The organism is Rhodoferax sp. RT4P68 (genome assembly GCF_056521305.1).
In genome coordinates this window covers 1-109,216 of sequence record NZ_JBWMBB010000019.1, presented here as the reverse complement: position 1 = coordinate 109,216, position 109,216 = coordinate 1, and the positions used below count along the sequence as shown (strand labels likewise).

Sequence of the window (109,216 nt, the reverse complement as noted above, 5' to 3'; positions counted from 1 at the left end):
CGCGCAGACAAGTGAATGGGCATCAAAACTCCGTAGACGTTCGGCACAACGGCCGGATGCGGACGTGCCGCACCGGCGCCTGTCAGTCGACGGAGCGGTTCAGACGCGGAGTCGCAAAGTCGCGAGGAAAACGGGGCCCGGCGGCGGCCGCGCCTGCGGCATGGCGGTGCTGGGAATGGCCTGCGGCTCCCCGGCCTGCAGCTTGAAGGGCAGCACGAACAGCTGCGCGAGCAACGGGTCCGCCATCGTCGGCGCCTTCACACCGTCGAGCGACTGCGGCGCACCGGCAGAGAACTGCGCGCACAGGGTCGGCTGTTCCGTGTCCATGCCCTCACAGGGTGCGCCTGAGGCCATCATCTCGGCCATCCCCGCAGCGTCCTGCTGCGTGGGGCAGACGTAGTTCGCCAACGCCAGCAGTGAGAACAGCAGCGACAGCACCAAGCAGAACGTGGTGGTCAGGCGGTGGAACGAGCGTGTGCGCATGGACGCAGTGAGTCTAGTCGCGTCAGCCCCTCAGGACGCACCGCCACCGCGCCCTGGCCCACGCCGGTGCGGCATCAGTTGGCGACCTGGATCGACGTCACCGTGAAGGCACCGTTGACCTTGTCGGCCGTGAACTTCACCTTGTCGCCGTCTTTCACGGTGTCCAGCATCTTGGGATCCGACACGCGAAAGACCATGCTCATGCTGCCCATGTCGAGGTTCGGGATCGGCCCATGGCGCAGGGAGATCTTGCCCTGCTCCTTGTCGATCTTTCGGACCTCACCGTCCACCATCGGGGCGTTCGCCGGTGCCGGTGCCGGTGTGGTTTGGGCTTGAGCGCCGAGCGTGGTGGCCAAAGCTGCGACGGCGAGGATGTGAGAGAACTTCATGGTGTGCTTCCTTCAAGATTTCGGATAGCGGGCGAAGACCGTTGCGCGCCCGCGCTTGTCGACGAGCAGAACGTCGTAAGGCTCTTTGGCCTCGCCCATTTCCATCCCGGGCGAGCCGACCGGCATGTCCGGTACGGCCAGTCCAATGGCATTGGGCTTCATGGCGAGAAGACGTTTGACCTCGGCGGCAGGCACATGGCCTTCGACCACGTACCCGTTGACGAAGCCAGTGTGGCAACTGCCGAACTTGTCCGGCAAGCCGTACCTGCGCCGCGCGTCCGCAGTGTCCTGCACCTCTGTGACCTTCACGGCAAAGCCGGCGGCCTTCAAGTGATCGACCCAAGCGCCACAGCAGCCGCAGGTCGGACTCTTGAAGACCTCCATCTGCGGCGCTGCGCCGGCGGCGAGAGCCGAAGACCCCACCGCAGCAAGGCCGACCGTGATCGCGAGGGTGACGTCGCGGCGCCTCATTTGACGATCACCTTGCCGACCATGCCGGCCTCGAAATGCCCCGGCAGCAGGCAGGCGAACTGGAACTCGCCGGGCTGGGTGAACTGCCACACGATGGCGCCGCTCTGGCCGGGTTTGACGTGGGCCATGTAGGCCTCGTCGTGCTCCATCTCAGGGTTCTTCTTCATCTCCTCGGCGTGTTTCCGGAGTTCCTCTGGCGTGCCGATCACCATCTCGTGCAGCACCTGACCCTTGTTCCTGGACACGATCTTGACGGTCTCGCCGCGCTTGACGGTGATGCTCGCCGGCGTGAAGCGCATGGCGTCGGACATGTCCACGGTGATGGTGCGCGCGGCCTTCTTCGGGTCACCTTCCTGGCCGAAGGGCATGGCCTCGACCTTGGACGCGTCGAACTTGCGCGCACTGTGGGTCTCCTCACCGTGGGCAAACGCCAGGGGGGTCGTGGCGAACGCGCCGAGGGCGGCGATGGCAGCGAGGATGCTGTTGCTTGCGTTCTTTGTAGCGAATGGCATGGTGTGGTTCCTTCGATGTGGAGTGGTTCAGTGACCTGAGTGCGCGCCCGAAGGCTTGCGCACATTGAGCGTGTTGGCGTCTGCCGCGGGCGCAGGTGCACGAGCGGGTTGCTGCACTTCGCCCTTGAACTCATACGACACCGTGCCGGCCGGGTGCTTGTAGGGTGCGGGCTCTTTGTAGTCGCCAGGCCGCACGTCGTCGCGCACCTTCACCACGCTGAACATGCCGCCCATCTCCAATGGGCCGAACGGGCCGGTGCCGGTCATCATGGGCAGCGTGTTGTCGGGCAACGGCATCTCCATCGCGCCCATGCCGGCCATGCCCTTGTCGCCCATGACCATGTAGTCCGGCACGAGCTTGGTGATGCGCTCGGCCACGCCCTTGTGGTCAACGCCGATCAGGTTGGGCACGTCATGCCCCATCGCGTTCATGGTGTGGTGTGACTTGTGGCAGTGGATGGCCCAGTCACCCGCTGCGGCGTCGAACTCGAACGCGCGCATCTGGCCCACCGCGATGTCGGTCGTCACCTCGGGCCACCGGGCAGCAGGCGGTACCCAGCCGCCGTCCGTGCCGGTCACGTAAAAGTGCGGCCCGTGCATGTGGATCGGGTGGTTGGTCATCGTCAGGTTGCCGACCCGCACGCGCACGCGGTCGCCCGTGCGGCACACCAGCGAATCGATGCCCGGGAACACACGGCTGTTCCAGGTCCACATGTTGAAGTTCAGCATCTCGGCGGTCTTGGGCGTGGCGGCGCCGGGCTCGATGTCGTAGGAGGCCAGCAGGAACACGAAGTCCCGGTCGACGCGCATCTGCCGCTGGTCCTTGGGGTGGATGATGAACATGCCCATCATGCCCATGGCCATCTGCGTCATCTCGTCCGCATGCGGGTGGTACATGTGCGTGCCGGCGCGCAGCAGCGTGAACTCGTAGACGAACGTTTTGCCCACGGGGATGTGCGGCTGCGTGAGGCCGCCCACCCCGTCCATGCCGCTGGGCAGCATGACGCCGTGCCAGTGCACGGTCGTGTGCTCGGGCAGCTTGTTGGTCACGAAGATGCGCACCCGGTCGCCTTCCACCGCCTCGATGGTCGGGCCGGGGCTGGAGCCGTTGTAGCCCCACAGGTTGGCCTTCATGCCCGGCGCGAATTCACGCACGACGGGCTCAGCCACCAGATGGAATTCCTTGACGCCGTTGTGCATGCGCCAGGGCAGGCTCCAGCCATTCAGCGTGGCAACGGGGTTGTAGGGCCGGCCCGTGCTGGGCATCAGCAAGGGCTGCATGGCAGGCGAGGTCTGGTAGATGGCCTCGGGCAGCGATGCGGCACCGACGCGGCTCACGGCCGTGGCGCCCAGGGCGACGGCACCAGCCGTCCTGAAGAAGTTTCTGCGGTTGGACATGTGGATTGCTTTCAGTGGCCAGCGGCCGCTTGCGATGTGGCCTGCGGCGCAGCACCCAAGGCACTGCCACCGGGTGAGCGGCCCGTCAGCGCGCTCTGCAAATTGGATTCGGCGACCCAGAAATCGCGCAGCGCCTGGACATAGTCCGTCACGCCGCGCACCTGCTCGCGCGAGTCGGCCAGCAGCTCGAACACGCTGATCAGCATGCCGTTGTAGCGCAGCAGGTTTTCTTCGGAGATGCGCTTGCGCAGCGGCACCACCTCGTCGCGGTAGTGCCGGGCCAGATCGAATGCCGTGCGGTACGCGCCATAGGATTCGCGAACCTCGGATTGGGCGTTGACGGCCACTTCTGCCGTGCGGTTCACGGCCTGCATGTAGGCCGCTTCGGCCCGGTTCGTGCGCACCGAGCCGAAATCGAACAGGGGAAGTTCCAGCTCGATCTCGAAGCCGTTGGCCCTGGGGCTGCCGGTCTCGCTCTTGTTCTTGTAGCCCACCTCCAGCACGTTGATGAAGCGGGTGGCGCGGGTCAACCCATAGGCACTTGCGGTTGAAGCCGCCGCACGCTTGGCCATCATCACGTCCAGCCTCTTCTCCAGCGCAGTCCGCTCGGCGTCCACCGGCTGTGCGGGCGCCTTCGGCAAATCGGGCAGCCGCTCCGGCAGCTTGAAGCCCAGCTGCTCACCGGACAGACCCAACAGCCTGGTCAGGCGCTCGCGCTCGGCCAGCGACTGCTGCTGCGCACGGGCCAGGCTTGCCGTCGCATCCGCATAGAACGCCTGTTCGCGCATCTGCGCCAGTTTGCTGAAATTGCCCGCCAGCACCATGCGCCGGGCCAGTTCGTTGGAGGCATCGGCCGCTTCCTTGACCTGGCCGTAGTAGCGCACCAACTCCTGCGCAGCGACGGCGCCGAAGAAGGCGCGGCGCGCATCGGACGCGACGCCCACGGCTTCGTAAGCGGCCTGTAGCTGCGCCTGCTCGAAGTTGCGCTGCTGCACCTGGGTTGCTCTCGGCATGGTGATGATGCTCAGGATGTTGAACATCACCGCGCGCTCGATCTCGACGACGCCGGAGCCCGACATCCTGCCGAAGCTCAGCAAGGGGTTGGCAAGCCGGCCCGCCTGCACCAGGTTGGCCTCGGCGATGCCAAGCTGGTGCAGACTGCCCTGCAGTCCGCGGTTGTTGAGCAAGGCCAGCTCCACGGCGGTGTCGGCGCTCAGGGGCTGCTGCAGGATCTCGGCGACGCGCGCGCGGGCCGCGCTCGCGTCTTGCTCGGTCCGCTGCAGGGCGACGGGCTGGCCGGTCCTCTCCTTGGTCAGCTCGGCCACGCGGCCCATGCCGCCGTCGGGAGAAAAGGAAGCACACCCTGCCAAGACGAGAACAGCGCTCGCGGCCACGCTGAGACGCATCATGGCTTGGCTCCCGGCATCTGGTGGCCTTGGTGACCTTGGTGGCCCTGGTGGCCTTTCATCGTCGGCATCGGCATCGCGTGACCAGGCGGGTGGCCCTGCGCATTCGAGGCACCGGCAGAACCGTCGACGGGATGGGATTGACCGGCCGGCTTGCCCAGGTCGTCGTTCAATTGGCGCCAGTCGCCCACCTTGATCTCGGCCCACGGCTTGTAGTCGGCAAACGCCGACTGGTAGGACAGCGCGGGCGACGGGTTGCCCGGCTGCGCATCAGGGGGCTGCTGGGCGAACGCGCCCAGCGGCAGGCTCAGCACCACGGTAGGCGCGAGCCACGGAAGAAAGTTTTTCATGGGTCAAAGACACTCTTGAACGCCGACAGTCAGGCCGGCACATGCCTGCGCAGTACATGCGCAAGCGCCATCAGGCCTCTATCGGAGGCCTTGCGGGTTCAGATGCTTCGTGGTGGACGCTCCAGCCCGCCCGGCACGAAGCTGGGCGGCTGGGCACTGAGGGATGGCGTGGGCGCTGTCGCCATGTCGGCGGGCGCCATGGCGATGACATGGCCGAGCGGTGCCGGCGTGAGCGAGCAGAAGGCCGCGCACATGGTGCATTTGTCCTGGGCCGAGGAGGGATCGGCATGGTCGTGCACGGCCAGCGGCGCGCCTGCTGCCGCATGGTCATCATGGTCATGCGCATGCGCTGACGCATGGTCTTCGTGCCCGTGCCCTGCTGGCGCTTGCGACACCACCACCATCTGAGCATCGGGCGCGCCCTGGCTGCCAGGCGGGCACAGCATGGCAGCCGCCATCACACTGCGCAGCGGGAGGAGCGCGCACAGCAGGATCAGCAGCCAGATGCGGAGTTGCTTCACAGGAAGACGGGGGCAGTCGTTCGCAAGGTTCGGGGGTTTGAGTTTAGCCAGAGTGTGCATCGTCCACGTTGCCACTGTGGCAATGTCCACAGACGGCGCCCATTGCCAGTGCCCGATGCGGGGGTATCCGCTGGACGGCCTAGCCTTCGACCAGTGCCACGAAGACTTGCACCACTTCGCAGGCATCGACCGCCAACGCAACAACCTTGCCCTGCGCCCAGCAACACGCTGACCACGGCGCCCATATGCCAGCCTGCATACTACGGCTGCAGGCGCATGTCATCCTTGCGCTGCTGCACGCGACGACGCGCATTTCTGCCCGACAACGGCCCATGGCCCGACTCACTCCGTCCCATCCCATGAACATCCACAAGCCGTGACCACCAGCCCGCCACCCCAGCCGCCCGGGCCATCACGCAGCGCGATGGACCTGCTCAACAGCGCGTGTCTGTGTTTCAGCCTCGATGAGAAGGCACTGGCGCAAGCCCTTGATTCGGGACTGGGCAAGCCGGGCCTGTCCGACATGCTCCGGCAGCGCTGTCCGTTTCTGTTCGCAGCGCTGCCGGTGTTCGTGGCAGCGCCCCAGTTGCGTCGCATGGCGCAGGTGATGCAGGCGGTTGAATCGGTGGTGGCGTTGCCGGCCTATCGGGAACAGGTGCTGGGCGCCGCACCCCCGATCGCGAGCTTGGGCACACCGGGGCCGCTTGGTGCCTTCTTCGGCTATGACTTCCATCTGCGCGAGGGCCATCTCGGACTGATCGAAATCAACACCAACGCCGGCGGGGCCATGCTCAACGCCGTACTGGCGCGCGCGCAGCATGCCTGCTGCGCTGCGGTGCGTTCCATGGTGCCCACGCTTGCCGGCGTGGTGGACTTGGAGCGGCAGATCGTTGCGATGTTTCGGCACGAATGGGAGCTGGCACGCGTGGCGGCTGACCCGACCGCAAGCGCACGGCCACTGGCCACCATCGCCATCGTCGACGTGGCACCGCAGGATCAGTATCTGTACCCTGAATTTCTGCTGTTCCAGCAGCTGTTCGAGCGACATGGCCTGCGAGCGGTCATCGCCGATCCGGCTGCGCTGGAGTGGCGCGACGGCGTGTTGTGGCATGGCGATCTCGCCATCGACCTGGTCTACAACCGCTTGACCGACTTCTACCTGGACGATGCGGGCAGCGCCGCACTGCGAGAAGCGTACCTGCAGCACGCCGTGGTGCTCACACCGCACCCGCAGGCCCATGCGCTGTACGCCGACAAGCGGCACCTGGCGCTGTTCAGCGATGCGGCGCGGCTGCAAGCGCTGGGCGTGCCGCCACCCACGCAGAACATTCTGCTCGAGCACGTCCCTCGCACCGAGGTGGTCGACGCCGCGCAGGCACAGCGCCTGTGGGACGAGCGCCGCAGCTTGTTCTTCAAACCGGTCGCAGGCTTCGGCAGCCGCGCGGCCTATCGCGGAGACAAGCTGACGAAGCGGGTCTGGCAAGACATCTTGGCGGGGGACTATGTCGCCCAGGCCATCGTCGCGCCAGGGGAACGGGTGATCGACGACCCGGACGCGGCCGGGGCAGAGCGGGCTACCAAAGCCATGAAGTTCGACCTTCGCGCCTACGCCTACGACGGCGCCATGCAGTGGGTGGCCGCTCGCGTGTACCAGGGGCAGACCACCAACTTCCGCACGCCCGGTGGTGGCTTTGCGCCGGTGTACAGCGCGGCCGATGCACCAGGCCGAACGGTGCAGGCAAGCACCGGCGACGCCACCGCGCAGGACGCTACGCACGCTTCGTATGTCTTCCTGCTGGAGGACAGCAGCGGTGTGCACCAGGTCCCCCACGCCTTGTACGTTGCCCTCGCAAGCGGCGAGGCCACGCTCCAGGCCATGGCCGGGCAGACCTTGCGCGTGGCGGACTGGTATGTGCGCCTGAAAGACGATACGCCGGACGCTGTCGTCAACGAGACCTACAGCCTGGTGCATTTCGACGCGCAGGGGCGCGCTGGTCTGGTGCCGGCACGCACTGCGGACCAACCACCAGCGGACGCACCAAATAACCCGACGTGGCCCACCGCAGCGGAACGGAGCCACATGCGGGCGTTGCTGTGGGCCGATGCCCATGCACCCGATGCATCGCTGCCAGCGGGGCCGGCCGTGGCCCCTGCCCTCGATTGCTCGAACAGCGAGACCGGCCATTGCGATGCACAGGGACGGCACCGCAGCGGCTCGCCGTCCTAGGCTGTTGAACGCCGCGTGCGCGATGGTGGCAGGGGCGCGCCCTTCACTACCTGATCGGAGGGGAACAGTCGCCCTCGACCACGCTCAGCGCCCTCCCCCCAGCACGCCCGGCAACCAGGTCGACAGCCCCGGCCACAGCGCAATCACCAGCGTGCCGACGAAGATCGCCAGCATGGCCGGCAGCACCGAGCGCGCCACGTACGGAATCGGCTTGCCGAACATGGCAGACGCGAAGTAGATGTTCATGCCGGCCGGCGGGCAGAGGAAGCCGGCCTCCATCGCCGCCAGGAAGATGATGCCGAAGTGCACCGGGTCCAGCCCGTAGCTTGTCGCCAGCGGCAGCAGCAGCGGCACCAGCACCGCCAGCGCGGCGAAGATCTCCATCAGCGCGGCGGCCACGAACAGGAAGGCGCACAGCGCCAACAGGAACACGTACTTGTTCGGGATGGCGGCCTGCACCCAATCGACCGCCTGCTCGGGGATGCCGGCGTCGACCAGGAAGTTGGTCAGCGCCAGCGCCATGCCCAGGATCAGCATCACGCCGCCGATCACCTGCGCGCATTCGGCCAGGCAGCGGGTCAGCAGGCGCACGCCCAGTTCGCGGTGCACCCAGCCTTGCGTGACCACGGCGTAGGCGGCCGTCAGCGCCGCGCTTTCGGTGGGGGTGGCCAGGCCGCTGACCAGCGCGCCGATGGCGACGAAAGGCGCCGCGATCTCCCACTTGGCCGACCACAGCGCCGCGCCGACGCGGCCACGCACGGGCAGGGCGGCAGAGACTGGCGGGGCGACGGCGAGCGCCGGGGTGGCAGCAGCAGAGTCGCCCACGCGCAGGTAGCCGCCCAGCAGCAGCAGGCAGGCGACCATCAGCAGCGCCGGCAGCAGCCCGGCCAGGAACATCGTCTCGATCGGCACGCGCGCCAGCACCGCGTACAGGATCAACGGCACCGAGGGGGCCAGCAGAACGCCCAGCGCGCTGGCGCTGGTCACCATGCCGATGCCGCGCTGTTCCGGATAGCCGGACTTGCGCAGCAGCGGCAGCAGCAGCCCGCCCAACGCCAGAATCGTGACGCCGCTGCCGCCCGTGAACGCGGTGAATGCCGAGCACAGCAGCGCCGCCGCCAGCACCGTGCCGCGCGGGCCGCCGCCGAACAGCACGACGAACAGATCGCCCAGTCGCTGCGCCGCCCCGGTGCGTGCAAAGATGAGGCCGGCCAGCGTGAACAGCGGCAGCGCCGGCAGCGAGGGGTTGACCGTGATCTGGTAGTGCGAGAGCGCGATGGACGCCAGCGGCAGCCCCTCGCTCCAGAACAGCGCCAACGCCAGGCCGCCCAGCACGGCGAACACCGGCGCCCCGGCCAGCAGCAGCACCAGCAGCACGGCCACCGCCGGCGCCAGCGGCAAGGCGACGGCATCGGCCAGGCCTGCAGCCCACCATCCGGCCAGCGGCAGGGCCAGCGCGGCGCCGATGCGGGCCAGCGGCAGGGCCAGTGCAGCGCCAGCGCGCTGCGTCGATGGTGGCACCACGCGGGCGCCCAGCCGCAGGCCCAGCAGGGCAAAGCCCAGCGGCAAACAGGCCTGCGCCCACCAGACGGGCACGCCGTAGGCCACCACCTGGCCGGCCACGCGTTCGGCATCGACCAACAGCCAGCCGGCGCGCGCCAGCATGCCGCAGAGCACGGCCGCGCCACCGCTGGCCATGGCCCGCAGCGCAGCCTGCGCGGTGGCGTTGCCAATGCCGTTCAGGCTGCCGCCCAGGCTGGTCAGGTGGCCCAGGCGCGCGGCAGCCAGCGCGCCGAACATGGCGACCACCAGGCCGAGGTGCTGCACCACGCCGGATGCGTTGTCGATGCCGCGCCCGCCCAGCGGGCGCAGCGCGATCTCTGCCAGCGGCACCAGCACCATCAGCGCCAGCGCCAGCACGGCAGGCGCCTGGTCCAGCGGGGCCAGCAAGCTGCGTGGGGCGAGCCGGAGCTGACGGTTCGGCCGGGCCGCTTCGCCGGGTGCTGCGGGCACGCTCACTTGCCGCGCGCGGTGCGGAAGGCTTTGAGGTGCACGAACACTTCGTCGAAGGTCTCGGCCGGCACCATGCTGCCGCGGATGCGCGGGTACAGCGATTCGGCCAGCGCGTTCCATTCGCGCATCTGCTCGGCGTTGGGGGTGTGCACGGTGAGGCCGCGCTTGGTCATCGCGGCCACGGCTTCGTCCACCTCCAGCCGGGCCTGGGTGCGCATCTGCTGGCCGGCCTTCTCGCCGGCCGTGCGCAGCGCTTGTTGCGTAGCCGGGGCCATCTCGTCCCAGGCCTTTTTGGTCACCACCAGCGCGCCGACGATGGGCGCCCAGTTGATGTTCAGCATGTGCGGGGCGGTGTTGTGGACCTGGCTGGCCAGCGCGAAGTACGGCGTGGACGGCACGACGCTGATCATGCCGGTCTGCAGCGAGGGCAGCACGTCCGCCGTCTCCAGCGGCACCGGCGTGTAGCCCAGGCTTTTCATGATGGCCTGCTGCTCGGGCTCCGATCCCCAGGCGAAGAATTTCATGCGCTTGTAGTCCTCGGGCCGCACGGCCGGCTCCTTGGAGAAGAAGCGCACCCAGCCGGCATCGCCCCAGCCCAGCACGACGAAGCCGCGTGCGAGAAAGCGCTGCTCCATGCCTGAGCGCATCTTCTCGCGCACGTAGTCGACCTCGTCCCAGTCGCGGAACAGCAGCGGCAGACTTTGCAACGCGGCGATGCTGGGCTCGATCTCGCGCAGGCCCACCACCGACATCAGCGCGCCCTGCAACTGCCCGATGCGCATGCGCCGCGCCAGCTCGGCCTCGCCGCCCTGGCTGCCGTCGGTGAAGACGACAAAGCGGCCCTGCCCGCCCTGCGCGGCCCGCCAGGCCTCGCCCAGCGCCAGCAGTTGCTGGTGGTAGAGCGAGTTGCGCGGCACGAGCGAGCCGATGCGCAGCTGGGGCGTGGGCTGGGCGTGCGCCGTGCCGGCGAGGCCCAGCGGGCTGAGCAGAAGCGCCATGCCGAGACGGCGGCGCAGGGGATGGGCGGGCGTGTGGGTGAGAGGCATGTCAGTCATTCATGGTGCGGTGCGACCCACCGCGCGCGAGCGGGTGAACGTGGGCCACGTCATTTCAGAATCGATCGTCGGCGGTGTCGAGCAGCCACTGCGCGCGCTCGCGCATGACCTGGTTGGCCAGGTCGGGCTGTGCAGCGGCGGCTTGCAGGGCCTTTCGCAACAGCTGCTCGAACGCGGTGCGGTCGTCGAGCGCAAGCGCCTCCGCGCGCGCCACGAACACGCCGGCGTTGCGGCCGGCGCCCAGCTGCTCGGCCTGCGCGAACAGGCGCTCGGCCTCGGCCCGGCTGCCACCCGGGCGCGATGCCTCGAAGGTGGCAACGAGGCTGGCCAGCGCACCCGCACCGTGGGCTGGCTCCCGTGCCCAGGCCAGCCGCGCCAGCCGCACGGCCAGCGGCAGATCGGCCACCGCTTCGGGCTGGTCCTTGGACAAGGCGATCCACGCGCCCCACGATGCGGCGGCCCAGTAGGCGATGCCCACCTGGTCTGCGTCCAGTTGCGCCGCACCGCTGGCCAGGCGCTGGGCAAAGCCGGGGTGGCGCTGCTCCAGTGCGGCCATCGCATGCCGATGGGCACGCAGGTACAAGCGCGCCGCGCGCTGGCGCAGGCGCTGCGCACCGGCTGCGTCACGCGTCTCCAGCCGGTCGGCATCGAACGCCACGAAGGCATAGGCGTACTGCGTGAAGCCCCCGGCCACGGCCTCGGCCAGCGCCACGTGTTCCGGCGTGCGGCGCAGCAGCGATTCGGACAATTTGAGGTAGAAGGCGCTGGCCTCGCGCGCCAGCACCAGATCGTCCTCGGGCGACTGGCCCTGCGACGCCAGTTCGTCCGCCGCGCGCTGCAGCAGCAGATGGCTGGGCGAGCACGCGCTCAGCAGCGCCAGGCAGAGGGTGATCGCAAGAATGCGGAGCGTCAGCACGGGTTCAAGAGTTCGCCATCGTCAAGCCAGTCTAGGAAGGCTGCATGAAGCCCAGGTGACAGGAAAAACTTAGAGGCATCTATTTCATATCCAGTAGCATATGATTCACACATGTGGCGCACGCTGTTCCTCACCCTTCCGACGCAGCCGAACGCGGTGCGCCTGCGCGTCTGGCGCGCGCTGAAGACCATGGGCTGCGCCTCGCTGCGCGATGGTGTCTATGTCTTGCCGCAAGCGCATGCCGGCCTGTTCGACCCCCTCGTGGCCGAGGTCCGTTCCCACGGCGGACACGCCAGCGTGTTCGAGCTGTCCACCAGCGACGCAGCGCAGCAGGCAGAGGTGCTGGCGCTGTTCAACCGCACCGAGGCCTACGGCCAGTGGCGCGATGGGGTGCAGTCGCTCGTCGCTGCGCTGCCCGCGCTTGAAGAGACCGAGGCGCGTCGACGCTGGCGCATCGCGGCCGAATCACTGCAGGCCGTGCGGCGCATCGACTACTACCCGGGTGCCGCGGCGGAGCAGGCACAGGCCGAACTCGACGCGCTGCGCCAGGCGCTGGATGCGCGCTTCTCGCGCGGTGAGCCGGTGGCCCGGGCGCTGCACGGCATCCCGCGCCTGGACGTGCGCAAGTTCCAGGGCAAGCGCTGGGCCACACGCGCGCGGCCCTGGGTCGACCGCCTGGCCTGCGCCTGGCTGATCCGCCGTTTCATCGATGCGCAGGCGCGATTCGTCTGGCTGGCCGACCCCGCAGGCGCGACGCCGGCGCCGCGCGGCGCGCTGGGCTTCGACTACGACGGCGCGCGCTTCACGCACGTCGGCGCGCGCGTCAGCTTCGAGGTGCTGGCGGCCAGCTTCGGGTTGGACGCGGACCCTCGACTGCAGCGCATCGCACGTGTGGTGCATTTCCTGGATATCGGTGGCATCCCGGTGCCCGAGGCGGCGGGGCTGGAGGCCGTGATGGCCGGGCTGCGCGCCGTCCATGCCGACGACGACCAACTCACCCTGGCGGCTGCCGCAGTATTCGACGCGCTGCACGCCGTACCTGGAACTCCTCCATGACCAGCAGCGACCCCACAGCGGCCGGCGTGCTCTCACCGCCCCATGAGGCACCCGCTCCCGTGGGCTTCTACGAGGCGCTGCGCTTCTGGCTCAAGCTCGGCTTCATCAGCTTCGGTGGCCCGGCCGGGCAGATCGCGATCATGCACACCGAGCTGGTCGAGCGTCGCCGCTGGATCAGCGAGCAGCGCTTTCTGCATGCGCTGAACTACTGCATGCTGCTGCCCGGGCCGGAGGCGCAGCAGCTCGCCACCTACATCGGCTGGCTGATGCACCGCAGCTGGGGCGGCATCGTCGCCGGTGCGCTGTTCGTGCTGCCCTCGCTGTTCATCCTCATCGCGCTGAGCTGGATCTACCTGCGCTTCGGCGATGTGCCGCTGGTGGCCGGCATCTTCTTCGGCCTCAAGCCGGCCGTGACGGCGCTGGTGCTGCACGCTGCCCACCGCATCGGCACGCGGGCGTTGAAGAACCGCTGGATGTGGGGCATTGCGGCGGCCTCGTTCATCGCCATCTTCGCGTTCGACACGCCGTTCCCCGCCATCGTGTTGGGGGCGGGCCTGATCGGCCATTTCGGCGCGCGCCGCTGGCCGCAGGTGTTCGCACTCGGTGGCGGTCATGGCAGCGCCAAGGCGGCCTACGGGCCGGCGCTGATCGACGACCACACGCCGACGCCGCCCCACGCGCGCTTCTCGCGCCGCCACTTGGCCAGTGTGCTGGCGGTGGGCCTCGCCTTGTGGCTGCTCGCGATGGGGGTGCTGGTCGCGACCAACGGCGTGCACGGCACGCTGACGCAGATGGGCTGGTTTTTCACCAAGGCGGCGCTGCTGACCTTCGGCGGTGCCTACGCGGTGCTGCCCTACGTGTACCAGGGGGCGGTGGAGACCCACCAATGGCTCAGCGGCCCGCAGATGATCGATGGCCTGGCCTTGGGCGAGACAACGCCAGGCCCGCTGATCATGGTGGTGGCCTTCGTCGGTTTCGTCGGTGGCTGGCTGAAGCAGGCGCTGGGCCCTGAGGCGCTGTTCCTCGGCGGTGCGCTGGCCGCCACGGTGGTCACGTTCTTCACCTTTCTGCCGTCCTTCGTCTTCATCCTGGCCGGCGGGCCGGTGGTCGAGGCCACGCACGGCAAGCTGGGGTTCACGGCCCCGCTGTCGGCCATCACGGCGGCGGTGGTCGGCGTGATCCTGAACCTGGCGATGTTCTTCGCCTACCACGTGTTCTGGCCGCAGGGCTTCAGCGGCCCCTTTGATGTGGCGTCGGCGCTGATCTGCGCCGGGGCGGCGGTGGCGCTGTTCCGCTTCAAGGTGGGCGTGCTGCCGCTGCTCGCCGCCTGCGCGGCCGCCGGGCTGGCGGTGCGTTGGCTCGGCCCCCTGTTCACCTGAAGGAGTTTCCATGGACGCACGTCTGCAAGACCTTCCATTCGACCCTGCGGCGCTGCACGGCTTGTCACCCGGCCTGCTCGCCAGTCACCACCAGAACAACTACGGCGGAGCGGTGAAGCGGCTGAACGCCATCCGCGCTCCATGACCGCGCCCGCCAGGCCGAGGGTCGCGCTGCTGTACCCGGGTGACCGGGCCGCGCGCGCCCTGGCCGACCCTGCGGCGAGTCGTTTTGCAGCGCTGTTCCAGGCCCTGGCTGTTGCTGGCGTGAACGCCGTGCCCGCCATTTACCACGATGACTTTGCCGAGGAGGTGACCGCCCAACTGCTCGGCGTGCAGGCCGTGCTGGCGTGGTGCAACCCGATCGAGGACGGCCGGCGCCGCCACCGGCTCGACACGCTGCTGCGGGAGGTGGCGCAAGCAGGCGTACTCGTCAGCGCGCACCCCGATGCCATCCAACGCCTGGGCACCAAGGATGTGTTGTTCGAAACCCGCGATCTGCCCTTTGGCAGCGACGTGCACCGCATCGACAGCCAGGCGCAGCTGGCGCGCGAGCTGCCGCAGCGCCTGCGGCAGGGGCCGCGCGTACTCAAGCAACACCGTGGGCACAGCGGCATCGGCGTGTGGCGGGTCGAGCAGCATGGCGACGGCGCGCTGACGGTGCAGCATGCGCAGCGCGGCAGCAGGCCACAGCGCATGGACCTGGCGGGACTGCAGGCGACGCTGGCGCCGTACTTCACGCCACAGGCCGGTGGCCACATGCTCGACCAGGCCTGGCAGCCGCGCCTGGCCGAAGGCATGGTGCGGGCCTATCTGGTCGAGGACCGCGTGGCGGGCTTCGGCGTCCAGGCCGTGAACGCGCTGCATCCCGAGGCGCCGCTGCCGGGGCCGCGTCTGTACCACGGGGCTGAACTTCCCGAGTTCCAGCGGTTGCGAGCGCAACTGGAATCGACCTGGATTGCGCTTCTGGGCGAGCGCGTGGGGCTCGCGCGCGATCGGCTGCCACTGCTGTGGGACTGCGACTTCATCCTCGGTGAGACGGCGGCAGACGGCACCGATCGCTACGTGCTGTGCGAGATCAACGTCAGCAGTGTGTCGCCATTCCCGCCGTCGGCCATCGCACCGCTGGTGGCCGCGATCCTGCAACGCCTGGGACGCGCTGCACACGCAAGCTGACCCAGCGGCAGCACCACGCTGGCGCGATTGTTCAAGACCTGCGCCGTGGCAACAGCCACCATGCGGGCCATCACCACTTCCGGAGCGCTGCCATGTGGCACCTCGACGTCAACGGCCAGCGACATGCCATCACCGAAGCCTGGCAGCACGACAGCCTGCTGTGGGTGCTGCGCGAGGCGCTGGGCCTGGTGGGCTGCAAGTACGGCTGCGGGCAGGGGCAGTGCGGCGCCTGCACCGTGCTGATCGATGGAGAACCGCAACGTGCCTGCCTGCTGCCGGCGCGCAGCGTGCAGGGGCGCCGCATCACCACGGTGGAGGGCCTGGCCACAGCGGGCGCGTTGGACCCGGTGCAGCAGGCCTGGGTGGACGAAGCGGTGCCGCAGTGCGGCTACTGCCAATCCGGGCAGATCCTGGCCACCGTGGCGCTGCTGCGCCGCGAGCCCCGGCCAGGCCCTGCAGCCGTCGATGCCGCGCTGTCGGGCCACCTGTGCCGCTGCGGCACGCAACACCGCGTGCGCCGGGCCGTCGATCGCGCCGCGGCAGCGCAGCAGCCCGGCGGCCGACCATGAAGCGGCGACTCTTTCTGGGGGCGGCAGCGGGCCTGAGCGTGACGTTCGCTGCCCTGGCAGCTGGTTGCGCTGCCGTCCCGGTGATCCCCAAGCGCCCGCTGCCGCAACCGGAAGACGCACTCGGGTGGCTGCGGCATCTGGATGGCCGATTCGAGCTCTTCGTGCCCTGCGCCGAAATGGGCCAGCAGATCGGCCCGGCGCTGCACCGCATCGCAGCGCTCGAACTGGGCGTCGCGGCCGAGCGCATCACGCTGCGCCTGCCGTCGAGCCGCGACATCGCGCGCGTCAAGGCGACAGTGGGCAGCGATTCGGTGCAGCAGTTCGCGCTGCCGCTGGCGCAGGCCTGCGCGACGCTGCGCGAAGCCCTCGCAGCGGGCCACACCGAGGGGCAGCTCGAGGTCGTGGAGCGGCCACGCACCCAACTGCGCAGCTGGCGTGCCGGCGCTGCTGCGGCGGCGGTGGGCCAGCGCCCCGACCTGCAGGCCATCGTCACCGGCGCGCCGCTCTATGCGGGCGACATGCGCTTGCCCGGCATGGTCTACGGCCGGGTGCTGCGCGCGCCGGTGTCGCCCGAACTGGTGTCGCGCCCCGAGGCCTGGGACGAGGCGGCCGCCCGCCGGCTGCCGGGCTTCCTGGCCGTGGTGGCCGACCCGCTGCTGCGCCACGCGGGCAGCCTGGGCCTGGGGCTGTTGGCCGCCACGCCGGGCGCGCTCGACCGCATCGAGCAGGCGCTGGCGGTGCGCTGGCAGCTCGAAGGCAGCTTCGAGCCATCGCAGATCGACACCGCACTCGACATCGACCACCACCTGCGGGGCGGCCACCTGCGCCACCGGCTGCGGCGCGACGCGCTGGACATGGCCGCCCCGTGGGACGTGGACCTGCGCGTCGACCTTCCCTACGCTGCGCATGCGTCCATCGAACCGCGCGCTGCGCTCGCGCATTTCGAACCAGACGTGGACGGCGGCCCGCAGCTGCAGGTGTTCACCGGCACGCAGGATCTGTTCTACGTGCGCGACGTGCTCGCGCGCCAGCTGGGCCTGCCTGCCGAGCGTGTGCGCGTCCAGGCCTGCCGCATCGGCGGCGGGTTCGGCGCGCGCACGCTGGTGCTGGCGGAACTGGAGGCGGCGGTGTTGGCGCGCGCCGCGCGCCGGCCGGTCCAGGTGATGTGGACGCGGGCGCAGGAATTCGCCCAGGGTTTCCACCGGCCGCCTTCCAGCCACCGCGTGCGCGCACGCGTTGTCGATGGGCGCATCACCGATTGGTGGCACGCCTTCACCAGCGCCCACATCCTCTTCACGCCCGCGGCAATGCCGGCCTGGATGCAGCGTGCCGCCGACTTCGTCGGCGACCAGGGCGTGGCGCGCGGCGCGGCGCTGCCGTATGCGGTGCCACGGCAGGTGATCGAGTTCGACGCGCTGCGCCTGCCGGTCCACAGCGGCCCCTGGCGCGGCCTGGGCGCCGGCCCCAATGGCCTGGTGGTCGAGTCGGCCATCGACGCCTGCGCACGCACGGGGGGCCTTGACCCCCTGGCATTTCGGCTGGCGATGACCGATGACATGCGCCTGCAGCACGTCCTGCGTGCCGTGGCGGCCGACGCAGCCTGGAGCGCCAGGCCGACGACCAGCACCACGCCGGCCGTGCGCCAGGGCCGGGGCCTGGCCTGCGGCGTGTACAAGGCCGGCAGCCGGGTGGCGGTCGTGGCCGACGTGGCGGTGTCGGCCGCAGGCGAGGTGCGCTTGACGGCGCTGTGGTGCGCCCACGATAGCGGGCTGGTGATCGACCCGGACGGCGTGCGGGCACAGGTCGAAGGCTGCCTGGTGTGGTGTCTGGGGCTGGTGCTGGTGGAGGCTTTGCCGCTGCAGCGCGCGGGGGTGGCAGCCAGCAGCTTTGCGGCGTCCCCGATCCCGCGCATCGACCAGATCCCGCCGCTGCACGTGCGCCTGGTGGACAGCGCCGCCGACCCCACCGGCGCCGGCGAAAGCACGATGACGGCCGGCGCGGCGGCGGTTGCGAATGCCGTGTTCGACGCCACAGGCCGGCGCCCGGCGCAATTGCCGCTGCGCCCGTCCGCGCTGGTGGCGACCGCGACCTGATACAAGCAGCCCGTGGACGACTTCGCCAGTGCCAGCATGTTGCGCCTGTTGCTGCGGGCGATGGCCGCGCACGGGCTGGCGCCGCCCCTGCCCCTGCCAGCTGGCGCGCACGTGCCGTTGCAGCACAAGCAGCAGGTGGTGTCGCGCATCGTGCAGGCCGGCGGCCTGCCCTTGCTGCTGCGACTGGCGCAACAGGTGCACCACATCGAAGGCGAGCCTTTGCACCGCGCCTTGTCCGGCGCGCGGGACGTGCACGACTTTCTGGCCCGCTGGCAGCGCCTGGAGCGCCACGTGCATGCCAGCCACCGCGTGCGGCCCCTCGCATGCAGCGCACGCCTGCTGGTGCTGGAGCACGGTGGCCCCGCTTCGGCGCCGCCGATGGCAGCCGAGAGCGTGGCGGTGCTCGGGGTCTGGATCGGGGCGCTGCAGACGATCGGCACCTGCAGGTTGCGGGTGGACATCGACGGGCATCTGGCGTTCGGCGAAGGTGCTGACGACCGCTGGGCCGCCTCACCGGTGCAGCGCTGGCGCCTGCAATGGGATGCGGCGCCCGGCAAGCCGTTGCGCAACGTCGACAAGCCTGCGGACGCAACGCCCCGGTGCGGCCCCTGGCCCTGGCCCGAGCCGGCCAGTGCATTGGCCGGCTGGCTGGCGCGCGACCCCGCCGCAACGCCGCGCCTGGCCGAAGCCGCTGCAGCGCTGGGCATGTCGCCCCGCACGCTGCAACGCCGGCTGACGGCGGCCGAGGTCAGCTTCAGTGCGTTGCTGGGTGAGGTGCGCGTGCGTCTGGCGGCGGCCTGGCTGGCGCGCGACACGCCCTCGCTGGCCGAAATCGGGTTCCTGTGCGGTTATGCAGACCAGGCGCACTTCACGCGCGAATTCACACGCCGCGCCGGGCTGGCGCCGGCACGCTACCGGGCGGCGGCCAGCGCACCCTGACGACGTGAGCACGCTGCGGCGGCGTCAGAACCCCAGCCGCAGGCCCACGCTGAACACCGTCTTGCGCTCCGAGCGGCCCAGCGTGCCGTCCAGCTGCAGGTTCTTCACCAACTCGCGGCGCAGGCCCATCTGCCACGTAGGCTTGCCGTGCTGCTGGCCGAAGACCTCGACATGCGCGGTCATGTCACCGAGTTCGAACTCCTTGGCCAGGCCCCAGGACTTCAGCGTGCCACCGCCGTCGGGCCGGCTGGCACCCAGGTTGATGTGCAGCGGGCCGCCGTCCACGTTGCAGGTGAACAGGCCGACCAGGTAGTTCGCATCCTGGCTCACGCGGTGCAAGTGCGCGCGCCCGACCACTGCGCCGAAGTTGCAGCCGCCTTCGCGCGAGGGCGTCAGCCGCATCTTCAGCTGCAGGGAGGTGGCGGTCTCGGGGCCCGAAAAGTTGCGCTCGACGGCGGCGCCCAGCTCCAGCCAGTCGAGCACGCCGACACCCAGCGCCGTGGTCCACAGCCGGTCACGGCTGGCCGGGCGCGCGTACCAACTCTCGACCTGGCCGCCGCCGACATCGGCGACGTCGGCATCGTCCACCGTCAGCGGCCGGCCGGCCCAGGCGCTGCCGGCCAGGCCCAGCCCCAACAGGCCCACGGCGACAGCGCCGCGCAGCCGCGCGGCCGACCCCCAGCCGAACACGGCTGCTGCGCGCGCGCCTGCGCCGAAGGCAGGCTTGCACCGATACGTTTTGTTCATGCGTGACTCCTCAGCCTCTCAAGCTCTCAGGCGGAACACCGCCACAGATGCGACCAGGGCCTGCGCCTGGGTCTTCAGGCTCGTGGCCGCGGCGGCCATCTGCTCCACCAGCGCGGCGTTCTGCTGGGTCGACTGGTCCATCTGCGACACCGCATGGCCGACCTGCGTGACACCGTCGGCCTGCCCGGCACTGGCTGCGCTGATCTCGCCCATGATGTTGGTGACGTGGCGGATGGCGGTCACCACCTCGCTCATCGTCGTGCCGGCCCGGTCGACCAGCCCGACGCCGTGCTCGACCCGCTGCACGCTGGACTCGATCAGCGACTTGATCTGCTTGGCCGCCTCGGCCGAGCGCACCGCCAGGCTGCGCACTTCGGAGGCCACCACCGCAAAGCCGCGGCCCTGTTCGCCGGCCCGCGCGGCCTCGACCGCGGCATTCAGCGCCAGGATGTTGGTCTGGAAGGCAATGCTGTCGATGACGCCGGTGATGTCGGCGATCTTGCGCGATGCGTCTGCGATGTCGCGCATCGTCTGCACCACCTGGCCGACCACGTCGCCGCCCTGGGCCGCCACATCACTGGCGCGCGCCGCCAGCGTGTTGGCCTGGCGCGCGTTGTCCGCGTTCTGCGTGACGGTGGAGTTGAGCTGCTCCATCGAGGCGGCCGTCTGCTGCAGCGCGCTGGCCTGCTGCTCGGTGCGGGCCGACAGATCGTGGTTGCCCTGGGCGATCTGCAAACTGGCGGTGGAGACGCTCTCGGCATTGCGCTGGACGGCGCGCACGATGTCACCGATGCGCGCCTGCATGCGGCCCATCGCGTCCAGCAGCTGGCGCGTCTCGTCGTTGCCCACCGGGTGCACCGATGCCGTCAGGTCGCCCTGCGCCAGCTGGTCGGCCACGTGCACCGCATCGGACATCGGGCCGGCCAGCTGTTGCGACAGCCACAGCGCTGCCGACAGCACCAGCACAGCGGCCAGCCCCAGCGCCACGGCTACCTGCCACTGCGCCTGCGCCACCTCCTGGCTGGCATGCGCGTTCACCACGTCGCCATGCTTGCCGATGGCGTCCGCCTGGTCGGCCATCTGCTTCTCCAGCGCAGCGAACGCCTGTTGGAACGCCGGCACGGCTGCCAGCGCGGCCGCCTGGTCGCTGCCCGCCAGGGACAGGATGCGCGCTGCGCTGTCGGTGTAGGCGGCCACGACCGGTGGCACGCGCGCCACGATGGGTTTGATGTCCTGCGGCAGCGGCAGGGCCTGCAAGCGGCCCAGCGCTTCGCCGAAGGTGTCGGTGTGCTCCTTGAGACCGGCGCGCGCCTCCGCAATTTGCGCCTCGTTGCGGGACTGCGCGCCGAGCAGCGCCAGCAGCACATCGCCGCGCACTGCATCGTGCATCATGTCGGCCTCCTGGCTGGCCTGCAGCGCCTGCCCCAGGGCCAGGGAATCGTCGATGTTGACGGCCAGGCGGCTCACGTGGAAGAGCCCGATGCCCCCCACCAGCCCAGCCAGAAGGACTGCGACGATGCCCAGTCCCACCACCTGATGGCGCAGTTTCATGCAAACCCCTTGATTGCCCGGTCGATCCGCCGAAGCCGCGCATTTCACCAGACTGGCATGAAAAAAACCATCCATCCGACGGCCAATTGGTGCCGTCGCTTATTCAAGTCGGGCGCGCGCAACAATCGCTGTTCCGATCCCAGCGCTGGACCCGGCGAAAATTGCCGTCCGCCGTCCCGCTGGCCTCCCCCCTTTCGATCGCGCCGCGCGCGCAAGCACTCCCACCCCATGGACCTGAGCACTGTCGACGTTTCTGACCACACGCCGATGATGGCGCAGTACATCGCCATTAAGAACGAGCACCCCACCACGCTGGTGCTCTACCGCATGGGCGATTTCTATGAGTTGTTCTATAGCGACGCCGAGCGCGCGGCCGACCTGCTGGGCATCACGCTGACGCGGCGTGGCCAGTCGGCCGGGCAGCCGGTGGTGATGTGCGGCATCCCCTTCCACGCGCTGGAGGGTTACCTTGCCAAGTTGATCCGGCTGGGCGAATCGGTCGCCATCTGCGAGCAGGTGGGCGAGGTGACGGGCAAGGGCCCGGTTGCCCGCAAGGTGGTGCGCGTGGTCACGCCCGGCACGCTGACCGATGCCTCTCTACTGGCGGACAAGACCGAATCGGTGCTGCTGGCGCTGCACCCCGGGCCGCGCCAGAGCTGCGGGCTGGCCTGGCTCAGCCTCACGCAGTCCGAACTGCACCTGGCCGAATGCCGCATCGACGACCTGCCAGCCTGGCTGGTGCGCATCGCCCCCAGCGAGCTGCTGCTCTCCGCCGAGGTGCCCGAGGCATTGGAGGCGAAGCTCAAGGCGTTGCGCCTGGCCGCGCCGCAGGGCGGGCCGCTGGCGTTTGCGACGCGGCCGGCCTGGCAGTTCGACAGTGCACTGGGCCAACGCAAGCTGTGCGAACAGTTGCGCGTGGCCAGCCTGGCGGCCTGGCATGCAGACGCACTGCCCCAGGCCCATGCGGCCGCAGCGGCGCTGCTGGCCTTTGCCGAACACACGCAGGGCCAGGCGCTGTCGCACCTGCAGGCCATCCGCGTGGCGCGTGCCGATGCCGCCATCGAGCTGCCGCCCAGCACGCGCCGCAACCTGGAGCTGGTGCAGACGCTGCGCGGCGAGGACAGTCCCACGCTGTTCTCGCTGCTGGACACCTGCATGACCGGCATGGGCAGCCGCCTGCTCAAGCGCTGGCTGCTGGAGCCGCAACGCGACCGCGCCGAAGCGCAGGCCCGGCTGCTGGCGACCACGGCGCTGCGCGAGACGGGCGGCCCGGCAGCCTGGAACCGGCTGCGCGAGCAGCTCAAGGGCACCAGCGACGTGGAGCGCATCAGCGCGCGCATCGCGCTGTACCAGGTGCGCCCGCGCGAGCTGGTGGCGCTGCGGCTGGCGCTGGACAAAGCACTGCAGCTGGCCGGTGCGGTGTCGGGCGCCGTCTCGGGCACCGTCCCGGGCACTGTCTCGGGCACTGTTGCCGGCACGAACTCGGACGCGATCTCGCAGGAGTTGTCGGGCGCCGCTTTCGGTGGCGTATCCGGCGCTGCCGACAGCAGCCACGCGGGCGACCTGCTGGCCGCCATCGCCACCGACCTGCAGCCGCCAGAGGGCTGCGCCGCGCTGCTGGCCGCCGCCCTCATGGAAGAGCCCGCCGCCATGGTGCGCGACGGCGGCGTGATCGCCACCGGCATGGACGCCGAGCTGGATGAGCTGCGCGCCATCCAGACCAACTGCGACGCCTTCCTGCTCGACCTGGAAACCCGCGAGCGTGTGCGCAGCGGCATCGCCAACCTGCGCGTGCAGTTCAACAAGGTGCACGGCTTCTACATCGAAGTGACGCAGGGCGCGCTGGACAAAGTGCCGGCCGACTACCGCCGCCGCCAGACACTGAAGAACGCCGAGCGCTTCATCACGCCGGAGCTGAAGGCGTTCGAGGACAAGGCGCTGTCGGCGCAGGAGCGCGCGCTGGCGCGCGAGAAGTGGCTGTTCGACCGCCTGCTGGCGCAGCTGCAGGCCTTCGTGCCCGCCCTGTCGCGCCTGGCCCAGGCCATGGCCACGCTGGACGTGCTGGCCGCCTTTGCCGAACGCTCGCTGACGCTGAACTGGTGCACGCCGCAGTTCGCCAAGGAGCCCTGCATCGCCATCGACGGCGGGCGCCATCCGGTGGTCGAGGCGCGGCTGGCCGAGACCTCGCAGACGCCCTTCATCGCCAACGACACGCAGCTCTCGGTGCGCCAGCGCATGCAGGTCATCACCGGCCCCAACATGGGCGGCAAGTCGACCTACATGCGCCAGGTGGCGCTGATCGTGCTGCTGGCCAGCATCGGCAGCCACGTGCCGGCGCGCGGTTGCCGGCTGGGCCCGATCGACGCGATCCACACGCGCATCGGCGCCTCGGACGACCTGGCCAACGCGCAGTCCACCTTCATGGTGGAGATGACGGAGGCGGCGCAGATCCTGCACGGCGCGACCAGACACAGCCTGGTGCTGATGGACGAGATCGGCCGCGGCACGTCCACCTTCGACGGGCTGGCGCTGGCCTCTGGCATCGCCGCGCAGCTGCATGACCGCACGCAGGCGTTCACGCTGTTTGCCACGCACTACTTCGAGCTGACGGAGTTTCCGGCCAAGCACCACGCGGCGCAGAACGTGCATGTGAGCGCGGCCGAAGCGGCCGGCGACATCGTCTTTCTGCACGAGATCCAGGCCGGGCCGGCCAGCCGCAGCTACGGCATCCAGGTGGCGCGGCTGGCCGGCATGCCGGCCGCCGTCGTCAACCATGCCCGTCACACCCTGGAGGCGCTGGAGCAGCAGGCCAGCGCCAGCCGTGCGCAGATCGACCTGTTCGCGCCGCCGCCCGAGGCCCTGGCCACAGGACCCGGCCCCGTAGAATCCGCCCTGGCCCGCATCGATCCGGACGCGCTGACCCCGCGCGAAGCACTCGACGCGTTGTACCGACTCAAACACATTGCTCGCCGCGAGCAGGCCGCCGCGGCCTCGGCGCCCGAAGAATCCCCCTCAAGCACCCTTTTATGACCTACTGCGTCGCCATCAAACTCAACGCCGGCCTGGTGTTCCTGTCCGACTCACGCACCAACGCCGGCCTGGACCAGATCGGCACCTTCCGCAAGATGATCGTGTATGAGCGCCCCGACGACCGCTTCATGGTGCTGCTGTCGGCCGGCAACCTGAGCATCTCGCAATCGGTGCGCGAGATCCTGCAGGTCGAGCGACTGAAGGAATACGACGACAGCGAGCCCATCACGATCTGGAACGCACGCAGCATGTTCGACGCCGCGCGCGTGCTGGGCGCGGCCGTGCGCCATGTGTACGAACGCGACGCCGTGGCGCTGCGCCAGTCGGGCGTGGAGTTCAACGCCTCGATGATCTTCGGCGGCCAGATCAAGGGCGAAGGCATGCGCCTGTTCCAGGTCTACTCGGCCGGCAACTTCATCGAAGCCACGCCCGAGACGCCGTACTTCCAGATCGGCGAATCCAAGTACGGCAAGCCGGTGCTGGACCGCGTGATCACGCCCTTCACGCCGCTGGACGAGGCCGCCAAGTGCGCGCTGGTGTCGATGGATTCGACGCTCAAGTCCAACCTCTCGGTGGGCCTGCCGCTGGACCTGGTGGTCTACGGCGCCGACGACCTGCAGACCAACAAGGTGGTGTGCATCGACGAGCACAACCCCTACTTCCGCATGCTGCACGGCAGCTGGGGCCAAAAGCTGCGCGAGGTGTTCGACAGCATCGAAGACCCGCTGTGGGCCGGCGGCCCCACCGCCGTGCCGCTGATGGTGGACACCGGCGCCGGCAAGCAGCTGCGCAAGATCACGACGCCTGACGAGCGCCTGATCTGATGGCCACCGCCCGCGCCGCCGGTGGCGAAAACGGGCTGGTCGTCTTCTCGCACGCCAACAGCTTTCCGGCCTCGACCTACAGGGTGATGTTCGACAGCCTGCGCAGGCGCGGCTTCCTCGTGGAGGCGATCGAGAAATTCGGACATGCGCCCGAGTACCCCGTCACCAACAACTGGCCGCAGCTGGTGCAGCAGCTGGTGGATTTTGCGACCGAGCAGACGCAGCGCCATGGCCAGAAGGCCTGGCTGGTCGGCCATTCGCTGGGCGGCTTCCTGAGCGTGATGGCGGCCGCGCGCGTGCCGGCGCTGGCGCGTGGCGTGTTGCTGATCGACTCGCCGGTGGTGGGCGGCTGGCGCGCCACCACGCTGGGCATGTTCAAGCGCACGCAGCTGGTCGGCTCGGTCTCGCCCGGGCGCATCAGCCGCGCGCGGCGTAACCACTGGCCCGACGCGGCCACGGCGCTGGAGCACTTTCGCCACAAGAAGCCGTTCGCCAAGTGGGATGCGCAGGTGCTGGCCGACTACATCGCACACGCCACGCACGACGACGGCGAAGGCGCGCAGACGCGGCGCGTGCTGAGCTTCGACCGCGATGTCGAGACTGCCATCTACAACACCCTGCCGGACAACCTGGACCGTCTGCTGCGCCGCCACCCGTTGAAGTGCCCGGTCGCCTTCCTCGGCGGGCGCGACTCGGCCGAGATGCGCCAGGTCGGCATGGCCATGACGGCGCGGTTGATCGGCGCCGACGGCCGCGGCGACCCGGGCCGCGTGATGATGCTGGACGGCAGCCACCTGTTCCCGATGGAGCGGCCGGTGGCGACGGCGGCGGCGATCGAGGCGTCGCTGGTGAACCTGCGCGGCTGAGCGCGGCGCGGAGCGCTGCTGAGCGCGGGCGGCGTCGAGCACCAGCCGGAGCAGCCCGGTCGCGGAAATGACGGACACCGCTGTCCGCCGACGCTAACATCCTGTCAACAATTCGTGACATTCGACCGAGCCCCAGGAAACTCGTTCATGCGCCACTCGCCCCCGCACGTTTGCCGGCAGTGCACCCGTCCCGGCCGAATGCAGCCCGGCGCCCGCACTGCCCCCCCGGGCCCCGGCTGGCGCACCAGTGGCTGGCTGACTGCGCTGACGCTGGCGCTCCTGACCGTCTGGGCCGCACCGCCTGCCCTGGCCCAGGCACCCCCCACACAGGCGCCCCTGCTGCTCGTGCTGCATTCCGAACACAGCGGCTTTCCGTTCGTGGACGCCATGAACCGAGGAATGCTGGCGGCCGTGCGCGCAGCTGGCCGCAGCACGGCGGACGTGCACGTGGAGAACCTGGACTTCGCGCGCAACCCCAGCTCGGCGCACCGCGACACCATGACGCAGCTGCTGCGCCAGCGTCTGCAGGGCAAGAACGTGGCGGCCATCTTCGCCCAGGGCAATCTGGCGCTGGACTACGTGCTGCGCGATGACGTGGGCCTGTTTGCCGGCGCCGTGTTGCTGACGCAGGTGTCCCAATTCAAGCAGGCGCACCTGCTGGACGGACGCCAGATGATCCACATGCCCTGGCGCCTGGACTACAGCGGCACGCTGGAGATGGCACTGCGCGGCCTGCCCGGCACACGACGCGCCATCGTCATCGTCGGCGGCAGCCCGATGGACGCGAGCTTCGTGGCCGAGGCCCGCGCCGACATGGCGCCGTTCGCCAGCCGCGTGCAGCTCCAGTACACCGACACGATGCCCTACGAGGAGATGCTGGAGCTGGTGCGCACGGCCAGTGACGACACCATCGTGGTGCTGAATCCGTATTTCGGCGACAACGCAGGCAAGCGCATGATCCCGATCGAGGTCGCCCAGCGCATCGCGCAGACCAGCCGTCGGCCGATCTTCATCACGGGCGATCCATTTCTGCGCTTGCCGGTCGTGGGGGGTTCGTTGCTGGACCTCGAGCAGTTTGGCCAGCGGCTGGGCGAGGTGGCCATCAGCTCGCTCAACGGCAGCTTGAAGCTCGATACAGCGGTGACCACCTACCCGCCGCGCTACGTGCCGATGTTCAACTGACCACAACTGCAGCGCTGGGGCATCGACCCCGCCCTGCTGCCCCCCAACAGTGTGCTGCAGCACCGACCCCCCACGCTGTGGGAGCAATACCACCAGCAGGTGATCGGCGTTGCCGTGGCGTTCGTGCTGATGGCGCTGCTGGTGCTGGCGCTGACGCTGCAAAGCCGCAAGCGCCAGCTGGCCGAGCAGGCCGCACAGGCCAGCGAGGCGCGTGCACGCACGCTCATCGATGTGGCGCCGGAGGCCATCATGACCTTCGATGCCGACACCCGCCGCCTCGTCGACGCCAATGCCAACGCGCTGCAGTTGTTCGGCTGCAGCCGCGAGGCGTTGCTGCAAAGCGACCCCGCAGACTGGTACCGCGCCGAACAACCCGACGCCACCTGGGACACGCTGATGGAGCGCGCCATGGCCGGCGATGTCGTGGCGGCCGAGCACACCGTGGTGCGGCCCTCGGACGGCGACGAGATCCAGTGCGACTTGCGCCTCGTCAGGCTGCCCTATGCCGGCCAGCACATCGTGCGGGCCACGATGACCGACATCACCACGCGCAAGACCATCGAATCGGCCCTGTACTTCGCGGCCCAGCGCGATGACGCGGGTCACGCCGACCACGCAGCATTCGCCCGCGACCTGGCGCACTTCCTGTGCAACGCCTTGAAGCTCGACCACGCGCTGCTGCTGCGCCGCCTGGACGACGGCGCGTTGCAGGTGCTGGGCGCCGTGGCGGACGGCCAGCCCCTGGTGCTGGACGCGGACGAAGCCGCCACCTTGCTGGACGGCGCTGGCTCTGCCCGCGACGGCATGCGCGTGACCGCCCAGGAGGCTTGCGCCCAGATGCCGGGCGTGGCCCTGCTGGCGGCGTGGCAGGCGCAATGCCACGTCTGCGTGTCGCTGTGGAATGCGCAGGGCCAGGCCATCGGCTCCATCGTCGCCACTGGCCGCAGGGCCTTGTCGCATCCCGAGCGCGCCCGGTCCGTGCTGCAGGTGGTGGCCGTTCGTGCCGTCCAGGAGCTCGAAGGCATGCGGGTTGCGACCGCACTGCAGCGCCACCAGGAGGATCTGGAGCGCGAGGTGAGCCTGCGCACCGCCGAGTTGGCCCTGTCCAATGAACACCTGGCCGCCGCGCGTGATGTGGCGGAGGCCGGCACGCGCGCCAAGAGCGACTTCCTGGCCAACATGAGCCACGAGATCCGAACACCCATGAACGCCATCATCGGCATGTCACACCTGGCGCTGCGCACCGAGCTGACGCCTCGCCAGAGCGACTACCTGGAGAAGATCCAGCAGTCCGGCCAGCATCTGCTGGGCATCCTGAACGACATCCTGGACTTCTCCAAGGTCGAGGCCGGCAAGCTGGACATCGAACGCACGCCGTTCGAGCTCGACGGCATGATGGCCACCGTCTCCGGCGTGGTCGCCGACAAGGCCCTGGCCAAGCACCTGGAGCTGGTGTTCGACGTGGCGGCCGACGTGCCGCAGCGGCTGATCGGCGATCCGCTGCGCCTGGGCCAGATCCTCATCAACTACGTCAACAACGCGATCAAGTTCACCGAGCAGGGCGAGGTTGGCATCACCGTGCGTGTGGACAGCTTCCACAGGCCCGAGCCCGGTGGCGCCTTTGCCGGCCCGCAGGCGACGCTGCGTTTCGAAGTGCGGGACACCGGGATCGGGTTGTCGCAGGAACAGATGGGCCGGCTGTTCCGCAGCTTCGAGCAGGCCGACACCTCCACCACCCGGCGCTATGGCGGCACCGGCCTGGGCCTGGCCATCAGCAAGCAGCTGGCCACGCTCATGGGGGGCGAAGTCGGCGTGCACAGCGAACTGGGCCAAGGCTCGACCTTCTGGTTCACGGCCAGGCTCGCGCTGGACGAGCGCCGCGCGCCGCCACGCGCGCCCGCGGTTGATCTGCGTGGCCGCCGCGCCCTGGTGGTGGACGACAACGCGCATGCGGCCACGGTGCTCGGCCAGATGCTGGAGCACATGTCGCTGCAGGTGCGCATCGTGCACTCCGGTGCGCAGGCGATCGCCGCGGCCGAGGAGGCAGCGGGCGCCGGCCAGCCCTTCGACTTCGCGATGCTCGACTGGCGCATGCCGGGCCTCGATGGCCTGGAAACGGCGGCCGGCATTCGGGCGCTGGACCTGGACGCACCGCCGCAGATCGTGGTCGTCACCGCCTACGGGCGCGACGAGATTTTGCGGGGCGCCCAGCAGGCGGGCATCGAGCACCTCTTGCTCAAGCCGGTCAGCGCATCCGTGCTGCTGGACACGATGATGCGCGCCAGCCACGCGAGTCAGCCGGTAGCGTCCGCACCAGCGCTCACGCCCGAGCGGCGCGGCCGCGGCGCGGCTCTGGACGCGCTGCGCAGAATGCGCGGAGCGCGCGTGCTGCTGGTCGAAGACAACGATCTGAACCAGCAGGTGGCCAGCGAACTGCTGCGCGATGCCGGCTTCGTCGTCGACATCGCCGAAAACGGCCGCGTGGCCCTGGACATGGTAGAGGCGCAGACCGGGCAGCCGCCCTACGACGTGGTGCTGATGGACATGCAGATGCCGGTGATGGACGGGGTGACCGCCACGCGCACGCTGCGCCAGGACCCGCGCCACGACGCCATGCCCATCCTGGCGATGACGGCCAACGCCATGCAGGCCGACCGCCAGCGCTGCATCGACGCCGGCATGCAGGACTACATCTCCAAACCCATCGAGCCCGATGCGCTGTGGCAGGCCCTGGCCCGCTGGCTCAAGCCGCAGCCTGGCGCAGCAGCGGCAGCGGCGGTGGCAGCAACAGCGCCGCTGCCACCTGCCGAGCCCGAGGCGTCAGGGCCGGGCCTGACCCCCGTCGACGGGCTGGACATGCAGGCCGGCCTGAAGCGCGCGCTGGGCCGCGAAAGCCTGTACCGGCAGTTGCTGACCAAGTTCGTGCGTGGTCAGCGCGAGGTTCCGGCCGCCATCGACCAAGCCCTGCAGACGGGAGACGCTCTCACGGCAGAGCGGCTGGCACACACGCTCAAGGGCGTGGCCGGCACGATCGGCGCAACGCAACTGCAGCAAGTCGCTGCCGAGCTGGAACTGGGCGTTCGGATGCAGGCGCCGCGCGAGCGGATCAACGCCAGCCTGGCCGAGATGGGCCTTCGGCTGCACGCGCTGGTGGCCGCCCTGCTGCCGCAACTGGAGACGGTGCCTGCGCCTGCCGAGCCCAACGCCGCGGCAGATGCGGCGCCGAATGCAGCGCCGAATGCAGTGCCGAATGCAGCGCGGAATGGAGTGCCGACTGCAGCACCCAATGCAGCACCCAATGAAGCGTCCGACGCGCAGGTGCTGCACCGCCTGACCGCGCTGCTGGCCCAGGACGATCCCGAGGCCGCAGAGCTGTTGGCGGCGCACGAGCCGTTGCTGCGCCAGCAGTTGGGGTCGCGCTACGAGGGCGTGGCGGCAGCCATCGCGGACTACGATTTCGAGGCCGCCGCGGCGGCATTGGCGCGCTGAGAGAAACCACCCTCGGTCTCCGCGCTGCGCCGCATGGCCGTGGAAAGCTGACTGCCGGCGCGCGGGCGTCGCTGCAGCCCGGCGCTCACCGCCCCCCGTGATGGCATCCACGCGGGGCTGCGCGCGAACCTCTACCGTGCGCCGCCCTGCAACACCACCGCCAACCGCGCCAGCGCGGCAAACGCCGTCAACGCCAGCAGCGCCGACAGCCACAGCGCACCGGCGCCCCAGCGCTCCACGGCCAGGCCGAACAGGAATGGCGCGCCTGCCTGCACGACGCGGGCAGGCAGCGTCAGCAGGCCCTGGCGCCGGCCGTAGCCCGTGGCGCCGAAGATCAGCAGCGGCAGCGTGCCGACGGCGATCGTCAGGATGCCGTTGCCCAGGCCGTGCAGCACCGCGAACACGCTGGCCAGCGCAGGCCCGGCGAGCAGCAGGCACAGCGCGGCCAGCGGATGCGCCAGCGTCGCCAGCCGGGCCGACAGCAGCGGATGCGCGCGTCGCAGCCAGGCAAATTCGATGATGCGGCCGGCCACCTGCGCCGGGCCGACCAGCGCCGCCACGCCCACGGCGGCGGCCAGTGTCGCGCCGCTGGCCAGCAGCAGGCGCGGCAGGTGCGCGGCCATCGCCGTGCTGATGAACCAGGCCACGGCGAAGACATAGGCCATCAACACGGCAGCCTGGCGTTGCTGTGCGGCATCGAGACCAGCGCCGGCATCTGCAGTCGCGGTGGCCGCTGCAGCGCCCGGAGGCCCCGCCGGGTCGGCCCGGGGCACCCAGGCATTCAGCGGCACGCCGATCACCACATGCAGCGCGGCCCACGCCAGGCAGGCGGCACGCCAGCCCTCGGTGGTCTCCAGCCAGGCCGACAGCGGCCAGCCGACCGTGCTGGCCAGGCCGGCGAACAAGGTGATGCCGGTGATGGCGACGCGCGCATCCCGGCCATGCAGCCGCACGACGGTGGCGAACGCGGCTTCGTACAGGCCGCTGCCCATGGCCACGCCCATCAGCGCCCAGGCTGCGAACAGTTGCACCGGCCCACGCGCCAGGCCGAGCGCGACCAGCGCCGCTGCGAACACGAAGTTGCTGCCCACCAGCACCGGCCGGCCACCGACCCGGTCGATGGCGCGGCCGGCCCAGGGGCCGACGGCGGCGCTGACCAGCAGCGCCAGCGAGAACGCGGCAAACACGGTGGATGTGGCGATGCCCAACTCCGCCGCCATGGGCGCCGCCAGCACGGCCGGAAGGTAGTAGGACGAGGCCCAGGCGAGAGTCTGGGCCAGGCCGAGCTTCACGGTGGTGGCGGTGCGGGCCTGCATGGTGCGGGCGCGATCAGCGGCAGGCAGCCACGGTTGGTGACGACGGCGGCGTCAGCAACGGGTGCGACGCAACGGCTGGCACGTCGATGGGGGCAGCGTAGCGGCGGCCACGTCGACGGCTGCGGCGCAGCGGCCGGCACGGCGACGGACGCGGCGCAGCAGCCGGACACGTCACGGCGGCGGACACGGCCGCGGTCACAGCTCGCTGACAGACAGCGAGGGCGTCTGCGCGATCTGCGCCGACACGGCCGCGCAGGCCGCCAGCAGCGGCGCGACGTAGGCTTGCTCCGGGTCCGGCTTCTGGCGGAACAGCAGTGTGGTGACGCTGATCGCAGCCACCGGCTTGCCCTGCGCGCCGCGCACGACGGCGCCGAAGCAGAACACGCCGGCCTCGTGCTCTTCGCGATCGGTGGACCAGCCGCGCGCGGCCGTCCGCTCGAGCTCGGCCTGCAGCGCGGCGCGCTCGGTCAGCGTGTGCTCGGTGTGGCGCGCGAGCGGCAGGCCCTTGAGCGCGGCGGCGCGCTCGCGCGCCGGCAGCGCCGCCAGCCAGGCCTTGCCGACGGCGGTGACGTGCAGCGGCACGTTGCTGCCGATGCGCGAACTCATGCGCACGGCGGACGGGCTTTCCAGCTTCTCGATGAAGACCATGCCCTGGCCGTTGGGCACGGCCAGGTGCACGGTCTCGCCGGTGAGGTCGCGCAGGCGCTTGAGTGCGTCCATGGCCGCCAGCCGCAGGTCGGAGCGGCCCCAGCTGCGGCTGGCCAGCTGGATCAGGCGCGGGCCCAAGGTCAGCAGGTGGGTGTGCGGGTCTTCCAGCAGCAGCCGCTCGGCCAGCAGGCCGGCCACGATGCGGTGCACCGTAGGCCGCGGGTAGCCGGTGGCATGCATCAGCGCGGTGACGTTGGGCGCCTGCTCGGCATCGGCCACCAGTTGCAGCACGCGCATGAACTTGCCGAAGGCCTGGGTGCCGGCCACCTGGGGCGCGGCGGCTTCGTCGTCGTCGTGAAGATCGGGTGGGGGAGCAGGCATGCGGCGGCGACTATGAGACCGACCGAACTGCCCTGTGCCCATGCGAGACAGAGGGCACGCAACGCATCACGCCACCATGTAGCCACCGTCGACCGGCAGGATCACGCCGGTCATGAACGCGGCGGCCGGCGTGCACAGAAACACCGCAGCACGGGCCACGTCGTCGGGCGTTCCCCAGCGGCCCAGCGGCGTGCGCGCGAGGATCGGGCCGGCGCGGGCCGGGTCGTCCTGCAGCGGCTTGGTCAGCGGCGTGGCGATCCAGCCCGGCGCCACGGCGTTGACGCGGATGCCGTCGACCGCGTAGGCAATCGCCAGCGACTTGGTCAGCTGCGCGACGCCGCCCTTGCTGGCCGCGTAGCCGGGCACCAACCCGCCGCCGAAGAAGCTGAGCATGGAGGCGGTGTTGACGATGCAGCCGCGCCGCGGCTTCAGCCGTTCGCGCGCCGCGGTGCACACACGCATGGTGCCCGTCAGGTTCACGTTCAGCACGCGCTCGAACACGTCCAGGTCGTGCTCGGCGCCGCGCTGGATGATGCCGGCGCAGTTGAACAGGATGTCCAGCTCGGGGATGTCGGCCAGCGCGGCGTCCAGGCTGGCGGCGCTGGTGACATCGCACGCGCGTACGTCCACTGCTGGCGACAGCGTGCCGTCGCCCTTGCCCAGGCCCAGCGCCGTCACCTGCGCGCCGAGCGCGGCCAGGTGGTTGGCGATCACCGCGCCGATGCCCTGCGTGGCGCCGGCGACCAGCGCGCGCTGGCCTTTGAACAAATCGCTCTGGTAGGTCATGTGCTGTCCTTGTTCGTCCATGTGCGCCCTTCTGCGCGCCAGCGGCCGAGGTTCATCGGATGAACTGCTTGACGTAGTCGGCACCCAGGCCCACCGCGTCGAAGTGCTTGCGGCACATGTCGATCTTGGTGAACACGTCCTCATAGCCCATGCCCTTGCCGTACGGATCGGTGTAGTACATGACACCGTTGACCTGGAAGTAGGTGATCATTTCCTTCACGTCCTCGGGCACGTAGAGCGTGTGCGTCTCGCCCGGCGGCTCGAACACGTAGCCGCCCTCCTCGGCCCACCAGTCGTGCTCCAGGTACTTCCAGCGGCCCTTCAGCACGAAGCCGTGCACCGCTTGCGGGTGGCGGTGCCGGCTCAGCACGCCGGACTTGCGCACGCGCAGCAGGTTCATCCAGTAACCCTGGCTGGCGTTCAGGCACAGCGGGCGGAACCAGACGTTGTCGGCCTGCGGCACCCACAAGCGCTCGTCCAGCGGAATCGCGTTGGGGATCACGATCTCTGGCAGCGCATCGGGCGGATTCGGGTACTGGTAGGGCGTCAGCGGTTCGGGGTCGGCGCGGTCGACGGGCATGGGTAGTTGTCCATATTGTGGTCGTGTGGCCATAATATGGACGCTGTGTAGAGTCTTGAACTCGGGATAACCCGGCCTGCAGGTCGGCGATCATCGGGCTCCCCCACATGCATGCACGCCCGCCATGACCCATGATCCGCACCCCCACTGGCACGACGCGACCCGCGTGCTGCACGGCGACGCCGGCCTGTCCGAGAGCACGGACATCAGCCCGCCCATCCACTACAGCGCGACCTTCAGGGCGCGCGACGCCGCCACCTTTGCCGACATGGCGGGCACGCCGCGCCACGCCGCCTACTACACGCGCTACGGCAACCCCACGCACGAGCGCGCGGCGGCCGTGGTGGCAGCGCTGGAGGGCACCGAGACGGCGCTGCTCACTGCTTCCGGCATGGGCGCGATCAGCACCACGGTGCTGGCGCTGGTGCAGGCGGGCGACCATGTCGTGGCCCAGTCGCGGCACTACATGAGCACGGCCAAGCTGTTCGACGAGGTGCTGCCGCGCTTCGGCGTTCAGGTCAGCATCGTCGAGCAGACGGACGTGGCGGCGTTCGAGGCGGCGCTGCGGCCCAACACCAGGCTCGTCATGCTGGAGACGCCGGCCAACCCCACGCTGGTGTTGACCGACCTGGCTGCGGCGGCGGCGCTGGCACGGCCGCGCGGCATCCTGACCATTGCGGACAACACCTTCGCGTCGCCGATCAACTGCAAGCCGCATGCGCTGGGCATCGACATCGTGGTGCACAGCGCGACCAAGTCGCTCGGCGGCCACCACGACCTGACGGCGGGGGTCATCTGCTGCTCACACGCGCTGGCGGCGCGCATCTGGCCGATGCACACCACGCTGGGGGCGGTGCTGTCGCCGATGGACGCCTGGCTGCTGCTGCGCGGCCTGCGCACGCTGGCCGTGCGCATGGAGCGCATCAACGCCAATGCGCTGGCACTGGCCGGCTGGCTGGAGCAGCAGCCAGAGGTCGAGCGCGTGCACTACCCGCTGCTGCCCAGTCACCCACAGCACGGGTTGGCGCAGCGGCAGATGGCGGGCGGCGGGCCGGTGATCGCGTTCGCGCTGCGCGCCGGCTACGAGGCCACCAGCCGCTTTGTCGCCTCACTGGAACTGGCGACCCAGGCCGTCAGCCTGGGCGGCGTGGAGACGCTGATCGTGCACACCGCAGCCATGTGGTCGGGCACGATGAACGAGGCGCAGATGGCGGCGGCCGGCATCCCGCCCAACTTCATCCGGCTGGCTGTGGGCCTGGAGAACATCGACGACCTGCGGCGCGATTTCGCGCGCGCGCTGGCAGCCGTGTAAGGCCCGCTGCACCACCTGCGGGCTCGCCCGCAGGTGGTGCAGCCTCTTCGGGCGGTCGGGCCAGACGCAATCCAGACCTCCGGCTTCGCCTGCGGTGCGCGCCTCTTCCGGCGGCCGGGCAAAGCTCAGGGCGGGGCGACGCCGAACCACTCCGCCAGGTCGCCACCGAGGCGACGCAGCCGCAGGTGCGCGACGGCACGTTGCCAGGCGTTGTCCACGTCGCGCTGCTGCACGGCGAAGCGCCGGTCGTGTTGGTCGATCAGTTGCATCAGGCTGCGCCGCCCGGCGTCGTACTGCATCTCGCTGGCCCGCACGACCGATTCCCAATGCGCACGCTGGCGTGTCAGCTGGGGCGCGGCGACATCGGCCTGCAGCGCCTGCTGGCGTGTGACACCAAGGTCGGCCTGCACGCCATCACGCACGCCCTGCAGTTCGGACTCAGCCGCCTCGGCGCGCGCGCGGGCTTCGTCGCGGCGCGCGGCGGGCGCGCCGCCCAGCGGCACTTCCAGGGTCAGCCCGACGGACCAGCCTCGTCGCTGCGTCGTGGTGGGCGCCGGATCGGTACGGTCATACAGCCGGCGGCGCAGATCCACATCGACGCGCGGCAGGTACTCCGGCGCGATGGTGCTGATGCGCGCCTGCGCCTCGGCTGCGCGGGCGGCGGCGGCCAGCCATTGACCGTTTTGTTGCTGGGCCTGGGTCAGCCAGACATCCAGCGGCTGCTGCAGGTCGGCAGGCGGCACCGGCGCGTCGGCCACACGCAAAGCACGCTCGGCCGGCTCGCCCAGCAACACCCGCATGCGCGCCTGCGCCGCGCGGTGATCGGTCTGCACCGTCTCCAGCGCGAGCCGTGCATCGATGCGCGAGGCGGCCGCCAGCTGTGCATCCGCATCCGAGCCCTTGCCCAGCTCCGTCTGGCGCTCGACGCGCCGCACCAGCGACTCGACCTCGACCAGGCGGCGCTCGGCATGCACGGCCAGCTGCTGCTGGCGCAGCAGCTCGAAGTAGGCAGAGCCGATGCGCTCGCAGGCTTCGTCCAGGGCTCGCAGCAGCTCGGCCTCGGCCGCGATGCGCGCCAGCCGCAGCGCGTCGATCTGCCGGCGATCCTCCAGGCCGTTGAACAGGTTCCAGCGCAGGAATGCTTCGCCGCGGTGGTTCCTGCGGTTCAGATCGAAGGCCGAGTCGGAGTCCTTGCTGCGGCCGTACTGGGTCGACACGCCCACCGAGGGCCACAGCCGCGAGCTGGCCTGGCGGCCCTGCGCGTCGGCGGCGGCGACCAGCGCGCGCGCGGTGACCACCTGCGGGGCGTGCGCGAGCGCCTGCACGAGCGCCTCGCGCAGGCCCAGCTCCTGCCCTTGCCCTTGCCCTTGCCCTTGCCCTTGCCCTTGCCCTTGCCCTTGCCCTTGCCCTTGCGTCTGCACTTGCCCCTGCCCTTGCGTCTGGGCCTGCGCCAGCACGGGCACCAGGCACGCTGCGAGCAACAGCGCACGGACGTTTTCCAAAATGCCTGCCATCACCGCTCCTGCAGGGCAGCGCCCAGGGTTTTGAGGACTGGCTTCAGCAAATACTGCATGACGGTGCGCTCGCCGGTCAGGATGCTGGCGTCCACCGTCATGCCGGGCGAGAGTGCCAGCTGCTTGCCGTCGTGCTCCAGGTGGTTCCGGGCGCTGGTCATCTCGACCTCGAAGTACGGCTGCTTATTTTCGTCGAGCAGCACGTCGGCGCCCACACGCTCGACCACGGCGTCCAGCTTGCCATAGACGGCCGAGTCGAAAGCCGCGACCCGGACGGCCGCCTGCTGGCGCGCGTGGATGAAGCCGATGTCCGCCGGCTTCACGCGGGCGCTGATGCGCAGCGCGTCGTCGTGCGGCACGATCTCCAGGATCGGCGCGCCGGCCTGCGCTACGCCGCCCTGGGTCGCGATGACCACGCGGTTGACCACACCGTCCAGCGGCGACACCAGGTCGCGCCGCGCCAGCCGGTCTTCGCGGCCCTTCAGCGTGGTGGCCGTTGCGGCCAGCTTGCCTTCGATCTCGGTGCGCTGCGTGCCCCACAGCGCGCGGCTGCGCGCGGCGGTTTCGCTGGCCTGGGCGCGGGCCTCGGCCAGCGCGGCTGCCAGGCGCGGCAGCGATTCGCGCAGCGCATTCAGCTCGCCGCTTTGCGCCAGCCAGCGCTGTTGGGCAGCCAGGTAGTCGGCGCGCGCGCCTGCACCTTCCTTGTAGAGCCGCTCCTCGATCTGCAGCGACTCACGCGCCGATGCCTCGGATGAGACCAGGTTGGCGATGCGAGAGCGCGCTTCGACCATCTCGGCTTCGCGGCGGCGCACGCCCTCGGCGGCCACGGCCAGGCCGGCCTGGTATTCGCGCTGCGCGTCCTGCCACAAGCGCCGCTCTTCACGCACCAGCACCGGCGCCTCGGCCTCCAAAGCAGAGAAGTCAGGCGTGCCGCCCGACAGCAAAGCGTCGTAACGGATGCGCGACGCCTGCAGCGAGCGCCGGCTCTCCACGCTTTCGCCCAGGTCGGCGTCGTACTGCGCGCGGTTCAGTTCCACCAGGGTCTGACCGCGCTTCACGCGGTCGCCGGCTTTGACCAGCACGCGGTGCACGATGCCACCTTCCAGGCTGGCCACTTCCTGCAGGCGGCTGGGCGCGATCACGGCCCCGCGCGCGTTGACGGCCACGTCGATGTGGGCCAGCGCCATCCAGCCCCCCGCTACCGCGATGAACAGCGCGAACAGTGCCAGCATCACGAAGATGAGGCGGCGCGGCCCGGCGTCCATGTCGGCCGAGCCCGCAAATGATGAGTGTGCATGCATGGTGTGGTTCTCCTCTTCAGGCCGCCTGGCCGACCGGGGCCACGGCCGCCGGTGCCGCAGCGGCGCCGCGCTGGGCCAGTGCGCGCAACACCTGGTCGCGCGGGCCGTCGGCAATGACGCGGCCGCGGTCCATCACGACCAGCCGGTCCACCAGTGGCAGCATGGCCATGCGGTGGGTGACCAGCAGCAAGGTGGTGTCGGGCAAGCCGCGCAGCTGCGCGATCAAACGCTGCTCGGTCGCCGGGTCCATCATGGAGCTGGGTTCGTCGAGCAGCAGCAGCGGGGGGGCATTCAACAGCGCGCGTGCGATCGCCACGGTCTGGCGCTGGCCGCCGGACAGCAGCTCACCGCGTTCACCCACCTGCGTGCCGACGCCGCCGGGCAACTGCGCCAGCGTCTCATCCAGGCAGGCGTTGCGGATGGCGGCGAGCAACGCAGCGTCGCCACCCTGCGTGCGACCCAGCTCAATGTTCTCGCGCACGCTGCCGTGGAACAGTGTCACGTCCTGCGGCACATAGCCGATCTGGCGGCGCAGGCTCAAGGGGTCGACCTGGGTGGTGACCAGATCGTCCACCAGCACGCTGCCGCTGTCGGGCGCGTGCAGGTTGAGCAGCAACTTGAGCAAGGTGCTCTTGCCCGAACCCAGCTTGCCGATGAAGCCCACGCGTTCGCCGGGCCGGATGCGCAGGCTCAAGCGGTCCAGCAGCGGCGCGCGCTCGGGGTAGCTGAAGCCGACGTCACGGAACTCGATGGCGCCCTTGATCGGCGGCGCGTGCAATGTGGTGGTGGCGTCGTCCGTCGGCGCGGCCATGATCTTGTCGATGCCCTGCATGGCCAACTTGGTCTGCTGCCAACGCACGATCAGGCTGGCGATCTGCGCCACGGGTGCCAGCGCCCGCCCGGACAGCAGCGACACACCGATCAACTGGCCGACGGTGAGCACCTGCTCGCCGATCAGCACCGCGCCGATCGCCACGAGCAGCACATTCGTCAGCGTCATGAGCGACGCCGAGAGATAGCTGCCAAAGGCCACGAGCTCGCGCGTCTTCAGGCTGTGCTGCGCGATGCTGACCGTCAGCTGCTCCCACTTGCGGCGGCTCCAGGCCTCGGCGCCCAGGGCCTTGACGGTGTCCAGGCCATTCATGGTCTCGAACAGATGCGCTGTGCGTTGCGCGTTGTGCTGGGTCGACGCTTCGACCGCGCGCGCCAGGGGCCGCTGCAGCGCCCAGGCCAGCAGCAACATGATTGGGATCATCACGATCGGCACCAACACGAGCCATCCGCCGATCAGCGCGATGACGCCCAGGAACAGCAGCAGGAACGGCAGGTCGCCCAGTACCGTCATCGTTCCCGATGCGAAGAAGTCGCGCACCGATTCGAAATCGCGCACGACGTTGGCCAGTACGCCGCCGGACGCTGGCCGACTGGTCGAACGCAGGCGCAGGCACTGCGCAAAGATGGATGCGGACAGCGCTACGTCCATGCGCTTGGCAGCGGACTCCAACAGCGCGCCGCGCAACAGCTTCATGCCCAGTTCGAAGCTGATCAGCAGCACGGCAGCCAGCGCGAGCACCCACAGGCTGTCCAGCGCGTTGTTGGGGATGACACGGTCGTACACGGCCATCGAGAAGAACGGGATCAGGGCGCCGAACAGGTTCAGGCCCAGCGTGCCGAGCAGCGCCCACTGAAAGATCCAGCGGTTGCGGCCAAACACATCCCAGAACCAGCGCTTGGCCGATGGCAAGGTGTACAGCAGGCTGCGCTGGTCGAAGAACAATGCGGGCCGCACGGCGTGCCATGACGCGCCCGGGCATTCGGCCGCCAGCGCTGCACCATCGAGCCACCGCGTGCCGGACACGCCTGGCACGTGGCATTCGAAGCGGTCACCGTCGCGCTGCAACACCACCAGCGCAGAGCCGCCAGCGCCCAGCACGATGGCTGGCAGCATGGTGGTGCGCACGGCGTCGCCGGCAAGATGCGAGGCGCTGAGCCCAGCGCGCGCGCAACAGGCGGCCAGCTGCTCCGCCGCAGTGCCGACGCCCGTGCGCGCCGCGTCCTCGAGCGCAGAGCGCTCGACAGCTGCGCCGAAGTAGTGCGCAAGAAACACCACGCCATCGAGCAGTGCTGTGGTGGCGCGGTCCTCGCCCGGTGGCGCGGTGGCAATGGTCAAGGGTGTGATGCTCATCTCGGCCCTCTCGAAAAAGGAAAGCCGCCTCGGCTCGCGCAGAGGCGGCGGCACAGATCAAAACGTCTGTGGGATCAGTCGGCCTTGCGGCCTTGGCGGTTCTTGCGACGGCGCGCCGCTATGCCGGCAGCCATCAGGCCGAGGCCGCCGAGCATCAGTGCGTGGGTCTGCGGCTCAGGCACCTCATTGGCCTGCAGCACGTCCTGCAGCAGATCGTTGGACCAACGGGTGAACGTGTAGACGTTCTGCGTGTACGGCGTGGTGCCGTTGGCAACGCCGTTGAGCATGATGTTGGCTTCGGCAATGGCGCTGGCGGGCGTTTCGAAGCTGGCCACGGGCGCCTGGTCGATCAGTTCCCACAAGGCAAGCTGGAACCCCACGGCCCGCGCGGTGCTTTGCGTCACGCTGCCGTAGTAGCGGTCGTACAGCTCCTGCACGTCGGCCTCTGGCGCATACGCGCCCGGCGAGTACTCGTTCGATCCCGAGCGGTCGACGTCTTCCGCCAGTTGCAGGCAGTACGCAAGGAAACTGGAGTTGGTGTCCAGATTGCTCACGTTCCACAACGCCACGATGCCGGAGTAGTCATTCGACGTCGTGTCGTTTGCCTGTGCCAGATCGAAATAGTTGACGCCATTGGCGCTGTAGCCGCGGATCTCGATCAGATCGGCCTGGGCGCCGCCCGCCAGCGCGGCCAGCGCCAGAGCGGCTACCAAAGTTCGGGGCTTGGAGAGAAGTTTCATGGTGGTTCCTTAGGGAGTGAAGTCGGGGAGGTAGTACAGGCTCGCGCCGGCCACCGTGGCCTCCCGGCCCACGGCAGCTGCCTGCCCCTGATGGGGCGGTAATCGAAGGGATGCTCAGGGAGCCAGCGCGAGGGCTGAGTCGGGCTGTTGCATGGCTTTGGCGATTGCGCGCTGCGCTTCGTTGGCAGCGTCGAAGCCGAAATCGACCATCGCGGCCTGCTCACGCGCGGCGCCACCGCCCAGCGACTGGTCCAGCAGCGCGTTGTCAACGCCCAGCAGCTCGGCGATCGACGGCAGTTCCACACCGGCGGCTTGGGCGTCGGCGACGTCGACGTTGAAGTACACGTCGGTCATGTCGACCGAGGTACCGTCCGCCATGGTCGCGTCGCTGCGCTCCAGGTGCAGGTTGCCCTGCTTGTCCAGGAATGGCAGGTCGGTATAGGCCACGGTCATGGCCGCCACACCGGCCTGGGCAAGCGTCATGAGTTCGCCGGCATCGGTCTGGTGGTTGCCGTTGACGTCTTGCCACACACGCAGCTCACCGAAGTTGGCGTCCTGCGCGTCGACCACGCCGTCGCCATTGCTGTCGAAGCTGGCCAGCTTGGCGAAGCCCTTGCCCTTGGCGGTACCGCCGAACAGCTCGTTGATGTCATCGATCTTGCCGTTGCCATCGCGGTCCACCGCCAGGAAGCCGTCGCTTCCCGAGAGCCAGCCGGACTGGATGCCGCTGCCATTGCCGAACAGGTCGAAAGTGGCGTCCGACGCACCCCGTGCCACGGTCTGGATGCCATCGCCGTTCAAATCGATGGCGATGGGCGACATGCCTGCGTCGCGCGTGCGGTCGGCCTGCCCTTCGGCCAGCCAGAACCAGTCCTCGGTCCAGGTCACGTTGACGCTGCTGTTCTCATGCACCACGTCAGAGTCCGTGGCATCGTTGGTGCCGCGGTCCTGGTAGGTCCACACCCAATTGGTGTTGGCAACGGAAGATCCTCCCGCAGTGGCGCTGCTCTTGTCGAACTCGAGGTAGTAGTACCCGGCGTTGAGGTTGCTGAACAGGTAGTTGCCGCTGCTGTTCGTATAGGTCGTGGCGACCACGTTGTTGTTGTAGTCGTACAGCTTGACCTTGACGTTGTAGATGCCCTGCGTTTCGCCCACATCCTGGATGCCGTCCCTGTCAACGTCATTCCAGACGCGGTCGCCCACACTGGCCGTCCCCTGCTTCGTCACCAAGCCGGCGTCCACCGTCATGTTGGACTGGCCAATGCCCAGCGTGACCACATGCGATTTGCCAGTGGTGGCGGTCGCATCGGAGTCCGTCGAATCACTGCCCACGTTGGCCGTGGTGTACTGGTAGCCGGTCTTGCCGCCGAACGTCACCTGGTACTGCCCGGCCGCCAGACCGCTGAACAGGTAGTAGCCCGTGCTGTTGGTCGTGGTGCTGCGGCTGATGTCATCGCCCGTTCCGAAGACGCCGTCGGCGCCTGCGCCAGCCAGCGTCACCGTCACGCCCGACGCACCGGTCTCGGTGCTGTCCTGCACGCCGTCACGGTCGGTGTCGTACCACACGCGGTCGCCCAGGCAGGCGTTGTTGGTGTCCTTGACCACCAGGCCGGCGTCCACCGTCAGGTTGGATTCGCCGACGGCCAGGCTGACCACCTGCGACTTGCCGGTGCTGGCGATGGCGTCGGAGTCCGTCGCGTCGCTGCCAACGTTGGCGGTGGTCAACTCATACCCAGTCTTGCCACCGAACGTCACCTGATACTGCCCTGCTGCAAGGCCGGTGAACAGGTAGTTGCCGGTGGTGTTGGTCGTCGTGCTGCGGCTGATGTCATCCGCCGTGCCGAACACGCCATCGGTGCCAGCGCCAGCCAGCGTCACGGTGACGCCCGACACACCGGTCTCGGTGCTGTCCTGCACGCCGTCGCGGTCGGTGTCGTACCAGACGCGATCGCCCAGGCTGGCAGTGTTGATGTTCACCACGCCGGCGTCGACCGTCAGGATGTCGTCACAGGTGTCAACGGTCACCGCCGTCGAATACGTGGAGATAGCCGGAGCTGTCAGACGCACGTTGTCGATCATGCCGCCGCAGCTGTCGTCGTCGCCAGACTGCTCGCGGAACGACAGACGGTCCAGACCGCCAGTGCCGACGACGCTGAACGTGTAGGTCTTGAACGTGGTCGAAGTCGGATCGATGGTGGCGATGCGCGAATTGCCCCACCACACTTCGACTGTGTTGGTCGCGAGCGACGTGCCCGTGCGGGCTGCCACATCGACCGACAACTGGTAAGTACGGCCCGCGTCGGTTTGGATGTTTTGGTAGAAGCCGGTGCCGCTGCCGGCCACGTTTGAATCCAGTTCCGCCACATACGTACCGGTCGCGCCGGTCACGCCGAACCACGACCATGAGGCCTGGCCCACTTCGACGGTGTCGCCCAGGCCGGTCCAGCCCGTCGCGCCGCTCTCGAAGCTGCCGTTGACGATCAGGTTGGAGACCGCGCTCACAGTCGTCGCCTGGAAGTCGGAGTCCACTGCATCGTTGCTGCCTACGTTGGCGGTGGTCAGCGCCAGGCCGTTGGGCAAGGTCATGCCGACCTTGTACTGGCCCCAAGCCACGTCGGTGAACAGGTAGTTCCCGCTGGCATCGGTGGTGGTGGTGCGCACGGTGTCGTCGGCCGTGCCGAACACGCCGTCAGTGCCGGTGCCGGTCAGCGTCATCGTGACGCCGGCCACGCCCGCTTCTCCGGCGTCCTGCACGCCGTCGGCATCGGTGTCCATCCACACCTTGTCGCCGATCTTGACCAGGCATACCTTCACGCCAGCGTCGACCGTGCGGTTGCTCTCGCCGATCTGGAGCGTGACCAGCCCGCTGGTGCCCGTCTGGGTGCCCGTGCCGTCCCACACCGTGTCGCTGTCGGCCGCGTCGTTCGTGCCCGCGTTGGCCGTGGTGAATTTGTAGCCGTCGGGGGCCACCACCTGTACGGCGTATTGGCCTGCCGCCAAGCCGGTGAACAGGTAGTTGCCATTGGCATCGGTCAGCTGGGTCGCAATCACCTGGCCGCTGGCGTTCAGCAAGCGCACCGTGGCACCGACGACGCTCGCCTCGCCGCTGTCCTGCACACCGTTGCTGTTGGCATCGATCCACACCCGGTCGCCCAGGGAGGCGGTGTTGGTTTCGATCTGCACCAGGCCGGCGTCCACCGTCAGGTTGGTCTCGCCGATGGCCAAGGCCACGACTTGCGACTTGCCGGTGCCGATGATGGCGTCCGAGTCCGTCGCGTCGTTGCCCACGTTGGCCGTGGTGAGCTGGTAGCCGGCCACACCGCCGAACGTCACCTGGTACTGGCCAGCGGCCAGGCCGGTGAACAGGTAGTTGCCGGTGCTGTTGGTCGTGGTGCTGCGGCTGATGTCGTCGGCGGTGCCGAACACGCCGTCGGTGCCAGCGCCAGCCAGCGTCACGGTCACGCCGGCCACGCCGGTCTCGGTGCTGTCCTGCACGCCGTCACGGTCGGTGTCGTACCAGACGCGGTCGCCCAGTTGGGCGGTGTTGGTGTCGGTCTGCACCAGGCCGGCGTCCACCGTCAGGTTGGTCTCGCCGATGGCCAAGGCCACGACTTGCGACTTGCCCGTGCCGATGATGGCGTCCGAGTCCGTCGCGTCGTTGCCCACGTTGGCCGTGGTGAGCTGGTAGCCGGCCACGCCGCCGAACGTCACCTGGTACTGGCCAGCGGCCAGGCCGGTGAACAGGTAATTGCCGGTGCTGTTGGTCGTGGTGCCGCGGCTGATGTCGTCGGCGGTGCCGAACACGCCATCGGCGCCAGCGCCAGCCAGCGTCACGATGACGCCGGCAACGCCGGTTTCCGTGCTGTCCTGCACGCCGTCGCGGTCCGTGTCGTACCAGACGCGGTCGCCCAGTTGCGCGGTCTGCGGATCGACAGGTACGGCGACCACGACGCCGGCGTCCACGGTCAGATTCGTTTGCCCGTCGGCGAGAGTGACGAACTGGGAGATGCCGAAGGCGTTGACATCGGAGTCCAGTGCGTCATCGCCGACATTGGGCGAGGTGAACTGGTAGCCTGGGACGGCGCCGAACGTGACCTGATACTGGCCCCCGGCCAGATCGGTGAACAGGTAGTTGCCTGTGCCGTTGGTCGTGGTGCTGCGGCTGATGTCGTCGGCGGTGCCGAACACGCCGTCTGCGCCTGCGCCGGCCAGCGTCACACTGACTCCGGCGACGCCGGTTTCGTTGCTGTCCTGCACGCCGTCGCCGTCAGCGTCGTACCAGACGCGGTCGCCCAGGCTGCCGAGCGGCGGCAACTGGAGCGTGATGAAGTTGGGCGTGCCGTCGAGGTCGGACGCGTTGCAACCAACGGTGCCGCCATCGTCGCGGACCTGGAAGCCGAAGCTGATCTGCCCGGCCCCGCTGGATGGTGGCTGGTACACCAGCGCACCCGCCCGGATGTCGGCAATCAACACCTCGGCGCCCGCTGCCAGCAGCACACCGTTCAGCAACAGTTGACCGGCGCCGGGCAAGCTGCTGATGACGACCGACTTGAAGGCGTCGCCCTCCACCGGGTCCGTGAAGCCGAAATCGGCCTCCTGGAAAACGTAGCCCGAGCTGTCGGTCAGAGCGATCGCTTGGTCCGTGCCTTCAGGCGCATCGTTGACCGCGTCGACTGTGACACCCACCTTGACTGTGAACAGCTCGTCGCCCGATTCGATGACGAGATTGAGCGTTTCGAGGTAACCGTACCAATCCTGCTCGTTGCTTGCCGTGATGACCATGCTGGTCCTGTCATCAGACACGCGCACCAGCGAGGTCGGCGCCGTGGAATACGTGCCATCCGGATTCTTGACTTGGATCGTGTAGATCACCACCGGGCCTTCCGGGGTGTACCCGGCTGCGGCGAGGAGTGATTCGATCGTAAAGCTCTTGTCGGTGTCTTCGCAGACATTGACGAGCGTCACGAGGTTGTTGGGTGCGGCCATGGATTCTCCTTGGATCAAACGCTAAAGATGCTTGTACTCACGCATCACTACTTGTATGCAAAGCTGTGAGTGGGTGCGATTGTGGCAATTTTTACCCAATCCGATTCAACACTCGATGTGTTTTGTGAGAAAAGTTCCTGAAAACTTGTGAAGAGTACACAAGTAAATACTAACTACTTAGATCTAAAAAATTGTTTTCAACCGTTTGGCACGCCAGTCCGCACCCAGGTAAAAAAGCAGAACTGGGCTGCCGGCATACTGGGTGATGGCCTTTTCTGCACCCCCTACCCCCCGGCGCCTGTGGCGGTGGCCGCTGCGCCTTATCGCCTTGGTGGGCCTGCTGATGCTCGGTCCGATCGGGACGCTGGCCTTCGGCAGCCTGGACCTCGACACACCCTGGCACCAAGCCGACCGTTCATCCACCGGCCAGGCGCCAGCGCCTGCGTTCGAACCGCGCGCAGTGGTCCAGGTCTACGGTGCGCGCACCGTACGCTGGCGGGGCGCCTTTGGCATCCACCCGTGGATCACCGTCAAACGCGCGGGGGCAGACACATACACCACGTGGCAGATCATTGGCTGGCGCGCACGCGGCGGCGGCAATGCGGTGGTCCAGTCCCAAGGCGATGCGCCGGACACCCACTGGTTCGGCGCCTACCCGCAGTTGCTGGCAGACCACCGCGGCCCGGCCGCCGAGGCCATGATCGACCAGCTGGAGGCGGCCGTGCCGCGCTATCCCTGGAGCCACACCTACCGGCTGTGGCCCGGGCCGAACAGCAACACCTTCGTGGCCTGGATGGCACGCGAAGTGCCGGCCCTGCGGCTGGACCTGCCCCCTACGGCCATCGGCAAGGACTACCTCGGGTCGGCCACGTTGTTCGCCTCAGCGCCCAGCGGCACGGGCTGGCAGGTGTCGCTGCTGGGGCTGGCCGGCATCACGCTGGCGCGCGACGAGGGGGTGGAACTGAATCTGCTGGGCCTGGGCTTCGGTGTGGACGTGGACGACCTGGCGCTGCGCTTGCCGGGCATCGGCCGGATACCCCAGCCGGCGCAGCGGCCGCGTCAGTCTGCTGTCCAGACGATCCAGCCGGCATACGACGTCCACAGCACGACGATGCCGAAAGCGATGCGGTACCAGGCGAACGGCACGAAGCTGTTGGACGAGATGTAGCGCAGCAGCCAGCGCACGCACAGCCAGGCGCTGACGAAGGAGAACAGCAGGCCGACAGCAAACATCGGCAGGTCGGCCATGGACAGCAGCGCGCGCTGCTTGTACAAGCTGTAGACCCCTGCTCCCACCAAGGTGGGAATGGCCAGGAAGAATGAGAAATCGGTCGCCGCCTTGCGCGACAGGCCCAGCAGCATGCCGCCGATGATGGTGGCGCCGCTACGGCTGGTACCGGGCACCATGGCAAAGCACTGGACCAGGCCGACCTTGAGCGCATCCAACGGCGTCAGGTCGTCCACATGCTCGACGCGCACCGAGCCCGGCGGCCGGCGCTCCGCCCACAGGATGATGAAGCCGCCGACGATGAAGGTGGTCGCCACCACGAGCGGTGTGAACAGATGCGCCTTGATCAGCGAGCCGAAGGCCAGCCCCAGCACCACGGCTGGCAGAAAGCCGATCAGCACATTGAGCACGAAGCGCCGCGCCTTGGTCTGGCGCGGCAACGCCACGACGGTCTCGCGGATCTTGTGCCAGTACACGAGGATGACCGCCAGAATGGCGCCGGTCTGGATGGCGATGTCGAAGACCTTGGCCTTCTCGTCGGTCAGCCCGAGCAAGGCGCCGGCGAGGATCAGGTGCCCGGTCGATGACACCGGCAAGAACTCGGTCAGCCCCTCGACGATGCCCATGACCGCGGCTTTCGCCAGCAACACGATGTCCACGCGCTCTCCCTGCTTTTTTTGGAGGCTGGATTATGGGCGGCGGCCACATTGCCGCGCGCGCGGCCGGCGCCTGGCGCAGCTTGGCTGCAGGCCGCACCCCTGCGATGGTGTTTCGTCGCACGCCCGTTGTCGGCCCGCAGGGTGGCCGGCACAGTTGCGGCCATCACTTCACGGATCGCACCATGCTGTACCAAATCCTCTCGCACACCCCCCTGTGGGTCTGGGCCCTGTTGACAGCGCTGCTGGCGCTGGGCTGGACGCAATCACGCCCGGGCCACTACAGCCTGGCCCGCACGGCGGCCGTGCCGCTGGCCATGGTGGGGCTGTCGCTCTACGGCACGGTGTCTGCGTTTGGTGCCACGGCTGCGGTGCTGGCCAGTTGGTGCGCCACGGCGCTGCCGCTGGCCTGCGCCGTGGCGCGCAGCGCCCTGCCCCCAGGCACCCGCTATGACGCCGGCCTGCGCCGCTTCGGGGTGCCTGGCAGCTGGGTACCCCTGGCCCTGCTGATGGGGATCTTCCTGACCAAGTACGCGGTCGGTGTTGCTCTGACGATGAGCCCCGCGCGGGCCCACGACCCGCTGTTCGCGCTGGCGGCAACGCTGGTCTATGGCGCGTTCAGCGGCTGCTTTCTGGGCCGCAGCGCCAGGCTGTGGCGCCTGGCACGGCGCGATGCAGTGCCCGCGCAGTTCGGACTCACGGCCTGATCGGCGCCGCTCCTCCACTGCGTCCTGACCCAGCCGGCTTCGCCGCGCCAGAATGGTCCGCCACCATGCCCACCCCTTTGCCGACCCAGCCCGCCCGGTTCAGCCCGGACGCCTTGTTGCGCCACGGTCTCATCAACGTGGTGTTCTGCTGCCTCGTGGCCGCAGGCCTCGCGCTCACGACCAGCAAGCCCTGGGACCAGCAACTGGTCTATTCGCTGGCCATCGGCATGACGATCTGGCTGGTGGTCGATCTGGGCCGCTTCGTCGTGCGCGCCCGGCCGGACCAGTTCTGGCCCACCGGGCTGCGCGGTGTCGCACTGGTGGTGGTCGGCATCGTGACGGGCTTCGTCATCGGCTCCTATCTGGGTGATTTGTATTGCGGCTGCTCGACGTGGCAGCACTGGGGGCTTGCGCCCAACCGGCTGGCGACATCGCTGGTGATCACGGTGTTCGCCGGCCTCGCGGGTTCCTACTTTTTCCACAGCCGCGGCACGCAAAAGGCCCAGCAGACCCGCATCGCACTGGCCGAGCGCGATGCCATGCAGGCCAGGCTGCAACTGCTGCAGGCCCAGCTCGAGCCCCACATGCTGTTCAACACCTTGGCCAACCTGCGCGTGCTCGTCGGCACGGACCCAGCGCAGGCCACGCGCATGCTGGATCACCTGGTCGCCTACCTGCGCGCTACGCTGGTGGCTTCACGCACGACGGAGCACGCGCTGTCGCAGGAGTTCGACCGTCTCCGGGACTATCTGGAACTGATGGCGGTGCGCATGGGGCCACGCCTGCGCTACACACTGGACTTGCCCGACGCCCTGGCCGACTGGCCGGTGCCTTCGCTGCTGCTGCAGCCGCTGGTGGAAAACAGCATCCGGCATGGGGTGGAGCCGCAGGTGGAAGGCGGCAGCATCTGCGTGAGCGCTTGCGCGACGCCACAGGGCTTGCGCCTGGAGGTGATGGACACCGGCCGCGGGCTGGACGCCCACGGCGCGGGCGGCGGCACCGGCTTTGGGCTGACGCAAGTCCGCGAGCGGCTTGCCACGCGGTTCGGGGGTCAGGCCGCGTTGGTGGTGGAACGGACGACCCAGGGTGGCACCCTGGCCTGCATCACGCTGCCGCCCACGCAGGGCGACGCAGCGTAACGAAAGTGTCCAACAACATCGTCTACGGAATGGAGCGCAATCCGAAGAGGATGAAGATTACATACAAGATGACGATGATTTCTAGCATGCGCACGCAAAAGCAACTCTCGGGCCATCTTGCTTACAAAAGAAAATCGTGTGTCAGGACAACTACTTGGCAGCTTCCCAGCGGCTATGTGCGCTAGTCCACAGCAAATGCCAACAAAATGATGTAAAGCAAGTCGACATTCCCAGAAAGTATGCAGTGCACCACCTTGATCGCCGAGGATGAGCCGTTGCTGGCCCTGGCCTTGGAGCGGGAGCTGGCCCACGCCTGGCCGGGCCTGCGGGTCGTGGCCGATGTACGCGATGGCCTGTCGGCCGTGGAGCGGGCATTGGCGCTGCGGCCCGATGTACTGTTTCTGGACATCCGCATGCCGGGCCAGAGCGGTCTCGACGCGGCCGAAGCGCTGGCCCACGCATGGCCGGACGATGCGCCTTTCCCACTGCTGGTGTTCGTCACCGCATACGACCAGTACGCCGTGCAGGCCTTCGAGGCCCAGGCCGTGGACTACATCGTCAAGCCAGTCGACAGCGCGCGGCTGCGAAAGACTGTTGTTCGCCTGCAGGCGCTGCTGGCGCAACGCGCACGCAGCACGGACGGGGCGGATGCCGGACTCGATGCCCTGCGCCAGCTGCTGGTGGCGAGCCGCCCCGCTGCCACCACGACGCCACTGCACATGATCCAGGCCAGCGTGGGCACAAGCATCCACATGGTTCCCATTGACCAGGTGCTGGTGTTCGAGGCGGCCGACAAATATGTGCGGGTGCTGACCGCCGCACGCGAATACCTGATCCGCACACCGCTGAAGGAACTGCTGCCGCAGCTCGATGCGGGGCGGTTCTGGCAAGTGCACCGGGGCACCGTGGTGCTGGCATCGGCCATCGACACCGTGACCCGCGACGAGGCCGGCAAGCTGCACCTGACGCTGCGCGGGCGGCCCGACAAGCTGGCTGTGAGCCGGCTGTACAGCCACTTGTTTCGCGCCATGTAACGCCCTGCGGTGGCACGACGCGAAGCGGAGCAACGCGGCGCTGACGGGCGCTGCTGCAGCTTCGCGTGCGCACACGCCACGCAGGCCAGGCGCGGCTCAGGCCGAGTCGGCCCGCGCCTGCTCCTGCAGCCAGTCGCGGAACAGGCCCAAGGCAGCAGGCGGATCGCGGCGCTCAGGGCTCACGAGGTAGTAGCCGCGGCTGCCCATGAGAGCGCGCTCGCAGGCGACGACAAGGTCACCCCGGGCCAGCTCGTCTACGACCAGCATGCGCGGCACCAGGGCCACGCCCAGGCCGTGGGCCGCCGCCGTGGCGGTCATGGAAAACAACTCATAACGCGGCCCGCTCTGCCAGTTCGCGGCCGCAACGCCCATGGCCTCGAACCACTGGCGCCAGGCATCGGGCCGCGTGCTTTGCTGCAGCAGCGGCAGCTCGGACAGTTCGGTGGGCGACAGCCGCTTGCGCCGGCCGAGCAGGCGCGCGCTGCAGACCGGCAACACCTCTTCGCTCATCAACAGCACGGCGGTAGTACCCGGCCAGTTCTGCACCTGCTCGGGCGTGCCGGCATAGAGCGCAGCATCGAAGCCGTCGTCGCTGAACAGGAAGGGCCGCGTGCGGGTCTCGATATTCACGGTGATCTGCGGATGCCGGCTTGCCAGGTCCGGCAGGCGCGGGATCAGCCAGCGGGTGGCAAAGGTGGCCACGGCGGCCAGCGCCAGCGAGCCGCCAGCGGCCTGGCGCGCCATCACGTTCAAGGTGTCCAGCTCCAGGCCGTCGAGCCGGCGCGCGATCTGGCGTGCGTAGTCGCGCCCGCTGTCCGTGAGGGCCACCCCATGGCGCGTGCGCCGGAACAGCACGACGCCCACGAACTCTTCGAGCGCGGCGATCTGACGCGAAACGGCGCCCTGGGTCAACGACAGTTCCTGCCCGGCCCGCGTGTAGCTCTCGTGGCGGGCTGCGGACTCGAAGCAGATCAAGGCTTGGGTGGAAGGGAGCTTGCGTCGCAAAGTATTCCCAATATACACATATCGACGGTACGGCTACCCGGGGCGTTCACCACCAGATACGCTCAATCCGCATATCTTGATGACAAAGCATCGTTTGCCGCCCGCACCCGCGCTGCGCTACGATGGCCGCTTCCTCGCCCATACACCACCTTTAGGAGACACCATGGCCAACGCCCGTTTTGAATGGCAAGACCCCTTCCTGCTCGAGCAGCAACTGACCGACGACGAGCGCATGGTGCGTGAGGCGGCCGAAGCCTACTGCCAGGGCAGGCTCAAGCCACGGGTGCTCGACGCGTTCCGCAACCAGACCACCGACCCGAGCATCTTCCGCGAGATGGGCGAAGTCGGCCTGCTTGGCCCCACGATCGCGCCCGAATACGGCGGCCCCGGCCTGTCTTATGTGTGCTACGGCCTCATCGCCCGCGAAGTCGAACGTGTGGATTCGGGCTACCGCTCGATGGCCAGCGTGCAATCCTCGCTGGTGATGGTGCCGATCAACGAATTCGGCACTGAAGCGCAGAAGCAGAAGTATTTGCCCAAGCTGGCCAGTGGCGAGTGGATCGGCTGCTTCGGACTGACCGAGCCCGACCACGGTTCGGACCCGGGCTCCATGGCCACGCGTGCCATCAAGACTGCGGGCGGCTACAAGCTCAAGGGCAGCAAGATGTGGATCACCAACAGCCCGATCGCCGACGTGTTCGTGGTCTGGGCCAAGGAAGTCAGCGAAAGCGGCGCCGTCGGCCCGATCCGCGGCTTCGTGCTCGAGAAGGGCATGAAGGGGCTGACCGCCCCGGCGATCCACGGCAAGGTCGGCCTGCGCGCCTCGCTCACCGGCGAGATCGTGATGGACGACGTGTTCTGCCCTGAAGAAAACGCGTTCCCCGATGTGCAGGGCCTGAAAGGCCCGTTCACCTGCCTGAACTCCGCCCGCTACGGCATTGCCTGGGGCGCACTGGGCGCGGCCGAAGATTGCTGGCACACCGCGCGCCAGTACACGCTGGACCGCAAGCAGTTCGGCCGCCCGCTGGCTGCGAACCAGTTGATCCAGAAGAAGCTGGCCGACATGCAGACCGAGATTGCGCTGGGCCTGCAAGGTTGCCTGCGCCTGGGTCGCATGAAGGACGAAGGCACGGCCGCTGTGGAGACGACTTCGCTGATCAAGCGCAACTCGTGTGGCAAGGCGCTCGATATCGCCCGCATGGCGCGCGACATGCTCGGCGGCAACGGCATCTCCGATGAATTCGGCGTTGCCCGCCACCTGGTGAACCTGGAAGTCGTGAACACCTATGAGGGCACGCACGACATCCACGCGCTGATCCTGGGCCGCGCGCAGACCGGCATCGCCGCGTTCGCGAACTGATGGGCGACATGGCAAGCGCAGCCAACACCGGCGACAACACGGGCGCATTGGCCGGCCTGAAGGTGCTGGATCTGTCGCGCGTGTTGGCTGGCCCCTGGTGCACCCAGATCCTGGGCGACATGGGGGCCGACGTGGTCAAGGTCGAACTGCCCGGGGCCGGCGACGACACGCGGCACTGGGGCCCGCCCTTCCTGCAGGACGAGAACGGCCAGGACACGGACCAGGCCAGCTACTTCGCGGCCTGCAACCGCAACAAGCGATCCGTCACCATCGACATGGCCAAACCCGAAGGCCAGGCGCTGATCCGCAAGATGGCGCTGGCGTCCGACGTGCTGGTGGAGAACTTCAAGGTCGGCGGCCTCAAGAAGTACGGGTTGGACTACGCCAGCCTGAAAGCTGTGAACCCTCGGCTCGTCTATTGCTCGGTGACCGGGTTCGGCCAGGACGGCCCCTACGCCGAGCGCGCGGGTTACGACCTGCTGATCCAGGCCTCCAGCGGCATGATGAGCATCACCGGCCGCGCCGATGGCGAGCCAGGCGGTGGCGGCATGCGCGTGGGCGTGGCGCTGACGGATCTGTTCACGGGCGTCTATGCGTCCACCGCTGTCCTGGCCGCGCTGCGTGCACGCGAGCAGACCGGCGAGGGCCAGCACATCGACATGGCCTTGCTGGATGTGGGCATGGCCATCCTGGCGAACCAGGCGGCCGGCTTTTTGAACACCGGCAAGGTGCCGCAGCGCCAGGGCAACAGCCACCCCAGCCTGGCGCCCTACCAGGACTTCCAGACGGCCGACGGCGCCATGCTGCTGGCCATCGGCAACGACGGCCAATTCGCGCGCTTTTGCGAGGCGGCGGGCCAGCCGCAATGGGCCAGCGACCCCCGCTTTGCCAAGAACACGGCACGCGTGCAACACCGCGAGGTGCTGATCCCGGCCATGCAGGTCGTGACGCGCACGCGCAGCACGGCCGAGTGGATCACGCTGCTGGAGGACAAGGCCGTACCCTGCGGGCCGATCAACGACATCGGCCAGGCTTTCGACGACCCACAGGTGAAAGCGCGCGGTTTGCGACTGGAGCTGCCGCGCCGTGCAGGCGACGGTATCGCCTCGATTGCCGGTGTGGCCAGCCCGCTGCGGCTATCGGCCAACCCGCCGGTGCTGCGCCATGCGCCACCCGCGCTGGGCGCGCACACCGAGGAAGTCTTGCGTGAGCTGGGCCTGTCGGTCGCCGACGTGGCCGGTCTGAAGGATGCCGGCGTGATCTGAGAGCGCTGCCGCCAATACAAAAGGCGCCGAGTCCGGCGCCTTTTTACTTGTGCTCTTCGAACTGCTGCGATCAGCTCTTGCGCGCCGCGCGGCGGCGGGCGTAGAGCAAGCCGCCCATGGCCAGACCCATCAGCGCCAGCGAACCGGGTTCTGGTACCTTGCCGGGGGGCGTGCTGGTGATCACGGCGCCGCTGAGGCTGGCGATCTTGAAGTAATCGCCGCCCAGTGTCAGTCCGTTGGACGCGCTGGGTGCGGTGCCGCCGAAACCGGTGTTGTACGCACTGACCATCCACCAGCTGGACACCTTGTCGCCGGTGACGGCTTTCGCGTTGGCGGAGCCCACGTCGGCGTAGTCCTTGACCAGCGCCCATCCATTGGCCAGCAGTTCCGACCAGTTCTGGCCCGCGACGTTGGCGGGGGCCGACGTTCCGGTGTAGTACAGCAGGCTGACATCGGAATCCGCCGTGGCCCAGCCCATCTTGAAGCTGTTCAAGTCCACTGCAGCGGCGGCGCCGCCCACCACGTACGAGAAGCTGAACAGCACCATGTCCGTGTACTTGGTATTGTCGATGGCGTGGTCGCCGTTCGCCGACGAGGTCTCGCCCGGCGCATACACGCCCAGGCCGCTGGCGCCGTTGTAGCTCAGCGTGGAGCCGACGAAGTCCCTGTTGCTCTTGAACACGCCCTTGGTGGACGTGCCGGTGTTGACCGTTGCATTGAGCACCGAGTAAGCCGACGCCGTGGCCTTGACGCCGCCGTCGACGGCGACATTCGAGTTGCTGCCGAACGTCCACGCGGCAAATGCCGAGGAGCCCGTGGCGGCCAGCATCGCCACGGTCAGCGCCATGGCGACGCTCTGGAATTTGGAAGTGAACATAGGCAAATATTGAGTTACGTTTGATTCAATTTGGAACAAATAGCGAGAACCGTGCCACGCGATACGATTCAGACAGTTACAAGTGATGACAGGTATTCGCGCGGTTATCTGACAGAAAACCCGACAGTTCGTCAGGGCAATGTCTTCAGCAATGCCGACGCTTGGTCGCTGTACTCGAAGCTGCCCGCATCCAGCGCGGCCTGCACTTCCAGGCGCGCTTCCTGGGTACGCCCGGCCTGGGCCAGCACCGAGGCCAGGTGGTACCGGATGGACGGGTCGGACGGATCACGCAGCCGCGCATCGCGCAGCAACTGCAAGGCGCGGTCGTGGAGGGCCGGATTGCCGGTCCGGAACAGCGCCCAGCCAAGCGTGTCGATGACGGCCGCATCGGTCGGTGCCAGGGCGTGGGCGCGCTCGGCCACGGCCACGGCGCCCGGGTCCTTCTGACGCAGCAGCACGTTGGCCAGGTTGTTCAGTGCGCCCGCGTCTTGTGGCGCTTGCTGCAGCAAGGTCTCATAGCCAGAGCGGGCCGCCGCGTACTGGCCGCTCTGGGCGTAGCCATCGGCCAGTGCACGACGCGCCACCACATCCTGCGGGCGCTGCTTGAGCCACTGCTCCAGCACCAGCGCAGCCGACTTGCCGGCATCCTGCGCCCACATCTGGCGGTACAGGCGCAGCACGGTGTCGGTCGACGGCTCGGCCTGGAAGGCCTTGCGATAAGCATCGACGGCGGCTGCCGGCTGCCCGCGCGCCGCCGCAATGTCGCCCAGCAGGCTGTGCCCGATGGCGCGCTTGGGCTGCTGCGCAGCGATGCGGCGCGCGCGCACCTCGGCCTGCGGGAGCTGGCCCCGGCGCAGCTCCACATCGGCCATGACGGCCTGCGCCATCACGTGGTCGGGCTCCAGGGCCAGCGCACGCTCCAGGCTGTAGGCCGCACCGTCGGGGTTGCCGGCCGCCATCTGGAAGCCGGCGATCTGCACGTGCAGCGCCGTGCTGTCGCCCGCCGAGCGCGCCGCGTTATTGAAGGATGCACGCGCACCCGCTGCGTCGCCGTTGGCCAGCTGGGTGCGGCCATAGGCGAGCACCACCTGCAGATCGGCCGGTGCCTTGGGGCTGAGGTTGCGGATGGTCTCCATGGCCTGCGCTGCGCGGCCGGCCCGCAGGTGGGCGTCCACCAGCGCCAGGCCCGGTCGCAGCTCCGTGCGGCCGGCAACGCCATTGGCACGCTCCAGCCAGCGCAGCGAATCTTGGGGCTGGCCACGCTGCGTGGCCAGCACCGACTGCTCCATCAGCACTTCGACGTTCTTCTCGTCGGCTTTGTGCAGCGCGTCCAGCCGCGCCGCGGCGGCGTCGAACTGTTTGGTGGCGATCTCCACGCGGGCCAGGTGCAACTTGGGCGCGACCAGCGTGCCGTCCAGTGCGATCGCCCGCTCGAACGCTACCTTGGCCGCCGGCACCTTGCCCGTCTGCGCCAGCGCCATGCCCAGCAGGTCGTGCAGGCCGGCGCTGTCCGGCCGGCGCTGGACCATGCTCTCGACGATCGGCACTGCCTTGGCGGGATGGCCGCCGCGCATGTGCAGGCCAGCCAGCGCCACGCCAGCCTGGGTCTGTGCCGGGTCCTTGCGGAACGCGGCTTCGAGCTCGGCGGCGCCGCTGCCCATCTGACCGCTGCCCAGCAGCCCCATGCCCAGCACGGTGCGGAACTCGGCGCCGTCGCGCGCGCGCAGTGCCTCCTGCATCAGCGAGATGGCGCGCGCATTGCGGCCCTGCGACATGTGGGCCGAGGCCAGCAGGATCATGGCCTGGCCGTCTGCGGGTTGCACCCGCAGGTAGGCTTCCAGCGCGGAGACGGCGCGCTCGACGTTGTTCTCCTGCAGGTAGATCTGGGCCAGCAGCTTGGAGGCGGCGCTCGGCCCCTGGACGCGCATCAGCGTCTCCAGCAGCGGCTTGGCCTTTTCGCGTTCGCCCAGCGAATAGTGGGCCAGACCGTTGAGCAGCAACAGCTGCGGGCGGTACTGCACCAGCGCCGGCGGCGCCGGGTCGATCAGCTCCGTGACTTCGCGCAGCGCAGCCTGGGCGACGCTGGCCTTGCCCTCGCGCTGGGCCAACAGCGCGCGCAGGTAGGCTGCGCGCGGCTCGTTCGGCAGATAGTTCTTCAGCTCGGTCAGGTCGCGCGCAGCCTCTGCCATGCGGTTCTGGTCGACATACAGACCGGCACGGGCAATGCGGGCTTCGCCGTGGCGCGCGTCCACGGCCAGCACCTGGTCGTAGGCTGCGAGCGCAGCAGCGGCATCACCCTGCACATGGGCGATGGCGCCGCGCTGGTAGCGCACCTCGGCGGCATCGGGCGCCAGCTGCTGGGCCTTGGCCACGGCGTCCGACGCTTCCTTGAACTGGCGCGCACGGATGCGCACCGGGACTTCGGCCAACCAGGGGTCGGCGGAGCGTGGGTCGATGGCGCGGGCCTCGTCCAGCGCCTTCAGCGCGCCCCGCGCGTCCCCCAGGTCCAGCGACGCACTGCTGCGCAACGCCAGCAGCTGAACCTGCACCGCCGCCGGCAGGCCGGCCACGGCGAACAGCGGCTGCTCCAGCAAAAGCGTGTGCTTGCCTTGCGCCAGGTAGGCCTGCCCCATGGGCACCACCAGCTCGGCGCGGCTGACGCCCAGGCGCAAGGCTTCGGCCAACGCCACCTCGGCGGCGGCTGTCTCGCCGTTGGACAGCAAGGCCTTGCCCAGCAGCACCTGCACCGCCAGCATGCTCTTGTCGATCTGCAGCGCGTTCTTCAGCTGGATGATGGCGCCCGGCATGTCCTTCTTCTCGTACCGGCCCAGGGCATCTTCATAGAAGCGCGACGCCTTGCTGTCCGCAGCCCAGGCCGGCGCAGCGCTGCCGCAGACGAAAGCAAACAGACACACGCGCACCATCGGGGCGAGGCGAAAGCGGGGGACAGGCGACATGGGAGGGGCGGAGGCAAGTCCGCAGCGGTTCGAAGGACCGCTAAATGTTAAGGCGTGTAACGAACTTCGGCCGTGTTTCGCTCTGTTCTCGATCAGGAAAGCCGTTCGTTTTGCACGAATACGCGAGCTAATCGCGCCATTCGAGAACGCTGGGCGCGTTCGCAGCCTGCGCAACGCTTCACATACCCCGCTGCCCCACCGCGCCGACGCGCACCGCGAGCGCGGGCAGCGCGGGCAACGCGGAGCGCTTGCCCAGGCGACGTCAGGCGGCGGCGCTGCGCTGGCGCAAGGCTTCGTACAAACAAACCCCGCTGGCCACCGAGACGTTCAGACTCTCCACCGCGCCCCGCATCGGAATGCTGATCAGCGCATCGCAGCTCTTGCGCGTGAGCTGGCGCATGCCCTCGCCCTCGGCGCCCAGCACCAGCGCCGTCGGCCCGCGCAAATCGGTCTGGTAGAGCGTGGCGGGCGCGTCGTCGCTGGTGCCAATGCACCAGATGCTGCGCTCCTTCAACTCGCCCAGCGTGCGCGCCAGGTTGGTGACCATGAAGTAAGGCACCGTCTCGGCGGCGCCACTTGCCACCTTGGCCACCGTGGCGTTCAGGCCGGCGGCGTGGTCCTTGGGCGCGATCACCGCATGGGCGCCAGCGCCATCGGCCACGCGCAGGCAGGCGCCCAGGTTGTGGGGGTCGGTCACCCCGTCGAGCACCAGCAGCAGCGGCGGGCCCTGCAAGCCATCGAGAAAATCGTCCAGCGAATGCTGCTGCGGCAGCGGCTGCACGAGCGCCGCCACGCCCTGGTGGCCGTGGCTGCCGGCCAGCTTGGCCAGGCGCAGCCCGTCGGCCTCGATCAGCCGCGTGCCGGCCTCGCGCACACGGTCCAGAAACTGGCGCATGCGCGCATCGCGGCGCGTGGGCTCGAAGTAGACCTCGACAACGGACTGCGGCGCGGTCTTCAGACGCACACCGACCGCATGGAAACCGAACAGCACTTTGGGGGCAGACATGGGCGCGATTATCGGCGCGCCCCCTGTCTGCCCCGCCATGCCCCCAGGTGACGCGCTCAGGCCACCGGCGCCACGTAGGCGATCAGCCGGCCCATGCGGCGGATCCAGTCCGAGGTCACGATGAACTGCGGCTTGTCACGGCTGACATAGGGCGCCACGGCCGGCGGGTTGTCGGCCGGGTACGGCGAGGTGTCGTAGACATCGCCCACGTGCTTGCTGCGGTAGGCTGTACCGGTGTAAGGCGTACTCGGACCGTCGCCTTGGAACGGATTGACGATCTCGGGCACCGGTGACGTCCAGTAGTTCTTGCTGCCCAACTCGTCCAGCAGCGTGCGGGCTTCGGTCTCGGGCACCACGGGCGTGGCCATGACGGCGCCGGTGAACAGGTCCGGGAAGTCCACCTCGCGGATCGAAAAGTACTTGGGCAGCGTGCGCGTGCCGGCCCCGGTGGCCAGCGGCGAGCGCGCAGCCATCTCGGCCACGGCTGCATCGCTCATGCCGGCCAGCCGCGCGTAGGTCGACTCCAGCCCGGCGATGTCGATCGCGCGGCCAGCCGAGTAGTGGCTCACGGTGTTGGTGTAGTCCTTGTCGGCGTAGTAGCCGCCGTTGTGGATGTTCGAGCCGTAGCGGTGCACATACAGCGGGTCGTTGGTGCCCAGCTCGACGAAGGTCGGGTGCGTGCGCCCGCCACCCAGCAGGCTGTTGGCCGCCACGGCCGCAGCCGGCAGCGGGCAGCTCTTGAGCCAGGCGATCGCCTCGGGCACGCGCGCCAGGTAGCTGCGGTTGCCGGTCAGCTGGAAGTAGTTGAACAGCTGGCGGATGTTGGTCTGCGTGGTGTGCGTGGCCAGCGAGCGTGGCTCGTAGCTACGGGCACCGGCCGGCTCACCTGCGGCGCGGCCGCCCGTGGCGCGCGACAGATGCTGCAGGCCCCAGCCAGCCTGCGGGCCGGGCTGCTGCAGCAGGCGCATGCACTCCATGGCGCGCTGGATATAGGGCAACAGCCGCGTCTCGCCCAGCGTCATCACGCACATGGTCATGAACTTGATGTTCTCGCCCATCACGTCGTCGTTGAAGGTCACGTGCAGCGTGTAGTCGCCATCGGCCATGCCCGAGAGCGCCCCGGCCGGCAACTGCGCCGGGTGCGGCGATGGCATGTCCGTGATGGCGCCGGGGAAATGCGGGAACCGCTGTGGCCAGCCACCGGCGGCGATGCCGTACTCCGGCCCGAACTGCGCATTCATGACGAAGCTGATCGCCTTCTGCAGCGGGCCGAGGAAGCGCGTGTCCCGGCGCTCCAGATACATGCGCAGCAGCAACTGCGATGCGACGGCGGTGCCGGCGTCGTCGAACGTGGCGTTGCCGTAGTAGTGCTGGAACTCCTCCAGCCGCCAGCCGTTCTTGCCGATGGTGTCGTACCACTGGCGCAGCGAGGCTTCGCCGGCGAAATCGTGGATGTAGTTCCAGCCGCCCGAGGGGTGCTGGGCGGCGACGATGGCCAGCGCCGTGCGCACGGCGGCCTCGTAGAAGCGCTCGTCGCCGGTGGCGTGGAAGGCATCCAGGTACACGTGCCCGACCGAAGGCGTGCCGGGTGGCTGGATCCAGCACATGGTGCGGTAGGCCTCCATCTCGCCGAAGGTCTGCTGCAGGTCGGGCGAATACGACCAAACATAGCCGCCCTGGTAGGACACCACTTCGTCCATGTGGCGCGCCGCGCGCTTCAGGCCATCGGCGGCCTGCTCCCTGGGGTCACCGGACCCGCCACCGCCGCAGGCGGTCAGCCAGATCGGCACCAGGGCGCTCAAGGCAAATTCACGTCGTTTCATGAGATGGCTCCTCCTAAAGGGGTTAATCGTTTACCTGTTGTCGTACAACTAGCTGCGCAATTGTGCAGACGAGACGTTGTGCCTCCGTCCGCACAAACCCTATAACCGCCTGTGAAATGGCGCTCAAATACAGAGAGTTACATCGCTGCCGGGGATGTTATCGATCTCAAGTTAAGCGTTTTCGTTGTCTGATCACTCAGACGGCTGGAATCCGTCGCTCCGGGCCGCCAGCCAGCCCAGCAAGGCATCACGCACCGGCGACAGACCGCGGTAGGCCAGCACGTCGGCCCCCATGCTGGCCAGCGCCCCATGCAACCGCGCGGCGCGCTCGCGGTTGTGGATGGCGTCGGGCAGCGGCTGCAGGTCCACCTTGATCGTGAACACGGCCTGCTGCTGCCCCGGCACGGGAATGAAGGTCTGGCGCTCGGTGCGCCACCAGGCCGCGCCGGGCGCGACGCCGGCCCAGCCCCCGGCCGGCACCTGACGAGGATGCGCGCACAGGCGGCCGTGCGGGCTGATGGTCCAGACGAAGCGCTCCCAACGCTGCTCGGCGGTGACCAGTTGCGACAACGACTGCGCGGCCCTGATGAGCAGCGCGTTGTCCGCCACCGGCGCGTGCACGTCGGCGAACGGGCGGCCCACCTTGTCTTGCGGTGACCAATGCGATGGCAGCGCCACGGCCAACCAGGCAATGCGTGTGTCGCGCCCATCGATCACGGCGAAATCCTCCGCGAACGCCAGGCTCACCAGCCCGGCCAGGCGCCACGGCGCTGCCAGCTGGCGCAGGCACTGCGCGATGGCCTGCGTGGCCACATCGGCGGTCAACGTGCGCACCACGTCGCCGGCAACCGCCACCCCCAGCAGCCGCGCCGTCGCCTCGTGCCCGTCCCACGCCCAGTCGAGCGGGTGTTCGAGCGCAGCGTGGCGGCACAGCGCGTGCAATGCCGGGCGGGCGTCGAACCCCGGCTCCACACACAGCGCCTGGGCGGCATCGGCGTTCAGGACGGCCGCCTTTTCGCGCAGATGCCAGGCGCCGGGTGCTTGCGGCGTGAGCTGACGCGCGCCCGGCGCGAGCCGCCGCAGCCCGGGCTGCATGCGAAAAGGTGCCTGCACGGCGGCGTCGAAATCGAAGGACATGGGGGCGCTCCTGCGGGGCCATGCCGGGGTGGCAGCGGCCGGGCCTCAGGGTAGCGCGACCTGGCGCCGCGAGCAGCGGCATCACCGCATGCGGACACGGCATGCGCGCGCCGTGCACAGCGGCACGCTTCCTGTATCTTCCTGCGCGCCCAGGCCAGCAAGCCAGCCGCGACGCACCAAGACACGGCGCGCGCGTCAGCCGGCCAACCGGGGCAAACCAACAATGACTGGAGCTTTTTTCATGACTCTTTCCCCCCGCCTCCGCGGCTTCGTCGCCAGTGCCGCACTGCTCGCGGCCGCTGCGATTGCCCATGCACAGCAGCTACCCAACGTGGTCATCCTGGCCACCGGTGGCACCATCGCCGGCGCAGGCGCCTCGGCCGCCAACAGCGCCACCTATGCCGCTGCCAAGGTGCCGGTCGACAAGCTGATCGCCGGCCTGCCGGAGATTTCCAAGGTCGCCAACGTCAAAGGCGAGCAGACCTTCCAGATCGCATCCGAAAGCTTCACCAACGAACACCTGCTGACGCTGGCCAAGCGCGTCTCGGCGCTGGTCAAGCAAGCGGACGTGGACGGCATCGTGGTCACGCACGGCACCGACACGCTGGAGGAGACCGCCTACTTCCTGAACCTGGTGGTGCGCACCAGCAAGCCCATCGTCGTCGTCGGCTCCATGCGCCCGGGCACGGCCCTGTCGGCCGACGGCGCACTGAACCTGTTCAGCGCCGTGAATGTGGCCGCGAGCAAGGACGCCATGGGCAAAGGCGTGCTGGTCACGATGAACGACGAGATCAACAGCGGCCGCGACGTCACCAAGGCGATCAACATCAAGACCGAGGCCTTCAAGAGCCAGTGGGGCCCGCTGGGCATGGTCGTGGAAGGCAAGAACTATTGGTTCCGCGCGCCGGTCAAGCGCCACACCGCGCAGTCGGAATTCAACATCGACGAGATCACGGCGCTGCCGCAGGTCGACATCGCCTACGGCTACGGCAACGTGACGCCGACCGCGTACGAAGCGCTGGGCAAAGGGGCCAAGGCCATCATCCACGCCGGCACCGGCAACGGCTCGGTCGCGGCCGGCGTCGTGCCCGCCCTGCAAAAGCTGCGCACCGATGGGGTGCAGGTGATCCGCAGCGCCCGCGTGCCGGCCGGCTTCGTGCTGCGCAACGCCGAGCAGCCCGATGACAAGTACGACTGGGTGGTCGCGCACGATCTGAACCCGCAGAAGGCGCGCATTCTGGCGATGGTGGCGTTGACCCGGCCGCTCAGCTCAGCTGAGCTGCAGCGGGTGTTCTGGGAGTACTAGAGAACATCCCCCCAGGCGGATGGGCCATTCTTCATCCGCAGGGTGGCGATTGACCACCTAGAGCAAACGGCTCCAAAATGGCTTCATATCCGCTTTGGAGCCGTTATGCCACATCTTTCCGTCAAAGACGTTCCGCAAGCCTGGGCCGAAGCACTCCGCCAACGCGCGGCGCGCAACCATCGCTCGCTGCAGGGTGAGCTGATGGCCATTCTCGAACGCGCGGTGGCGGGCGAGACAGTGGCAACCAGCCAACCGGCGCCCACGCCGAGTGGTCAGGTCCAAGGCTGGAAAACCATCGCGCAGATTGGCGCGGAGCTTGACGCCAAGTATCCGAAAGCGATCACGGACGTAGAAAAAGGCGTCGACATCATCCGCGCAGAGCGGGACGCGCGGTGACTGCCCCACCACCGCCGTCCTACGTCGCCGAACCACCCGCGCACTACCTCGTGCAGCCGCCGCTGGTGGTGGACTGCAGCGTCGTCGCAGGACGGGTCTTCCAGGAGGACTGGAAGCTACAGGCCGAGGCGGCCATGGAAGGCCAGATCCTGCATGCGCCGCATCTGCTGAACCTCGAGATGGCCAGCGTGGCTCTCAAGAAGCACAAGCAAGGCCAGGCCCAGATGGCGCAGGACGGGCTGGCTGCTTTCACGCAGTTGCGCGTCACGCTGCATGCGGTGCCGCCCGAGCAAGTGCTGGCGCTGGCCATTCGCTACCAACTGAGCGCGTACGACGCGGCCTACCTGTGGCTGGCCGCCGAACTCAAGACCCGCCTTGCGTCCTTCGATCAGCGCCTGGTCACCGCCGCCCGCGAGCACCTGGGCAGCCTGGACTGATCAGCCGGCTGCGTTCACCGTCTCTGCCAGCTTCCTCAAGGCCTGCGCCGTCTGCGCATCGGCCGGGAAGAACGACTCCACCGCCAGCTCCTGCAGCGTCACGTCCACCGGCGTGCCGAAGATCGTCGTGGTGTTGATGAAGCTCAGCACGCCGGCCTGCGTGCGCAGCTGAAACGGCACGACCACGCTCGACAACTCGCCACCGCCTGCAGCGACTGCAACGCCCGCTTCGCCCACCGGGTAGCCCGCCAGCTCGTCGTGCAGCGCCTGCAACACCGCGTCGCCGGTGGCGGCCACCTGCTGCAGCAAGCGCTCCAGCAAATGCGCGCGCCACTGCGCCAGATTCGCGATGCGCGGCGCCAGGCCCTCAGGGTGCAAGGACAGCCGCAGCACGCTGACCGGCGGCTGCAGCAGATGCGCCGCGGCGCCGGCCATCAACAGCGGCACCAGCGCGTTGTACGCGACCAGATGCCAGTGGCGGTCGACCGCCAGCGCGGGATAGGGCTCGTGGCCCTTGAGCACCAGATCCACCGCCTGCCGCGCGGCCGCCAGGGCCGGGTCGTCCAGCGCGCGCTGTCGGTACATGGGCGCAAAGCCGGCCGCCACCAGCAGCGCATTGCGCTCGCGCAGCGGCACGCCCAGCCGCTCGGCCAGGCGCAGCACCATCTCGCGACTGGGCGCGGCGCGGCCGGTTTCCACATAGCTCAGGTGGCGGGTGGAAATGTCGGCCTCGTGCGCCAGGTCCAGCTGGCTCATGCGCCGGTGCTGGCGCCAGTGGCGCAGGTGCATGCCGAACGGGTCGCGCGCACCGGGCTGGCGCAGCGGGTGGGCCGGCGCATGGGCCGACACGGCAGGAACACTGGTAGCGGCAGGGTGGGGCATCGGCAAATTCTGACCTGTCCCTCGCAGTGCGCCCATGACCTGACAGGTCATGGCCTGGCGGCGCCCCACCGGGAACCATGCGGCCCAACGCATCGGGATGGTCCCGCTGCGTGCCACCCCAAGGAGCCCTCCATGTCCTCGATCTTCTCGTCGCCTCGCTTTCTGTCCCGCGTGATGGGCGTCGACGCCGCAACATGCGCCGCCACCGGTGCGCTGCAAGTCGGCTTCACCGACAGCCTGGCCCGGATCACCGGGCTGCCCGGCAGCCTGCTGCTCGGCACCGGCCTGTTCCTGCTGGTCTATGCCGCCGCTGCCGGTGCGATGGCATTGCGCGCCTCACCTCCGCGTACGCTGATCGGCCTGGTGGCCATCGGCAACTTCGGCTGGGCCGCTGCCTGCGTGGCGCTGCTGGCCAGCGGCCTGTTCCCCGTCACGGCGCTGGGCATGGTCTGGGTCATCGTTCAGGCCGCAACCGTTGTGCTGCTGGCCGAGGCGCAGTGGATGGGCTTGCGCGCCACGCGGCCGGCCGCGCGCGCTGCACTCGCCTGAAGGGGCACGGCCGGCTCGCGAGCAAGGCGCTGGCACGGCGCTGGTCCGCCTGGCAAGGTTCAGCGCGCTCCCTGCTCGCCTGCACACGTCGGTTCGCACGGCCCCGGCGCACCTGCGCACAGCGCGACGCCCCTGCGACCAGGGCCGCTGCGCTGACCATGGACAATCGCCGCCCATATGAGTGCCACGCCCCTGCCCAGCCCTTCCATCTGGGCGACGCTGCGCAACCAGAACTTTCGCGCGCTGTGGAGCAGCGGCGGCATCTACTTCATCGGCAACGCCATGCAAGCCATGGCGGCGGCCTGGATGATGGTGGAGATGACGGGCTCGTCGTTTCTCGCGGCGCTGGTGCAGACGGCCGTGTTCCTGCCCATGTTTCTGCTGTCGCTGCCGGCCGGTGTGATGGCCGACATCACCGACCGGCGCAAGCTGATCCTGACGGCCCTCGTGGTGCAGGCGCTGGCCGGCACGCTGATGGCCGTGCTGCTGCTGGCCGGCATCGGCGGGCCCGGCACGCTGCTGTTCATGATCTTCGTCGCCGGCTGTTGCACCGCGCTGCTGTCGCCGGCGTGGAATTCCACCGTTGGAGATTCCATCCCGCGTGAAGACCTGCCGCAGGCCATCACCTGCGTCTCCATCGCCTACAACGCCGCGCGTGCGATCGGCCCGGCGCTGGCCGGCGTGGTGTTCGCAACCGTCGGTGGCGCGTGGAACTTCGCGATTGCCGTGGGCAGCGTGGTCGTCATGGCCATGGCGATTCGCCGCTACCCGCCCAAGCCGCACCCGCCCTCTCGGTTGCCGGCCGAGCGGCTGTGGGGCGGCATGCTCAGCGCGCTGCGCTTCGCCTGGCATTCGCAGACGGTGCTGGCGCAGCTGGTGCGCACCGTGGCCTACAGCGGCGCCGGCTCGGCCCTGTGGGCGCTGCTACCGATGATCGGCCAGCAGAAGCTGGGCTTGGGCGCGGCCGGCTACGGCCTGTTGATGGGCTGCCTGGGCACCGGCGCGGTCCTCATCGGCCTGGTCATCGGCAAGGTGCGACAACGCATCGGGCTGGAACGCCTGGTGGCCATCGGCTGCGTGGTCTACGCGGCGGTCAATCTGATCGCGGCCTTCGCTCCCTGGCCGCCACTGGTCTACCTGGCGCTGGTGGCCGGCGGCGCGGCCTGGATGGCGGTGATGTCCACCTTTAACACCGCCACGCAGACCAGTGTGCCGCCGTGGGTGCGGGCCCGCGCACTGGCCATGCACACGCTGTGCGCACTCGGCTCGTTCGCGCTGGGCTCGGCGTTCTGGGGCGCGGCGGCGGACATCTTCGGCCTGTCGTTCGCGCTCGTCGCGGCCGGCGTGGCGATGGCCGGCGGCCTGCTGCTGGCCAAGCCCTTCCCGCTGCGCATGGGCGACACGCAGGACGTGACGCCGACCACGCCCTGGGACGAGCTGTACGTCTCCAAGGAACCCCCACCCGAGGCCGGCCCGGTGGCCATCGAGATCGGCTACCGCATCGACCCCGCAGCCGCCGCGGCGTTTGTGGAAGCGGCCAGCCATATGCGCGCGCACCGGCGGCGCGACGGCGCCACCTTCTGGCGCATCTACCGCGACCTGGCCGACCCGTCACGCTTCGTCGAGCGTTTCATCGTCACCTCCTGGGCCGACTACCTGCACCAGCGCGCACGCCATACGCTGGCCGACCATGAGCTGGAGGCGCGGGTGCGGGCCTTCATGCTGCCCGGCGAGGCGGTGCAGATGACGCACTACCTGGCCGAAGCCTGATGCAGTGGTTCGACGGCGCGGCCGTGCGCGCCGCCCTGCCCTTCCCGGTCGTCATCGAAGCCTTGCGCGCCATGTTCGCCAGTGGCTGCACGGTGCCGCTGCGGCACACGCACCAGGCGCCCGGCTTCACCTCGCTGATCATGCCGGCGTGGACCGACCGGCACTACGGCGTAAAGGTCATCAACATCGCGCCCGGCAACGCCGCGCTTGGCCTGCCCGGCCTGCACGCCAGCTACCTGCTGCACGACGCGCAGACCGGCGTGCCGCTCGCGCTGCTCGATGGCGACGAGATCACCGCGCGGCGCACGGTGGCAGCATCGGCATTGGCCGCGTCGTTCCTGGCGCGTGAGGATGCGCGCCACCTGCTGGTGGTCGGCGCCGGGCGGCTGGCGCGCTGGCTGCCGGCGGCGTTCGCAGCCGTGCGGCCGATCGACCGCGTGACGGTGTGGGCGCGCTCGCCGCAGCAGGCGGCTGCGCTGGTCGGGCAGTTGCGTGGCGATGGCGTGCCGGCCCAGGCTGCCAGCGACCTGGCCGCCGCCTGCGCGCAGGCCGACATCGTCAGCTGCGCCACGCTGGCCACGGCGCCGGTGGTGCATGGCGCCTGGCTGCAGCCCGGCAGCCATCTGGATCTGATCGGCAGCTTCTCGCCCACGATGCGCGAGACCGACGACGCCTGCTTCGTCGATGCCGGGATCTACATCGACACGCCCGAGGCGCTGCACAAGAGCGGTGACCTATTGGGCCCGCTGGAGCGGGGCGTGTTCACCGCCGACGACGTGCGCGGCACGCTGGAATCGCTGGTGCGTGGCGCCAGCGCGGGGCGCCGGTCTGCGGCCGAACGCACCGTCTTCAAGGCCGTCGGCACCGCGCTGGAAGACCTGGCGGCCGCAGTGGCGGTGGTCGAAGCACGGGGACACGGCTGAACCACTCGGGCGCGGCGGCCGAGCGGGCCGCCTGTCGCGGCGCTCTTTCGACCGGTCGCTTGCGGTGCGAGCGGCGCCGGCAAAACCGGGCGAGCTCAGGTGTCGATCTTGACCTTGCCGTCCTTCACCACCTTGCCCCACTTGGCCGTCTCGCTGGCCATGAACTGCGCGAACTTCTCGCGCGAGCCGCCGCCGTCTTCGGCGCCATAGGTGTCCAGCCGCTCCTGCACGTCGGGCATGGCCAGCACGGTGTTGACGTCGCGGTTGACCTTGTCGGCTATCGCAGCCGGCAGCTTGCCCGGCCCCACCAGCCCGTACCAGGTGGTGGCCTCGAAGCCGTCGAAGCCCTGCTCCTGCATGGTCGGCACGTTGGGGTGACCCTTGGCGCGCTTCATGCGCGTCTGCGCCACGGCGATCACCTTGCCGCTCTTCACGTGCGGCGTGGCCGCCGTCATGGTCTCGAAGCTGTACTGGATCTGGTTGCCCATCAGGTCGGCCAACAGCGGGCCGCTGCCCTTGTAGGGCACGTGCATGGCGTCCACGCCGGCCTGCAGCTTGAACATCTCCAGCGCCAGATGCTGGGCCGAACCAGCACCGGCCGAGCCGAAGCTGATCTTGCCGGGCTCGGCCTTGCACAGCGCCACGATGTCCTTCAGCGCGGTGGCCTTTTGCCCCGGCCCGGCGATCAGCAGATTGGGCGTGACGCCCACCATGACCACGGGCACGAAGTCGCGCTGTGCGTCATAGCGCAGCTTGGGCTGCAGGCTGGGCGCCAGCGCATGGCTGTTGATGTGCGCCATCAGCAGCGTGCTGCCGTCGCTGGGCTGCTGCGAGACGTATTCGGCCGCCAGCACACCGGCCACGCCGGGCTTGTTCTCGACGATGACCGAATGGCCCCACATCGCCGTGAGCTTTTGCGCCACCACACGTGCCAGCGCATCAGTGCCGCCGCCGGGCGGAAAGCCGACGACGATGCGCACCGGCGCAGTGGGCCAATCCTGCGCGAAGAGGCTGGGCACGCCCAGCGAGGCGACGGCGGCGCCGGCGGCCTGGATCAAGGTACGTCTTTGCATAGGGGTTCTTTCGTGGTCGGGGGAATTCAGCGTGCAGCCTGCAGCGCGGGGGCCGGGTGCCCGGAGAAATAGTCCATGGTGGCGTGCACGCCGCTGCCGGCCAGCGCGATGCCGGCCAGCTTCATGCCCATCTCCACGCCCGCCACCATGGCCACCAGCGTCAGGTCGTTGCTGTCGCCCAGGTGGCCCATGCGGAACATGCGGCCCTTGAGCTTGCCGAGCCCCGTGCCCAGCGACAGGTCGAATCGCTCGTGGATCAGCTTGCGCAGCGCATCGGCGTCCACGCCCTCGGGCGTGATCACACCGGTCAGCACGGGCGAATACACGGCCGGGTCGGCACACTGGATCGGCAGGCCCCAGGCGTTGACGGCGGCGCGCACGCCGGCCGCCCAGCGCTGGTGGCGTGCGAACACGTTCTCCAGGCCCTCGGCCTGCAGCATGTCCAGCGCTTCGGACAGGCCATACAGCAGGTTGGTGCTGGGCGTGTAGGGCCAGTAGCCGCTCTTGTTCATCTCCACGATCTCGTGCCAGTCGAAGAAGGCGCGCGGCAGCGTCGCCGCCTTCGAGGCTTCGAGTGCGCGCGGCGACAGCGCGTTGAAGCTGATGCCCGGCGGCAGCATCAACCCCTTTTGCGAACCGCTGACCGTCACGTCCACACCCCACTCGTCGTGGCGGTAGTCGGCACTGGCCAGGCCCGAGATGCTGTCCACCATCAACAGGGCTGGGTGGCCCGCCGCGTCGATGGCTTTGCGCACCGAGGCGATGTCGGAGGTGACGCCGGTCGACGTCTCGTTGTGCACCACGCACACGGCCTTGATCTTCTTCTCCGTGTCCTTGCGCAGCCGTGCCTCGATCAGCTCGGCCTGCACGCCACGGCGCCAGCTGCCGGCGCTGGGCAACTGCTCGTCGCGCCCCTCCCAGGCCAGAAACTCGGTGTGGATACCCAGCTTGGTGGCCATCTTGTTCCACAGGCTGGCGAAGTGACCGGTCTCATACATCAGCACGTGGTCGCCTGCGCAGAGCGTGTTGAGCAACGCTGCCTCCCACGCGCCGGTACCCGATGCCGGATAGATCACGACCGGATGTTTCGTCTTGAAGATCTGCTGAATGCCCGAGACCACCTTCAACCCCAGCGTGGCAAATTCCGGCCCGCGGTGGTCGATGGTGGGCAGGCTCATGGCCCGCAGGATGCGGTCTGGCACCGGGCTGGGGCCGGGGATCTGCAGGAAATGGCGGCCGGTGGGATGCAGGTCGAGCTGGAGCATGGGTCAGTTCCTCGTTGATTACCCAATTTTTGCATTCAAAAAACAAACGCAAGCCCTGGATAACCCTGATTTAAGTCTTGCAGAGGCTACTAATTTGCATGCAAAATCCATTCACAAGAGGACAACATGGCTGAAATCATCGAAATCTCGCGCCTGGCACTGCACGACCAGGTGGCCGCGCGGCTGCGCACCATGCTGGTGGAGGGCCGCATCGCGCCCGGCGCCAAGCTCAACGAACGTGAACTTTGCGAGCAACTGCGCGTGTCGCGCACGCCCTTGCGCGAGGCGATCAAGCTGCTGGCCGCCGAGGGCCTGGTCGATCTGCTGCCCAACCGCGGCGCCGTGGCCGTCAAGCTGACCGAGGCCGACGTGCTGAACACCTTCGAGGTGCTGGCCATGATGGAAGGCATGTCCGGCGAGCTGGCCGCGCAGCGCATCACCGAGGCCGAGCTGGCCGAGCTGCGCGCGCTGCACTTCGAGATGATGGCCTGCTACGCGCGGCGTGACCTGTCGGGCTACTACCGGCTGAACGCGCTGATCCACACCGGCATCAACGAGGCCGCGCGCAACCCGGTGCTGGCCGGCAGCTACCGATCTATCAACGCCCGGGTGCAGTCGCTGCGCTTTCGCACCAACCAGGACGAGGCGAAGTGGAAGTTTGCCGTGCAGGAGCACGAACAGATGATCGAGGCGCTGCAGGCCCACGACGCCACCGCGCTGCGTGTGGTGCTGACGGCCCACGTCCTGCGCAAGCGCGACACCGTGCTGGCGCTGCTGCGCGCCGGCGAGATCTACCCCAAGACGGCAAGCGCCAAGAAGAACTGAAGGCTCCACCATGCAGATCGACCCCGCCACCGCCCTGCTGCCCGCCGGCACCGTGCTGCCGCCCAATGAAACCTGCGAGGCACTGGCCCGCCGGCTGCAGTCGGAGACCGAGGGCGAGGTGCTGTTCGACACCGCCTCGCGCGGGCGCTATGCGACCGACGCGTCGATCTACCAGATCATGCCGGTGGGTGTGCTGGTGCCCCGAAGCGAGCGCGACGTGTCCATCGCCATCGACATTGCACGCGACCTCAAGGTGCCCATCCTCGCGCGCGGCGGCGGCACCAGCCAGTGCGGCCAGACCACTGGCGCGGCCCTGGTCATCGACAACAGCAAGTACCTGCGCCAGGTGCTCGACATCAATGTGCAAGAGCGCACCGCTACCGTGCAGCCCGGCCTGGTGCTGGACCACCTGAACGCGCAGCTCAAACCCCACGGCCTGTGGTACCCGGTGGACGTGTCCACCAGCGCCCAGGCCACGCTGGGCGGCATGGCGGGCAACAACTCCTGCGGCTCGCGCTCGATTGCCTACGGCAACATGGTGCACAACGTGCTGGGCGCCAGCGCCTGGCTGTCGGATGGCGAGCTGGTCGAGTTCGGCCCCGTGGCCCAGCTCGGCGGCCGGGCGGCAGCGATTGCCGACCACGTGCGCAAGCTGGCCGCGCAGCACAGCAGCGAGATCGCCGCCCGCTGGCCCAAGGTCATGCGCCGCGTCGCCGGCTACAACCTGGACATCTTCTACAACCAGAGCGAGAAGCCCTACACCAGCGACGGCAGCGTCAACCTGGCGCACCTGCTGATCGGCAGCGAGGGCACGCTGGCCTACACCCGCAGCCTTACGCTCAAGCTCTGCGAGCTGCCGCGCGCCAAGGTGCTGGGCATCGTCAACTTTCCGACCTTCCACGCCGCCATGGACGCGGCCCAGCACATCGTCAAGCTCGGGCCCACCGCCGTGGAGCTGGTGGACCGCACGATGATCGAGTTGGCGCTGGCCAACCCGGCCTTTCGCCCCACGGTGGAGACAGCGCTGATCGGCAAGCCCGCCGCCATCCTGCTGGTCGAGTTCGCCGGTAGCGACAAGGCCGCCCTGCTGCCGCAACTGCGCCAGCTGGTCGAATTGATGGGCGACCTCAACCTGCCTGGCAGCGTGGTGCAGATGCCCGAAGACGCGCCGCAGAAGAATCTGTGGGAAGTGCGCAAGGCGGGCCTGAACATCATGATGAGCCTGAAGGGCGACGGCAAACCCGTGAGCTTCATCGAAGACTGCGCCGTGCCGCTGGAGCACCTGGCCGAGTACACCGATGGCCTGACCGAAGTCTTCGCCAAGTACGGCAGCCGCGGCACCTGGTATGCGCACGCATCCGTGGGCACGCTGCACGTGCGGCCCATTCTGGACATGCGCACGGGCGGGCCGGGCGGGGGCGCAGCCAAGATGCGCGCCATCGCCGAAGAAGCCAGCGCGCTGGTGCGCAAGTACAAGGGCGCCTTCAGCGGTGAGCATGGCGACGGCCTGTGCCGCGGCGAGTGGATCGAGTGGCAGTTCGGCCCGGCCATCAACCAGGCCTTTCGCGCCATCAAGCACAAGCTGGACCCGATCAACCTGTTCAACCCCGGCAAGATCATCGACACGCCGAAGATGGACGACGTGGCGCTGATGCGCTTCGCTCCGCCGGAATCGGCGCGCCCGTACAAGCGCATCGAACTGAAGCCCGTGCTTGACTGGTCCGCCTGGAACGTGCAGGCCGACCCGGTGACCGAGGTGACCACGGCGCCCGGCACCGGCGGCGACGTGACCGGCGGCTTCGCCAAGGCCGTGGAGATGTGCAACAACAACGGCACCTGCAGAAAGTTCGACGCCGGCACCATGTGCCCCAGCTACCGCGTGACGCGCGACGAGCAGCACGTGACGCGCGGGCGCGCCAACACGCTGCGCCTGGCGATCTCGGGCCAGCTCGGCCCCGACGCGTTCACCAGCGAAGCCATGCACGAAACCATGGACCTGTGCGTGGGCTGCAAGGGCTGCAAGCGCGACTGCCCGACCGGCGTGGACATGGCGAAGATGAAGATCGAGTTCCTGGCCCACTACAAGGGCAAGCACGGCCACACGTTGAAAGACAAGCTCGTCGCCCGCCTGCCCGACTACGCGCACGCCGCCAGCCGCCTGCCCTGGCTCATGAACCTGCACAACCATGTGCCTGGCGCCCCATGGCTGGTTGAGAAGCTGCTGGGCCTCTCGGCCAAGCGCTCCTTGCCCATGTGGCGCAGCAACACCTTCTGGCGCGCACGCGACACGTCGATGTTCGCCAGCCGCGACGCCACGCTGGCAGCAGCCAAGGCCGGCCAGAAGACCGCCGTGCTGTTCGTCGACACCTTCAACGGCACGTTCGAAAGCGAGAACGCACTGGCCGCCGCCCGCGTGCTGAAGGCCGCCGGCTACGTGCTGCACACGGTGGAGAAAGCCGGCGGCCACCACTGCTGCGGCCGCACGTATCTCGCCAGCGGCATGGTGGACGAAGCGCGTGCCAAGGCTTCGGCGCTGATTGACGCGCTCGTGCCATTGGCCGCGGCCGGCATCGCCATCGTCGGCCTGGAACCGTCGTGCCTGCTGACGCTGCGCGATGAGGCGTTGGTCATGGGCCTGGGCGAAAAGGCTGTCACCGTGTCGCAGCAAGCCCTGCTGTTCGAGGAGTTCATCGCCCGCGAGGCGAAGGCCGGCCGTTTCGTGATCAAGCTGAAGCCGGCCGGCCAACCCATCCTGCTGCACGGGCACTGCCACCAGAAAGCCTTCGGTGCGGTCACGCCGATCCTCGATGTGCTGAAGCTGATCCCCGAGGCGAAGCCAGAGCTGATCGACAGCAGTTGCTGCGGCATGGCCGGCAGCTTTGGCTATGAAGCCTCGCACTACGAGGTGTCGATGCAGATGGCCGAGGCGAGCTTGCTGCCGGCTGTGCGCAAGCAACCCGATGCGATCGTCGTGGCGGATGGCACGAGTTGCCGGCACCAGATCGCCGACGGGGCGCAGCGCGAGGCTGTGCATGTGGCGGTGCTGCTGGACAAGTTGCTGGTGCGCTGACGCAGCGAGCAGAGGAAGTCGCTCGTTGTAGGGCGCAGGCGCTCGGCAGGGCCGCCCGGCCCGGGGTGCCCGCCGTGGCCGCCCGGTGGACGCGTCCCTCGCCCAGGGGCTCGGGCAGCCTGCGGTGCTCGGCCTGCGGGCGCATTGCACAACTCGCACCACTCACTGCGTTCGTTCACCTCGAACAAGTGCAATGAGTCAGTCATTGAGGCGTGCTGCGCCGCCGCCCGCAGTCCTGCGCTCCTCGGCGCGGCCACAGGTTGGCCACGGCGGCCACCCCAGGCCGGGCTACGTGACGGGTGGCTGAAGCGCAGCCGGCGGACAGGCTCGCGTGACGCGGGCGCGTTCGCCGGACAACCAACGGCCTCTCTCTCGGAACTACCAGCGCGCACCGTGCATCCGAGTCAGCCGCACCGAGCCCGGCATGGGGTACCCCCAGGGCCGGCCCTGCAGATGCGCCGAGGAGCGCAGCGGTATGGGCAGCGGCGCAGCACGCCTCGTGAACTGATCCATTGCACCTGTTCGAGGTGAACGAACGCAGTGAGTGGTGCGAGTTGTGCAATGCGCCCATGCCGCGAGCACCGCAGGGGACCCCGAGCCCCTAGGCGAGGGGCGCTGAGCCGGGTCGGCCCTGGGGGTGCCCCATGCCGGGCGGCCCCGCACCAGCCACACTGCCCTCTACGGAACTAGGTGCCCCCAGCGCCCACAGGCCGGAACATCGGCAACATCGCCCCACCCTCTGCCGCCTTGAACACCAACTGCACTCTCTGCCCGATCGCCAACCCATCCAGGTCGCAATCGACGATGTTGGTCATCATGGTCACGCCGTCATCCAAGCGGACATAGGCGATCGCAAACGGCACTGGCCCCACCCGCCGGCACACGGTAAAGCTGTAGATCTGCCCCTGCCCCTTCGAGGCCTTCCACACCACCCGATCCGACATGCAGAACGGGCACTGCGTGCGCGGGTACCAGTGCGGCTTGCCACACTCCTCGCAATGGCGCACCAGCAGTTGGCCAGCCGCCGTGCCGGCCCAGAACTCGGTGTTGTCGGGGTAGATGACGGGCGCGGGCCAGGCGCGGTCTTGTGCAATCGTCGTCATGTTCAAGCCCTTTCCATGATCAGCGTGGCGCTGCCGTGGCGCGAGCCCAGCAGCCCGCCTGTGCCCTGTGCAAGCGCGAGCCCGCAATTCTTCACCTGCACCGCAGGGTGCGCCTCACCGCGCAGTTGCCGCACCGCCTCGATCACCTTGGTAATGCCACCCCGGTTCGCAGGGTGGTTGTTGCACAGCCCACCGCCATCGGTGTTGACCGGCAGCTTGCCGCTGCCGGAAATCAGATTGCCATCTGCCACAAAGCGCCCGCCCTGCCCGCGTGCGCAAAAGCCCAGGTCTTCCAGCTGCATCAGCACCGTGATGGTGAAGCTGTCGTAGATCGACGCGTACTGGATGTCGGCCGGCTTCACGCCCGCCTCTTCGAACGCGCGTGGGCCGGACCACAGGGCGCCGGAATGCGACAGGTCGATGTTGCCGCCCTCCTGCCCCTTCAGCGCCTCGCCCGCGCCCAGCACGTTGACGATGGGCCGCTTCAGGCTGCGTGCGATCTCGGGCCGCGTGACGACCAGTGCGCCACCGCCGTCGCTGACCACGCAGCAATCGAGCTTGTGCAGCGGGTCGGAAATCATGGGCGAGTTCAACACGTCCTGCACCGTCACCACATCGCGCAGCATGGCGTGCGGGTTGTGTTGCGCGTGGTGCGACATGGCCACCTTGATCCACGCCAGCTGCTCGGCCGTCGTGCCCCAGTCGTGCATGTGGCGCATGGCCACCATGGCGTACATGTTGACCGTGACCGGGCCGAACGGTGCCTCGAAAGGCTGGTCCGGCAGGTTCGGGCCGAAGTTGCGCGGCTGCGTTCCGCTGGAGGCTTCCGAGCGCGGGCGCCCGGCCAGCGTGATCAGCGCCACATTGCACTTGCCGGCCGCAATCGCCTGCGCTGCGTGGCCCACATGCGCCAGGTACGACGAGCCGCCCATGTCGGTCGAGTCCACATGGCGCGGGTGCAGGCCGATGTGGTCGGCGATGTTCAGCGCGCCCAGGCCGGGCGCATCGCCGGCGCAGAAATAGCCATCGACATCGCCGAGCGTGAGCCCGGCGTCCAGCAATGCGCCGCGCGCGCATTCGGCATGCAGCTGGGCAACCGTCTTGTCGGGCGCCTTGCGCGTGGGGTGTTCAAAGGCGCCGACGATGCAGGCCTTGCGTTGGATGCTCATGGTGTCTTCCTCCTTCTTCGATCGGAATGGATGTTCGCAGCGGCACGATGGGCGCGCCGTCACGGCCGGGACATCGGCCGCCGTGGCCAACGTGCTTACTGCATCTGCGGCAGATTGCCGATCCGCACCAGCATCTCCGTGAACATCTGCATGTCGGCATCCAGGTCCGCAATCTCCTTGTACTCGTTGGCGTTGTGTGCCGTGTACTTCTTGCCCGGCATCGCGGGGCCAAAGTTGATCGCATTGGGCATTTGCTTGGCCGTCGTGCTGCCGGCCGTGGAGACGGGCGCAGACGGCAAGCCGGTCGTGTCGCCAAAGATGTTCAACAGCGTCGACAACCACGCGCCCTTGGGGTCGCGCGCCATCCAGTTGCCTTGCGTGTGGGCCACGTCCACGGCAATGCCCGTCGATGCACTCCACGCACGCACCTTGGCCTGCGTGGCGGCGCTCAGCGCCTCCGGCGTATTGCCGCGCGGCATGCGCACATTGGCCGTCACCTCGACCTTGCCGGCGTTCTCGCGGATCAGCGTGGGCGATGCCGTCAGCGGGCCCATGAACGCGTCTGCGTAGGCCAGGCCCATGGCGTTGCCGAGGTAGTCCAGGCCGAAAATGTCGACGATGTAGCGCGCGGCCTGCGCATAGCCGTTGTCCACCAGCGGCAGGCCCGCACTCTGCAGGAACAGCGCCAGCCGCGGCACCGGGTTCACGCCCTCCTCAGGCCGCGAGCCGTGCGCCGACGAGCCCGTCACCTTCACGTCCACGCCCGCAGCGCCGGCCGCCACGTCGATGGCGAACTTGCCGCCCTGCCCTTCGTACTGGCGGATGAACGCGTCCTTGGCCGCGCTCAGCCGCGCCGCCAGGGCCACAGAGTCGCCCGCCTGCAGGCGCGCCGTGGCCGTCTGCGGGATGGCGTTGGCCGAGGCCGCGCCAGCCATGGCGGTGATGGTGGCCGCGCCAGGTGCCCCAGCCATCTTCGGCGCCAGCACGAAGCCGGCTCGCAGGGCGCCCGTGCCCTTCTCGGCCACCACTGCGGGGTACTTGCTGTCCAGCACGATGTTGTAGGCCGGCAGCGTGGTCTGCTGCTGGTAGTAGCGGATGGCCTCGCCGCCGGTCTCCTCGGTCGTGTCGATCATGAGCCGGATGGTGCGGGCCAGTGGCAGGCCGCTGTCCTTCACCGCCTTCATGGCGTAGAGCACCGCGGCGATCGAGCCCTTGTCGTCGATGCTGCCGCGCCCATACAGCAGGCCGCCCACGCGCGTGAGCTTGAAGGGGTCGAGCTTCGTGCCGTCCGGCAACACCCATTCGCTGGCGACCACCGGCACCACGTCGCCGTGCGTGAGGATGCCGAACTCGTCCGGCCCGCTGCCGGCGAGCTTGACCTCGAACACGCGGTTGTCGACGTTGCGGTACTGCAGGTCGAAGTCGCGCGCCATGCTGCCGACCAGCTGGCCCAGCGCAATGATCTGCGGGTCTTCATGTGGCGGCGTGCTGCCGCGCACGGTCGGCAGCGCCACCATCTTGGCGGTGGCGTCGATGACGGCAGCCTGCTGCGCCAATCGGGTGTGCAGGCCGAGCAGGCGGCCGAGCTGGGCCAGGTCGTCACCGGCCAGCGGCTGGCGAGCCTTGTAACGCTGCACCAGCGGCGCCAGCGCCGGCTGCACGCGCGTGGCGTGGTCGAGAAAGGCGGCGAAGTCGGCCGCCGGCCGGCCCTGCACGCTCGCGACGATCTGGTCGAGCTGCGCCTTTTTGAGCGTGACGGATGGCGCGCCGCCGAGGCTCGCGCAGCCGCTGAGAACGGCCAACGCAATGACCGCCAACGCGGCGCGGGGAATGGGGGGAAAGGACATCTGCGGGACTCCTGTGAAGCGACCCCAGACAGGCGCGACGCCCCCGGGTCGACCCGCAGCTTAGCGGGTCAAACGACGTGCGTCACCGGTTGCACGTTGAACTGCAGCCCCAGCGCCCGCATGACCTTCAGCACCGTGGCGAAGCTGGGGTTGCCCTGCGCGCTCAGCGCTCAGCGGCTCAAGGTACCGCGACCGCGACCTTCCCCGTTTCGAAGTAGCTTGCCAGATTGGCCAGCACCTGATCTGCCATGGCCTTGCGGGTCTCGTGCGTGGCGCTGGCCAGATGCGGGTACAGCACCGCGTTGTCGCAGGCGATCAGGCGGGCCGGCACGCGGGGCTCGTCCGCATAGACATCCAAGCCGGCGCCGCCGATGGTCTTGTTCTCCAGCGCCTCGATCAGCGCGTCTTCATCGATCACCGAGCCGCGCGCGATGTTGACGATGAAACTCTTGGGGCCGAGCGCGGCCAGGATCTCGCGCGAGACGAGGTGCTTCGTCTCCGCCCCGCCGGCCGCGGCGATGACTAGGAAGTCAGACCAGCGCGCCAGGCTCTCCAGCGAGTCCTCGTAGCCGTAGGGGCTGCCCTCCACCGGGCGGCGGTTGTGGTAGCGCACCTCCATGTCGAAGCCGCTCGCGCGGCGCGCGATCACGCTGCCGATGCGGCCCAGGCCCAGGATGCCCAGCTTCTTGCCGCTGATGCGCGTGGCCAGCGGAAACGGGGCCTTGAGCCAGTCGCCGCGGCGCAGGTAGCGGTCGGAGGCGGTGAACCCACGGCCCACATCCATCACCAGCGAAAAGGCCGTGTCGGCCACGCAGTCGTTCAGCACGTCAGGCGTGTAGCCGACCGGGATGTCGCGTGCCCGCGCGGCGGCGACGTCGACCTTGTCGAAGCCCACGCCGAAGCTGGAGATCACCTTCAGGTTCGGCAGCGCCGCGATCGTGGCAGCGTCGATGCCCAAGCCGGCGTTGGTGACGGCGCCGGCAAAGCCCGCGCCCTCGCGCGCGAGAAAAGCCTGCGGATCGGCCTCGTTCACCAGCAGGTGCACGTCGTACGTTTGCGCCAGGTGTTGTTCGAGGTACGGCAGCAGTCTGCCGAGTTGAAGGATGCGTGGTGTCGTCATGTTCATTCCGGTTGGATGCCCGCGTCTTTCGCGACCTTCGCCCATTTGATCATCTCGGTTCCGATGAACGCCGCGTACTGCTCCGGCGTGCCACCGACCGGCTCGACCCCCGCGGCCAACATGCGTTCGCGCACATCGGGCAGCGCCAGGCTGCGCGTGGTCTCGGCCGCCAGCCTGGCGACCACGGCCTTGGGCGTGCCGGCCGGGGCCAGCAGGCCACCCCAGGTGCTGGTCTCGTAGCCCGGCAGGCCGGCTTCGGCGACTGTCGGCACATCGGCCAGTGCGGGCAGGCGCTTGGGCGTGGTGACGGCCAATGCCCGCAGCTTGCCGCCCTTGATGTGGGCGCTGGTCGCGGCCAGCGTGTCGAACATGATGGAGACGCGGCCGCTCATCAAATCCGGGTGCGCCAGCGTGCTGCCCTTGTAGGGGATGTGCTGCATGTCCAGCCCGGCCATGCTCTTGAACAACTCGCCCGAGAAATGCGGCGCGCCGCCGTTGCCGCTGGAGGCGAAGCTCAGCTGCCCCGGGTTCTTCTTGCCGAAGGCAATCACGTCCTGCATGGTCTTGAACGGCGAATCGGGCGCCACCACCAACACCAGCGGCACGGTGTGCGTCTGCACCACGGGCTCGAAGCCCTTGACCGTGTCGAACGGCAGCTTCTTGAACATGCTGGGGTTGATGGCGTGGCTGCTGGCCACCAGCGCCAGCACATGGCCGTCGGGCGCCGCCTTGGCCACGAAGTCGGTGCCGATCACGCCGGTGGCGCCGGTCTTGTTCTCGATGACGACGGGCTGGCCCCAGGCCTCGGTGAACTTCTGGCCGATCAGCCGCGCGGCCAGGTCGATGGCGCCGCCGGGCGAGGCCGGCACCACGATGGTCATGGGCTTGGTGGGGAAGGTCTGCGCGAAGGTGGGCAGGGCCAGCGCCAGGGCGGCGGCGAGGGTGAAAATTCTGCGGTGCATGGTGGTCTCCTCCAGGCGGTCAATGGCGTTCAGCGGCGTTCAGCGGCGTTCAACGGTTTTTGGCCTTGCGCCACTCGGCGAAATCGGTGCGGCTCTTCTCTTCGGTCGGTGGGTACAGGCCCAGGATGCTGCGGCCCTCCATCACCTTCTCCTGCACGAAGTCTTCGAACACCGTCATCTCGGTGGCCTCGGCGGCGATCTCGTCGGCCAGGTGCGCGGGCAGCACCAGCACGCCTTCGGCATCGCCCACAATCACATCGCCGGGGAACACCGGCGCGTCGCCGCAACCGATGGGGCCGTTGATCTCGATGGCCTCGTGCAACGTGAGATTGGTCGGCGCGCTGGGCTGCGCGTGGTAGGCGGGCATGGCGTACTTGGCGATGTCGGGGCTGTCGCGAAAGCCGCCATCCGTCACCACGCCGGCTGCGCCGCGCTGCATCAACCGCGCAACCAAGATACCGCCGGCCGATGCGGCGCGTGCGTCCTTGCGGCTGTCGATCACCATCACCGCGCCGGGCGGGCACTGCTCCACAGCCACGCGCTGCGGGTGGTCGCGGTTCTTGAAAACTTCGATGCCGTTGCGGTCTTCACGCGCGGGCATGTAGCGCAGCGTGAACGCCTCGCCGACCATGTTGGGGCCGGCGGGGTTCAGCGGCCGCACGTTCTGGATCATCTGGCTGCGCAGGCCGCGCTTGAACAGCGCGGTGCACAAGGTGGCGGTGCTGACCTTCATCAACTGGTCACGGGTTTGCGGGTTCATGGGCGGGGCTCCAGTCAATAGATGTCGGGTTCCGGCACAGCCTTGCCGAAGGTGGTTTCCAGGAAGTCGAAGTCGCAGCCCTCGTTGGCCTGCTTGATGTGGCGGCCGAACATCCAGCCGTAGCCGCGCTCGTAGCGCGGCGGCGGCGGCGTCCAGGCGGCGCGCCGCGTGTCCATCTCCTCGTCTGAAATGTCGAGGTGGATGGTGCGGGCCGGCACATCAACCGTGATGCGGTCGCCGGTCTTCACGAGCGCGAGTGGCCCGCCGATCGCCGCCTCGGGCGAGCAGTGCAGCAGGCAGCCGCCGTAGCTGGTGCCGCTCATGCGTGCGTCCGACAGGCGCAGCATGTCTTTCACGCCCTGCTTCAGCAGCTTGGTCGGGATCGGCAGCATGCCCCACTCCGGCATGCCGGCGCCCAGCGGGCCGGCATTGCGCAGCACCAGGATGTCGTCGCCGGTCACGTCCAGATCGGGGTCGTCCACCGCCTTCTTGAGGCTGGGGTAATCGTCGAACACCAGCGCGCGGCCGGTGTGCTGCAGCAGGTGCGGCGCGCAGGCGCTGGGCTTGATGACCACGCCATCGGGCGCCAGGTTGCCGCGCAGCACGGCCAGCGCGCCCTCGGCGTAGATGGGGTTGTCCAGCGGGCGGATCACGTCGTCCTGATAGACCTCTGCCCCGGCGATGTTCTCGCCGATGGTCCTGCCGTTGACCGTCAACGCATCGGTCTTCAAGTGGCCGCGAATGCGTTCGAGCAACGCGCGCAGGCCGCCCGCGTAGAAGAAGTCTTCCATCAGGTAGGCATCGCCACTCGGCCGGATGTTGGCGATCACCGGCACGCGGCGGCTGAAGCCATCGAAGTCTTCCAGGCTGACGGGGTGACCTGCCCGGCGCGACATGGCGATCAAATGGATGATGGCGTTGGTCGAGCAGCCCATCGCCATGGCGCAGGCGATGCCGTTCTCGAAGTTGGCGCGCGTGAGCATCTTGGCGGGCGTGAGGTCGTCCCACACCATGTCAACAATGCGGCGGCCGCACTCGGCGCTCATGCGCACATGGTTGGCATCCGCTGCAGGGATGCTGGACGCGCCCGGCAGCGTGAAGCCGATGGACTCGGCGATGCCCATCATCGTGGCGGCCGTGCCCATGGTCATGCAGGTGCCGTGGCTGCGGGCGATGCCGGCTTCCATCTCGGACCACGCCTGGTCAGAGAGCCGGCCGGCGCGGCGCTCGTCCCAGTACTTGAATGCGTCCGAGCCCGAGCCCAGCACCTTGCCCTTCCAGTTGCCGCGCAGCATGGGGCCGGCGGGCAGGTAGATGAACGGCAGGCCCATGCTGAGGGCACCCATCGTCAGGCCCGGCGTGGTCTTGTCGCAGCCGCCCATCAGCACGGCACCATCGACCGGGTGGCTGCGCAGCAGCTCCTCGGTCTCCATCGCAAGGAAGTTGCGGTAGAGCATGGTGGTGGGTTTGACCATGCTTTCCGAGAGGCTGATGGCCGGCAGCTCCAACGGGAACCCACCCGCCTGCAGCACGCCGCGCTTCACATCGTCCACACGCTGCTTGAAGTGCGTGTGGCACTGGTTCGCATCGCTCCAGGTGTTGACGATGGCGATGATGGGCTTGCCCACCCAATCCTCGTAGCCATAGCCCATCTGCAGCACGCGCGAGCGGTGGCCGAACGAGCGAAAGTCGTCGGGCGCGAACCAGCGCGCGCTGCGCAGGCTGTCGTAGGTGCGTCGTGTCTTCGAGGGATCTGCTGGAAGGGTCATCATTCCGCCTTGATGCCGGCCGCCTTGATCACCTTGGCCCACTTGTCGACTTCGCTGACCTGGTAGGCGCCGAGCTGGGCCGGCGTCATGTCGGAGGGCAGCATGCCGAAATTCTTGAGCCGCGCCTGCACATCGGGCGTGGCGACGATCTTCATGATCTCCGCATGCAGCCGGTCGACGATGGGCTTGGGCGTGCCGGCCGGCGCGAACACCGCCTGCCAGGAGCCCATGTCGAAGCCCTTCTGGCCGGCTTCCGCGATGGTGGGCACGTCAGGCAGCGACTCGAGCCGCTTGGCGCTGCTGACCGCGATGGGCCGCAACTTGCCGGACTGGATGTGCGGGCCCACGATCAGGGTGGTGTCGAACATCATGTCCACCTGCCCGCCAACCAGATCCTGCACGGCCGGGCCGCTGCCCTTGTAGGGGATGTGCGTGAACGCCACGCCCGACTGGTAGCTCAGCAAGGCCATGGCCATGTGCGGCGAGGTGCCGTTGCCGGGCGAGGCCGACGACAGCCCGCCGGACTTCGCGCGGCTGGCGGCCAGTACGTCGTTCAAGGTCTTGTACGGGCTGCTCGCGTTGACGGCGAGCACCAGCGGCCCGGAGCCCAGCATCGCCACGGGCGCGAACGACTTGATCGGGTCGTAGTCGAGCTTGGAATACAGGCTGACGTTGATGGAGTGCGAGCTGATGGTGCCGCCCAGGATCGTGTAGCCGTCCGGCGCGGCGCGCGCCGCAATCGTCGAGCCCACGCTGCCGCCCGCACCACCCTTGTTGTCGATGACCACGGGCGTGCCCAGCGCGGTCGACAGCGCTGGCGCGATGAGGCGGGCCAGCGTGTCGGTGTTGCCGCCGGGCGGGAACGGGACGATGTAGGTGATGGCCTTGCCGGTGGGCCAGCTGCCCTGGGCCAGCGCCGGTAGCGCGAGCGCGCTGGCGGTCAGGGCGGCCACGGTGGCGAGCGTGCCCTGGATCATCGTGCGACGGTGCATGTTCATCTCCTTGGAGTGGTTCAACTTGTCAGCGCGGCATTGAAACACTAATATATTAGTACGTCAATGCAGAATCGTGCGCGATGAGCCCCGCCCCGCCGCCCGAAGAGGCTCGCACAGCAGCCCGTCAGGACAGATCCTATGAATGCCCTCCCAAAGTTTCGCCTGGACCGCACGCGCCTGGCCGCGCCGCAGGTGCTGGAGCGCCTGCGCGAGGCCATTCTGGGGCTCGAGCTGGTACCCGGCACGGTGCTGGTCCGCCAGGATCTGGCCGAGCAGTTCGGCGTGAGCCAGACGCCGGTGCGCGAGGCGCTGCTGCGGTTGAGCGAGGAAGGGCTGGTCGACGTCTACCCGCAGCACGCCACGTTGGTCAGCCGCATCGACCTGACGGCCGCGCGGCAGGCGCATTTCCTGCGGCGATCGATCGAGCTGGAGCTGGTGCGCGAGCTGGCGCTGCAGCGGCCGCAGGGCCTTGTCGTCGCGTTGGAGCGCCAGATCGCGCTACAGAAGACGCTGGCCAAAGCCCAGCAGTACGGCGATTTCGTTGCAGCCGACCGCCTCTTCCACCAACTGCTGTACGAGGCCGGCGGCATGGGGGCGCTGGCCGACATGGTGGCCCGCGTGTCGGGCCATGTGGACAGGCTGCGCCTGCTGCACCTGCCGACTGCGGGCAAGACGACGTCGATCCTGCGCGACCACCGGGCCATCACTGAAGCCATCGCGGCAGGCGATGTGGTGGCCGCCCAGGATGCGCTGCGCGTGCACCTGTCGGGCACGCTGTCAGCGGTGGAGGAGATCCGGCGCCAGTATCCGGACTACGTGGTCGAGCCGGGCTGAGCCGGGCTGATCGCTCGCGCGCAGGCGCATCCGACCTTCTCAGCTGTTGGACGCGGCCTGCATGACAGGATTTTCTCGGCGCGGCGATGCCGCTGTTCGATTGAACGCCTGAGCGCCAGCCGCTCAGGACTCCATTGCGCCTCAAGCCGCTGCCGCCGCAGCTTCCGGCTGGTGCGCCAGTGCCGCCACCTCGTCAGCCGGCAACCCCTTCATGCGGTGGTCGCTCCACACCTGGCGCCAGCGGCGCGCGCCGGGCAGGCCGTGGCGCAGGCCCATCATGTGGCGGACGATCGCATGCCAGTGCGTGCCGTGCTCGCGCGCCTCGCGCGCCATGTAGGCCAGCATCTGATGCTCGACCGCTTCGCGCGTGCGGGCCGGCTCCTCTGGTGCGCCGAAGAAGGCGCTGTCCCACTCCACCAGCCACCACGGGTGGTGGTAGGCCTCTCGGCCCAGCATGGCGCCGTCCAGCTGGACCAACTGGTCGGCCACCTGCTCGGTTGTCTTCAGGCCCCCGTTGATGACGATGGCCAGGTGCGGGAAGTCCTGCTTGAGCCGGTGCACCAGCGGGTAGCGCAGCGGCGGGATGTCGCGGTTCTCCTTGGGCGACAAGCCCTTCAGCCAGGCATTGCGCGCGTGCACGATGAAGGTGCTGCAGCCCGCCAGGCTCACGGTGCCGACGAAATCGCGCACAAAACCATAGTCCTCGCCCCGGTCGATGCCGATGCGGTGCTTCACCGTGACCGGCACGCTGACCGCATCGACCATGGCCTTGACGCCATCGGCCACCAGCTGCGGCTCGGCCATCAAACAGGCACCGAAGGCCCCGCGCTGCACCCGCTCGGACGGGCAGCCGCAGTTCAGGTTGATCTCGTCATAGCCCCACTGCTCGCCCAGCCGCGCGCAGTGGGCCAGATCGGCCGGCTCGCTGCCGCCCAGCTGCAGGGCGACGGGGTGCTCGGTCTCGTCCAGGCGCAGGTGGCGCGCCACGTCGCCGTGCAGCAGCGCGCCGGTGGTCACCATCTCGGTGTACAGGCGCGCATGGCGTGACAGCAGGCGGTGGAAATAGCGGCAGTGCCGGTCGGTCCAGTCCAGCATCGGCGCAACGCTGACGTGGGGGCTGGCCGCAATCGGCACGGCGGGTTGACTCAATTCAGGCATCCAGGGGGTTGGCAGCAGGGCAATGGCCGCATTTTCGCCGCGCCGCGCACCGCACTGTTCACATGCCCGTTTCGCAGGCATTGCGTCGCAGGCCGCGCCGGTCAACGCTTTGGCCCGTTGCCCCTAGGGTTTTCCCCAAAGTTATCCCCAGCGAGCAGGGAGAACTTGTCGTCGCATCTTGTGCGCAAGATGTTGTTTTGAAGCCGAAGCAGCGTATTCAGATAGATGGCCAGACCGCCTTCGGCGTGCCACAGCGGCTGGAGACCAGCGCCGACGCGACCGCGGCCTCCGTGGGAAACGGCGCACACCCAGTCGGGCTGACGACCGGCCGGTGTGGCCCAGCCATCCGCCTACAGTGTTCCCACGCAAATCTTCCAGGAGCATCAGATGCCAATGACCAAAACATTCCAGACCGCCACCACCATCGCCGCTGCCATCGCCGTCGGGGCTTTCACTTCCGTCGCCTATGCACAGGAGACAGCGCCGCGCCAGCAGCGCATGGACGAGTCCCTGCAGAACTACCGTGACGCCGCCAGCAAAAATCCGCAGCCCGGCCCCGTGGCCCGTGCGGAAGAGGCGACCAAGCGCGGCGTGAACCGCGCCGGCCATGCCGTCAAGGACGGTGCCGAGCGCACAGGTGACGCGGTGAAGCACGGTGCACAGCGCGCCGGCAGCGCGGTCAAGCACGGTGCGGAACGTACCGGCAACGCCATCAAGCACGGCGCACAAAAGGCGGGCAATGCAGTGGGCAACGGCATGGAAAGAACCGGTGACGCTGTGCGCCGCGGTGGTGAGAAGCTGAAGGACGGCAACGCCGGCTAATCCCCACCAGCGCGTCACACAGAAAGCCGCCGGCCGTCATGGCCCGGCGGCTTTGTCACGTCAGGGCTGCGTCATGGTTGGCGCGCCGGGCAGTGGGCCGTTGACGGTCTGGCCGCCTCCCGCCCCGGGCAGCGGGCCGTTGACGACCTCGTCGCCCTGCGCGCCGGGCTGTGGCTCCTTGTCGGCCAGCACCGCCAGCGTGCCCACGCGCACCGGCGACAGCGGTGGGCGCGGCGCTGTTGGCGACCAGCCCCACAGAAACTGCGCCGCAGCGCCGCACACCCGCCCCTGGCAGGCACCCATGCCGCAGCGGGTGTGCAGCTTGGCGTCCACCCAGCCGGTGCGCGGTGCAAGCGCGCGCACCGGCACATCCTCGCAACGGCAGGCCAGCGTGTCCGGCTGGGCGAGCTGGCGCAACGCTGGTGCGAGCGCGAACTGGCGCTGCAGCAAGGCAGCGAACGGCGTCCACCGTGCCAGAGCGGCCTGCAGGCTGGCGGTGCGCGCGATCTCGCCCACCGCCGCATGGCCGGCGATGGCGCCCTGCAGCAATGCTCGCTCGCTGCCGCCGATGCCGGTGCACTCGCCGGCCGCGTAAACGCCCGCGATGCTGGTCGCCTGCAGCGCGTCGACGGCCACGCTCAGCGCATCGCCGTGCGCCACCGTCGCGCAGCCCAGCAGGCGCGCCAGTTCGGTGTTCGGCACCAGCCCGAAGCCGCAGGCCAGGCGGTCGCAGGCGATCTCTTCTTCGCGCCCATCGCGCCCACGCAGCCGCACAGACGCCACTGCCTGCCCGCCCTGCGCCGCCACGACCCACTGGCCAGCCCGGTACTGCGGATCCATCAGCGCCAGCGCCTGCGCGGCCTTGCGCGGCCAGCGCGCCAGCTGCAGCGCAAAGCCGGCCACGGCACGCCAGGGCGCCTGCTCGGCCACGCGCAGCACCTGGGCGCCGGCACGCCGGGCCGTGGCCGCAGCTGCCAGCAACAACGGGCCGCTGCCGGCGATGACGATGCGCTCGCCCGCCACCGACATGCCGCCCTTGACCAGTGCCTGCAGCCCGCCGGCCCCGGTGACCCCCGGCAGCGTCCAGCCCGGGAACGGCAGCAACAGCTCGCGCGCACCGGTGCACAGGATGAGCTGGCGCCACTGCAGCTGCCAGCCCTGCTGCGCGTCTTCCAACAGCAGCGTGTTGGCGCCGGGCGCGGCGACTACGCGCGTGCGGCTGCAGATGCGCACGTTGGTGCAGCGCGCCACGGCCTTGCGCAAGCGGCGCGCCGCAGAGGGCAGCCGCACGCCAGGCCCATCGCGCCAGATCTGGCCACCGGGCGCCGGGTTGTCGTCCAGGATGACGATGGACACGCCGCTGGGTGCCGCCGCCAGTGCCGCCGCCAGCCCGGCCGGGCCGGCGCCGACGATCAACAGGTCGCAGGACTGCGGTGGGCTGTCGACCAGACGCGGTGCCAGACTGGGGGCGTGAAGACCCCGTGCGGCCACGGGCAGCACAGTGGCCACGGCGGTCACGGCGGTCACGGCGGTCACGGCGGCTACGGCTGCCACGGCTGGCACAGCGGGAACGGCGGGCACTGGGGGAACGGCGGGCACTGCGCGGTCCTGGGCACCGTGTCGCGCCCACGGCAGCTGGCGGGGCTCAGGGCGCGCGATCACACTGCCCGCCCTGCCCGCGTGGACCTCCGGGGCGCACCGCGCACTGCCAACCCCCTCGAAGCCTGCGTCAACAGCTGCCGCCCTGCCCGTCTCCACCACCATGCCATCGGCACACAGCGTCTGGCAGGCCAGCACGCGGCGCTGGTCGACCTGCACCCGGCATTCCTGGCACACGCCCATGCCACACACCGGCGCCCGCGGCGCACCCTGCACGGACAGCCGCGTCACCCCATCGCCCGCATGGCGCAGAGCAGCCGCCACGGTGATGCCCGCCGGCACCTGCACCGGCCGGCCGTCGATCTGCATCTGCAGCCCTGGCCTCATGGCGCCAGCCTCGCACGCGCGGGCAGATAGGGCGAAGGGTCGACACAGGGCTCGCCCCCCGTCAACAGTGCCGCGACCAGTTGGCCGGTGGCCGGCGCCGTGGTCACGCCCAAGCCCTCGTGCCCCAGCGCCAGCACCAGCCCCGGCCAGTCTGGGTGGGGGCCGATCAGCGGCAGACCGTCCGGCGTGGCGGCGCGAAAGCCCGTCCAGCTGCGGATCGCGCTCAAGTGCTCCAGCGCCGGCAGGTAGTGCAGCGCACGCCGCAGCATGCGCGCCAGCATGGCCGGCTCCACGGCCGGGTCGGTGGTGTCGAACTGGCGCGACGAGCCGACGAGCAACTGCCCCGTCGGCCGCGGCTGCACATTGAAGGCGACCGAATCACCTTCGCTGTGGTGCGCGCTGGTGACATAACCCAACTCCACAAGCTGGTGGTGCACGGCGCCGGGGTAGCGGTCGGTGATCAGCAGGTGGCCCTTCTTCGGGCGCAGCGGCAGCCCGGGGCACAGGGCCGCAGCGTCCAGCCCGCAGGCCAGCACCACGCGGGCCGCGCTGCGCCGGCCACCATCAGCCAGGCGCACGGAGCCGCCATGTTCGATGGCCTGTACGCGCGCGCGCTGCACCCGCACGCGGCGCCCGTGCCGGGCCAGCAGCCACTCGGCCGCGGCCGGGGCGTAGACCACGCCATCGCTGGCCACTTGCAGGGCGCCGGCCAGCCCGGGCCGCAGTGCGGGCTCGGCCGCCCGCATCGCTGCAGAGCCCAGCCAGACGCTGTCGATGCCTGCCGCCTGCAAGCGATCCCGCTTGCGCCCGGCCTCGGCCGCCTCGGCATCGTCGGCGGCGATCCACAGCGTGCCGCAGGGGTGGAAGTCGCAGGCCGTGGAGAGTTGCGGCGCCAGCGCGCGCCACAGGTGCAGCGAGGCCGCGCTGAGCGCCAGCTCGGCCGGGTTGTCGTCCATCACGACCAGGTGGCCCATGCCGGCGCCGGTGGCGCCACCGCGCCGGTCGTCCAGCACCAGCACGTCCAGCCCGGCATCGGCCAGCGCCTCGCCACAGGCGGCGCCGACGATGCCGGCGCCGACCACCAGCACGTCCGCATCCATCCCCATCAGAGACGGATGCCCCAGCCGAACGGGTCGCCCGGTTCGATCAGCAGCGTGGCCTCGGCGCTCATGTGCGCGCGGCCGCGGATGGTGGGGATGACCTGGCCGCCCTCGCCCGGCTCGTAGCTGGCCTCGAACTGGCTGCCGATCACGCTGGCCTGGCGCCAGATCTCGCCGGGCGCCAGCTTGCCGTCGGCCGCCAGGCAGGCGATCTTGGCGCTGGTGCCGGTGCCACACGGCGAGCGGTCATACGCATTGCCGGGGCACAACACGAAGTTGCGGCTGTCGGCCACGGAGTCGTCGGCAAACAGCTCGATGTGGTCGATCTCGGCGCCGTCGGCACCGGTCACGCCCTGCGCGGCCAGTGCCCTGCGCACGGCGCCGGTGTAGGCCGTCAGCGCCGCCAGGTTCGCACTGTCCACGCGCTGGCCGTGCTCGCCGATCAGGAAGAACCAATTGCCGCCCCAGGCCACATCGCCCCACACGCGGCCGTGGCCCGGCACGTCGAGCGCCACCTGCCGGTGCAAGCGGTAGGCCGGCAGGTTGCGCACGCTGACGGCGCCGTCCTCGTGCAGCGTGGCCTGCACCGTGCCCACCGGCGTCTCGATGCGGTGCGTGCCGGCCCCGATACGCCCCATGTAGGCCAGCGTCGCGACCAGGCCGATGGTGCCGTGACCGCACATGCCGAGGTAACCGGTGTTGTTGAAGAAGATCACGCCGCAGGCAGCGTCCGCCGCGACAGGCGTGCACAGCAGTGCGCCCACCACCACGTCGCTGCCGCGCGGCTCCAGCACGGTGGCGGCGCGCCAGGCGTCGTGCTCGGCCGCCAGCCGCGCACGCCGCTCGGCCATGCTGCCGCTGCCCAGATCTGGAAAGCCGGCGACGACCAGCCGCGTGGGCTCACCGCCGGTGTGGGAATCGATGACCTGGATGCGCTGCATCGGCTTCACCCGGTCGGCCGAAGGCACCCAGGCGCGCCCTTGCCGAAATGCGTTGCGTGTCGAGTCTGCATGCTTTCAGTAGCTGGCCAGTGGCGACAGCGTGGCGTTCTTGAAGGTCGAGACCGTCACCGGCGCCTTCTGCATGTTGCCCATCGCGTCGTACGCATAGGTTGCGGCCACGCCCTGGTAGCTGGCCTTGTGGATCTGTTCGCTGACCTTGAGCGAATCGGTCGACCCGGCCTTCTGCATCGCGTCGCCGATCAGCATGACCTGGTCGTAGTAGGCGGCGGCGTAAGCGTCCGGGTCCTGCTTGAAGCGGGCCTTGTACTTGGCCTTGAAGGCGGCCGCCGGGCTGCCTTCCTTGGCCATGGCGCCGGCCTGCGCGCAGAACACGGTGTCGTTCACCGCATCGCCGCCGATCTTGCCCATCTCGGGGCTGCACAGCGTGTCGCCGCCCAGCAGCTTGGCGTTGAAGGCCAGGCGCTTCATCTGCTGCGCCATAGGCGCGGCCTGTGGCGCATAGCCGCCGTAGAAGATGGCCTCGGGCTGCTTGCCTTTGAGGTTGGTCAGGATGGCGGAGAAATCGGTGGCCTTGTCGGTCGTGAACTCTTTGCCGACGATGGTCAGGCCCTGCTTGGTCGCCTCCTTGACGAACTCGTCGGCCACCCCCTGGCCAAACGCTGTGCGGTCGTCGATCACGCCGACCTTCTTGACCTTGAGCACCTGCGCGGCATAGACGGCCATGCTGGAGCCGATCTGGTTGTCGCTGGCGATGATGCGGAACAGGTTCTTGAACCCGCCCTGCGTCACCTTGGGGTTGGTGCCCACCGTGGACAGCACGACGTCGCCGCTGTCGTAGATGCGCGAGGCCGGGATCGCCACGCCCGAGCAATACGGCCCCATGACGTACTTGATGTTGCTGTCCACCATCTTCTGCGCCACGCTCACGCCCTGCTTGGGGTCGCACTGGTCGTCTTCGGAGGCGACCTCGAACTTCAGCGTCTTGCCGCCGACCACGATCTTCTTGGCATTGAGGTCTTCGGTGGCCAGGCGCACGCCGTTCTCGTTGTCCTTGCCGGCATAGGCATTGGGGCCGGACATCGGGCCGCTGTGGCCGATCTTGATGACCTGCTCCTGCGCGGCTGCGGGGCCGGCGAGCGCCAGCGCTGCAAGGGTTAGCAGCGTCGTCTGCGCGAGTTCGAGTTTCATGACAGTTCCTTCTGGATTTTGGACAGTTTCGCCTTGTGCCCGAGTTCGGGCTGAATGTCCAGTTGCAAAGTGCCTGCGGCGCGGCGGGCTTCAGACTCGCCGCGCGTGACGCGATCCAAGCTGCAGCAGCCTACTCGCCCACCGGACGCCAATCGGCTGGATACAGGCGCAGGAGCATCGTGCGCTCATCGGCAAGCAGGGGGAACATCCGGGGAGTGGGCGAGTGGTAAATGTTCGGCCGGCACTCTGCGGGGCGGCCGCACATCAGTGCCGTGGGGTCGGCGTTGTGTGGCATTCCGATGGCATGGCCGATTTCATGGGCAATGAGGTTGACCGCGACGTTCGGCAGGCTGAGGGGCGGCACGTTCGCCGACCGAATGCCCACAGCGCGCTTTCCCCTCTCGTCGAAAGGGCCCGCGTGGGAGACGAACGGCGCGTCGCCCAGGATGATCCGCAGATCACCGGGCAATTCCCTCAGCACCTGTGGAACGTTCGAGGCGCGCGCGGTCCGGTCAAGAAGCATGCGATATTGCTCCTGGAGTGCGGCGTCCGGCGGCGGTTGGATCAAGCGTTCCGCTTTGCCCAGTCGGAAGGCAGAGCCGACTTCCTGCAGCTGCTCGTTCCAGTAGGCAATGGCTTGGTCCACAAGTTCCAGCCGGGTGTCGGCAGGTGACGACGCGATCACCACCATGCCAGGGCTGCGCTGCCATGGCACGCCGAACTGGGCGTGTGCGGGCAAACCGGCCAAGAGCCCCACAACGAGGAGCAGCAAGATGGTGCGCATCCAGGACCCATGGAACGGTGCGACTGGAGGGTAGAGAGCGGTGGTCATGGTCAAAGGGCAAGTTCTGCGGTAGCCCCGCACGGCACCGAGCATTGTGGACACAGGTCGGCCGCCTGGCGTCATGCATCATGGGGATGGCGCTCCGCGCGGCCCGCCACGCTGGCGCGATCGGGCCGGCACGTTACACAGTGATTCGTGTGCCAGCCGGCAGTCTGATGACCGCCTACTGCGCAGCGGCGCCCGGGCTGCCCGCCAGCGCCTGCTCGATCGCCTGGATCAGCGCGTCGGGGTCCACGGGTTTGACCAAATGCTGGTCGAAGCCGACCTCGCGCGTGCGCTCTCGGTCGGCCGGCTGGCCCCAGCCGGACAGCGCCAGCACCTTCATGCCGCGGCCCCAATCGGTGGCGCGCAGCGCGCGGCAGGCGTCATAGCCGTTGAGCTGCGGCATGCCCAGGTCGAGCACCACCACGTCGGGCCGGCTGGCCTCGGCCTCGGCCAGACCCTGCACGCCGTCGTAGGCGGTGTCGACCACGTAGCCCGTCATGCGCAGCACCTCGGCCAACAGGTCGGCCGCGTCGCGGTTGTCGTCCACGACCAGCACGCGGGCGCCGGCCACGGGCTGAAGGCCCGCCGCCGGCAACGCGGCGACGGGGACCGCATGCGCGGCCAGCGGCAGCCGCACGGAGAACCGGCTGCCCAGGCCCCGGCCGGCGCTGTGCATGTGCACCGTGCCGCCGTGCAGCTCCGTCAGCCGCTGCACCAGTGACAGGCCGATGCCCAGGCCACCGCTGACGTATCCCGCCGCGTCAGCGCCCTGGTAGAACAGGTCGAACACGCGCGCTTGCTGATCAGTGCTGATGCCGATGCCCTGGTCCTGCACCGCCACCACGGCCTGCCCGGCCTCGCACACCAGCGAGACCTCGACGCCAGTGCCGGCAGCGGAATAGCGGGCCGCGTTGCTGAGCAGGTTCAGCAGCACCTGCACCAGCCGCACTTCGTCCCCCTCCACACGCACCGGCGCCTCGGGCATCTGCACGTCCAGCGCGTGGGCACCCTCGTCCAGCAGGGCCTGGGCGTTCTCCACGGCGGCGCGCACCACGTCCTGCAGCACCAGCGGCGCCATGCGCAGTTCGAGCTTGCCGCGCGTCATGCGGCTGACGTCCATCAGGTCGTCGATCATGCGCGCCAGGTGCGTCACCTGTCGCCCGATCACGCCGGCATGGCGCCGCTGCTGCGCCTCGTCCTGCCCGCCGCGGCGCAGCAGCTCGGCCGCACTGCGGATCGGCGCCAGCGGATTGCGCAGCTCGTGCGCCAGCGTGGCCAGGAACTCGTCCTTGCGGCGCGCCGCCTCCAGCAGCGCGGCCTGGTCGCGTTTGCGCTCGCTGATGTCCTGGAACAGGATGGCCACCTGCAGGCCGGCCGGCTCACCGATGGGCGAGGCGTACACGTCGAACCAGCGCCCCATCGCGTCCGAGCCATGCGTGAAGCGCACCGGCTGCTGCGTCAGCGCCACGCGGCCGTAGGTCTGGAACCAGAACTCCTCCAGCGTGGGCACCAGCTCGCGCGCGGTGCGGCCAGCCGGTTGCGCCAGCCCGGTCTGGCGTTCGAACACCTGGTTGGTCTCGATGAAGCGGTAGTCCACCGGCACGCCCTGCGTGTCCAGCAGGACCTCGACCACGCAGAAGCCCTGGTCGATGGACGCCAGCAGCCGCCTGTAGCGCTGGCTCGACTCGCGCAGCGCCTCCTCGGCCAGGCGCCGGTCGTGGATGTCGGTCACCGCGCCGGCAAAGCCCAGGAACTCGCCAGCCGGCCCCAGGCGCGGCTGGCCGGCGTCGATGACCCAAGTCCAGCGGCCATCGGGCCGGTGCACACGGTGCTCCAGCGAGAACGGGCGCTGCGCGGCCATCGCCTGTTGAAAGGCCTCGCGCGCTGGCTCCCGGTCCTGCGGATGCACCATCTCCAGCCAGCCCAAGCCCAGGCCCGCCGCCTCGGGCTGGCCGGTGAACAGCGTCCAGCCGCGCGACAGGAAAATGCACACGCCAGTGGCCTCGGTCGCCCACAACATGGCGGGTGTGGCATCGGCAAACACGCGCTGCTGCTGCTGGGCGGCGACATCGGCGGAGATGTCCAGCGTGATGCCATCGAACTGGGTGGGCAGCCCGTCTGCACCGAACACGGCCTTGCCGACCGCGTGGATCCACTTCAGCTCGCCGGCCGGGCCCACCGTGCGGTAGACCTCGTCGAATGGCGCGCCCTGCTCGATCGCCCTGGCGACCGACGCGCGCACGCGTTCGCGGTCGTCATCGTGCAGGCGCTCGAAGAACAGGTCGACGGTCGGCCGCGCATGCGGCGGCAGGTGGAAATGCGCCTTGGTGTTGTCGTTCCAGACCAGCTCGCCCAGCGGCAGCGGGTTCAGCCAGACGCCGACCCCGGCCGAGCGCACCGCCGCGTCGAGGCGGTCCAGGGCGGGCGGTGCGGGCGGGGGTGGCGGCATTGCCCGGGATTCTAGGCAAGGGTCGATCCACCACGCTAGAGACCACAGGCACAGGCCCCAGCGCTACATCGGCGCGCTTCTTTCCAACCCGGCGCGCACCTCCACCATCAGGCCCAACAGGCAGGGCGCCAGCTGCTCCACTACGCCGGGCATGGGGTCGGATGACGACAGGCTCACATTCACCACGTGGATCGCGCCGTCCACCCACAAGGGCGATGCCAGCGCCACCACTTCCGGCTGCCACGACGCCGCGCAGAACCCGTCGCGCTGGATGCTGGTGCGCGCCTCGTCGATCGCGAGCGCCACCTCGCCCCAGGCACGCCCTCTGCGGGCGCGAAAGATCTTCATCAGCATGCTGCGTCTGGGCTCTGGCGCGACGGCGAGGTAGGCCCGGCCCAGCGATGTCAGCTCCATGGGGACGCGCTGCCCCGACACCACGTGGCGCAGGGCCACGCGCCGCGCATAGCGGATGGATTCCAGGTAGACCATCTCGTCACGATCGGGCGCGGCCAGGCCCACGTTGATGCGCTTGCTCTCGGCCAACGCGCGCATCAAGGGTGCGGCGACGCTCAGCACTCTGGAGCCGGCCCGCATCGCATGCGCCAGGCTCAGCACGGCCGGTGCCAGGCGGTAGGCCCTGCGCGCCGTGTCCAACTGCAGCACACCCGTGCCGACCAGCGTCTGCGTCAACCGGCTCACGGTGGACTTGGACAAGCCCGTGCGCTCGGCCAGCTCGCCGTTGCCCAGCAGTTCGGAGCCAGGCCGGAAAGCGCGCAGCAGCTCGATGCCGCGCTCCAGCGAGCGGTTGGCCGGCGACTGGCCCGGCTTGTCGTTGGGCAATGGGGCGTGCGGGGTGTGTGGGGCGTTCATGAGGGGTCCGGCAGGCGCTGAAGGCACCGGCCCGGAGCCGCAGTATCAGGGATCTCAACGCATCCATCCAACCTTGAGACGTTCCACTCAGTGGAATTTGGCAGGTTACTTTCGCGGTCGATGTTCTTAAGCTCAGGGCACGGTGATCACACGCAGACACCGCCACCGCCCCGGCCATCCGCGCCCCAACCGACATGGAGACATCCACATGCGCCACCTGCCCTTCCAGCCCGTCCGCTGCTTTGCCCAATCCCTCGTCATCGGCGGCCTGCTCGCCGCCGGCATCGCCTGCGCCGACACCTTCCCGAGCAAGCCGGTGCGCATCGTCGTGCCGTTCTCGCCAGGCGGCGGCACCGACCTGATCGCCCGCACGCTGGGCCAGGAGATGTCCAAGGACCTGGGCCAGCCGGTGGTCATCGAGAACAAGCCCGGCGCCGGCACCATCATCGGCACCGACGCGGTGGCCAAGGCGCAGCCCGATGGCTACACCGTGGTCATGGCCAGCTTCGCGCATGCCGTCAACCCCAGCCTGCAACCCAAGCTGCCGTTCGACAACGCCAAGGCTTTTGCCCCGGTGATGCTGGTCGGCCGTGGCCCCAACGTGTTGGTGGTGCGCCCGGCCAGCCCCTTCAAGACCATGGCCGACGTGCTGGCCGCCGCCAAGGCCAGCCCTGGCAAGCTGACCTATGCCTCGCAAGGGGCCGGCACCTCGGCCCACCTGGCCGGCGAGATGTTCGACAACCTGGCCAAGGTGAAGACGACCCACATCCCCTACCGTGGCGCCGGCCCGGCGATGACGGATCTGATGGGCGGCCAGGTCGACATGTTCTTCGGCACCGCGGCCGCCGTCGCGCCGTTCGTGGACCGTGGCCAGCTGCGCGCCATCGCGGTCACCAGCGCCCAGCCTTCGACCGCGTTCAAGGGCATCCCCACGATCGCCGAAACGGTGCCCGGCTACGCGGTGGAGAGCTGGTACGGCCTGTACGCCCCGGCCAGTACGCCCAAGGACGTGATCGCCCGCCTGAACGCCGCCGCCCGCAAGGCCGCACGCGCACCGGACTTCACGCGCAAGGTCGAGCAGGAGGGCCTGAACATCAGCGCCGGCGACCCGGCCGAGCTCGATGCCTATGTGCGCAGCGAGGAAACCCGCTGGGCCCGCATCGTCAAGGAAAACGGCATCAAGGCCGACTAAGCGCTTGAAAGCTCTAACCCCTCAACACCAGGAGACCCACATGACCTACGAGCTCATCACCCTGCAGGTGCAAGACGGCATCGCCACGCTCACCCTGAACCGCCCCGACAAGCGCAACGCCATGAGCGACGACATGCGCACCGAGTTCGCCGACGCGCTGGAGCGCGTGGCCGCCGACAAGACCATCAAGGCCCTGGTGCTGACCGGCGCCGGCAAGGGCTTTTGCGCCGGTGGCGACATCAGCGGCATGCAAAAGCGCATGAACGCGCCGGCTGGCGACGTGGGCTTCAACGGCTGGCACCGCCAGCAGCGCGTGCACCATGTGCAGGCCCTGCTGCACACCATGCCCAAGCCGGTGATCGCCGCCGTCAACGGCGCGGCCTCGGGCCTGGGCGCCGACACCGCGCTGGCCTGCGACTTCATCATCGCCAGCGAGTGGGCCAGCTTCACCTGGTCGTACATCCACCGGGCCATCATTCCCGATGGCGGCGGCATGTACTTCCTGCCGCGCCGCGTGGGTTTGCCCAAGGCCAAGGAGTTGATCTTCACCGGCCGCGCGGTGAAGGTGGACGAAGCCCTCTCGCTCGGCATCGTCGACCGCAAGACCAGCGGCGAGACGCTGCTGGCGGACGCGCAGGCCTGGGCCGCCGAGCTGGGCAAGGGCTCGGCCACCGCACTGGCACTGACCAAGACCATCCTGAACCAGAGCTTCGAGCTGTCGTCGCACGACGTGTTCGCCCAGGGCAGCCAGGCCCAGGGCATTTGCTACACCAGCAGCGAGCACCGCGCCTCGGTGGAAGCTTTCCTGGCCAAGTCGGCCACCACCACGGCCGCCAAGGAGTGATCGCCATGACCACCATGAACCCCATCGCCCGCCTGCTGCAACCACGCAGCGTCGCCGTCATCGGCGCCTCTGCAGACGCCGGCAAGACGGCAGGCCGCCCCGTGTCCTACCTCGTCAAGCACGGCTTTGCGGGCGACATCTACCCCGTGAACCCCAAGGTCGACCGCATCGGCGAGCTGACCTGCTACCCCGACATCGCCTCGCTGCCGGGCGTGCCGGATGTGGGCATCGTGCTGCTGGGCGCCGAGCGTGCCCACCTGGCGGTGCGCGACCTGGCAGCGCGTGGCTGCGCCGCCGCCATCGTGCTGGCCAGCGGCTACACCGAGACCGGCGAAGACGGCGCGCGCCGCCAGAAGCAGCTGATCGAAGCTGCAGGCAGCATGCGCATCCTCGGCCCCAACACCATTGGCCTGGTGAACCTGACCGACAACATCGTGCTGTCGGCCACCGGTGCGCTGGAGATGGAGCACTTCCCCGTGGGCGGCATCGGCGTGGTGTCGCAGAGCGGCGGCATCCTGGGTGCCCTGCTGTCGCGTGCCGCAGCGCGCGGCGTGGGCCTGTCCAAGCTGATCTCCACCAGCAATGAAGTGGACCTGGAATTGGCCGACTTCATCGACCACCTGGCCGACGACGACGCCACCAAGGTCATCGCGCTGTATGTGGAAACCGTGCGCGACCCGGCCAAGTTCCGCAGCGCCTGCCTGAAGGCCGCGCGCAACGGCAAGCCGGTGGTGGCGTTCAAGATCGGCCGCTCCGAAGCCGGTGCCAAGGCGGCCGTGTCGCACACCGGCGCGCTGGCCGGCGCCGACCGCATGTACGACGCGCTGTTCCAGCAGGTCGGCGTGATCCGCGCGCAGACCTTCGGCGAGCTGCTGGACATCCCGGCCGCGCTGGCCACCGGCCGCAGGCTGCACGGCAAGCGCGTCGCCATCCTCACCTCCACCGGCGGCGCCGGCACCCTGGTGTCCGACGATCTCGGCATGGCCGGCTTCGACACGCCGGCGCCCGACGCCGCCACGGCCGAGGCCCTGCGCGCGCTGCAGACCGGCGACCACGCCGTGCTGGACCGCAACCCCATCGACGTGACGCTGGCCGGCCTGCAACCCGCGCTGCTGCGCGGCGCCATCAACGTGCTGCTCAAGAGCGACAGCTACGACGCGCTGACCATCATCGTGGGCTCGTCGAGTCTGGCCATGCCCGAACTGCTGGCCAGCGCCATCCAGGACTGCCTGCCGAATTCCGACAAGCCGGTCATCGCCTATGTGAGCCCGCACGCGCCCGAGGTCGGCGCCCTGCTGACGCAGCGCGGCGTGCCGGCCTTCCCGGCGGCCGAGAGCTGCACGGCGGCGCTGCGCGCGATGTTCCAGGTCGCACACCTGCAGCCCCAGGTTGAGGCCAGCGCGCCCGCTGCGCATGTCGCAGTCGATGACTTGCCATCGGGCTCGCTCGACGAGTACCAGGCCAAGCAACTCTTCACGCGCTTCGGCGTGCCCTGTGCGGGCGAGCGCATCGTCGCCACGCCGGCAGAGGCCGAAGCCGCAGCGCGCGAACTGGGCGGCCGCGTGGTGCTGAAGATCCTGTCGGCCGAGATCACGCACAAGAGCGACGTGGGCGGCGTGGCCGTGGGCCTGACGGCCGACAACGTCGGTGCGCGTTTGACGGCGATGGCGGCCGAAGTCGAAAGCAAGGCCGGTGTGCAGCCCAAGCGCTTCCTGGTGCAGGAGATGGTGGGCGGCGGCACCGAGCTGATCCTGGGCATGCACCGCGACGCGCTGGGCACGGCCATCCTGCTGGGCATGGGGGGCGTGACGGCCGAGCTGTTCAAGGACACCACCATGCGCCTGCTGCCGCCCGAAGGTGGCCTGTCGCGCGCCGATGCACTGGCCATGGCGCAGGAGCTCAAGACCTGGCCGCTGCTGGACGGCTTTCGCAGCCGGCCCAAGGCCGATGTCGAGGCGCTGGTCACGGCCATCGTGGCCTTCTCGCAGATGACGGCACAGCTGGGCGAGCGGCTGGTGGAGGCGGAGATCAACCCGGTGTTCGTGCTGCCCCAGGGACAAGGCGTGCGCGCGGCCGACGGCGTGGTCGTGCTGGCCTGATGACCCCATTCGCCGCCGCACGCGGTGGCGAAGAACACAACAGACAAGGAGACCACCAGATGCCAATTCCCTCACCCCATGATCTGTCCCGCCGCGCGCTGCTGCGGTGGCTGCCCGCGGGCGCCGCCTGCGCCGCCGCCCCCACTTGGGCACAGGCCGTTGCAGCCGGCGATCTGCCGGCGCCGGCCCTGGCCAGCTACCGCTTCATCGTCGGCTTCGGCGCCGGTGGCGTACCGGACGCCGCAGCGCGCCTGATCGCAGCGACGCTGTCCGAGCGCTGGAAGCTGCCCGCCATGGTCGAGAACAAGACCGGCGTAGGCGGCACGCTGGCGGCGCGGGCCGTGCTGGCCGCGCCGGCCGACGGCAGCACCCTGCTCAGCGTGTCGCCGGCGCATGCGACGGCACCGGCCGTGTTCCGCAACCCGGGCTACGACACGCTGCGCGACTTCGCCCCCGTCACGCTGATCGGCGACAGCCCGGCCCTGGTGGTGGTGCCCAAGGACCTGCCCGCCAAGACCCTCGCCGAGCTGGTGGCGCAGGCCAAGGCCAAGCCCGGCTCCGTCAGCTACTCGTCGGCAGGTGTGGGCAGCAGTTCGCACTTCGCCGCTGCGCTGTTCTGCCAGCAGGCGGGCATCGAGGCCGTGAACATTCCGTACAAGAGCGTGAGCGAAGCCATGACGGAGACCATTGCCGGCCGCGTGCAGTTCCACATCGCGCCCTACATCTCGGCGGTCGGCATGGTGAAGGACGGCCGGGTGCGCGCACTGGCGGCCACCAGCCCCCGGCGCATCGCCGAGATGCCCGACGTGCCCACCGTGGCCGAGGCCGGCGTGTCTGGCTACGAGTGGAGCTTCTGGTACGGCCTGCTGGTGTCCGCCAAGACCCCGGCGCCCGTGGTGGCGCAACTGCACAAGGACATCACCGCCATCCTGCGGCTGCCGCAGGTGAAAGCGCAGCTGAACACCATGGGCGTGACGGTCGCGGCCAGCACACCGGCCGAGTTCGGCAAGCTGATCGAGGCCGAGGTCGCCAAATACGCGCGCATCGCCAAGGCCGCCCAGATCACCCCCACTTGAGCGACACCATGCCCATGTTCGAACGCGCCGGCGCGCCGGCCATCCACTACACCGTTGACGGCACGCAGGGGCCCTGGCTCGTGCTGTCCCATTCGCTGGGTTGCGACGTCTCCATGTGGGACCGGCAGATGCCGGCTCTTACCGGCCGCTACCGTGTGCTGCGCTACGACACGCGCGGCCACGGGCGCAGCGGCGCGGGCACTGCGCCCTACACGCTGGCGCAACTGGCCGACGATGCGGCGCAACTGATGGACCATCTGGGCATCGATGCGGCCACCTGGGTCGGCTTCTCGATGGGCGGCATGATCGGCCAGACCTTTGCGCTGCAGTACCCGCAGCGCGTGCAGGCCCTGGTGCTGGCCGACACCACCAGCCAGCACGGCGCCACGCCGCAGTCGGTGTGGGACGAGCGCATCCGCGTCGCCCGTGAGCAAGGCATCGCGCCCTTGGTGCAGCCGGCGATTGGCCGCTGGTTCACGGCCAGCTTTCGCGCCAGCGAACCCGATGCCGTGGCGGCGGTGGCGCAGGTGATCGCCTCCACCAGCGTCGAGGGCTGGACGGGCGCCTGCGCGGCCATCGCCTCCGTGCACACCACCGAAGAACTGCACCGCATCGCATGCCCGGCGCTGGTGATCGTGGGCGAGCACGACATCGGCACGCCGTTGGCTGCGGCGCTGGAGCTGCACCGCCACCTGCCCCAGTCCACCCTGGCCGTGATCGCCGACGCGGCGCACATGACCTGCATCGAGCAGCCAGAGCGCTTCAACCGCGTGCTGCGCCTGTTCCTGGACAGCACCGTGGGTGCACCGCCTACCGCCACCTGAACCTGGAGACAACATGACCCGACACGCCTTCATCTGCGACGCCGTGCGCACCCCCTTCGGCCGCTACGGCGGCAGCCTGTCGTCGGTGCGCGCCGACGACCTGGGCGCCGTGCCGCTCAAAGCCCTGATGGCCCGCCATCCGAACCTGGACTGGGAGGCCGTGGCGGACATCATTTACGGCTGCGCCAACCAGGCAGGCGAGGACAACCGCAACGTGGCCCGCATGTCGGCGCTGCTGGCCGGCCTGCCCGTGGGCCTGCCGGGCGGCACCGTCAACCGGCTGTGCGGCTCGGGCCTGGACGCGCTGGGCACGGCCGCGCGCGCCATCAAGTCGGGTGAAGCCAGCCTGATGCTGGCCGGCGGCGTGGAGAGCATGAGCCGCGCGCCCTTCGTGATGGGCAAGGCCGACAGCGCGTTCTCGCGCGCGGCGAAGATCGAGGACACCACCATCGGCTGGCGCCTCGTCAACCCGAAGATGAAGGCCTTGCACGGCGTGGACAGCATGCCCGAGACGGCCGAGAACGTGGCCACCGAGTTCAGCATCTCGCGCGCCGACCAGGACCGCATGGCCCTGGCCTCGCAGCGCAAGGCGGTGGCGGCGCAGCAGCGCGGCTTCTTCGACGCGGAGATCGTGCCCGTCACCGTGCCGCAGAAGAAGGGCGACCCGCTGGTGGTGGCGCGCGACGAGCATCCGCGCGAGACCAGCCTGGAGGCGCTGGCCAAACTCAAGGGCGTGGTGCGGCCCGACGGCACGGTGACAGCAGGCAACGCATCCGGCGTCAACGATGGCGCCTGCGCGCTGCTGCTGGCCGACGAGGCAAGCGCCACGCGCCACGGCCTCACGCCGCGCGCCCGCGTGGTCGCCATGGCCACGGCCGGCGTGCCGCCGCGCATCATGGGCATGGGCCCGGCACCCGCCACGCGCAAGGTGCTGGCACTTGCCGGCCTGACGCTGGCGCAGCTGGACGTGATCGAACTCAACGAAGCCTTCGCGGCGCAGGGCCTGGCCGTGCTGCGCGACCTGGGCCTGGCGGACGACGACGCCCGCGTCAACCCCAATGGCGGCGCCATCGCACTGGGCCACCCGCTGGGCGCCTCCGGCGCACGGCTGGCCACCACGGCCGTGAACCAATTGCACGCCAGCGGCGGGCGCTATGCGCTGGCCACCATGTGCATCGGCGTGGGCCAGGGCATTGCCGTGGTGCTGGAGCGGGTATGAACCGCACCGCCACATCCCGCCGCAGCGCCCTGCTCGGCGCCTTGTTCGCCGGCCTGGCTTGCCAGGCTGCCGCGCCCGTTGCCGCGCAGACCTTCCCCAGCAAACCCATCCGCCTGATCGTGCCCTTCCCGGCCGGCGGCGGCACCGACGCCATGGCACGTGCGCTGGGTGATGCGTTGACGCGCGATCTCGGCCAACCCGTGATCGTGGACAACAAATCCGGCGCCGGCACCGTGATCGGCAACGACGCGGCGGCCAAGAGCCCGCCCGACGGCCACACGCTGCTGCTGAACACCAGCGCGATCGCCATCGTGCCCAGCCTGCACCCCAAGCTACCCTACCCGGCCGAGACCGCATTCGCAGCCGTCATGCTGCTGGGCCGCGCGCCCAACGTGGCCGTGGTGCGCGCCGACAGCCCGCTCAAATCGGCTGCAGACTTCGTGGCCCAGGCACGCGCCCGGCCCGGCCAGATGGCCTATGGATCGGCCGGCAACGGCACCTCGACCCACCTGGCGGCCGAGCTGCTCAAGAGCACGGCCAAGCTGTTCGTGACCCACGTGCCGTATCGCGGCGCAGCGCCGGTGATCAACGACGTGATCGCCGGGCAGCTCGACCTGGCCTTCGGCACGCTGCCCAGCGTGGCGCCGATGCTCGCAGGTGGCAAGCTGCGCGCGTTGGCCGTGACGAGTGCCAAGCGCTCGCCCCTGCTGCCCGATGTGCCGACCTTCGCCGAGGCCGGTATCAAGGGCTATGAGGCCGATGTCTGGTACGGCGTGTTCGTACCCGGTGCGACACCGCCGGCCATCGTCGAGCAAGTGCACGCCGCCCTGCGGCGCGCCGCCCAGACCGACAGCTTCCAGCGCCGCGCCGCAGCCGAAGGGCTGGCGCTGACGTTGGACTCCCCGCAGGAAACAACCCGCATCGTGCGGGCGGAGGAAGCCAAATGGCGCCAGGTGATCAAGGCCCAGTCCATCAAGATGGAATGAGCGCCCGCCCGGCCGGGCCGCAGCTCGCCCGCCCCGCAGCCGAAGGCGAAGCGGGCTGCGTGACCGCCGCGCTCGAACGGCTGGCGCAGCGTCACGTGGTGGACAGCCACGGCGGCCGCGTCGTCTGGCATGTGCTGGGCGAAGGCCGGCCGCTGGTGCTGCTGCACGGTGGCCACGGCAGCTGGCTGCATTGGGCGCGCAACATCGAGGCGCTGGCCGTACACCGCAGGGTCTGCGTGCCCGACATGCCGGGCTACGGCGACTCCGACGCCACGGCCGAGTCCACGCTGGCCGCCCTGGTGCAACGCCTGAGCGGCAGCCTGGACACGCTGCTGGGCAGCAGCACCGCGATCGACCTGACCGGCTTCTCGTTCGGCGGCCTGGTGGCGGCCCACCTGGCCGCCCCGCGCGGCCACGTCGACCGGCTGGCCCTGCTGGGGCCGGGCGGCCACGGCGGGCCACGACGCCCCAGAGCGGAGCTGGTGAGCTGGCGCGCCGCCGCGCAGTCGGGCGACGCCGCAGCGCTGCAGAAGGCCATGCGGCACAACCTGCTGGCCCACATGCTGCACGCCGAAGCCAGTGCCGACGCGCTGGCCCTGCAGATCCACACCGACGCCTGCCTGCGCACCCGCTTTCGCAGCAAGCCCATCTCGCGCGCTGGCGGCCTGCAGCCGCTGCTGCCGCAAGCGGCCCAGGCCCTGCTGCTGGCCTGGGGCGCGCACGACGTGACCGCCACGCCGGAGCAGCTGGCCCCGGCGCTGGCCGCCTGCCATCCCCGCAGCCGCACCGCCATCGTTCCCGGCGCCGGCCATTGGGTGCAGTACGAGGCCGCACCCACCATCAACGCCCTGCTGGCCGACTGGCTGGCGCACTCGCTGGCCGCACCCAGCACCCCCTGAAGGAGACCCCACCATGTACGCCACCGAAGTGTTCGGCCAATACGCCCAGGACTACCACCACACCGCGCTGCAGGGCGAGGTGATCCACCACGCCAAGCGCGCCGTGATCGACTGGTACGCATCGTTGTTCCCCGGCCTCGCGGCCAACCCGCTGGCGCAGCTGGAGCAGGTGCTGGCCGAAGACCTGGACCACGGCCGCGCGCGCCTGGGCAACGGCCGCTGCGCCACGGCCCGCGCCGCTGCGCTGTACAACGGCACGGCCGCCCACGCGGCCGAGGTGGACGACAGCTTTCGCGACGCGATGTACCACCCCGGCGCGGCCACCATCGCCGCAGCCCTGGCCGCCAGCCAGGATGCGGGCGCCAGCGGGCTGGATTTCCTGCGCGCGCTGGTGCTGGGCTACGAGGTGTCCACCCGCATCGGCGTGGTGATGGGCCGGCCGCACTACCAGTACTGGCACAACACCGGCACGGTGGGCACCTTCGGCGCGGCGGCGGCAGCCGGCGGTGTGCTGCAACTGGGCGCCCAGCCCTTCGCCCATGCGCTGGCCACCGCGGCCACATTCGCCGCCGGGCTGCAGCAGGCCTTCCGCATGGACTCCATGTCCAAGCCCTTGCACGCCGGCCGCGCGGCCGAGGCCGGCTTGTTCGCCGCACAGATGGCCGCACGCGGCGTGACCGGCTCGCTCGACGTGCTGGACGGCGCGGCCGGCCTGGGCCAGGCCATGAGCGACGGGCCGGACTGGTCGCAGGCCGGCGCCACGCTGGGCCGCGACTTCCACATCACGCGGCTGACTTTCAAGAACCACATCGGCTGCGGCCACACCTTCGCGGCCATCGATGGCGCGCTGGCGCTGCGCGAGCAGCACGGCCTGCAGGCCGACGACATCGCCCACGTGCAGGTGGACACGTACAAGCCCGCGCTGGACATCGCCTGCTACGAGAAGCCGGCCACCGCCAACGAGGCCCGCTTCAGCCTGCGCTACGTGGTGGCCACGGCGCTGACGCACGGCAGCGTGCGGCTGGCGGCCTACGAGCCGGCGCAGCTGGGCGATGTGCGCGTGCGCGACCTCATGACGCGCATCGACGTGCGCGTGGACCCCGAAATCGACGCGGCCTTCCCCGGGCGCCGGGCAGCCCGCGTGGAGATCACCCTGCGCAGCGGCGCGAAGCTGGTGCATCTGCAACCCGACCGCAAGGGCGACCCGGAACTGCCGCTGTCGGATGCGGAGCTGGAGAACAAATTTCTGGAGCTGTCGGGACCGGTGATCGGCGCTGCACGCGCAAAGGACATGCTGGCGACGCTGTGGTCGCTGGAGCGAGCGGCGACCCTGCCAGGGGCACATGTGTCGATCTAGGCGGGCAGCAAGTTGACGCGCCAGCACCGCCCGGCCGTGTCGCCATTGGAGCGGCGCGCCGGTTTTTCCTGCGCCGCATCTGCGGCTGCAGGGCCACGGACGAAGTGTCCAATTTTCAAAGATGCTGCATTGCGATTGAATGCACAGCACACGCCGCTATCGGCTCACACACCAGAACAACAACGATGGACTCCCTGTTACTTGCCCGCATTCAGTTCGGCTTCACGATCTCATTCCACATCGTCTTCCCAGCACTGACGATCGGACTTGCAAGCTACCTCGCCGTTCTGGAGGGTCTGTGGTTGCGCACTGGCCGCAAGGCGTACATCGACCTCTACCAGTTCTGGATCAAGGTGTTCGCAGTTGCCTTTGGCATGGGGGTCGTATCAGGGCTGGTCATGGCCTACCAGTTCGGCACCAACTGGAGCAACTTCTCTCGATTCGCGGGCGGCGTCACCGGCCCGCTTCTCGCCTACGAAGTGCTGACCGCGTTCTTTCTGGAGGCCGGCTTTCTCGGCGTGATGCTGTTCGGCCGCGACAGAGTCGGGCCCAGGCTGCACTTCGTCGCCACGCTGGCTGTTGCGTTGGGAACGCTCATCTCTGCCACCTGGATCCTGGCATCCAACAGCTGGATGCACACACCGCAAGGCCATGAAATCATCGATGGCCGCGTGGTGCCGGTGGATTGGATGCGTGTGATCTTCAATCCGTCCTTCCCCTACCGATTGGCGCACACGGTGGTAGCCTCCTACATCGCAACGGCCCTGATGGTCGCCGGCGCGGGCGCGTGGCATTTGCTGCGAGGCCGCGACAACACACGCAATCGCACCATGTTGTCGATGGCCCTCTGGATGCTCCTGGCAGCCGCCCCCATTCAAGCGGTCATCGGCGATCAACATGGCTTGAACACACTCGAATATCAACCGGCCAAGCTGGCCGCGATCGAGGGGCACTGGGAACATGGCGCAGAAGGCGAAGGCGTCCCCTTGATCCTCTTCGGCCTGCCGGACATGGCGGCCGAAGTCACGCGGTACGCCATTGAAATTCCACGCGCCGGCAGCTTGCTGCTGACCCACAGTTGGGATGGAAAGATCCCCGCGCTCAAGGATTTCGCGCCGCAAGACCGGCCCAACGCGACCATCGTGTTCTGGACGTTCCGCGTCATGGTCGGCCTGGGCTTGCTGATGATTGCGCTGGCCTTCTGGGGCCTGTGGCTCAGGCGACATCAGCGTCTCTTTGCGCAGCGCGGGTTCCTGCGCTGTGCGGTTGCACTTTCACCTGCAGGCCTGGTCGCCATCCTCGCCGGCTGGTACACCACGGAGATCGGGCGCCAGCCTTGGATCATTCAGGGCCTGATGCGCACGGCGGATGCCGCGTCACCGCAGCATTCGGCATCGCAGGTCGGCTTCACTTTGGCCTTGTTCGTGCTGGTGTACTTTGTGGTCTTCGGCGTTGGCACGGCCTACGGGCTGCGCATCATCGCCAAGGGGCCGTCGTCGGACGACGGCGAGCCGCCGGTGCACGGGGGGCCGGGCGAGCCGCGCCAGCCGATGCGTCCGCTGTCTGCGGCACCAGACAGTTTCGATGCGCAAGGCGATCGTCTAGTGTCCTGTCGCAGAAATACGCTTCGCGATTTTCTCGACCTTCTTCAAGATCGAGTCCGCCGTAGCCACCCACTGGAAAGGCGAGGCATCCGCGTTGTAGCGCTGCACGAATAGC

General features: G+C 69.1%; 88 protein-coding genes and 2 pseudogenes. 40 read left to right on the top strand and 50 right to left on the bottom strand.

Features of this window, described 5'->3' with window-relative positions; all coding sequences use genetic code 11:
- Positions 1–99: 99 nt before the first annotated feature.
- The 8 genes from AC099J_RS29340 to AC099J_RS29305 form a co-directional block, all read right to left on the bottom strand.
- A complete protein-coding gene (locus AC099J_RS29340) occupies positions 100–483 on the bottom strand; it encodes a hypothetical protein (RefSeq protein WP_479618855.1) in 384 nt (127 codons plus the stop codon).
- A gap of 74 nt (positions 484–557) precedes the next feature.
- Positions 558–872 (bottom strand): copper-binding protein, encoded by a 315-nt coding sequence (locus AC099J_RS29335; protein ID WP_479618854.1) that lies wholly within the window; start codon positions 870–872, stop codon positions 558–560.
- 12 nt (positions 873–884) lie between these two features.
- On the bottom strand, positions 885–1,343 hold the full coding sequence (locus tag AC099J_RS29330; RefSeq protein ID WP_479618853.1) for a DUF411 domain-containing protein: 459 nt from the start codon (positions 1,341–1,343) through the stop codon (positions 885–887).
- The gene (locus AC099J_RS29325) at positions 1,340–1,855 is read right to left on the bottom strand and encodes a cupredoxin domain-containing protein (protein ID WP_479618852.1); all 516 of its coding nucleotides are present in this window, start codon (positions 1,853–1,855) and stop codon (positions 1,340–1,342) included. The genes AC099J_RS29330 and AC099J_RS29325 overlap by 4 nt, the downstream gene beginning before the upstream one ends.
- 27 nt (positions 1,856–1,882) lie before the next feature.
- Positions 1,883–3,253: a multicopper oxidase family protein gene (locus tag AC099J_RS29320; protein WP_479618851.1), complete on the bottom strand. Its 1,371-nt coding sequence runs from the start codon at positions 3,251–3,253 to the stop codon at positions 1,883–1,885.
- Positions 3,254–3,264: 11 nt separating this feature from the next.
- Positions 3,265–4,662 carry a TolC family protein gene (locus AC099J_RS29315; RefSeq protein WP_479618850.1) on the bottom strand — a complete coding sequence of 466 codons (1,398 nt, stop codon included), beginning with the start codon at positions 4,660–4,662 and terminating at the stop codon, positions 3,265–3,267.
- Positions 4,659–5,009, bottom strand: a complete 351-nt coding sequence (locus AC099J_RS29310; protein ID WP_479618849.1) for a hypothetical protein — start codon at positions 5,007–5,009, stop codon at positions 4,659–4,661. Before AC099J_RS29310 ends, AC099J_RS29315 begins: the two co-directional genes overlap by 4 nt.
- A gap of 98 nt (positions 5,010–5,107) precedes the next feature.
- Complete coding sequence (locus AC099J_RS29305; protein WP_479618848.1) at positions 5,108–5,530, bottom strand: hypothetical protein; 423 nt, start codon at positions 5,528–5,530, stop codon at positions 5,108–5,110.
- A 376-nt stretch (positions 5,531–5,906) separates the two neighbouring features.
- On the opposite strand from AC099J_RS29305, the gene AC099J_RS29300 reads away from it, so the two are divergent.
- The gene (locus AC099J_RS29300; RefSeq protein WP_479618847.1) at positions 5,907–7,757 is read left to right on the top strand and encodes a hypothetical protein; all 1,851 of its coding nucleotides are present in this window, start codon (positions 5,907–5,909) and stop codon (positions 7,755–7,757) included.
- 84 nt (positions 7,758–7,841) lie between these two features.
- Here the strand turns inward: AC099J_RS29300 and AC099J_RS29295 are convergent, their stop codons facing one another.
- The 3 genes from AC099J_RS29295 to AC099J_RS29285 all read right to left on the bottom strand — a co-directional run bounded on the left by AC099J_RS29295 (position 7,842) and on the right by AC099J_RS29285 (position 11,741).
- Positions 7,842–9,770: a TRAP transporter large permease gene (locus AC099J_RS29295; protein WP_479618846.1), complete on the bottom strand. Its 1,929-nt coding sequence runs from the start codon at positions 9,768–9,770 to the stop codon at positions 7,842–7,844.
- Between the two features lie 2 nt (positions 9,771–9,772).
- Positions 9,773–10,816, bottom strand: a complete 1,044-nt coding sequence (locus tag AC099J_RS29290) for a TRAP transporter substrate-binding protein (protein WP_479618845.1) — start codon at positions 10,814–10,816, stop codon at positions 9,773–9,775.
- A gap of 64 nt (positions 10,817–10,880) precedes the next feature.
- On the bottom strand, positions 10,881–11,741 hold the full coding sequence (locus AC099J_RS29285) for a TRAP transporter TatT component family protein (RefSeq protein ID WP_479618844.1): 861 nt from the start codon (positions 11,739–11,741) through the stop codon (positions 10,881–10,883).
- Between the two features lie 111 nt (positions 11,742–11,852).
- Here AC099J_RS29285 and AC099J_RS29280 point away from each other — a divergent pair, with 111 nt between their 5' ends.
- From AC099J_RS29280 to AC099J_RS29250, 7 genes are all read left to right on the top strand, one after another.
- On the top strand, positions 11,853–12,797 hold the full coding sequence (locus tag AC099J_RS29280) for a chromate resistance protein ChrB domain-containing protein (protein WP_479618843.1): 945 nt from the start codon (positions 11,853–11,855) through the stop codon (positions 12,795–12,797).
- The gene (chrA, locus tag AC099J_RS29275; protein WP_479618842.1) at positions 12,794–14,176 is read left to right on the top strand and encodes a chromate efflux transporter; all 1,383 of its coding nucleotides are present in this window, start codon (positions 12,794–12,796) and stop codon (positions 14,174–14,176) included. The genes AC099J_RS29280 and chrA overlap by 4 nt, the downstream gene beginning before the upstream one ends.
- Positions 14,177–14,186: 10 nt before the next feature.
- The gene (locus AC099J_RS29270; RefSeq protein ID WP_479618841.1) at positions 14,187–14,321 is read left to right on the top strand and encodes a hypothetical protein; all 135 of its coding nucleotides are present in this window, start codon (positions 14,187–14,189) and stop codon (positions 14,319–14,321) included.
- A complete protein-coding gene (locus tag AC099J_RS29265; RefSeq protein ID WP_479618840.1) occupies positions 14,318–15,349 on the top strand; it encodes a Cj0069 family protein in 1,032 nt (343 codons plus the stop codon). The genes AC099J_RS29270 and AC099J_RS29265 overlap by 4 nt, the downstream gene beginning before the upstream one ends.
- 92 nt (positions 15,350–15,441) lie before the next feature.
- Entirely contained in the window at positions 15,442–15,918 is a 477-nt protein-coding gene (locus AC099J_RS29260) for a (2Fe-2S)-binding protein (protein WP_479618839.1), read from the top strand.
- Positions 15,915–18,011: a molybdopterin cofactor-binding domain-containing protein gene (locus AC099J_RS29255; RefSeq protein WP_479618838.1), complete on the top strand. Its 2,097-nt coding sequence runs from the start codon at positions 15,915–15,917 to the stop codon at positions 18,009–18,011. Before AC099J_RS29260 ends, AC099J_RS29255 begins: the two co-directional genes overlap by 4 nt.
- Before the next feature lie 12 nt (positions 18,012–18,023).
- The gene (locus tag AC099J_RS29250) at positions 18,024–18,950 is read left to right on the top strand and encodes a helix-turn-helix transcriptional regulator (RefSeq protein ID WP_479618837.1); all 927 of its coding nucleotides are present in this window, start codon (positions 18,024–18,026) and stop codon (positions 18,948–18,950) included.
- Between the two features lie 24 nt (positions 18,951–18,974).
- Here AC099J_RS29250 and AC099J_RS29245 read toward each other — a convergent pair whose 3' ends face one another.
- Both AC099J_RS29245 and AC099J_RS29240 read right to left on the bottom strand, forming a co-directional pair.
- Positions 18,975–19,697: a hypothetical protein gene (locus AC099J_RS29245; RefSeq protein ID WP_479618836.1), complete on the bottom strand. Its 723-nt coding sequence runs from the start codon at positions 19,695–19,697 to the stop codon at positions 18,975–18,977.
- Between the two features lie 18 nt (positions 19,698–19,715).
- A complete protein-coding gene (locus AC099J_RS29240) occupies positions 19,716–21,248 on the bottom strand; it encodes a methyl-accepting chemotaxis protein (RefSeq protein WP_479618835.1) in 1,533 nt (510 codons plus the stop codon).
- 228 nt (positions 21,249–21,476) lie between these two features.
- Between AC099J_RS29240 and mutS the strand changes: the two genes are divergently transcribed.
- The 5 genes from mutS (at position 21,477) to AC099J_RS29215 (ending at position 30,639) form a co-directional block, all read left to right on the top strand.
- Complete coding sequence (mutS, locus tag AC099J_RS29235) at positions 21,477–24,278, top strand: DNA mismatch repair protein MutS (protein WP_479618834.1); 2,802 nt, start codon at positions 21,477–21,479, stop codon at positions 24,276–24,278.
- The gene (locus AC099J_RS29230; protein ID WP_479618833.1) at positions 24,275–25,102 is read left to right on the top strand and encodes a proteasome-type protease; all 828 of its coding nucleotides are present in this window, start codon (positions 24,275–24,277) and stop codon (positions 25,100–25,102) included. The genes mutS and AC099J_RS29230 overlap by 4 nt, the downstream gene beginning before the upstream one ends.
- Positions 25,102–25,968, top strand: a complete 867-nt coding sequence (locus AC099J_RS29225; RefSeq protein WP_479618832.1) for an alpha/beta fold hydrolase — start codon at positions 25,102–25,104, stop codon at positions 25,966–25,968. The genes AC099J_RS29230 and AC099J_RS29225 overlap by 1 nt, the downstream gene beginning before the upstream one ends.
- A 198-nt stretch (positions 25,969–26,166) precedes the next feature.
- Positions 26,167–27,150 (top strand): hypothetical protein, encoded by a 984-nt coding sequence (locus tag AC099J_RS29220; protein WP_479618831.1) that lies wholly within the window; start codon positions 26,167–26,169, stop codon positions 27,148–27,150.
- Positions 27,151–27,201: 51 nt separating this feature from the next.
- The gene (locus tag AC099J_RS29215) at positions 27,202–30,639 is read left to right on the top strand and encodes a hybrid sensor histidine kinase/response regulator (protein ID WP_479618830.1); all 3,438 of its coding nucleotides are present in this window, start codon (positions 27,202–27,204) and stop codon (positions 30,637–30,639) included.
- Between the two features lie 131 nt (positions 30,640–30,770).
- Here the strand turns inward: AC099J_RS29215 and AC099J_RS29210 are convergent, their stop codons facing one another.
- From AC099J_RS29210 to AC099J_RS29195, 4 genes are all read right to left on the bottom strand, one after another.
- Positions 30,771–31,955 (bottom strand): MFS transporter, encoded by a 1,185-nt coding sequence (locus tag AC099J_RS29210; protein WP_479618829.1) that lies wholly within the window; start codon positions 31,953–31,955, stop codon positions 30,771–30,773.
- A 195-nt stretch (positions 31,956–32,150) separates the two neighbouring features.
- Complete coding sequence (locus AC099J_RS29205; protein ID WP_479618828.1) at positions 32,151–32,984, bottom strand: IclR family transcriptional regulator; 834 nt, start codon at positions 32,982–32,984, stop codon at positions 32,151–32,153.
- A gap of 66 nt (positions 32,985–33,050) precedes the next feature.
- Positions 33,051–33,770, bottom strand: a complete 720-nt coding sequence (locus AC099J_RS29200; RefSeq protein ID WP_479618856.1) for an SDR family NAD(P)-dependent oxidoreductase — start codon at positions 33,768–33,770, stop codon at positions 33,051–33,053.
- A 52-nt stretch (positions 33,771–33,822) separates the two neighbouring features.
- Complete coding sequence (locus AC099J_RS29195) at positions 33,823–34,350, bottom strand: 2,4'-dihydroxyacetophenone dioxygenase family protein (RefSeq protein ID WP_479618827.1); 528 nt, start codon at positions 34,348–34,350, stop codon at positions 33,823–33,825.
- Positions 34,351–34,474: 124 nt separating this feature from the next.
- Between AC099J_RS29195 and AC099J_RS29190 the strand changes: the two genes are divergently transcribed.
- The gene (locus AC099J_RS29190) at positions 34,475–35,662 is read left to right on the top strand and encodes a trans-sulfuration enzyme family protein (RefSeq protein ID WP_479618826.1); all 1,188 of its coding nucleotides are present in this window, start codon (positions 34,475–34,477) and stop codon (positions 35,660–35,662) included.
- 125 nt (positions 35,663–35,787) lie between these two features.
- Here the strand turns inward: AC099J_RS29190 and AC099J_RS29185 are convergent, their stop codons facing one another.
- From AC099J_RS29185 to AC099J_RS29165, 5 genes are all read right to left on the bottom strand, one after another.
- A complete protein-coding gene (locus AC099J_RS29185) occupies positions 35,788–37,176 on the bottom strand; it encodes a TolC family protein (protein ID WP_479618825.1) in 1,389 nt (462 codons plus the stop codon).
- Complete coding sequence (locus tag AC099J_RS29180) at positions 37,176–38,477, bottom strand: HlyD family type I secretion periplasmic adaptor subunit (protein WP_479618824.1); 1,302 nt, start codon at positions 38,475–38,477, stop codon at positions 37,176–37,178. The genes AC099J_RS29185 and AC099J_RS29180 overlap by 1 nt, the downstream gene beginning before the upstream one ends.
- A 16-nt stretch (positions 38,478–38,493) precedes the next feature.
- On the bottom strand, positions 38,494–40,662 hold the full coding sequence (locus AC099J_RS29175) for a type I secretion system permease/ATPase (protein WP_479618823.1): 2,169 nt from the start codon (positions 40,660–40,662) through the stop codon (positions 38,494–38,496).
- 74 nt (positions 40,663–40,736) lie between these two features.
- Complete coding sequence (locus AC099J_RS29170; RefSeq protein ID WP_479618822.1) at positions 40,737–41,402, bottom strand: PEP-CTERM sorting domain-containing protein; 666 nt, start codon at positions 41,400–41,402, stop codon at positions 40,737–40,739.
- Between the two features lie 114 nt (positions 41,403–41,516).
- Complete coding sequence (locus AC099J_RS29165; protein ID WP_479618821.1) at positions 41,517–46,388, bottom strand: SdrD B-like domain-containing protein; 4,872 nt, start codon at positions 46,386–46,388, stop codon at positions 41,517–41,519.
- A 343-nt stretch (positions 46,389–46,731) separates the two neighbouring features.
- Between AC099J_RS29165 and AC099J_RS29160 the strand changes: the two genes are divergently transcribed.
- The gene (locus AC099J_RS29160; protein WP_479618820.1) at positions 46,732–47,556 is read left to right on the top strand and encodes a DUF3750 domain-containing protein; all 825 of its coding nucleotides are present in this window, start codon (positions 46,732–46,734) and stop codon (positions 47,554–47,556) included.
- Here the strand turns inward: AC099J_RS29160 and AC099J_RS29155 are convergent.
- Positions 47,448–48,275, bottom strand: a complete 828-nt coding sequence (locus AC099J_RS29155; protein ID WP_479618819.1) for an undecaprenyl-diphosphate phosphatase — start codon at positions 48,273–48,275, stop codon at positions 47,448–47,450. The two genes, AC099J_RS29160 and AC099J_RS29155, sit on opposite strands and share 109 nt — an antisense overlap.
- 182 nt (positions 48,276–48,457) lie before the next feature.
- Here AC099J_RS29155 and AC099J_RS29150 point away from each other — a divergent pair, with 182 nt between their 5' ends.
- The 3 genes from AC099J_RS29150 to AC099J_RS29140 all read left to right on the top strand — a co-directional run bounded on the left by AC099J_RS29150 (position 48,458) and on the right by AC099J_RS29140 (position 51,152).
- Entirely contained in the window at positions 48,458–48,979 is a 522-nt protein-coding gene (locus AC099J_RS29150; protein ID WP_479618818.1) for a DUF6622 family protein, read from the top strand.
- A 65-nt stretch (positions 48,980–49,044) separates the two neighbouring features.
- Positions 49,045–50,118, top strand: coding sequence for a sensor histidine kinase (locus AC099J_RS29145; RefSeq protein ID WP_479618817.1), 1,074 nt, complete (start codon positions 49,045–49,047; stop codon positions 50,116–50,118).
- 239 nt (positions 50,119–50,357) lie between these two features.
- Positions 50,358–51,152, top strand: coding sequence for a LytR/AlgR family response regulator transcription factor (locus AC099J_RS29140; RefSeq protein ID WP_479618816.1), 795 nt, complete (start codon positions 50,358–50,360; stop codon positions 51,150–51,152).
- A gap of 96 nt (positions 51,153–51,248) precedes the next feature.
- Here AC099J_RS29140 and AC099J_RS29135 read toward each other — a convergent pair whose 3' ends face one another.
- Entirely contained in the window at positions 51,249–52,157 is a 909-nt protein-coding gene (locus AC099J_RS29135; protein ID WP_479618815.1) for a LysR substrate-binding domain-containing protein, read from the bottom strand.
- A gap of 163 nt (positions 52,158–52,320) precedes the next feature.
- Here AC099J_RS29135 and AC099J_RS29130 point away from each other — a divergent pair, with 163 nt between their 5' ends.
- Both AC099J_RS29130 and AC099J_RS29125 read left to right on the top strand, forming a co-directional pair.
- Positions 52,321–53,517, top strand: a complete 1,197-nt coding sequence (locus AC099J_RS29130; protein ID WP_479618814.1) for an acyl-CoA dehydrogenase — start codon at positions 52,321–52,323, stop codon at positions 53,515–53,517.
- Between the two features lie 8 nt (positions 53,518–53,525).
- A complete protein-coding gene (locus AC099J_RS29125; RefSeq protein WP_479618813.1) occupies positions 53,526–54,782 on the top strand; it encodes a CaiB/BaiF CoA transferase family protein in 1,257 nt (418 codons plus the stop codon).
- A 70-nt stretch (positions 54,783–54,852) separates the two neighbouring features.
- Here the strand turns inward: AC099J_RS29125 and xdp1 are convergent, their stop codons facing one another.
- From xdp1 to AC099J_RS29100, 5 genes are all read right to left on the bottom strand, one after another.
- Positions 54,853–55,659: an exosortase-dependent surface protein XDP1 gene (gene xdp1, locus AC099J_RS29120; protein ID WP_479618812.1), complete on the bottom strand. Its 807-nt coding sequence runs from the start codon at positions 55,657–55,659 to the stop codon at positions 54,853–54,855.
- A gap of 131 nt (positions 55,660–55,790) precedes the next feature.
- Positions 55,791–58,616 (bottom strand): XrtA/PEP-CTERM system TPR-repeat protein PrsT, encoded by a 2,826-nt coding sequence (gene prsT, locus AC099J_RS29115; protein WP_479618811.1) that lies wholly within the window; start codon positions 58,614–58,616, stop codon positions 55,791–55,793.
- A 262-nt stretch (positions 58,617–58,878) separates the two neighbouring features.
- Positions 58,879–59,622, bottom strand: coding sequence for a 23S rRNA (guanosine(2251)-2'-O)-methyltransferase RlmB (gene rlmB / locus AC099J_RS29110; protein WP_479618810.1), 744 nt, complete (start codon positions 59,620–59,622; stop codon positions 58,879–58,881).
- A gap of 56 nt (positions 59,623–59,678) precedes the next feature.
- Positions 59,679–61,445 carry a pectate lyase gene (locus AC099J_RS29105; protein ID WP_479618809.1) on the bottom strand — a complete coding sequence of 589 codons (1,767 nt, stop codon included), beginning with the start codon at positions 61,443–61,445 and terminating at the stop codon, positions 59,679–59,681.
- A 192-nt stretch (positions 61,446–61,637) separates the two neighbouring features.
- Complete coding sequence (locus AC099J_RS29100) at positions 61,638–62,582, bottom strand: heme-dependent oxidative N-demethylase subunit alpha family protein (protein WP_479618808.1); 945 nt, start codon at positions 62,580–62,582, stop codon at positions 61,638–61,640.
- Positions 62,583–62,823: 241 nt separating this feature from the next.
- Here AC099J_RS29100 and AC099J_RS29095 point away from each other — a divergent pair, with 241 nt between their 5' ends.
- The 3 genes from AC099J_RS29095 (at position 62,824) to AC099J_RS29085 (ending at position 64,721) form a co-directional block, all read left to right on the top strand.
- Entirely contained in the window at positions 62,824–63,888 is a 1,065-nt protein-coding gene (locus AC099J_RS29095; RefSeq protein ID WP_479618807.1) for a type II asparaginase, read from the top strand.
- Positions 63,889–63,993: 105 nt separating this feature from the next.
- A complete protein-coding gene (locus AC099J_RS29090) occupies positions 63,994–64,284 on the top strand; it encodes a FitA-like ribbon-helix-helix domain-containing protein (RefSeq protein WP_479618806.1) in 291 nt (96 codons plus the stop codon).
- Positions 64,281–64,721, top strand: a complete 441-nt coding sequence (locus AC099J_RS29085; RefSeq protein ID WP_479618805.1) for a type II toxin-antitoxin system VapC family toxin — start codon at positions 64,281–64,283, stop codon at positions 64,719–64,721. The genes AC099J_RS29090 and AC099J_RS29085 overlap by 4 nt, the downstream gene beginning before the upstream one ends.
- On the opposite strand, the gene AC099J_RS29080 is transcribed toward AC099J_RS29085, so the two are convergent.
- Positions 64,722–65,603: a helix-turn-helix domain-containing protein gene (locus AC099J_RS29080; protein ID WP_479618804.1), complete on the bottom strand. Its 882-nt coding sequence runs from the start codon at positions 65,601–65,603 to the stop codon at positions 64,722–64,724.
- A gap of 132 nt (positions 65,604–65,735) precedes the next feature.
- On the opposite strand from AC099J_RS29080, the gene AC099J_RS29075 reads away from it, so the two are divergent.
- From AC099J_RS29075 to lhpI, 3 genes are all read left to right on the top strand, one after another.
- On the top strand, positions 65,736–66,152 hold the full coding sequence (locus tag AC099J_RS29075; protein ID WP_479618803.1) for a hypothetical protein: 417 nt from the start codon (positions 65,736–65,738) through the stop codon (positions 66,150–66,152).
- Positions 66,153–66,329: 177 nt separating this feature from the next.
- Positions 66,330–67,922: an MFS transporter gene (locus AC099J_RS29070; RefSeq protein ID WP_479618802.1), complete on the top strand. Its 1,593-nt coding sequence runs from the start codon at positions 66,330–66,332 to the stop codon at positions 67,920–67,922.
- A complete protein-coding gene (gene lhpI, locus AC099J_RS29065; protein ID WP_479618801.1) occupies positions 67,922–68,845 on the top strand; it encodes a bifunctional Delta(1)-pyrroline-2-carboxylate/Delta(1)-piperideine-2-carboxylate reductase in 924 nt (307 codons plus the stop codon). The genes AC099J_RS29070 and lhpI overlap by 1 nt, the downstream gene beginning before the upstream one ends.
- 95 nt (positions 68,846–68,940) lie before the next feature.
- Here lhpI and AC099J_RS29060 read toward each other — a convergent pair whose 3' ends face one another.
- Together AC099J_RS29060 and AC099J_RS29055 are read right to left on the bottom strand one after the other, a co-directional pair.
- A complete protein-coding gene (locus AC099J_RS29060; RefSeq protein WP_479618800.1) occupies positions 68,941–69,918 on the bottom strand; it encodes a Bug family tripartite tricarboxylate transporter substrate binding protein in 978 nt (325 codons plus the stop codon).
- 26 nt (positions 69,919–69,944) lie between these two features.
- Positions 69,945–71,183, bottom strand: coding sequence for a pyridoxal-phosphate-dependent aminotransferase family protein (locus tag AC099J_RS29055; RefSeq protein ID WP_479618799.1), 1,239 nt, complete (start codon positions 71,181–71,183; stop codon positions 69,945–69,947).
- Positions 71,184–71,309: 126 nt separating this feature from the next.
- On the opposite strand from AC099J_RS29055, the gene AC099J_RS29050 reads away from it, so the two are divergent.
- Positions 71,310–72,008: a GntR family transcriptional regulator gene (locus AC099J_RS29050; RefSeq protein WP_479618798.1), complete on the top strand. Its 699-nt coding sequence runs from the start codon at positions 71,310–71,312 to the stop codon at positions 72,006–72,008.
- Positions 72,009–72,018: 10 nt separating this feature from the next.
- Positions 72,019–75,078 (top strand): FAD-binding and (Fe-S)-binding domain-containing protein, encoded by a 3,060-nt coding sequence (locus AC099J_RS29045; protein WP_479618797.1) that lies wholly within the window; start codon positions 72,019–72,021, stop codon positions 75,076–75,078.
- A gap of 686 nt (positions 75,079–75,764) precedes the next feature.
- On the opposite strand, the gene AC099J_RS29040 is transcribed toward AC099J_RS29045, so the two are convergent.
- The 8 genes from AC099J_RS29040 to AC099J_RS29005 form a co-directional block, all read right to left on the bottom strand.
- Complete coding sequence (locus AC099J_RS29040) at positions 75,765–76,181, bottom strand: Zn-ribbon domain-containing OB-fold protein (RefSeq protein WP_479618796.1); 417 nt, start codon at positions 76,179–76,181, stop codon at positions 75,765–75,767.
- 2 nt (positions 76,182–76,183) lie between these two features.
- Positions 76,184–77,350 carry a thiolase domain-containing protein gene (locus AC099J_RS29035; RefSeq protein WP_479618795.1) on the bottom strand — a complete coding sequence of 389 codons (1,167 nt, stop codon included), beginning with the start codon at positions 77,348–77,350 and terminating at the stop codon, positions 76,184–76,186.
- Between the two features lie 95 nt (positions 77,351–77,445).
- Positions 77,446–79,197, bottom strand: coding sequence for a dipeptidase (locus AC099J_RS29030; protein ID WP_479618794.1), 1,752 nt, complete (start codon positions 79,195–79,197; stop codon positions 77,446–77,448).
- Positions 79,198–79,375: 178 nt separating this feature from the next.
- Positions 79,376–80,317, bottom strand: a complete 942-nt coding sequence (locus AC099J_RS29025) for a 2-hydroxyacid dehydrogenase (protein WP_479618793.1) — start codon at positions 80,315–80,317, stop codon at positions 79,376–79,378.
- 2 nt (positions 80,318–80,319) lie between these two features.
- Entirely contained in the window at positions 80,320–81,279 is a 960-nt protein-coding gene (locus AC099J_RS29020) for a tripartite tricarboxylate transporter substrate binding protein (protein ID WP_479618792.1), read from the bottom strand.
- A gap of 49 nt (positions 81,280–81,328) precedes the next feature.
- Positions 81,329–82,039, bottom strand: a complete 711-nt coding sequence (locus AC099J_RS29015; protein WP_479618791.1) for a ribonuclease activity regulator RraA — start codon at positions 82,037–82,039, stop codon at positions 81,329–81,331.
- 14 nt (positions 82,040–82,053) lie between these two features.
- A complete protein-coding gene (gene araD / locus AC099J_RS29010; RefSeq protein WP_479618790.1) occupies positions 82,054–83,808 on the bottom strand; it encodes an L-arabinonate dehydratase in 1,755 nt (584 codons plus the stop codon).
- On the bottom strand, positions 83,808–84,800 hold the full coding sequence (locus AC099J_RS29005) for a Bug family tripartite tricarboxylate transporter substrate binding protein (RefSeq protein WP_479618789.1): 993 nt from the start codon (positions 84,798–84,800) through the stop codon (positions 83,808–83,810). Before AC099J_RS29005 ends, araD begins: the two co-directional genes overlap by 1 nt.
- Positions 84,801–84,941: 141 nt before the next feature.
- Here AC099J_RS29005 and AC099J_RS29000 point away from each other — a divergent pair, with 141 nt between their 5' ends.
- The gene (locus AC099J_RS29000) at positions 84,942–85,637 is read left to right on the top strand and encodes a GntR family transcriptional regulator (RefSeq protein WP_479618788.1); all 696 of its coding nucleotides are present in this window, start codon (positions 84,942–84,944) and stop codon (positions 85,635–85,637) included.
- Between the two features lie 141 nt (positions 85,638–85,778).
- On the opposite strand, the gene dusA is transcribed toward AC099J_RS29000, so the two are convergent.
- Positions 85,779–86,795 carry a tRNA dihydrouridine(20/20a) synthase DusA gene (dusA, locus tag AC099J_RS28995; protein ID WP_479618787.1) on the bottom strand — a complete coding sequence of 339 codons (1,017 nt, stop codon included), beginning with the start codon at positions 86,793–86,795 and terminating at the stop codon, positions 85,779–85,781.
- Between the two features lie 387 nt (positions 86,796–87,182).
- Between dusA and AC099J_RS28990 the strand changes: the two genes are divergently transcribed.
- The gene (locus AC099J_RS28990) at positions 87,183–87,617 is read left to right on the top strand and encodes a hypothetical protein (protein WP_479618786.1); all 435 of its coding nucleotides are present in this window, start codon (positions 87,183–87,185) and stop codon (positions 87,615–87,617) included.
- A 183-nt stretch (positions 87,618–87,800) separates the two neighbouring features.
- Here AC099J_RS28990 and AC099J_RS28985 read toward each other — a convergent pair.
- The 9 genes and pseudogenes from AC099J_RS28985 to AC099J_RS28945 form a co-directional block, all read right to left on the bottom strand.
- Positions 87,801–89,066: pseudogene (locus AC099J_RS28985) on the bottom strand (FAD-dependent oxidoreductase); the annotation flags it as partial.
- 309 nt (positions 89,067–89,375) lie between these two features.
- Positions 89,376–89,585 (bottom strand): annotated as a pseudogene (locus AC099J_RS28980) ((2Fe-2S)-binding protein); the annotation flags it as partial.
- A gap of 14 nt (positions 89,586–89,599) precedes the next feature.
- A complete protein-coding gene (locus tag AC099J_RS28975; protein WP_479618785.1) occupies positions 89,600–90,703 on the bottom strand; it encodes an NAD(P)/FAD-dependent oxidoreductase in 1,104 nt (367 codons plus the stop codon).
- A 5-nt stretch (positions 90,704–90,708) separates the two neighbouring features.
- On the bottom strand, positions 90,709–91,644 hold the full coding sequence (locus tag AC099J_RS28970; RefSeq protein WP_479618784.1) for a 4-hydroxyproline epimerase: 936 nt from the start codon (positions 91,642–91,644) through the stop codon (positions 90,709–90,711).
- Between the two features lie 75 nt (positions 91,645–91,719).
- Positions 91,720–92,853 (bottom strand): branched-chain amino acid ABC transporter substrate-binding protein, encoded by a 1,134-nt coding sequence (locus AC099J_RS28965; RefSeq protein WP_479618783.1) that lies wholly within the window; start codon positions 92,851–92,853, stop codon positions 91,720–91,722.
- Complete coding sequence (locus tag AC099J_RS28960; protein WP_479618782.1) at positions 92,850–92,972, bottom strand: hypothetical protein; 123 nt, start codon at positions 92,970–92,972, stop codon at positions 92,850–92,852. Before AC099J_RS28960 ends, AC099J_RS28965 begins: the two co-directional genes overlap by 4 nt.
- 11 nt (positions 92,973–92,983) lie before the next feature.
- On the bottom strand, positions 92,984–93,637 hold the full coding sequence (locus tag AC099J_RS28955; RefSeq protein WP_479618781.1) for a hypothetical protein: 654 nt from the start codon (positions 93,635–93,637) through the stop codon (positions 92,984–92,986).
- 223 nt (positions 93,638–93,860) lie between these two features.
- Positions 93,861–96,131 carry a hybrid sensor histidine kinase/response regulator gene (locus tag AC099J_RS28950; protein ID WP_479618780.1) on the bottom strand — a complete coding sequence of 757 codons (2,271 nt, stop codon included), beginning with the start codon at positions 96,129–96,131 and terminating at the stop codon, positions 93,861–93,863.
- Between the two features lie 63 nt (positions 96,132–96,194).
- Positions 96,195–97,001 (bottom strand): IclR family transcriptional regulator, encoded by an 807-nt coding sequence (locus AC099J_RS28945; RefSeq protein ID WP_479618779.1) that lies wholly within the window; start codon positions 96,999–97,001, stop codon positions 96,195–96,197.
- A gap of 208 nt (positions 97,002–97,209) precedes the next feature.
- Here AC099J_RS28945 and AC099J_RS28940 point away from each other — a divergent pair, with 208 nt between their 5' ends.
- From AC099J_RS28940 to AC099J_RS28895, 10 genes are all read left to right on the top strand, one after another.
- Positions 97,210–98,193, top strand: coding sequence for a tripartite tricarboxylate transporter substrate binding protein (locus AC099J_RS28940; RefSeq protein ID WP_479618778.1), 984 nt, complete (start codon positions 97,210–97,212; stop codon positions 98,191–98,193).
- Positions 98,194–98,233: 40 nt separating this feature from the next.
- The gene (locus AC099J_RS28935; protein ID WP_479618777.1) at positions 98,234–99,037 is read left to right on the top strand and encodes an enoyl-CoA hydratase/isomerase family protein; all 804 of its coding nucleotides are present in this window, start codon (positions 98,234–98,236) and stop codon (positions 99,035–99,037) included.
- Positions 99,038–99,042: 5 nt separating this feature from the next.
- Positions 99,043–101,136: an acetate--CoA ligase family protein gene (locus AC099J_RS28930; RefSeq protein ID WP_479618776.1), complete on the top strand. Its 2,094-nt coding sequence runs from the start codon at positions 99,043–99,045 to the stop codon at positions 101,134–101,136.
- Between the two features lie 59 nt (positions 101,137–101,195).
- On the top strand, positions 101,196–102,212 hold the full coding sequence (locus AC099J_RS28925; protein WP_479618775.1) for a tripartite tricarboxylate transporter substrate binding protein: 1,017 nt from the start codon (positions 101,196–101,198) through the stop codon (positions 102,210–102,212).
- Between the two features lie 8 nt (positions 102,213–102,220).
- A complete protein-coding gene (gene pcaD, locus AC099J_RS28920) occupies positions 102,221–103,036 on the top strand; it encodes a 3-oxoadipate enol-lactonase (protein WP_479618774.1) in 816 nt (271 codons plus the stop codon).
- Between the two features lie 13 nt (positions 103,037–103,049).
- Positions 103,050–104,255, top strand: coding sequence for a 3-oxoadipyl-CoA thiolase (pcaF, locus tag AC099J_RS28915; RefSeq protein ID WP_479618773.1), 1,206 nt, complete (start codon positions 103,050–103,052; stop codon positions 104,253–104,255).
- Positions 104,252–105,241 carry a tripartite tricarboxylate transporter substrate binding protein gene (locus AC099J_RS28910; RefSeq protein WP_479618772.1) on the top strand — a complete coding sequence of 330 codons (990 nt, stop codon included), beginning with the start codon at positions 104,252–104,254 and terminating at the stop codon, positions 105,239–105,241. The genes pcaF and AC099J_RS28910 overlap by 4 nt, the downstream gene beginning before the upstream one ends.
- A complete protein-coding gene (locus AC099J_RS28905; RefSeq protein WP_479618771.1) occupies positions 105,238–106,140 on the top strand; it encodes an alpha/beta fold hydrolase in 903 nt (300 codons plus the stop codon). The genes AC099J_RS28910 and AC099J_RS28905 overlap by 4 nt, the downstream gene beginning before the upstream one ends.
- 13 nt (positions 106,141–106,153) lie before the next feature.
- On the top strand, positions 106,154–107,497 hold the full coding sequence (locus AC099J_RS28900; protein ID WP_479618770.1) for an MmgE/PrpD family protein: 1,344 nt from the start codon (positions 106,154–106,156) through the stop codon (positions 107,495–107,497).
- Positions 107,498–107,682: 185 nt separating this feature from the next.
- A complete protein-coding gene (locus tag AC099J_RS28895; protein ID WP_479618769.1) occupies positions 107,683–109,215 on the top strand; it encodes a cytochrome ubiquinol oxidase subunit I in 1,533 nt (510 codons plus the stop codon).
- The last annotated feature ends 1 nt before the right edge of the window (position 109,216 follow it).

What these genes read in the sequence shown, in the direction of transcription:
- AC099J_RS28945 (WP_479618779.1), bottom strand. Translation starts at nt 97,001, where the DNA reads ATGAACGCCCCACACACCCCGCACGCCCCATTGCCCAACGACAAGCCG.
- AC099J_RS29200 (WP_479618856.1), bottom strand. Translation starts at nt 33,770, where the DNA reads ATGACCTACCAGAGCGATTTGTTCAAAGGCCAGCGCGCGCTGGTCGCC.
- AC099J_RS29195 (WP_479618827.1), bottom strand. Translation starts at nt 34,350, where the DNA reads ATGCCCGTCGACCGCGCCGACCCCGAACCGCTGACGCCCTACCAGTAC.
- rlmB (WP_479618810.1), bottom strand. Translation starts at nt 59,622, where the DNA reads ATGTCTGCCCCCAAAGTGCTGTTCGGTTTCCATGCGGTCGGTGTGCGT.
- AC099J_RS29160 (WP_479618820.1), top strand. Translation starts at nt 46,732, where the DNA reads ATGCTCGGTCCGATCGGGACGCTGGCCTTCGGCAGCCTGGACCTCGAC.
- AC099J_RS29170 (WP_479618822.1), bottom strand. Translation starts at nt 41,402, where the DNA reads ATGAAACTTCTCTCCAAGCCCCGAACTTTGGTAGCCGCTCTGGCGCTG.
- pcaF (WP_479618773.1), top strand. Translation starts at nt 103,050, where the DNA reads ATGACCCGACACGCCTTCATCTGCGACGCCGTGCGCACCCCCTTCGGC.
- AC099J_RS28965 (WP_479618783.1), bottom strand. Translation starts at nt 92,853, where the DNA reads ATGAAACTCGAACTCGCGCAGACGACGCTGCTAACCCTTGCAGCGCTG.
- AC099J_RS28970 (WP_479618784.1), bottom strand. Translation starts at nt 91,644, where the DNA reads ATGCAGCGCATCCAGGTCATCGATTCCCACACCGGCGGTGAGCCCACG.
- AC099J_RS29095 (WP_479618807.1), top strand. Translation starts at nt 62,824, where the DNA reads ATGACTCTTTCCCCCCGCCTCCGCGGCTTCGTCGCCAGTGCCGCACTG.
- AC099J_RS29190 (WP_479618826.1), top strand. Translation starts at nt 34,475, where the DNA reads ATGACCCATGATCCGCACCCCCACTGGCACGACGCGACCCGCGTGCTG.
- AC099J_RS29080 (WP_479618804.1), bottom strand. Translation starts at nt 65,603, where the DNA reads ATGCCCCACCCTGCCGCTACCAGTGTTCCTGCCGTGTCGGCCCATGCG.
- AC099J_RS29180 (WP_479618824.1), bottom strand. Translation starts at nt 38,477, where the DNA reads ATGCATGCACACTCATCATTTGCGGGCTCGGCCGACATGGACGCCGGG.
- AC099J_RS28935 (WP_479618777.1), top strand. Translation starts at nt 98,234, where the DNA reads ATGACCTACGAGCTCATCACCCTGCAGGTGCAAGACGGCATCGCCACG.
- mutS (WP_479618834.1), top strand. Translation starts at nt 21,477, where the DNA reads ATGGACCTGAGCACTGTCGACGTTTCTGACCACACGCCGATGATGGCG.
- prsT (WP_479618811.1), bottom strand. Translation starts at nt 58,616, where the DNA reads ATGTCGCCTGTCCCCCGCTTTCGCCTCGCCCCGATGGTGCGCGTGTGT.
- AC099J_RS29140 (WP_479618816.1), top strand. Translation starts at nt 50,358, where the DNA reads ATGCAGTGCACCACCTTGATCGCCGAGGATGAGCCGTTGCTGGCCCTG.
- AC099J_RS29105 (WP_479618809.1), bottom strand. Translation starts at nt 61,445, where the DNA reads ATGAAACGACGTGAATTTGCCTTGAGCGCCCTGGTGCCGATCTGGCTG.
- AC099J_RS29150 (WP_479618818.1), top strand. Translation starts at nt 48,458, where the DNA reads ATGCTGTACCAAATCCTCTCGCACACCCCCCTGTGGGTCTGGGCCCTG.
- AC099J_RS28925 (WP_479618775.1), top strand. Translation starts at nt 101,196, where the DNA reads ATGCCAATTCCCTCACCCCATGATCTGTCCCGCCGCGCGCTGCTGCGG.
- AC099J_RS29060 (WP_479618800.1), bottom strand. Translation starts at nt 69,918, where the DNA reads ATGCAAAGACGTACCTTGATCCAGGCCGCCGGCGCCGCCGTCGCCTCG.
- AC099J_RS29070 (WP_479618802.1), top strand. Translation starts at nt 66,330, where the DNA reads ATGAGTGCCACGCCCCTGCCCAGCCCTTCCATCTGGGCGACGCTGCGC.
- AC099J_RS29330 (WP_479618853.1), bottom strand. Translation starts at nt 1,343, where the DNA reads ATGAGGCGCCGCGACGTCACCCTCGCGATCACGGTCGGCCTTGCTGCG.
- AC099J_RS29090 (WP_479618806.1), top strand. Translation starts at nt 63,994, where the DNA reads ATGCCACATCTTTCCGTCAAAGACGTTCCGCAAGCCTGGGCCGAAGCA.
- AC099J_RS29005 (WP_479618789.1), bottom strand. Translation starts at nt 84,800, where the DNA reads ATGCACCGTCGCACGATGATCCAGGGCACGCTCGCCACCGTGGCCGCC.
- AC099J_RS29175 (WP_479618823.1), bottom strand. Translation starts at nt 40,662, where the DNA reads ATGAGCATCACACCCTTGACCATTGCCACCGCGCCACCGGGCGAGGAC.
- AC099J_RS28955 (WP_479618781.1), bottom strand. Translation starts at nt 93,637, where the DNA reads ATGCGCACCATCTTGCTGCTCCTCGTTGTGGGGCTCTTGGCCGGTTTG.
- pcaD (WP_479618774.1), top strand. Translation starts at nt 102,221, where the DNA reads ATGCCCATGTTCGAACGCGCCGGCGCGCCGGCCATCCACTACACCGTT.
- xdp1 (WP_479618812.1), bottom strand. Translation starts at nt 55,659, where the DNA reads ATGTTCACTTCCAAATTCCAGAGCGTCGCCATGGCGCTGACCGTGGCG.
- AC099J_RS29315 (WP_479618850.1), bottom strand. Translation starts at nt 4,662, where the DNA reads ATGATGCGTCTCAGCGTGGCCGCGAGCGCTGTTCTCGTCTTGGCAGGG.
- AC099J_RS28975 (WP_479618785.1), bottom strand. Translation starts at nt 90,703, where the DNA reads ATGGATGCGGACGTGCTGGTGGTCGGCGCCGGCATCGTCGGCGCCGCC.
- AC099J_RS29290 (WP_479618845.1), bottom strand. Translation starts at nt 10,816, where the DNA reads ATGCCTCTCACCCACACGCCCGCCCATCCCCTGCGCCGCCGTCTCGGC.
- AC099J_RS29145 (WP_479618817.1), top strand. Translation starts at nt 49,045, where the DNA reads ATGCCCACCCCTTTGCCGACCCAGCCCGCCCGGTTCAGCCCGGACGCC.
- AC099J_RS29320 (WP_479618851.1), bottom strand. Translation starts at nt 3,253, where the DNA reads ATGTCCAACCGCAGAAACTTCTTCAGGACGGCTGGTGCCGTCGCCCTG.
- AC099J_RS28900 (WP_479618770.1), top strand. Translation starts at nt 106,154, where the DNA reads ATGTACGCCACCGAAGTGTTCGGCCAATACGCCCAGGACTACCACCAC.
- AC099J_RS29220 (WP_479618831.1), top strand. Translation starts at nt 26,167, where the DNA reads ATGCAGCCCGGCGCCCGCACTGCCCCCCCGGGCCCCGGCTGGCGCACC.
- AC099J_RS29020 (WP_479618792.1), bottom strand. Translation starts at nt 81,279, where the DNA reads ATGCACCGCAGAATTTTCACCCTCGCCGCCGCCCTGGCGCTGGCCCTG.
- AC099J_RS29055 (WP_479618799.1), bottom strand. Translation starts at nt 71,183, where the DNA reads ATGCTCCAGCTCGACCTGCATCCCACCGGCCGCCATTTCCTGCAGATC.
- AC099J_RS29185 (WP_479618825.1), bottom strand. Translation starts at nt 37,176, where the DNA reads ATGGCAGGCATTTTGGAAAACGTCCGTGCGCTGTTGCTCGCAGCGTGC.
- AC099J_RS29280 (WP_479618843.1), top strand. Translation starts at nt 11,853, where the DNA reads ATGTGGCGCACGCTGTTCCTCACCCTTCCGACGCAGCCGAACGCGGTG.
- AC099J_RS29270 (WP_479618841.1), top strand. Translation starts at nt 14,187, where the DNA reads ATGGACGCACGTCTGCAAGACCTTCCATTCGACCCTGCGGCGCTGCAC.
- AC099J_RS29210 (WP_479618829.1), bottom strand. Translation starts at nt 31,955, where the DNA reads ATGCAGGCCCGCACCGCCACCACCGTGAAGCTCGGCCTGGCCCAGACT.
- AC099J_RS29130 (WP_479618814.1), top strand. Translation starts at nt 52,321, where the DNA reads ATGGCCAACGCCCGTTTTGAATGGCAAGACCCCTTCCTGCTCGAGCAG.
- dusA (WP_479618787.1), bottom strand. Translation starts at nt 86,795, where the DNA reads ATGCCTGAATTGAGTCAACCCGCCGTGCCGATTGCGGCCAGCCCCCAC.
- AC099J_RS28905 (WP_479618771.1), top strand. Translation starts at nt 105,238, where the DNA reads ATGAGCGCCCGCCCGGCCGGGCCGCAGCTCGCCCGCCCCGCAGCCGAA.
- AC099J_RS29045 (WP_479618797.1), top strand. Translation starts at nt 72,019, where the DNA reads ATGCAGATCGACCCCGCCACCGCCCTGCTGCCCGCCGGCACCGTGCTG.
- lhpI (WP_479618801.1), top strand. Translation starts at nt 67,922, where the DNA reads ATGCAGTGGTTCGACGGCGCGGCCGTGCGCGCCGCCCTGCCCTTCCCG.
- AC099J_RS29225 (WP_479618832.1), top strand. Translation starts at nt 25,102, where the DNA reads ATGGCCACCGCCCGCGCCGCCGGTGGCGAAAACGGGCTGGTCGTCTTC.
- AC099J_RS29205 (WP_479618828.1), bottom strand. Translation starts at nt 32,984, where the DNA reads ATGCCTGCTCCCCCACCCGATCTTCACGACGACGACGAAGCCGCCGCG.
- AC099J_RS29245 (WP_479618836.1), bottom strand. Translation starts at nt 19,697, where the DNA reads ATGAACAAAACGTATCGGTGCAAGCCTGCCTTCGGCGCAGGCGCGCGC.
- AC099J_RS29040 (WP_479618796.1), bottom strand. Translation starts at nt 76,181, where the DNA reads ATGACGACGATTGCACAAGACCGCGCCTGGCCCGCGCCCGTCATCTAC.
- AC099J_RS29310 (WP_479618849.1), bottom strand. Translation starts at nt 5,009, where the DNA reads ATGAAAAACTTTCTTCCGTGGCTCGCGCCTACCGTGGTGCTGAGCCTG.
- AC099J_RS29015 (WP_479618791.1), bottom strand. Translation starts at nt 82,039, where the DNA reads ATGAACCCGCAAACCCGTGACCAGTTGATGAAGGTCAGCACCGCCACC.
- AC099J_RS29050 (WP_479618798.1), top strand. Translation starts at nt 71,310, where the DNA reads ATGGCTGAAATCATCGAAATCTCGCGCCTGGCACTGCACGACCAGGTG.
- AC099J_RS28940 (WP_479618778.1), top strand. Translation starts at nt 97,210, where the DNA reads ATGCGCCACCTGCCCTTCCAGCCCGTCCGCTGCTTTGCCCAATCCCTC.
- AC099J_RS29100 (WP_479618808.1), bottom strand. Translation starts at nt 62,582, where the DNA reads ATGTCCTTCGATTTCGACGCCGCCGTGCAGGCACCTTTTCGCATGCAG.
- AC099J_RS29035 (WP_479618795.1), bottom strand. Translation starts at nt 77,350, where the DNA reads ATGAGCATCCAACGCAAGGCCTGCATCGTCGGCGCCTTTGAACACCCC.
- AC099J_RS29265 (WP_479618840.1), top strand. Translation starts at nt 14,318, where the DNA reads ATGACCGCGCCCGCCAGGCCGAGGGTCGCGCTGCTGTACCCGGGTGAC.
- AC099J_RS29025 (WP_479618793.1), bottom strand. Translation starts at nt 80,317, where the DNA reads ATGACGACACCACGCATCCTTCAACTCGGCAGACTGCTGCCGTACCTC.
- AC099J_RS29075 (WP_479618803.1), top strand. Translation starts at nt 65,736, where the DNA reads ATGTCCTCGATCTTCTCGTCGCCTCGCTTTCTGTCCCGCGTGATGGGC.
- chrA (WP_479618842.1), top strand. Translation starts at nt 12,794, where the DNA reads ATGACCAGCAGCGACCCCACAGCGGCCGGCGTGCTCTCACCGCCCCAT.
- AC099J_RS29340 (WP_479618855.1), bottom strand. Translation starts at nt 483, where the DNA reads ATGCGCACACGCTCGTTCCACCGCCTGACCACCACGTTCTGCTTGGTG.
- AC099J_RS28930 (WP_479618776.1), top strand. Translation starts at nt 99,043, where the DNA reads ATGACCACCATGAACCCCATCGCCCGCCTGCTGCAACCACGCAGCGTC.
- AC099J_RS29335 (WP_479618854.1), bottom strand. Translation starts at nt 872, where the DNA reads ATGAAGTTCTCTCACATCCTCGCCGTCGCAGCTTTGGCCACCACGCTC.
- AC099J_RS28910 (WP_479618772.1), top strand. Translation starts at nt 104,252, where the DNA reads ATGAACCGCACCGCCACATCCCGCCGCAGCGCCCTGCTCGGCGCCTTG.
- AC099J_RS29325 (WP_479618852.1), bottom strand. Translation starts at nt 1,855, where the DNA reads ATGCCATTCGCTACAAAGAACGCAAGCAACAGCATCCTCGCTGCCATC.
- AC099J_RS29230 (WP_479618833.1), top strand. Translation starts at nt 24,275, where the DNA reads ATGACCTACTGCGTCGCCATCAAACTCAACGCCGGCCTGGTGTTCCTG.
- araD (WP_479618790.1), bottom strand. Translation starts at nt 83,808, where the DNA reads ATGACCCTTCCAGCAGATCCCTCGAAGACACGACGCACCTACGACAGC.
- AC099J_RS29260 (WP_479618839.1), top strand. Translation starts at nt 15,442, where the DNA reads ATGTGGCACCTCGACGTCAACGGCCAGCGACATGCCATCACCGAAGCC.
- AC099J_RS29240 (WP_479618835.1), bottom strand. Translation starts at nt 21,248, where the DNA reads ATGAAACTGCGCCATCAGGTGGTGGGACTGGGCATCGTCGCAGTCCTT.
- AC099J_RS28990 (WP_479618786.1), top strand. Translation starts at nt 87,183, where the DNA reads ATGCCAATGACCAAAACATTCCAGACCGCCACCACCATCGCCGCTGCC.
- AC099J_RS29165 (WP_479618821.1), bottom strand. Translation starts at nt 46,388, where the DNA reads ATGGCCGCACCCAACAACCTCGTGACGCTCGTCAATGTCTGCGAAGAC.
- AC099J_RS28950 (WP_479618780.1), bottom strand. Translation starts at nt 96,131, where the DNA reads ATGCCGCCACCCCCGCCCGCACCGCCCGCCCTGGACCGCCTCGACGCG.
- AC099J_RS29000 (WP_479618788.1), top strand. Translation starts at nt 84,942, where the DNA reads ATGAATGCCCTCCCAAAGTTTCGCCTGGACCGCACGCGCCTGGCCGCG.
- AC099J_RS29125 (WP_479618813.1), top strand. Translation starts at nt 53,526, where the DNA reads ATGGCAAGCGCAGCCAACACCGGCGACAACACGGGCGCATTGGCCGGC.
- AC099J_RS29030 (WP_479618794.1), bottom strand. Translation starts at nt 79,197, where the DNA reads ATGTCCTTTCCCCCCATTCCCCGCGCCGCGTTGGCGGTCATTGCGTTG.
- AC099J_RS28895 (WP_479618769.1), top strand. Translation starts at nt 107,683, where the DNA reads ATGGACTCCCTGTTACTTGCCCGCATTCAGTTCGGCTTCACGATCTCA.
- AC099J_RS29255 (WP_479618838.1), top strand. Translation starts at nt 15,915, where the DNA reads ATGAAGCGGCGACTCTTTCTGGGGGCGGCAGCGGGCCTGAGCGTGACG.